General features: G+C 67.8%; 104 protein-coding genes, 2 tRNA genes and 1 pseudogene (1 of these 107 running past the window's edge). 38 read left to right on the forward strand and 69 right to left on the reverse strand.

The features are described 5' to 3' along the window. The 4 genes and pseudogenes from BP68_RS08140 to BP68_RS08155 all read right to left on the reverse strand — a co-directional run. Window positions 1-137: pseudogene (locus BP68_RS08140) on the reverse strand (ABC transporter substrate-binding protein); the annotation flags it as partial. Window positions 138-183: 46 nt separating this feature from the next. After that, window positions 184-897: an ABC transporter ATP-binding protein gene (locus BP68_RS08145; RefSeq protein ID WP_496370498.1), complete on the reverse strand. Its 714-nt coding sequence runs from the start codon at window positions 895-897 to the stop codon at window positions 184-186. Window position 898: 1 nt separating this feature from the next. Then, window positions 899-1,669 carry an ABC transporter ATP-binding protein gene (locus tag BP68_RS08150; RefSeq protein WP_496370499.1) on the reverse strand — a complete coding sequence of 257 codons (771 nt, stop codon included), beginning with the start codon at window positions 1,667-1,669 and terminating at the stop codon, window positions 899-901. Between the two features lie 180 nt (window positions 1,670-1,849). Beyond that, window positions 1,850-2,647, reverse strand: coding sequence for a TOBE domain-containing protein (locus tag BP68_RS08155; RefSeq protein ID WP_496370500.1), 798 nt, complete (start codon window positions 2,645-2,647; stop codon window positions 1,850-1,852). A 91-nt stretch (window positions 2,648-2,738) separates the two neighbouring features. On the opposite strand from BP68_RS08155, the gene modA reads away from it, so the two are divergent. From modA to modC, 3 genes are all read left to right on the forward strand, one after another. Further along, the gene (gene modA, locus BP68_RS08160) at window positions 2,739-3,503 is read left to right on the forward strand and encodes a molybdate ABC transporter substrate-binding protein (protein WP_496370501.1); all 765 of its coding nucleotides are present in this window, start codon (window positions 2,739-2,741) and stop codon (window positions 3,501-3,503) included. Window positions 3,504-3,594: 91 nt separating this feature from the next. Further along, window positions 3,595-4,278 carry a molybdate ABC transporter permease subunit gene (modB, locus tag BP68_RS08165; RefSeq protein ID WP_496370503.1) on the forward strand — a complete coding sequence of 228 codons (684 nt, stop codon included), beginning with the start codon at window positions 3,595-3,597 and terminating at the stop codon, window positions 4,276-4,278. After that, window positions 4,275-5,375: a molybdenum ABC transporter ATP-binding protein gene (gene modC, locus BP68_RS08170; RefSeq protein WP_496370505.1), complete on the forward strand. Its 1,101-nt coding sequence runs from the start codon at window positions 4,275-4,277 to the stop codon at window positions 5,373-5,375. Before modB ends, modC begins: the two co-directional genes overlap by 4 nt. A gap of 31 nt (window positions 5,376-5,406) precedes the next feature. On the opposite strand, the gene BP68_RS08175 is transcribed toward modC, so the two are convergent. The 3 genes from BP68_RS08175 to BP68_RS08185 are packed head-to-tail and all read right to left on the reverse strand — an operon-like array spanning window position 5,407 to window position 7,738. After that, complete coding sequence (locus BP68_RS08175) at window positions 5,407-6,231, reverse strand: ABC transporter substrate-binding protein (protein ID WP_496370507.1); 825 nt, start codon at window positions 6,229-6,231, stop codon at window positions 5,407-5,409. After that, entirely contained in the window at window positions 6,228-7,004 is a 777-nt protein-coding gene (locus BP68_RS08180) for an ABC transporter ATP-binding protein (RefSeq protein WP_496370509.1), read from the reverse strand. The genes BP68_RS08175 and BP68_RS08180 overlap by 4 nt, the downstream gene beginning before the upstream one ends. Beyond that, window positions 7,001-7,738: an ABC transporter permease gene (locus tag BP68_RS08185; RefSeq protein ID WP_496370511.1), complete on the reverse strand. Its 738-nt coding sequence runs from the start codon at window positions 7,736-7,738 to the stop codon at window positions 7,001-7,003. Before BP68_RS08185 ends, BP68_RS08180 begins: the two co-directional genes overlap by 4 nt. A gap of 50 nt (window positions 7,739-7,788) precedes the next feature. On the opposite strand from BP68_RS08185, the gene BP68_RS08190 reads away from it, so the two are divergent. Continuing rightward, window positions 7,789-8,940 carry a substrate-binding domain-containing protein gene (locus BP68_RS08190; protein WP_496370513.1) on the forward strand — a complete coding sequence of 384 codons (1,152 nt, stop codon included), beginning with the start codon at window positions 7,789-7,791 and terminating at the stop codon, window positions 8,938-8,940. Window positions 8,941-8,953: 13 nt separating this feature from the next. On the opposite strand, the gene BP68_RS08195 is transcribed toward BP68_RS08190, so the two are convergent. The 3 genes from BP68_RS08195 to BP68_RS08205 form a co-directional block, all read right to left on the reverse strand. Beyond that, the gene (locus BP68_RS08195; RefSeq protein ID WP_496370515.1) at window positions 8,954-10,918 is read right to left on the reverse strand and encodes a TRAP transporter large permease; all 1,965 of its coding nucleotides are present in this window, start codon (window positions 10,916-10,918) and stop codon (window positions 8,954-8,956) included. Beyond that, window positions 10,915-11,520, reverse strand: a complete 606-nt coding sequence (locus BP68_RS08200; RefSeq protein ID WP_496370517.1) for a TRAP transporter small permease subunit — start codon at window positions 11,518-11,520, stop codon at window positions 10,915-10,917. The genes BP68_RS08195 and BP68_RS08200 overlap by 4 nt, the downstream gene beginning before the upstream one ends. 127 nt (window positions 11,521-11,647) lie before the next feature. Continuing rightward, on the reverse strand, window positions 11,648-12,763 hold the full coding sequence (locus BP68_RS08205; protein WP_496370519.1) for a TRAP transporter substrate-binding protein: 1,116 nt from the start codon (window positions 12,761-12,763) through the stop codon (window positions 11,648-11,650). 504 nt (window positions 12,764-13,267) lie between these two features. Between BP68_RS08205 and BP68_RS08210 the strand changes: the two genes are divergently transcribed. Both BP68_RS08210 and BP68_RS08215 read left to right on the forward strand, forming a co-directional pair. Beyond that, window positions 13,268-14,320, forward strand: a complete 1,053-nt coding sequence (locus tag BP68_RS08210) for an Ldh family oxidoreductase (protein ID WP_496370521.1) — start codon at window positions 13,268-13,270, stop codon at window positions 14,318-14,320. Window positions 14,321-14,387: 67 nt separating this feature from the next. Continuing rightward, window positions 14,388-15,971: a phospholipase D family protein gene (locus BP68_RS08215; RefSeq protein WP_496370523.1), complete on the forward strand. Its 1,584-nt coding sequence runs from the start codon at window positions 14,388-14,390 to the stop codon at window positions 15,969-15,971. Between the two features lie 51 nt (window positions 15,972-16,022). Here the strand turns inward: BP68_RS08215 and BP68_RS08220 are convergent, their stop codons facing one another. Continuing rightward, window positions 16,023-17,669, reverse strand: coding sequence for an acyl-CoA synthetase (locus tag BP68_RS08220; protein WP_496370525.1), 1,647 nt, complete (start codon window positions 17,667-17,669; stop codon window positions 16,023-16,025). Window positions 17,670-17,772: 103 nt separating this feature from the next. Between BP68_RS08220 and dnaG the strand changes: the two genes are divergently transcribed. From dnaG to BP68_RS08240, 4 genes are all read left to right on the forward strand, one after another. Continuing rightward, a complete protein-coding gene (gene dnaG / locus BP68_RS08225; RefSeq protein ID WP_496371068.1) occupies window positions 17,773-19,731 on the forward strand; it encodes a DNA primase in 1,959 nt (652 codons plus the stop codon). Between the two features lie 257 nt (window positions 19,732-19,988). Then, window positions 19,989-22,409, forward strand: coding sequence for an RNA polymerase sigma factor RpoD (gene rpoD, locus BP68_RS08230; RefSeq protein ID WP_496370527.1), 2,421 nt, complete (start codon window positions 19,989-19,991; stop codon window positions 22,407-22,409). 175 nt (window positions 22,410-22,584) lie between these two features. Beyond that, entirely contained in the window at window positions 22,585-23,625 is a 1,041-nt protein-coding gene (locus BP68_RS08235) for a tripartite tricarboxylate transporter substrate binding protein (protein ID WP_496370529.1), read from the forward strand. 16 nt (window positions 23,626-23,641) lie between these two features. Next, the gene (locus tag BP68_RS08240; protein ID WP_496370531.1) at window positions 23,642-24,601 is read left to right on the forward strand and encodes a ketopantoate reductase family protein; all 960 of its coding nucleotides are present in this window, start codon (window positions 23,642-23,644) and stop codon (window positions 24,599-24,601) included. 83 nt (window positions 24,602-24,684) lie between these two features. Here the strand turns inward: BP68_RS08240 and BP68_RS08245 are convergent, their stop codons facing one another. The 5 genes from BP68_RS08245 to BP68_RS08265 all read right to left on the reverse strand — a co-directional run bounded on the left by BP68_RS08245 (window position 24,685) and on the right by BP68_RS08265 (window position 35,056). Beyond that, complete coding sequence (locus BP68_RS08245) at window positions 24,685-25,893, reverse strand: CaiB/BaiF CoA transferase family protein (protein ID WP_496370533.1); 1,209 nt, start codon at window positions 25,891-25,893, stop codon at window positions 24,685-24,687. Window positions 25,894-26,091: 198 nt separating this feature from the next. After that, entirely contained in the window at window positions 26,092-27,447 is a 1,356-nt protein-coding gene (locus tag BP68_RS08250; protein ID WP_496370535.1) for a YVTN family beta-propeller repeat protein, read from the reverse strand. Between the two features lie 193 nt (window positions 27,448-27,640). Beyond that, window positions 27,641-30,490, reverse strand: coding sequence for an IPTL-CTERM sorting domain-containing protein (locus BP68_RS08255; protein WP_496370537.1), 2,850 nt, complete (start codon window positions 30,488-30,490; stop codon window positions 27,641-27,643). Window positions 30,491-30,541: 51 nt separating this feature from the next. Next, window positions 30,542-33,487 (reverse strand): IPTL-CTERM sorting domain-containing protein, encoded by a 2,946-nt coding sequence (locus BP68_RS08260; RefSeq protein WP_496370539.1) that lies wholly within the window; start codon window positions 33,485-33,487, stop codon window positions 30,542-30,544. Between the two features lie 51 nt (window positions 33,488-33,538). Next, window positions 33,539-35,056 (reverse strand): choice-of-anchor Q domain-containing protein, encoded by a 1,518-nt coding sequence (locus BP68_RS08265; protein ID WP_496370541.1) that lies wholly within the window; start codon window positions 35,054-35,056, stop codon window positions 33,539-33,541. Window positions 35,057-35,222: 166 nt separating this feature from the next. Between BP68_RS08265 and BP68_RS08270 the strand changes: the two genes are divergently transcribed. From BP68_RS08270 to BP68_RS08285, 4 genes are all read left to right on the forward strand, one after another. Next, window positions 35,223-35,924, forward strand: a complete 702-nt coding sequence (locus BP68_RS08270) for a response regulator transcription factor (protein WP_496371071.1) — start codon at window positions 35,223-35,225, stop codon at window positions 35,922-35,924. Next, on the forward strand, window positions 35,921-37,915 hold the full coding sequence (locus BP68_RS08275) for a sensor histidine kinase (protein WP_496370543.1): 1,995 nt from the start codon (window positions 35,921-35,923) through the stop codon (window positions 37,913-37,915). The genes BP68_RS08270 and BP68_RS08275 overlap by 4 nt, the downstream gene beginning before the upstream one ends. A gap of 143 nt (window positions 37,916-38,058) precedes the next feature. Next, on the forward strand, window positions 38,059-38,364 hold the full coding sequence (locus tag BP68_RS08280) for a winged helix-turn-helix transcriptional regulator (RefSeq protein WP_496370545.1): 306 nt from the start codon (window positions 38,059-38,061) through the stop codon (window positions 38,362-38,364). Window positions 38,365-38,480: 116 nt separating this feature from the next. Then, window positions 38,481-38,840, forward strand: a complete 360-nt coding sequence (locus tag BP68_RS08285; protein ID WP_496370547.1) for an FKBP-type peptidyl-prolyl cis-trans isomerase — start codon at window positions 38,481-38,483, stop codon at window positions 38,838-38,840. A gap of 70 nt (window positions 38,841-38,910) precedes the next feature. Here the strand turns inward: BP68_RS08285 and BP68_RS08290 are convergent, their stop codons facing one another. Beyond that, entirely contained in the window at window positions 38,911-39,573 is a 663-nt protein-coding gene (locus BP68_RS08290) for a DedA family protein (RefSeq protein ID WP_496370549.1), read from the reverse strand. A gap of 295 nt (window positions 39,574-39,868) precedes the next feature. On the opposite strand from BP68_RS08290, the gene BP68_RS08295 reads away from it, so the two are divergent. The 3 genes from BP68_RS08295 to gdhA all read left to right on the forward strand — a co-directional run bounded on the left by BP68_RS08295 (window position 39,869) and on the right by gdhA (window position 43,770). Further along, on the forward strand, window positions 39,869-40,126 hold the full coding sequence (locus BP68_RS08295; protein ID WP_496370551.1) for a YMGG-like glycine zipper-containing protein: 258 nt from the start codon (window positions 39,869-39,871) through the stop codon (window positions 40,124-40,126). A 35-nt stretch (window positions 40,127-40,161) separates the two neighbouring features. Next, window positions 40,162-42,099 carry a DNA mismatch repair endonuclease MutL gene (gene mutL / locus BP68_RS08300; protein ID WP_496370553.1) on the forward strand — a complete coding sequence of 646 codons (1,938 nt, stop codon included), beginning with the start codon at window positions 40,162-40,164 and terminating at the stop codon, window positions 42,097-42,099. Window positions 42,100-42,426: 327 nt separating this feature from the next. Then, entirely contained in the window at window positions 42,427-43,770 is a 1,344-nt protein-coding gene (gdhA, locus tag BP68_RS08305; protein WP_496370555.1) for an NADP-specific glutamate dehydrogenase, read from the forward strand. 71 nt (window positions 43,771-43,841) lie between these two features. Here gdhA and BP68_RS08310 read toward each other — a convergent pair whose 3' ends face one another. Next, entirely contained in the window at window positions 43,842-44,474 is a 633-nt protein-coding gene (locus BP68_RS08310) for a LysE family translocator (protein WP_496370557.1), read from the reverse strand. A gap of 41 nt (window positions 44,475-44,515) precedes the next feature. Beyond that, window positions 44,516-45,160, reverse strand: coding sequence for an ABC transporter ATP-binding protein (locus tag BP68_RS08315; RefSeq protein ID WP_496370559.1), 645 nt, complete (start codon window positions 45,158-45,160; stop codon window positions 44,516-44,518). 54 nt (window positions 45,161-45,214) lie between these two features. Here BP68_RS08315 and BP68_RS08320 point away from each other — a divergent pair, with 54 nt between their 5' ends. Together BP68_RS08320 and BP68_RS08325 are read left to right on the forward strand one after the other, a co-directional pair. Then, window positions 45,215-45,583: a hypothetical protein gene (locus BP68_RS08320; protein ID WP_496370561.1), complete on the forward strand. Its 369-nt coding sequence runs from the start codon at window positions 45,215-45,217 to the stop codon at window positions 45,581-45,583. Between the two features lie 53 nt (window positions 45,584-45,636). After that, a complete protein-coding gene (locus BP68_RS08325) occupies window positions 45,637-47,424 on the forward strand; it encodes an ABC transporter transmembrane domain-containing protein (RefSeq protein WP_496370563.1) in 1,788 nt (595 codons plus the stop codon). Between the two features lie 51 nt (window positions 47,425-47,475). Here BP68_RS08325 and BP68_RS08330 read toward each other — a convergent pair whose 3' ends face one another. The 22 genes from BP68_RS08330 to rpsO all read right to left on the reverse strand — a co-directional run bounded on the left by BP68_RS08330 (window position 47,476) and on the right by rpsO (window position 67,995). After that, window positions 47,476-47,946, reverse strand: coding sequence for a DUF1178 family protein (locus tag BP68_RS08330; RefSeq protein WP_496370565.1), 471 nt, complete (start codon window positions 47,944-47,946; stop codon window positions 47,476-47,478). Window positions 47,947-47,960: 14 nt separating this feature from the next. Continuing rightward, the gene (locus BP68_RS08335) at window positions 47,961-48,284 is read right to left on the reverse strand and encodes a DUF2818 family protein (RefSeq protein WP_496370567.1); all 324 of its coding nucleotides are present in this window, start codon (window positions 48,282-48,284) and stop codon (window positions 47,961-47,963) included. A gap of 19 nt (window positions 48,285-48,303) precedes the next feature. Further along, window positions 48,304-49,797, reverse strand: a complete 1,494-nt coding sequence (nuoN, locus tag BP68_RS08340) for an NADH-quinone oxidoreductase subunit NuoN (protein WP_496370569.1) — start codon at window positions 49,795-49,797, stop codon at window positions 48,304-48,306. Between the two features lie 24 nt (window positions 49,798-49,821). Then, window positions 49,822-51,297, reverse strand: coding sequence for an NADH-quinone oxidoreductase subunit M (locus tag BP68_RS08345; protein WP_496370571.1), 1,476 nt, complete (start codon window positions 51,295-51,297; stop codon window positions 49,822-49,824). Between the two features lie 13 nt (window positions 51,298-51,310). Continuing rightward, the gene (nuoL, locus tag BP68_RS08350; protein WP_496370573.1) at window positions 51,311-53,344 is read right to left on the reverse strand and encodes an NADH-quinone oxidoreductase subunit L; all 2,034 of its coding nucleotides are present in this window, start codon (window positions 53,342-53,344) and stop codon (window positions 51,311-51,313) included. A 31-nt stretch (window positions 53,345-53,375) separates the two neighbouring features. Beyond that, complete coding sequence (nuoK, locus tag BP68_RS08355) at window positions 53,376-53,684, reverse strand: NADH-quinone oxidoreductase subunit NuoK (RefSeq protein WP_496370575.1); 309 nt, start codon at window positions 53,682-53,684, stop codon at window positions 53,376-53,378. After that, a complete protein-coding gene (locus BP68_RS08360; RefSeq protein WP_496370577.1) occupies window positions 53,681-54,349 on the reverse strand; it encodes an NADH-quinone oxidoreductase subunit J in 669 nt (222 codons plus the stop codon). Before BP68_RS08360 ends, nuoK begins: the two co-directional genes overlap by 4 nt. A 38-nt stretch (window positions 54,350-54,387) precedes the next feature. Further along, a complete protein-coding gene (gene nuoI / locus BP68_RS08365) occupies window positions 54,388-54,900 on the reverse strand; it encodes an NADH-quinone oxidoreductase subunit NuoI (RefSeq protein ID WP_496370579.1) in 513 nt (170 codons plus the stop codon). Window positions 54,901-54,912: 12 nt separating this feature from the next. Further along, entirely contained in the window at window positions 54,913-55,989 is a 1,077-nt protein-coding gene (gene nuoH / locus BP68_RS08370) for an NADH-quinone oxidoreductase subunit NuoH (RefSeq protein ID WP_496370581.1), read from the reverse strand. Next, window positions 55,986-58,118 (reverse strand): NADH-quinone oxidoreductase subunit NuoG, encoded by a 2,133-nt coding sequence (nuoG, locus tag BP68_RS08375; protein ID WP_496370583.1) that lies wholly within the window; start codon window positions 58,116-58,118, stop codon window positions 55,986-55,988. The genes nuoH and nuoG overlap by 4 nt, the downstream gene beginning before the upstream one ends. Window positions 58,119-58,133: 15 nt before the next feature. Then, window positions 58,134-59,495 (reverse strand): NADH-quinone oxidoreductase subunit NuoF, encoded by a 1,362-nt coding sequence (gene nuoF / locus BP68_RS08380; RefSeq protein ID WP_496370585.1) that lies wholly within the window; start codon window positions 59,493-59,495, stop codon window positions 58,134-58,136. After that, complete coding sequence (nuoE, locus tag BP68_RS08385) at window positions 59,492-59,983, reverse strand: NADH-quinone oxidoreductase subunit NuoE (protein WP_496370587.1); 492 nt, start codon at window positions 59,981-59,983, stop codon at window positions 59,492-59,494. The genes nuoF and nuoE overlap by 4 nt, the downstream gene beginning before the upstream one ends. Further along, the gene (locus BP68_RS08390) at window positions 59,980-61,233 is read right to left on the reverse strand and encodes an NADH-quinone oxidoreductase subunit D (RefSeq protein ID WP_496370589.1); all 1,254 of its coding nucleotides are present in this window, start codon (window positions 61,231-61,233) and stop codon (window positions 59,980-59,982) included. The genes nuoE and BP68_RS08390 overlap by 4 nt, the downstream gene beginning before the upstream one ends. Window positions 61,234-61,259: 26 nt before the next feature. Continuing rightward, complete coding sequence (locus tag BP68_RS08395; protein ID WP_496370591.1) at window positions 61,260-61,868, reverse strand: NADH-quinone oxidoreductase subunit C; 609 nt, start codon at window positions 61,866-61,868, stop codon at window positions 61,260-61,262. A 10-nt stretch (window positions 61,869-61,878) separates the two neighbouring features. After that, window positions 61,879-62,358 carry a NuoB/complex I 20 kDa subunit family protein gene (locus tag BP68_RS08400; protein WP_496370593.1) on the reverse strand — a complete coding sequence of 160 codons (480 nt, stop codon included), beginning with the start codon at window positions 62,356-62,358 and terminating at the stop codon, window positions 61,879-61,881. A gap of 24 nt (window positions 62,359-62,382) precedes the next feature. Next, entirely contained in the window at window positions 62,383-62,742 is a 360-nt protein-coding gene (locus BP68_RS08405) for an NADH-quinone oxidoreductase subunit A (RefSeq protein WP_496370595.1), read from the reverse strand. A 76-nt stretch (window positions 62,743-62,818) separates the two neighbouring features. Continuing rightward, window positions 62,819-62,903, reverse strand: a tRNA-Leu gene (locus tag BP68_RS08410). A 129-nt stretch (window positions 62,904-63,032) separates the two neighbouring features. Beyond that, entirely contained in the window at window positions 63,033-63,428 is a 396-nt protein-coding gene (secG, locus tag BP68_RS08415) for a preprotein translocase subunit SecG (RefSeq protein ID WP_496370597.1), read from the reverse strand. 38 nt (window positions 63,429-63,466) lie between these two features. Next, entirely contained in the window at window positions 63,467-64,228 is a 762-nt protein-coding gene (tpiA, locus tag BP68_RS08420) for a triose-phosphate isomerase (RefSeq protein ID WP_496370599.1), read from the reverse strand. After that, entirely contained in the window at window positions 64,216-65,220 is a 1,005-nt protein-coding gene (locus BP68_RS08425; protein WP_496370601.1) for an NAD(P)H-quinone oxidoreductase, read from the reverse strand. The genes tpiA and BP68_RS08425 overlap by 13 nt, the downstream gene beginning before the upstream one ends. Before the next feature lie 72 nt (window positions 65,221-65,292). Next, window positions 65,293-67,512 (reverse strand): polyribonucleotide nucleotidyltransferase, encoded by a 2,220-nt coding sequence (pnp, locus tag BP68_RS08430; RefSeq protein ID WP_496370603.1) that lies wholly within the window; start codon window positions 67,510-67,512, stop codon window positions 65,293-65,295. Window positions 67,513-67,728: 216 nt separating this feature from the next. Beyond that, entirely contained in the window at window positions 67,729-67,995 is a 267-nt protein-coding gene (gene rpsO / locus BP68_RS08435) for a 30S ribosomal protein S15 (protein ID WP_024000822.1), read from the reverse strand. Between the two features lie 248 nt (window positions 67,996-68,243). Here rpsO and BP68_RS08440 point away from each other — a divergent pair, with 248 nt between their 5' ends. From BP68_RS08440 to greB, 3 genes are all read left to right on the forward strand, one after another. Next, entirely contained in the window at window positions 68,244-68,516 is a 273-nt protein-coding gene (locus tag BP68_RS08440) for a hypothetical protein (RefSeq protein ID WP_496370606.1), read from the forward strand. Between the two features lie 160 nt (window positions 68,517-68,676). After that, window positions 68,677-68,753 (forward strand) — tRNA-Arg (locus BP68_RS08445). A gap of 78 nt (window positions 68,754-68,831) precedes the next feature. Beyond that, window positions 68,832-69,398, forward strand: coding sequence for a transcription elongation factor GreB (greB, locus tag BP68_RS08450; RefSeq protein WP_496370608.1), 567 nt, complete (start codon window positions 68,832-68,834; stop codon window positions 69,396-69,398). A 12-nt stretch (window positions 69,399-69,410) separates the two neighbouring features. Here greB and BP68_RS08455 read toward each other — a convergent pair whose 3' ends face one another. The 4 genes from BP68_RS08455 to BP68_RS08470 all read right to left on the reverse strand — a co-directional run bounded on the left by BP68_RS08455 (window position 69,411) and on the right by BP68_RS08470 (window position 73,547). Then, a complete protein-coding gene (locus BP68_RS08455) occupies window positions 69,411-71,675 on the reverse strand; it encodes a RelA/SpoT family protein (RefSeq protein ID WP_496370610.1) in 2,265 nt (754 codons plus the stop codon). Window positions 71,676-71,774: 99 nt separating this feature from the next. After that, window positions 71,775-71,978, reverse strand: a complete 204-nt coding sequence (gene rpoZ / locus BP68_RS08460; protein ID WP_496370612.1) for a DNA-directed RNA polymerase subunit omega — start codon at window positions 71,976-71,978, stop codon at window positions 71,775-71,777. 18 nt (window positions 71,979-71,996) lie between these two features. After that, window positions 71,997-72,617: a guanylate kinase gene (gmk, locus tag BP68_RS08465; RefSeq protein WP_496370614.1), complete on the reverse strand. Its 621-nt coding sequence runs from the start codon at window positions 72,615-72,617 to the stop codon at window positions 71,997-71,999. A gap of 36 nt (window positions 72,618-72,653) precedes the next feature. After that, the gene (locus BP68_RS08470; protein WP_496370616.1) at window positions 72,654-73,547 is read right to left on the reverse strand and encodes a YicC/YloC family endoribonuclease; all 894 of its coding nucleotides are present in this window, start codon (window positions 73,545-73,547) and stop codon (window positions 72,654-72,656) included. 96 nt (window positions 73,548-73,643) lie between these two features. Between BP68_RS08470 and BP68_RS08475 the strand changes: the two genes are divergently transcribed. The 5 genes from BP68_RS08475 to hemW all read left to right on the forward strand — a co-directional run bounded on the left by BP68_RS08475 (window position 73,644) and on the right by hemW (window position 78,361). After that, complete coding sequence (locus BP68_RS08475; protein ID WP_496370618.1) at window positions 73,644-74,660, forward strand: serine/threonine protein kinase; 1,017 nt, start codon at window positions 73,644-73,646, stop codon at window positions 74,658-74,660. After that, window positions 74,657-75,559, forward strand: coding sequence for a PP2C family protein-serine/threonine phosphatase (locus BP68_RS08480; RefSeq protein WP_496370620.1), 903 nt, complete (start codon window positions 74,657-74,659; stop codon window positions 75,557-75,559). The genes BP68_RS08475 and BP68_RS08480 overlap by 4 nt, the downstream gene beginning before the upstream one ends. 79 nt (window positions 75,560-75,638) lie before the next feature. Next, window positions 75,639-76,373: a ribonuclease PH gene (gene rph, locus BP68_RS08485; RefSeq protein WP_496370622.1), complete on the forward strand. Its 735-nt coding sequence runs from the start codon at window positions 75,639-75,641 to the stop codon at window positions 76,371-76,373. A 45-nt stretch (window positions 76,374-76,418) separates the two neighbouring features. Then, the gene (rdgB, locus tag BP68_RS08490) at window positions 76,419-77,036 is read left to right on the forward strand and encodes an RdgB/HAM1 family non-canonical purine NTP pyrophosphatase (RefSeq protein ID WP_496370624.1); all 618 of its coding nucleotides are present in this window, start codon (window positions 76,419-76,421) and stop codon (window positions 77,034-77,036) included. 92 nt (window positions 77,037-77,128) lie between these two features. Further along, on the forward strand, window positions 77,129-78,361 hold the full coding sequence (gene hemW / locus BP68_RS08495; protein WP_496370626.1) for a radical SAM family heme chaperone HemW: 1,233 nt from the start codon (window positions 77,129-77,131) through the stop codon (window positions 78,359-78,361). A gap of 35 nt (window positions 78,362-78,396) precedes the next feature. Here hemW and BP68_RS08500 read toward each other — a convergent pair whose 3' ends face one another. Further along, window positions 78,397-78,732, reverse strand: coding sequence for an I78 family peptidase inhibitor (locus BP68_RS08500; protein ID WP_496370628.1), 336 nt, complete (start codon window positions 78,730-78,732; stop codon window positions 78,397-78,399). A 180-nt stretch (window positions 78,733-78,912) separates the two neighbouring features. Here BP68_RS08500 and BP68_RS08505 point away from each other — a divergent pair, with 180 nt between their 5' ends. The 3 genes from BP68_RS08505 to rsgA are packed head-to-tail and all read left to right on the forward strand — an operon-like array spanning window position 78,913 to window position 81,539. Further along, window positions 78,913-80,226, forward strand: a complete 1,314-nt coding sequence (locus BP68_RS08505; RefSeq protein WP_496370630.1) for a M48 family metallopeptidase — start codon at window positions 78,913-78,915, stop codon at window positions 80,224-80,226. Beyond that, a complete protein-coding gene (locus BP68_RS08510) occupies window positions 80,223-80,561 on the forward strand; it encodes a 4a-hydroxytetrahydrobiopterin dehydratase (protein ID WP_496370632.1) in 339 nt (112 codons plus the stop codon). Before BP68_RS08505 ends, BP68_RS08510 begins: the two co-directional genes overlap by 4 nt. A 9-nt stretch (window positions 80,562-80,570) precedes the next feature. Further along, the gene (gene rsgA, locus BP68_RS08515; RefSeq protein WP_496370634.1) at window positions 80,571-81,539 is read left to right on the forward strand and encodes a ribosome small subunit-dependent GTPase A; all 969 of its coding nucleotides are present in this window, start codon (window positions 80,571-80,573) and stop codon (window positions 81,537-81,539) included. Window positions 81,540-81,554: 15 nt separating this feature from the next. On the opposite strand, the gene BP68_RS08520 is transcribed toward rsgA, so the two are convergent. Then, window positions 81,555-81,827: a YfhL family 4Fe-4S dicluster ferredoxin gene (locus BP68_RS08520; protein ID WP_496370636.1), complete on the reverse strand. Its 273-nt coding sequence runs from the start codon at window positions 81,825-81,827 to the stop codon at window positions 81,555-81,557. 181 nt (window positions 81,828-82,008) lie between these two features. On the opposite strand from BP68_RS08520, the gene BP68_RS08525 reads away from it, so the two are divergent. From BP68_RS08525 to BP68_RS08550, 6 genes are all read left to right on the forward strand, one after another. Next, window positions 82,009-82,971 (forward strand): ABC transporter permease, encoded by a 963-nt coding sequence (locus BP68_RS08525; protein ID WP_496370638.1) that lies wholly within the window; start codon window positions 82,009-82,011, stop codon window positions 82,969-82,971. Between the two features lie 83 nt (window positions 82,972-83,054). Next, entirely contained in the window at window positions 83,055-83,849 is a 795-nt protein-coding gene (locus BP68_RS08530) for an ABC transporter permease (RefSeq protein ID WP_496371073.1), read from the forward strand. 7 nt (window positions 83,850-83,856) lie between these two features. Continuing rightward, window positions 83,857-84,882, forward strand: coding sequence for an ABC transporter ATP-binding protein (locus BP68_RS08535; RefSeq protein WP_496370640.1), 1,026 nt, complete (start codon window positions 83,857-83,859; stop codon window positions 84,880-84,882). Then, window positions 84,879-85,769 carry an ATP-binding cassette domain-containing protein gene (locus BP68_RS08540; RefSeq protein WP_496370642.1) on the forward strand — a complete coding sequence of 297 codons (891 nt, stop codon included), beginning with the start codon at window positions 84,879-84,881 and terminating at the stop codon, window positions 85,767-85,769. The genes BP68_RS08535 and BP68_RS08540 overlap by 4 nt, the downstream gene beginning before the upstream one ends. A 95-nt stretch (window positions 85,770-85,864) precedes the next feature. Then, window positions 85,865-87,355 carry an ABC transporter substrate-binding protein gene (locus BP68_RS08545; protein WP_496370644.1) on the forward strand — a complete coding sequence of 497 codons (1,491 nt, stop codon included), beginning with the start codon at window positions 85,865-85,867 and terminating at the stop codon, window positions 87,353-87,355. Further along, complete coding sequence (locus tag BP68_RS08550; RefSeq protein ID WP_496370646.1) at window positions 87,352-88,755, forward strand: amidase; 1,404 nt, start codon at window positions 87,352-87,354, stop codon at window positions 88,753-88,755. Before BP68_RS08545 ends, BP68_RS08550 begins: the two co-directional genes overlap by 4 nt. 67 nt (window positions 88,756-88,822) lie before the next feature. Here the strand turns inward: BP68_RS08550 and BP68_RS08555 are convergent, their stop codons facing one another. After that, on the reverse strand, window positions 88,823-89,482 hold the full coding sequence (locus BP68_RS08555; RefSeq protein ID WP_496370648.1) for a LysE family translocator: 660 nt from the start codon (window positions 89,480-89,482) through the stop codon (window positions 88,823-88,825). Between the two features lie 165 nt (window positions 89,483-89,647). Here BP68_RS08555 and BP68_RS08560 point away from each other — a divergent pair, with 165 nt between their 5' ends. Next, on the forward strand, window positions 89,648-90,259 hold the full coding sequence (locus BP68_RS08560) for a hypothetical protein (RefSeq protein WP_496370650.1): 612 nt from the start codon (window positions 89,648-89,650) through the stop codon (window positions 90,257-90,259). An 18-nt stretch (window positions 90,260-90,277) separates the two neighbouring features. On the opposite strand, the gene BP68_RS08565 is transcribed toward BP68_RS08560, so the two are convergent. From BP68_RS08565 to serA, 21 genes are all read right to left on the reverse strand, one after another. After that, window positions 90,278-91,096, reverse strand: a complete 819-nt coding sequence (locus BP68_RS08565) for a DUF429 domain-containing protein (RefSeq protein WP_496370652.1) — start codon at window positions 91,094-91,096, stop codon at window positions 90,278-90,280. 6 nt (window positions 91,097-91,102) lie between these two features. After that, the gene (locus BP68_RS08570; RefSeq protein ID WP_496370654.1) at window positions 91,103-91,984 is read right to left on the reverse strand and encodes a DMT family transporter; all 882 of its coding nucleotides are present in this window, start codon (window positions 91,982-91,984) and stop codon (window positions 91,103-91,105) included. Window positions 91,985-92,059: 75 nt separating this feature from the next. Continuing rightward, the gene (locus BP68_RS08575) at window positions 92,060-93,106 is read right to left on the reverse strand and encodes a serine hydrolase domain-containing protein (RefSeq protein ID WP_496370656.1); all 1,047 of its coding nucleotides are present in this window, start codon (window positions 93,104-93,106) and stop codon (window positions 92,060-92,062) included. Between the two features lie 72 nt (window positions 93,107-93,178). Continuing rightward, entirely contained in the window at window positions 93,179-93,601 is a 423-nt protein-coding gene (locus BP68_RS08580; RefSeq protein ID WP_496370658.1) for a BLUF domain-containing protein, read from the reverse strand. Window positions 93,602-93,604: 3 nt separating this feature from the next. Then, window positions 93,605-94,330, reverse strand: a complete 726-nt coding sequence (gene folE / locus BP68_RS08585) for a GTP cyclohydrolase I (protein WP_496370660.1) — start codon at window positions 94,328-94,330, stop codon at window positions 93,605-93,607. A gap of 117 nt (window positions 94,331-94,447) precedes the next feature. Further along, window positions 94,448-95,677, reverse strand: coding sequence for a cardiolipin synthase ClsB (gene clsB / locus BP68_RS08590; protein ID WP_496370662.1), 1,230 nt, complete (start codon window positions 95,675-95,677; stop codon window positions 94,448-94,450). Between the two features lie 3 nt (window positions 95,678-95,680). Continuing rightward, window positions 95,681-96,448 carry an endonuclease/exonuclease/phosphatase family protein gene (locus BP68_RS08595; protein WP_496370664.1) on the reverse strand — a complete coding sequence of 256 codons (768 nt, stop codon included), beginning with the start codon at window positions 96,446-96,448 and terminating at the stop codon, window positions 95,681-95,683. A 2-nt stretch (window positions 96,449-96,450) separates the two neighbouring features. Continuing rightward, on the reverse strand, window positions 96,451-96,897 hold the full coding sequence (nudB, locus tag BP68_RS08600; protein WP_496370666.1) for a dihydroneopterin triphosphate diphosphatase: 447 nt from the start codon (window positions 96,895-96,897) through the stop codon (window positions 96,451-96,453). Window positions 96,898-96,913: 16 nt separating this feature from the next. After that, entirely contained in the window at window positions 96,914-97,732 is an 819-nt protein-coding gene (locus BP68_RS08605) for a CsgG/HfaB family protein (RefSeq protein ID WP_496370668.1), read from the reverse strand. A 137-nt stretch (window positions 97,733-97,869) separates the two neighbouring features. Continuing rightward, a complete protein-coding gene (gene aspS / locus BP68_RS08610; RefSeq protein WP_496370670.1) occupies window positions 97,870-99,678 on the reverse strand; it encodes an aspartate--tRNA ligase in 1,809 nt (602 codons plus the stop codon). Between the two features lie 84 nt (window positions 99,679-99,762). Further along, on the reverse strand, window positions 99,763-100,395 hold the full coding sequence (locus tag BP68_RS08615; protein WP_496370672.1) for a DUF502 domain-containing protein: 633 nt from the start codon (window positions 100,393-100,395) through the stop codon (window positions 99,763-99,765). A 14-nt stretch (window positions 100,396-100,409) separates the two neighbouring features. Further along, window positions 100,410-100,679, reverse strand: a complete 270-nt coding sequence (locus tag BP68_RS08620) for an FmdB family zinc ribbon protein (RefSeq protein WP_496370674.1) — start codon at window positions 100,677-100,679, stop codon at window positions 100,410-100,412. An 87-nt stretch (window positions 100,680-100,766) separates the two neighbouring features. Further along, on the reverse strand, window positions 100,767-102,218 hold the full coding sequence (locus BP68_RS08625) for a high affinity choline transporter 1 (RefSeq protein WP_496370676.1): 1,452 nt from the start codon (window positions 102,216-102,218) through the stop codon (window positions 100,767-100,769). 32 nt (window positions 102,219-102,250) lie between these two features. After that, window positions 102,251-103,816, reverse strand: coding sequence for a ubiquinone biosynthesis regulatory protein kinase UbiB (ubiB, locus tag BP68_RS08630; protein ID WP_496370678.1), 1,566 nt, complete (start codon window positions 103,814-103,816; stop codon window positions 102,251-102,253). Continuing rightward, window positions 103,813-104,391 (reverse strand): hypothetical protein, encoded by a 579-nt coding sequence (locus tag BP68_RS08635; protein WP_496370680.1) that lies wholly within the window; start codon window positions 104,389-104,391, stop codon window positions 103,813-103,815. The genes ubiB and BP68_RS08635 overlap by 4 nt, the downstream gene beginning before the upstream one ends. Window positions 104,392-104,471: 80 nt before the next feature. Then, complete coding sequence (locus BP68_RS08640; RefSeq protein WP_496370682.1) at window positions 104,472-105,479, reverse strand: Tim44 domain-containing protein; 1,008 nt, start codon at window positions 105,477-105,479, stop codon at window positions 104,472-104,474. 45 nt (window positions 105,480-105,524) lie between these two features. Beyond that, window positions 105,525-106,256, reverse strand: coding sequence for a bifunctional demethylmenaquinone methyltransferase/2-methoxy-6-polyprenyl-1,4-benzoquinol methylase UbiE (gene ubiE, locus BP68_RS08645; protein WP_496370684.1), 732 nt, complete (start codon window positions 106,254-106,256; stop codon window positions 105,525-105,527). Between the two features lie 104 nt (window positions 106,257-106,360). Next, on the reverse strand, window positions 106,361-106,807 hold the full coding sequence (locus tag BP68_RS08650) for a gamma-butyrobetaine hydroxylase family protein (RefSeq protein WP_496370686.1): 447 nt from the start codon (window positions 106,805-106,807) through the stop codon (window positions 106,361-106,363). A 157-nt stretch (window positions 106,808-106,964) separates the two neighbouring features. Next, window positions 106,965-107,411: an HIT family protein gene (locus tag BP68_RS08655; RefSeq protein ID WP_496370688.1), complete on the reverse strand. Its 447-nt coding sequence runs from the start codon at window positions 107,409-107,411 to the stop codon at window positions 106,965-106,967. Next, a complete protein-coding gene (locus BP68_RS08660) occupies window positions 107,408-111,328 on the reverse strand; it encodes a DUF3683 domain-containing protein (RefSeq protein WP_496370690.1) in 3,921 nt (1,306 codons plus the stop codon). Before BP68_RS08660 ends, BP68_RS08655 begins: the two co-directional genes overlap by 4 nt. Window positions 111,329-111,518: 190 nt before the next feature. Then, on the reverse strand, window positions 111,519-112,748 hold the full coding sequence (gene serA / locus BP68_RS08665) for a phosphoglycerate dehydrogenase (RefSeq protein ID WP_496370692.1): 1,230 nt from the start codon (window positions 112,746-112,748) through the stop codon (window positions 111,519-111,521). A gap of 321 nt (window positions 112,749-113,069) precedes the next feature. Here serA and ugpB point away from each other — a divergent pair, with 321 nt between their 5' ends. Further along, window positions 113,070-113,149 carry the beginning of a sn-glycerol-3-phosphate ABC transporter substrate-binding protein UgpB gene (gene ugpB, locus BP68_RS08670; RefSeq protein WP_496370694.1) on the forward strand. It continues 1,234 nt past the right edge of the window, so 80 of the gene's 1,314 nt are visible here — the first part of the coding sequence; it begins with the start codon at window positions 113,070-113,072; its stop codon lies beyond the right edge, outside the window.

The raw sequence follows: 113,149 nt of genomic DNA on the forward strand, positions 1-113,149 counted from the left end.
TCCACGTCGGCGTAGAGGCTGGACATGTCGGTGATGAAGCCGATCTTCACCTTGTCCTGCGCATGGGCCTGCAGGGCCGACATGGCCAGGCCGGCGGTTCCCAGCACTGCCACCAGAGTCTTGAGTGTCTTTCGCATTGCGGTCTCCTTCTTGGTCAAATTTTTTGGATAGGGAGGCGTGGATTCAAACGCCCAACAGCTGGTTAAGCACGGGCATCTTGGCGTCGAGCTCGGCCGCGCCGAACTGCTCGACGATGCGGCCATGCTCCATCACGTAGAAACGGTCGGCCAGCGGCGCGGCGAAGCGGAAGTTCTGCTCCACCATCACCACCGTGTAGCCCTTCTGGCGCAGCGTGGTGATCATGCGGGCCAGTGCCTGCACGATCACGGGCGCCAGGCCTTCGGAGATCTCGTCGAGCAGCAGCAGCTTGGCGCCCGTGCGCAGGATGCGCGCCACGGCCAGCATCTGCTGCTCGCCGCCGGACAGCCGCGTGCCCTGGCTGCTCTTGCGCTCGGCCAGGTTGGGGAACATGGCATAGATCTCGTCCACCGACATGCCCTGCGTGCCGGTCTTGAGCATGGGCGGCAGCATCAGGTTCTCCTCGCACGACAGGCTGGAGAAGATGCCCCGCTCCTCGGGGCAGTAGCCCACGCCCAGGTGCGCGATGCGGTGCGTGGGCATGTGGATGGTTTCCTGGCCGTCGATCTTGACCGAGCCCTTGCGCGAGCCGGTCAGGCCCATGATGGCGCGCATGGTGGACGTGCGTCCCGCGCCATTGCGCCCCAGCAGGGTGACGACTTCGCCGGGCTGCACGACCATGTCCACGCCGTGCAGCACGTGCGACTCGCCGTACCAGGCCTCAAGATTGCGGATTTCCAATGCGGGCGTGCCAGCCATCTCAGTGCGCCCCCTGCAGTTGGCCGTCGGTCGTGCCCATGTACGCTTCCATGACTTGTGGATTCTTCGAGACTTCTTCGTAGGGCCCCTCGGCCAGGACGGCGCCGCGCTGCAGCACCGTGATGCAATCGGCAATGGTCGAGATGACCTTCATGTTGTGCTCCACCATGAGAATCGTGCGTCCCGCAGACACCTTCTTGATCAGTTGCGTCACGCGGTCCACGTCCTCGTGGCCCATGCCCTGCGTGGGCTCGTCCAGCAGCATGAGTTCGGGCTCCATCGCCAGCGTGGTGGCGATCTCCAGCGCGCGCTTGCGGCCATAGGGCAGGTTCACCGTGACCTCGTCGGCCAGGTCCTGCAGGCCCACTTCGCCCAGCAGTTCCATGGCGCGCCCGTTCAGCGCGCTCAGGCTGCGCTCGCTGCGCCAGAAGTGGTAGCTGGTGCCCAGCTTGCGCTGCAGGCCCAGGCGCACGTTCTCCATCAGCGTGAGGTGCGGGAACACGGCCGAGATCTGGAACGAGCGGATCACGCCGCGCCGCGCGATCTGCGCTGGCTGCTCCTGCGTGATGTCCTGGCCGTTGAAGTGGATCGTGCCCGAGGTCGGCTCCAGGAACTTGGTGAGCAGGTTGAAGCATGTCGTCTTGCCTGCGCCGTTGGGTCCGATCAGGGCGTGGATGGACCCGCGGCGCACGCTCAGACTCACGTCGCTGACCGCCGTGAAGCCCTTGAATTCCTTTGTGAGGTGGGATGTTTTCAGTATGACGTCGCTCATTGCCGCCAGGCACATGCCACGCGAATGCGCTGCACGGCCTCTGCTCCATGTTTATGTTGCACCGCATCCTAAAGGGCGGCCCCCCGCGCCATAACTGGGAGAAATGCCTATGTATAAACGCCTACGTAATAACAGCGTAACGCCGCCTCCGGCCGGCGCCAGGCCCAGGCCCTGGCCGGGTCAGGCACCCACGATGGCCAGCACGACGGCGGACTCATCCACCGACAGCGCCACGCGCGAGCGCGCCCGCAGGCCCGAGCGCGGCGCTGCAAAGCCCACCATCTGCACGCCGGCGGCCAGCTCGGCCGCCACCTCGTCGCCCAGTTCGCCGCGCGATACGCGCGTGACCCGGCCCGGCCACTGGTTGTCGCCGTGCACGGCATCGGCCGCGTCCAGCGGCTGCACGCGCACCGCCGTGGCCTTGCACAGGGCCTGCACGGGCATGCCAGGGCGCAGGCCCAGCAGCTCCGCGCTCTCGCGCGTGATGCGCGCGCACACGGCCAGCGCCGCCCCCGCGCCGCCCTCGCCCCCCGCGCCGCGCAGATGCACGCGCACGATCTGCCCGCGCGCCTGCATGGCATGCACGGTGCACGGCCACTGGTTGCGCATGCTGGTGCGCACGGACAGCCGCGCGGCGGCCAGATCGGCGCCGCTGCCCTCGCCCAGCCCCGCCAGCACCGACGCCCGCGCCTGCCGCATGGCATCGGCCGTGGCCAGCAGCTGCTGCCCGGCCGGCGTGAGCCGCGCGCCGCCGCCGCCCACACCGCCCACCACGCGCTCCACCAGCGCCACGCCGGCCAGGTTGGTCAGCGTGTCCAGCGCCTGCCACGCGGCCTTGTAGCTCACGCCCACGGCCCGCGCGGCCTGCGAGATGGAGCCGCCCTGCCCGATCTGGCGCAGGATGTCGATGCGCTTGTCGGCCATGCCATGCCCCAGGGCATCCAGAAACGATACGGATTGCTGCATGGCGCACATCATGCCCGCCCGCCGCAGGGGGCCGGCCGGGGTGCTGGTCGGGGTGCTGGCTATACTCAGCGCTATTCATATTAGGAATAGCGAGGTTTTCTCCATGGCTGGTTTCTCCCTGCACAAAGGCATGCTGTCCGTCCTGGGCCTGGCGGCGCTCGTTCTGCCCGCCGCCCATGCCGACGAGGTCGCGGTGGCCGTGGCGGCGAACTTCACCGCGCCGATGCAGAAGATCGCCGTGCAGTTCGAGCAGGACACGGGCCACAAGGCCGTGCTGTCGTTCGGCGCCACCGGCAAGTTCTATGCGCAGATCGCCAACGGCGCGCCCTTCGGCGTGCTGCTCGCGGCCGACGACACCACGCCCGAGAAGATCGGCAAGGAAGGCCTGGGCGACGGCGCGACGCGCTTCACCTACGCCATCGGCCAGCTGGTGCTGTGGAGCAAGCAGGCCGGCTACGTGGACGCCGAAGGCAAGGTGCTGGCCAAGAACGACTGGAAGCACATCGCCATCGCCAACCCCAAGCTGGCCCCCTACGGCCTGGCCGCCATGCAGACGCTGGACAAGCTCGGGCTGACGGCGCAGGTGCAGCCGCGCATGGTGCAGGGCGAGAACATCGCCCAGACCTACCAGTTCGCCGCCTCGGGCAATGCGCCGCTGGGCTTCGTGGCGCTGTCGCAGGTGATGGAGGGCGGCAAGCTGCGCGAGGGCTCGGCCTGGATCGTGCCCGCCAGCATGCACGAGCCCATCCGCCAGGACGCCATCGTGCTCAAGGCGGCCCAAGGCAACGCCGCCGCGGCGGCGCTCATGCAGTACCTGCGCGGCGACAAGGCGCGTGCCATCATCCAGTCGTACGGCTATGGTTTTTGAAGCGCCTTGCGCTTTGTTTTCAAGCCATCTGGCATGATTTAGGCATCAAACCGCCCATAGGCAAGCGCAAGCAGCTCTTGTTTCGATAGCAGTGAACCTCCCCCTGCTCAGCCCCGAAGACTGGGCAGCCATCACCCTGACGCTGGAACTGGCCGGCATCACCACGGTGCTGCTGCTGATCCTGTGCACGCCGCTGGCCTGGTGGCTGGCGCACACGCACTCGCGCTGGCGCGGGCCGGTGGGCGCGGTGGTGGCGCTGCCCCTGGTGCTGCCGCCCACGGTGATCGGCTTTTACCTGCTGGTCAGCATGGGACCGCACGGGCCCATCGGCCACCTGACCGAATCCCTGGGCCTGGGGCGCCTGCCCTTCACCTTTCCCGGCCTGGTGCTCGGCTCGCTCGTGTATTCGCTGCCCTTCGCCGTGCAGCCGCTGCAGCGCGCCTTCGAGGCCCTGGGCCGCCGGCCGCTGGAGGTGGCGGCCACGCTGGGCGCCAGCCCGCTGGACCGCTTCTTCACCGTGGCCCTGCCGCTGGCGCGGCCGGGCTTCATCACCGCGGCCATCCTGAGCTTCGCGCACACCGTGGGCGAGTTCGGCGTGGTGCTCATGCTGGGCGGCAACATCCCCGGCGTGACGCGCGTGGTGTCGGTGCAGATCTACGACCATGTGGAGGCCATGGAGTACGCCCAGGCCCACTGGCTGGCCGGCGGCATGGTGGTGTTCTCGTTCATCGTGCTCATGCTGCTGCACTGGCTGCAACCCAAGGCCGCGCGATGAACAGCATCACCCCCCCATCCGCCACCGGCATCCAGGCGCGCCTGCAGCTGCAGCGCGCGGACTTCTGCCTGGACGTCGATCTGCAGCTGCCGGGCCACGGCGTGACGGCGCTGTTCGGCCCCTCGGGCTGCGGCAAGACCACCTGCCTGCGGGCGCTGGCGGGGCTGGAGCGCGCGCACGGCCAGGTGCGGGTGAACGGCGAGACCTGGCAGGACGACGCCAGCCGCCGCTGGCTGCCCACCCACCGGCGCAGCCTGGGCTACGTGTTCCAGGAGGCCAGCCTGTTCGCGCACCTGAACGTGCAGCGCAACATGGAATACGGCCTGCGCCGCCAGCCGTCCGCGCGCCGGCAGGTGTCGCTCGCGCAATCGGTGGATCTGCTGGGCCTGGGCGGGCTGCTGGAGCGCATGCCGCACACCCTGTCGGGCGGCGAGCGCCAGCGCGTGGCCATTGCGCGGGCGCTGGCGGCCCAGCCGCGCGTGCTGCTGATGGACGAGCCCCTGGCCGCGCTGGACGCCGCGCGCAAGGCCGAGGTCATGCCCTACCTGGAGCGGTTGCAGCGCAGCCTGGACATTCCCGTGCTCTACGTCAGCCACTCGCCCGACGAGGTGGCGCGCCTGGCCTCGCACCTGGTGCTGCTGGAGGCCGGCCGCGTCACGGCCCAGGGCCCCACGGCCGAGCTGATGGCACGGCTGGACCTGCCCCTGGCCCATGGCGACGCGGCCGCCACGCTGGTGAAGGGCCGCGTGCTGGCGCACGACGCGCACGACCACCTGCTCACCGTGGGCATAGCCGGCGGCCAGATTCAGCTGGCCAGCAGCCGCCGGCGCGCGGTGGGCGAGCCCGTGCGCCTGCGCGTGCTGGCGCGCGACGTGAGCGTGGCGCGCACGCGCGCGCCCGACAGCAGCATCCTGAACCTGCTGCCCGCGCGCATCACCGCGCTGGCCGACGACGGCCCGGGCCAGGTGCTGGTGGCGCTGGACGCGGTGGGCACGCCGCTGCTCGCGCGCATCACCCTGCGCTCGTGCCAGACGCTGGCGCTGGCCGTGGGCGACACGGTGTTCGCCCAGGTCAAGGGCGTGGCTCTGGTGGATTGAGCCGCCCGCGCCGCTGCGCCATGGAGCCCCGTCAGGGATTGGCGTTGGGGAAGAACAGTTGCTCGCCGTTGATCCGGTAGCCGGCAATGGCGCCTTGGCCCGCGGGCGAGGTCACCCAGTCCACGAACTTCTGCGCCTCGGCCTGCTTCACATGCGGGTGCCGGGCCGGGTTCACCACCATCACGCCATACTGGTTGAACAGGCGCTTGTCGCCCTCCACCAGCACGGCCAGGCCGTCGCGGTTCTTGAAGTTGAGCCAGGTGCCGCGGTCCGTCAGCACGTAGGCGCCGCTTGCGGCCGCGATGTTCAGCGCCGGGCCCATGCCGCAGCCGCATTCCTTGTAGCCGCTGCCCTTGGCACCGTCGCTGGCGATCTTCCAGTAGCGCAGCTCGGCCGCATGCGTGCCGCTCTTGTCGCCGCGCGAGACGAATTCGGCGTTGGCCGCGGCAATCTTCTGGAGCGCCGTGGCGATGTCGTTGCCCCGGGCCCCGGCCGGATCGCCCTTGCCGCCCACGAGGATGAAGTCGTTGTACATGACCGGGTAGCGCTTGAGGCCCCAGCCGTCGGCCACGAACTTCTCTTCCGCCGCCTGGTCGTGCACGAAGAGCACGTCGGCATCGCCGCGGCGCGCCATGTCCAGCGCCTGCCCCGTGCCCACGGCCACCACCTTCACGGCGATGCCGGTGGCCTTGCTGAACGCGGGCAGCAGGTGGGTGAACAGGCCCGACTGCTCGGTGGAGGTGGTGGACGCCATGGTGATGACCTGCGCCGCCGCACCGCCACTTACTATCAAAAAGATAGCCCCCAGCGCAATACGGGTGACCGCTGGAGGCATGAAACGCTTGAAATCCCTCATCCTGTCTCTCCTTTGACGAACAAGCGGGCGGCCTCGGGCAGAGGGCCGTTGAAGAAGTCGTGCACGGGCAGGTCGGCCAGGATGCGGCCCTGCTCCAGGTAGACCACGCGGCTGGCCAGGCGCTTGACCTGGCCCAGGTTGTGGCTGCTGAACACCATGGTCATGGGCTGCGCGGGTCCGGCGCTGCCATGGCCGGCGGCGAAGTCGGCCATCAGCGCCTCGACCTCGCGCTTGGCATGCGGGTCCAGGCTGGCGGTGGGCTCGTCCAGCAACAGCACATCGGGCCGCAGCGCCCAGGCCCGCGCGAAGGCCAGGCGCTGCTGCTGCCCGCCCGAGAGGGTGCGCGCGTTCTGCCGGGCCATGTCCTGCAGCCCCACGCGCTGCAGCGCCGCCACGGCCAGCGCGTGCGCCTCGCGCCAGCGCGCGCCGCGCAGCCACAGGCCCAGCGCCACATTGGCCAGCGCGCCGGTGCGCAGCACGAAGGGCCGCTGGAACACCATCGCCACGCGCGGATCGCCGTCGCGGCGCAGCTCGCCCAAGCCGGGCCGCACCATGCCGTGCAGCACGCGCAGCAGCGTGCTCTTGCCGCTGCCGTTGGCGCCCACCAGCGCCACGCGCTCGCCCGGCTGCACGCGCAGACTCACGCCCTCCAGCGCCTGTACCGCGCCATAGCGCACGGCCACGTTGCGCAGTGCGAACAGGGGCGGCTCGATGGTGTCCACGGCCTGCGGCCCGGCCCTGCCGCGCCAGGCGGACGGCGACAGCGCGCTCATGCGGCCAGCCCCGCCATGGCGCCGGTGGCGGCACCATCCACGCGCTCGCGCCAGCGGCGCAGCAGCGCGATCAGCACATTGAGCGCCAGCACCACGGCCAGCAACACCAGGCCCAGGCCCAGGGCCAGCGGCAGGTCGCCCTTGCTGGTTTCCAGCGCGATGGCGGTGGTCATCACGCGCGTGAAGCCGTCGATGTTGCCGCCCACGATCATCACGGCGCCCACTTCCGAGATGGCGCGGCCGAAGGCCGCCATCAGCACCGTGAGCAGCGCGTAGCGCTCATCCCAGGCGATCAGCAGCGCGCGCAGCGGCGCACCCGCCCCCAGCGAGCGCAGTTGCTCGCCATGCACGCGCTCGACATCCTCGACCACCTGGCGCGTCAGGGCGGTGACCACGGGCAGCACCAGCAGCGCCTGCGCCAGCACCATGGCCTGGAAGGAAAACAGCCAGCCCAGGCCACCCAGCGGCCCGCTGCGCGACAGCAGCAGGTACACCCCCAGCCCCACCACCACCGAGGGCACGGCCAGCAGCGTGTTGAGTACCGACAGCACGCCGCCGCGCCCGGGAAAGCGCGCCACGCCCAGCCATGCGCCCAGCGCCAGGCCGGCGCCGCAGGCCAGGGCGCAGGCCGTGGCGCTCACGGCCAGGGAGCGGGCAACGATGGTCCACAAGGCTGCATCGGCAGAGGTGATGAGCTGCAGCGCCGTGGCGGCGCTCTGGGTCAGGGTGGACATGGGTTCGGCTATCGTATGCAGCAATCCAAACCGAGGCGATATGAACTCCCGTGCATAGGATCCAACTCCACTACACGCTCGACCACGACATGGGCGACGCCGTGATCCGCAACCCCCTGCTCGACATGCTGCAGGCCGTGGCGCAGCAGGGTTCCATATCGGGCGCGGCGCGGGCGCTCGACCTGTCGTACCGCCATGTCTGGGGCGCGCTCAAGCGCTGGGAGGAGCAGCTGGGCGGGACGCTCATCATCTGGGGTAAGGGCCAGTCGGCGCAGCTCAGCGAGTTCGGCACCAAGCTGCTGTGGGCCGAACGCCAGGCCCAGGCGCGGCTGGCGCCGCAGATCGAGGCGCTGCGCGCCGATCTGGAGCGCGCCTTCGCCGTCGCCTTCGACGACAGCGCCCATGTGCTCACGCTGTATGCCAGCCATGACGACGCGCTGTCGGTGCTGCGCGCCTTCGCCGCGGCGCCCGGCCGCCCTGGCACGGGTGCGGGCGGCGGCCTGCATCTGGACATCCGCTTCACGGGCAGCGTGGACGCCATCCGCGCGCTCAACGAGGGGCGCTGCACCATCGCCGGCTTTCACACGCTGGAGGGGCCGGCCCAGGACTCGCTGGCCGCGCAAACCTACCGCCCGCTGCTGCAGCCGGGCCTGCACAAGGTCATCGGCTTTGCGCGGCGCACGCAGGGCCTGATCGTGGCGCGCGGCAATCCGCTGGGCCTGACCGGCCTGGCCGACGTGGCGCGCACCGGGGCACGCTTCGTCAACCGCCCCCTGGGCACGGGCACGCGCGTGCTGCTGTGCGACCTGCTGGCGCAGGCCGGCCTGGAGCCCGGCGACATCGACGGCTACGAGCGCGACGAGCCCTCGCACGCCGCGCTGGCCCAGGCGATTGCGGCCGGCAGTGCCGATGTGGGCATGGGCATCGAGCTGGCGGCCCGCGCGCGCGGGCTGGACTTCGTTCCGCTGGTGCAGGAACGCTACCACCTGGCCTGCCTCAGGTCCACGCTGGAGCAGCCCGCCACGCGCGCCCTGCGCGAGCTGCTGCAGACCCCCGCCTGGCAGCGGCGCATGGCGGCCATGCCGGGCTATGCGCCCATGCACTGCGGCGAAGTGCTGGCCATGAGCCGCGTGCTGCCCTGGTGGCGCTTTGCGCGCCGCAAGAGCGCAGGCCAGCCCGGCGAAGCCGGGCCGCCGCGCTGACGGCGGCGCACCCTCAACGGTAGAGCAGCTGCGGCAGCCACAGGCCGATCTGCGGCCACAGGTACAGCAGCACGATGGCCAGCACCTGGATGCCCATGAAGGGCAGCATGCCCAGGAAGATCTGGTTCAGCGTCACATGCGGCGGCGCCACGCCCTTCAGATAGAAGGCCGACATGGCCACCGGCGGCGAGAGGAAGGCCGTCTGCAGGTTCAGCGCCACCAGCAGGCCGAAGAACAACGGGTCCACGCCGAAGTGGCTCAGCAGCGGAATGAAGATGGGCATGAAGATCACGATGATCTCCGTCCATTCCAGCGGCCAGCCGAGCAGGAAGATCACCACCTGCGACAGCACCATGAACTCGATCTTGCTCAGGTTCATGGACAGCACCCACTTCTCGATCAGCTCCTGCCCGCCCAGCAGCGCGAACGCCGCCGAGAAGATGGCCGAGCCTACGAACAGCCAGCACACCATGGCCGAGGTCTTGGCCGTGAGATAGACCGACTCGCTGACCACGCCCATGGTCAGCCGCTTGTAGGCCGCCGCCAGCAGAAAGCCCCCCAGCGCCCCCATGGCGGCCGCCTCGGTCGGCGTGGCCAGGCCGAAGACGATGGAGCCCAGGACGGACAGGATCAGCACCATGAGCGGAAAGAACGAGCCCAGCAGCATCTTGAAGATTTCCAGGCGTGCGAAGCTGAGGAACAGGTAGAACGCCGCCGTGAGCGCTCCCAGCACGCCAAGGCCCACCCACCACCAGGTCGGCGCGGGCTGGGCCGTGGCCTGGGGCTCTGCACCGCCACTGGGCGCCGGCGGCGTGGCCAGTCCCTGGGCGGGAGCGGCCGCGGGCTCCGCACCCGGCGGCTCCGCCAGGCCCCCGGCGCTGTCCGCGCCCGGCGGCTCTTGCAGGCCCGCGGGCTCCTGCGGCGGCTCCTGCAGGCCGCCCGCGCCCGGTGGCTCCTGCAAGCCACCCGTCGAAGATGAGCCGGATGGGCCATCGTTGAAGCCGATGGGCTGGAGCTCATACGCCGCCTCGGCCGGCACCGTCGTGACGGCGCGCCAGCTCGTGACCGCAAGCAGCACGAACAGCAGCCCCGGCAACACCACCAGCGCCAGCTGCCGCAGCACATAGGCCATGGGCACCTGGGCATTGCGCTGGCCCTTGAGCGCGGCCAGCAGACGCAGCGGGGCGTAGTGCCGGGTCTCGGCGGGCAGCGCCGCCGTCATCGCCGGCAGCGCCACCTCCCGCTCCTTGGCCGACAGCGGCGGCGCCCATGCGGGCTTGAGCTTGGCCATCAGGATCACGTAGGCCACGTACAGGCCCGCCAGCATCAGGCCCGGAAAAAACGCGCCCGCATACAGCTGCACCACCGACACACCGGCCGTGGCGCCGTAGAGAATCAGCAGCACCGACGGCGGAATCAGGATGCCCAGGCAGCCGCCCGCAGTGATGGCACCGGCCGACATGGGCGTGCTGTAGCCCGCGCGCAGCATGGCCGGCAGCGCCAGCAGGCCCATGAGCGTGACCACCGCGCCCACGATGCCCGTGGCGGTGGCGAAGATGGCGCAGGTCACCAGCGTGGCCACGGCCAGCGAGCCGGGAACGCGCGCCATGGCCAGATGCAGGCTCTTGAACAGCTTCTCGATCAGGTTCGCGCGCTCGACCAGATAGCCCATGAACACGAACAGCGGGATCGCGATCAGCACGTCGTTGGCCATGCTCTTGTAGGCGGCCTGCACCATCAGGTCCAGCGTGCGCCCGATGTCCCTGTCGTAGGCCAGCCAGGTGAAGATCATGCCCATGCCCATCAGCGTGAACGCCGTGGGAAAGCCCAGCATGATGGCCACCACCACCAGCGACAGCATCAGCAGCCCCAGGTGGCCGTTCGTGATGGTGTCCACGCTCAGCAGCAGCCACGCCGCCCCGGCCACCACCATCCCCATGATGGAGAAGCCGAACCACAGTTCCTTGCGCATCTTCATGCCTTGCCCCCCGTCGCAGGTGCCTGCAGGTCGCCATCCGTCACATGCACCATTTCCCGGAGCTTGTCGACATCCACCTCCTCCACATCCTCGCCGCGCAGGGGCCAGGCGCCCTGCCGCAGGCAGATCACGCAGCGTGCGATCTCCGCCAGGCCCTGCAGCAGCAGCACGGCACCCGCCAGGGGAATCACGAACTTGAAGGGGTACAGGGGCAGCGGCGTGGCGGAGAAGGTCTGCTCATTGATGGCCAGCGACTCCTGCGCATAGGTCCAGCCGGCCCATGTCATGGCCAGCACGCCCGGAAGAAAGAACAGGATGTACAGGGCTAGGTCCAGCCCGGCCTGCACGCGGGGGCTGAAGAAGCCATACAGCACGTCGCCGCGCACATGGCCGTTCTTGGCCAGCGTGTAGGCGCCGGCCAGCATGAACATCGTGCCGTACAGCATGATCTGCGCATCCAGCACCCAGGCATGGGGATTGTTCAGCGCGTAGCGGGAGAACACCTCCCAGCAGATCAGCGCGGTCAGGCCCACGACGGCCCACGCGGCCACCTTGCCGATGAAGGTCGACACCGCATCGACCCCGAGTAGTAGCTTTTGCATGACAGGAAGGAACTCTGCAGCCCAGGGGGCCATGAAGAAACGGGCACGGGCCAAGAAGAGCGGCCCGCGCCGGGCCCCTCGCCGTGAGAAAGAAACGGGCCCGTGGCGGGCCCGTTGTGCCGGTGCGTCAGCTGGAGCGCTGCGCGAAGTAGTGGTTCCAGGCCATCTTGAAATCGACGTCGGTGTCGTTCCTCCAGCGGCCGCTGCGCTGCGCGAAGGCGCGCATGGAGTCCATGACCTTCTTGAACATCGCGTTCTCGGCCGCCTTCTTGGTCGTCACCTTGTCCCAGGCGGCCAGCTGCGCGCGCAGGATGGCGTCGGGCGTCTTGTAGAACTTCACGCCCTGCTTGGACTGCATCTCGGCGTAGTCCTTGGCGTAGCGGTCGGCGGCCTTCCAGCTCATGTCGGCGCTGGCGGCCTGCGTGGCGTAGTCGATGATCGACTTCAGTTCGGTGGGCAGCGCGTCGTACTTGGTCTTGTTGAACAGCACCTCGAACTGCTCGCTGGACTGGTGGAAGCTGTGCAGCATGCAGTTCTTGGCCACGTCGGGGAAGCCCAGCACGCGGTCGCTGGAGGCGTTGTTGAACTCGGCCGCGTCGAGCAGGCCCCGGTCCAGCGCCGGCACGATCTCGCCGCCGGGCAGCGGGTTCACGGCCACGCCCATCTCGGTGAACACATCCACCGCCAGGCCCACGGTGCGGAACTTCAGGCCCTTCAGGTCCTCGACCTTCGCCACCGGCTTCTTGAACCAGCCCAGCGGCTGCGTGGGCATGGGGCCGTAGAGCTTGGACACCACGTCCAGGTTCAGGCTCTTGTAGATCTCGTCCAGCAGCTCCTTGCCGCCGCCATAGTTGTGCCAGGCCAGCACCATGTTGGCATCCATGCCGAAGGCCGGGCCGGAGCCCCACAGCGCCACGGCCTGGTTCTTGCCGTACCAGTAGGCCACCACGCCATGGCCGCCGTCCAGCGTGCCCTTGGCCACCGCGTCCAGCAGCTGGAAGGCCGGCACCACGGCACCCGCGGGCAGCACCTCGATCTTCAGGCGGTTGCCCGCCATCTCGTTGATCTTCTTGGCCAGGTCGCCCGCGAACTCGTGAAAGATATCCTTCGCCGGCCAGGTGCTTTGGAAGCGGAAGACCGTGGTCTGCGCCGTGCTGATCATCGGCACGGACATGGCCCCAGCGGCAACCGCAGCTCCCTTGAGTAGGTTACGGCGGCCTGTGGTCTTGGTCTGCTCTGTCATCTACTTCACTCCTTGGTTGGGATGCCTGGACAATCCAGACCCGCATCTTTGGCGCGCTGCGGATGCTCACAAAAGAGGGTTTACGCGAAGCGTTCCCCCGCAGGCGGCCGCGCCGCGCCGCATTGATGCAATGCACACTCTGGCCCGTGCGGCGCAGGCCCAACGCCTGAAAGTCCACGCACGAAGACTTCTGCTGCTATCAACAGAACAGTGGCGGCGCCCCCTCTCCAGCGCACCTTCGCCGCAGCGCAGCAAACGGTTGTTTTTTGAGCACCGAAGCCCCAGCGCCGCCGGCATGCGGCAACTCCTGCAGCCTCCCGCCCCGGCTCTCGCGCCGCACGGCGCCACGGCACCCACGCGCGGGCACCCTCGCGTACCATTTGAAGGAAACAAGGCCCTTGCGCAGAATCCACCAGCGCAAGCAGCTACCATATTGATAGCAACCGATTCACCGCTGCATGCGCACAGCCGCCTGCGCCCCACCGTACAGGAGTCCCGCTTCCCATGACCGTCCCCCACACCGCCGACGCCGCCACGCAGCACATCGCCTTCGACACGCTGCAGGACACGCTGGCGCGCATCTTCGAGCGCCACGGCACCAGCGCCGAGGTGGCCGCCGCGCTGGCCCACAACTGCGCCATCGCCGAGCGTGACGGCTCGCACAGCCACGGCGTGTTCCGCATCCCCGGCTACCTGTCCACGCTGGCCAGCGGCTGGGTGGACGGCCGCGCCGTGCCGCGCGTGGAAGACCTGGCGCCCGGCTATCTGGCGGTGGACGCCGGCAACGGCTTTGCCCAGCCCGCCTACCAGGCCGCCTACCCGGCCCTGGTGGCCAAGGCGCGCGCCAACGGCATCGCGCTGCTGGCCATCCGCAACTCGCACCACTTCGCCGCCCTGTGGCCCGACGTGGAGCCGCTCGCGCGCGACGGCCTGGTGGCGCTGGCCCTGGTCAACAGCATGGCCTGCGTGGTGCCCAGCGGCGGCACCAAGCCGGTGTTCGGCACCAACCCCATCGCCTTCGGCGCGCCGCGCGCGGGCCACGACCCGCTGGTGTTCGACCTGGCCACCAGCGCCATCGCCCACGGCGACGTGCAGATCGCCGCGCGCGAGGGCCGGCTGCTGCCCGAGGGGCACGGCGTGGACCGCCACGGCCAGCCCACCAACGACCCGCGCGCCATGCTGGACGGCGGCGCCCTGCTGCCCTTCGGCGGCGTGCACAGCAGCTACAAGGGATCGGCCCTGTCGATGATGGTGGAGCTGCTGGCCGCCGCGCTCACCGGCGGCAACTTCTCGTTCGAGTTCGACTGGAGCCAGCACCCGGGCGCGCAGACGCCGTGGACGGGCGAACTGATCATCGCCATCGACCCGGCCAAGCATGCCGGCCGCGGCTTCGCCGAGCGCTGCGAGGACCTGGTGCAGGCCATGGCCGCCGCCGGCCAGACGCGCCAGCCCGGCGAGCGCCGCTACCGCCAGCGCGCACAGTCGCTGCGCGAAGGCATTGCGCTGCCCGCCGCCACCTGGCAGGAGCTGCAGCGCCTGGCAGGCGTGCCGGCCTGACCGCGGCACAATACAAGCCAAAATGGCCTGCAGCGCCCATAGATAAAGCGCAAACAGCTATCAAATAATGAGCAAACTCTTCTCACTGCACCAGCCGCCGCGCCGCGCCCTCGCACTGCTGGGCGGCGTGCTGGCCAGTCTGCTGCTGGGTGGCTGCGCCCTGCCGCCGCTGGCGGGGCGCAGCGCATCTGCCGCGCTGGACCTGCCCGCCGCGCAGGCCACGCCCCTGGGTCTGGCGCTGGCGCCCGAGGTGCAGGCGCGCCCCGGCCTGAGCGGCATCCACCCGCTGGAGCACCCGCACGATGCCTTCGCCGCCCGCGCGCTGCTGGCCCGCGCGGCCGAGCGCACGCTGGACGTGCAGTACTACATCTGGCGCGGCGACACCACCGGCACGCTGCTGCTGGGCGAGCTGCTGGCCGCGGCCGAGCGCGGCGTGCGCGTGCGCCTGTTGCTGGACGACGTGGGCACGTCCGGGCTGGACGCGCAGCTCGCGGCGCTGGACGCCCACCCGCACATCGAGGTGCGCCTGTTCAACCCCTTCGCGCTGCGCAGCCCCAAGGTGCTGGGCTATCTGGCGGACCTGCGGCGCGCCAACCGGCGCATGCACAACAAGTCGTTCACGGCAGACAACCAGGCCAGCATCGTCGGCGGGCGCAACGTGGGCGACGAGTACTTCGGCGCCACCTCGGGCGTGCTGTTCGCCGATCTGGACGTGCTGGCCGTCGGCCCCGTGGTGCAGGCCGTGTCCACCGACTTCGACCGCTACTGGAGCAGCGCCAGCGCCTACCCGGCCCAGGGCCTCCTGCCGGCCGTGGAGCCCGCCGCCATGGCCCAGCTGGCGCAGCAGGCGCAGGCACTGCTGGCGTCGGACGGCGCGCGCGACTATGCCCTCGCCATCCTGCGCAGCGACTTCGTCCAGCGCCTGCTGCGCCACGAGCTGCCGCTGGAATGGGCCCGCGTGCAGATGCTCAGCGACGACCCGGCCAAGGGCCTGGGCGCGGCGCGGCGCGAAGGCCTGCTGCTGCCCCAGCTGGAGGCCGCACTGGGCCAGCCGCGGCGCAGCGTCGACCTGGTCTCGCCCTACTTCGTGCCCACGGCCGCCGGCGTGGCGGCCTTTGCGCGGCTGCAGGAGGCCGGCGTGCGCGTGCAGGTGCTGACCAACGCCTTCGAGGCCACGGACGTGCCCGCCGTGCACGCGGGCTACGCCAAGTACCGCCGGCCCCTGCTGGCCGCCGGCGTCACGCTCTACGAGATGCGCCGCCTGGTGCCCGAGCTGGCCGGCGCACCAGCCCAGCCGCTGGCCCGGCGCCTGGGCAGTTCGGGCTCCAGCCTGCACGCCAAGACCTTCGCGGTGGACGGCGAGCGCGTGTTCGTGGGCTCGCTCAACTTCGACCCGCGCTCGGCGCACCTGAACACCGAGCTGGGTTTCCTCATCGACAGCCCGGCGCTGGCGCAGCAGGTCGCGCAGGCCTTCGCCACCACGGTGCCCGAACAGTCCTACCGCGTGAAGCTGGCCGGCGACGGCGCACTGCAATGGCACGGCGGCCTGGGCGACCCGCCGCCGGTCTACGCCACCGAGCCCCACACCACCTGGTGGAGCCGCACGATGGTGCGCGTGCTCATGTGCCTGCCCATCGAGTGGCTGCTGTAGCGCGCTGCCCCCGCCTGCGGCGCGGCGGGGGCTGGCCTGACGCAGAAGGCCTCAGACGTTGATGGCCGCGGCCGAACCCGCCTGCTTGCGCAGCTCGAACTTCTGGATCTTGCCGGTGCTGGTCTTGGGCAGCTCGCCGAACACCACGGCGCGCGGCACCTTGAAGCCGGCCAGGTGCTTCTTGCAATGCGCCACGATGTCCTCGGGCGTGGCGCTGGCGCCGGCCTTCAGCTCGACGAAGGCGCAGGGCGTCTCGCCCCATTTCGGGTCGGGCTTGGCCACCACGGCGGCAGCCAGCACGTCGGGGTGGCGGTAGAGCACGTCCTCGACCTCGATGGACGAGATGTTCTCGCCGCCCGAGATGATGATGTCCTTGCTGCGGTCCTTGATCTTGATGTAGCCGTCGGGGTATTGCACGGCCAGGTCGCCGCTGTGGAACCAGCCGCCGCGGAAGGCCTCCTCGGTCGCCTTGGGGTTCTTCAGGTAGCCCTTCATGGCGATGTTGCCGCGAAACATGATCTCGCCCATGGTCTCGCCGTCGTGCGGCACGGGCTGCATGGTCTCGGGGTCGAGCACGGCGGCCGCGCGCTGCAGGTGGTAGCGCACGCCCTGGCGGGCGTTCAGACGGGCGCGCTCGCCGATGTCCAGGCCGTCCCAGGCCGCGTGCTTGGCGCAGACGGTGGCCGGGCCGTAGACCTCGGTCAGGCCATAGACATGGGTGAGGTCGAAGCCCATCTTCTCCATGCCTTCGATCATCGAGGCCGGCGGCGCGGCGCCGGCCACCATGGCCTTCACGCCCGCGGGCACGCCTTCCTTCATGGCCGCCGGCGCGTTCACCAGCAGGCCGTGCACGATGGGCGCGCTGCAGTAGTGCGTGACGCCGTGGTTGCGGATCGCGTCGAAGATCGCCTGCGCCTCCACGCGGCGCAGGCACACGTTGACGCCCGCACGCGCGGCCACCGTCCAGGGGAAGCACCAGCCGTTGCAGTGGAACATGGGCAGGGTCCACAGGTACACGGCGTGCTTGGGCATGTCCCACTCCAGCACGTTGCTGATGGCGTTCACGGCCGCGCCGCGGTGGTGGTAGACCACGCCCTTGGGGTTGCCGGTGGTGCCCGAGGTGTAGTTGAGCGCGATGGCATCCCACTCGTCCCCCGGCAGTTCCCAGGCGAACTGCGGGTCGCCCTGGGCGAGGAATTCCTCGTAGGTCTGCGTGCCCACGCGCTGCTCGGCGGCGCCATAGACGGCGTCTTCCACGTCGATGAGCACCAACGGCTGCTTCGACTGGCGCAGCGCCAGGGCCTTGGCCATGACGGAGGCGAATTCCGGGTCCACGATCACCGCCTTGGCCTCGCCGTGGTCGAGCATGAAGGCGATGGTCTCGGGATCCAGCCGCGTGTTCAGCGCATTGAGCACGGCGCCCGCCATGGGCACGCCGAAATGCGCCTCGACCATGGGCGGGGTGTTGGGCAGCATCACGGCCACGGTGTCGTTCTTGCCGATGCCGGCGCGGCGCAGGCTGCTGGCCAGGCGGCGGCAGCGCGCGTAGGTCTGGCCCCAGGTCTGGCGCAGATCACCGTGCACGATGGCCAGGCGATCGGGGTAGACCTCGGCCGTGCGCTCGATGAAGGACAGGGGCGACAACGGCGCGTGGTTGGCCTCGGTGCGGGGCAGGTTCTGGTCGTAGATGCTGGTCACGGCAAGCTCCTCTTTCTTCTTCAGTCCATGGAATGCAAAAACCCGCCCATTACAGCAAAGTCGGCTGACGGTGGGCTGATAAGCCATGGGCGAAAATACCGGGGTGTCCATTCCCCAGCCATTCATCCAGGAGCTGCTCGCGCGCGTCGACGTGGTCGACGTGGTCGGCCGCTACGTGCAACTCAAGAAAAGTGGCGCCAACTTCATGGGGCTGTGCCCCTTCCATGGGGAAAAGTCGCCCTCGTTCAGCGTCAGCCCCTCCAAGCAGTTCTTCCACTGCTTCGGCTGCGGCAAGAACGGCAACGCCATCGGCTTTCTGATGGACCACGCGGGCATGGGCTTCGTGGAGGCCGTGCACGACCTGGCCCAGCAGGTCGGCATGCAGGTGCCGCAGGACGACATGTCGCCCCAGGACCGCGAGCGCGCCGCCGCCCAGCGCCAGAAGCAGGCCACGCTGACCGACGTGCTGGAAAAGGCCGGAGAGGCCTGGCGCCGCCACCTGCGCGAGTCGCCCCGCGCGATCGGCTACTTCAAGGGCCGGGGCGTTTCCGGCCAGGTCGCCAAGCGCTACGGCCTGGGCTATGCGCCCGAGGGTTGGCGCGGCCTGGCCAGCGTCTTTCCCGAGTACGACAGCCCGCTGCTGGAGGAAAGCGGGTTGGTGATCGTGAACGAGGAAGACGGCAAGCGCTATGACCGTTTCCGCGACCGCGTGATGTTCCCCATCCGCAACGTCAAGGGCGAATGCATAGGCTTTGGCGGGCGCGTGCTCGGCGACGACAAGCCCAAGTACCTCAACTCACCCGAGACCGCCGTGTTCCACAAGGGCCGCGAGCTCTACGGTCTGTTCGAGGCGCGCACCGCCATCCGCGAGCAGGGCTACGCCCTCGTCACCGAGGGCTACATGGACGTGGTGGCGCTGGCCCAGCTCGGCTTTCCCAACGCCGTGGCCACGCTGGGCACGGCCTGCACGGCCGACCATGTACACAAGCTGTTTCGCTTCACCGACACCGTGGTGTTCAGCTTCGACGGCGACGCCGCCGGCCGGCGCGCGGCGCGCAAGGCGCTCGACGGCGCCCTGCCCTACGCCAGCGACACGCGCAGCGTGAAGTTCCTGTTCCTGCCCGCCGAGCACGACCCCGACAGCTTCATCCGCGCCCATGGGCCCGAAGCCTTCGCTCGCCATGTGGGCGACGCCATGCCGCTGTCGCGCTTCCTGCTGGAGACCGCGCGCGAAGGCTGCGACCTGGGCCAGGCCGAGGGCCGCGCCCACATGCTCAGCAATGCGCGGCCGCTGTGGACCGCGCTGCCCGATGGCGCGCTCAAGCGCCAGTTGCTGACCGAACTCGGCGAGCTGGGCCAGTTGCCCTCCAAGGACCTGGCCGAGCTATGGGCCCAAGAGACTCCGCGCCACGGCGGCGCGGCCGCCGCGCCCCATCCGGACGGCTTCCCCCCCGTATTCGAGGACGAGCCGCCCTGGGGCCAGGAGCCGCCGGGCATGTGGCAGGGCGGCTCCGGCCCCGGCGAGGCCAAGCGCAAGCCCTGGCGCAAAAGCGGCGACTGGAAGGGCGGCCGCTGGCGCCGCGAGGAGCAGCGCCCGGCCCAGCCCCCGCTGCCACGCGCCCCCGTGGCCGGCCGCACCGACCACGCGGCGCGTCTGCTGCTGTCGCACATGGAGTTCCTGGAGGATCTGTCGCACGAAGACCACGCCACGCTGTGCGACCAGCCGGCGCCGCATGGTCCGCTGTTTCTATGGCTTGAGGGCCAGTTCCATGAGCATGGCCCACAGTCCTGGGCGGTGCTGCGCGAGGCGCTGGCCGGCCACGACTGCCAGACCCTGGCCGAGCGCGTGATGACGGGATCGCACGCCCAGACCGAGGGCGACGAAACCGAGCTGCGCTCCGAGCTGCGCGGCCTGCTCAACCGCATGCTCATCGACACCATCAAGCGGGAGCAGAACGCCCTGATAGCCGCTGCGGCCCAGGACCCTGCGGCCCTGGAGCGCTACCGCCAGCTCCAGGAGCGCCGCCGCATCCTGGAAACAACAGGCCAAGGCGGCACTTGATTTTTTATCCGCCGGTATAATATAAGGTTTGTCGGCAAGAGCGACAGCAGCACCTCCGGACCAGGCAACCGTGACAAACACGCACAACCGCCTTCCCCCACCGCAAGGACTGCACACCAAATGTTCGCCCAGACATCTTGCCCCTGAGGGTTGACCCCTCGAACCGCGAAGGCCCTGCCTTTGCCGTGCCTGCCCGCGCCGGGATCCGTGGCGCTTGTGTTTTCTTTGTGTGTCCGTTTTTGACTCTGAGGTTGTCCATGCCCGCTCAAAAGTCCGCGAAGTCGCCCAAGTCCGCCTCTGGTTCCGCTGCGAAGGCCGCCCCCAACGCCGCAACCACTGTGAAAACCGCCGCCAAGGCGCCCGCGAAAGCAGCCACTGCCAAGGCCGCTGCCGCCGCGCCCCAGGCTGCGACGAAAGCCAAGACCGTGACCACGCCGAGAACTGCTGCCGAGCTGAAAAAAGCCGCTGATGAACTGTTGAAGAAGAAACCCGTGCGCGCCAAGGCCGCCACGGTGGACGCCGACGCCTCCGAAGAAGCGCCCAAGAAGAAGCCCGGCCGCCCCGCCAAGGCCGCGGGCACCGCGACGGCCGCCGCAAAGGCCCCGGCCAAGACGCCCGCCAAGCGCGGCCGCAAGCCCAAGGCCAAGGAAGAGGGCATGGAGGACGACGCCGACCTGTCCGACATCGAATCTGACCTGGAAGGCGAGCCCGAGCCGGAACCAGAAGCCGCCGAGGCCGCGCCCACGGCCGAGAAGGTCAAGCCCCTGCGCATGAAGATCAGCAAGGCGAAGGAACGCGCCTTGATGAAGGAATTCGGCCTGGACGAGACCGTGCTGTCCGAAGAGGACATGGCCAAGCGCCGCTCGCAGCTCAAGAAGCTGATCACGCTGGGCAAGACCCGCGGCTACCTGACACAGGTGGAAATCTCCGACCACCTGCCCGACAAGCTGGTGGACGCCGAGACCATGGAAGTCGTGGTCACCATGCTCAACGACATGGGCGTGGCGGTGTACGAGCAGACCCCTGACGCGGAAACCCTGTTCCAGAACAACGTGACGCCCACGGCCACCACGGTGGAAGAGGCCGAGGAAGAAGCCGAGGCGGCGCTCTCCACGGTGGACAGCGAATTCGGCCGTACCACCGACCCCGTGCGCATGTACATGCGCGAGATGGGTACGGTGGAGCTGCTCACGCGCGAGGGTGAAATCGAGATCGCCAAGCGCATCGAGGGCGGCCTGATGGACATGATGGAGGCCATCAGCGCGTCGCCCGCCACGATTGCCGAGATCCTCAACATGGGCGAGGAAATCCGTGAGGGCAAGGTGGTCATCTCCACCGTGGTCGACGGCTTCTCCGACCCCGACGAGGCCGACGACTACGTGGCCGAAGAAGACTTCGACGAGTACGACGAAGAAGACGACGACGACGGCAAGGGCGGCTCCAAGGCCATGACGCGCCTGCTGGAAAAGCTCAAGACCGAAGCGCTGGACCGCTTCGACGAGCTGCGCGGCCTGTTCGAGAAGATGCACAAGATCTACGACAAGGAGGGCTACGGCACTCCTGCGTACATGAAGGTGCAGCACGAAATCTCGGCCAAGCTGATGACCATCCGCTTCACGGCCAAGACCATCGAGAAGCTGTGCGACATGGTGCGCGCCCAGGTGGACGACGTGCGCAAGAAGGAACGCGAGCTGCGCCGCATCATCGTGGACAAGTGCGGCATGCCGCAGGAAATCTTCATCAAGGACTTCCCGCCCAACCTGCTGAACCTGCAGTGGGTCGAGAAGCAGGCCGCCGCCGGCAAGCCCTGGAGCACCGTGATGGAGCGCAACATTCCGCCCATCCAGGAACTGCAGCAACGGCTGATGGACCTGCAGTCGCGCGTGGTGGTGCCGCTGTCCGAGCTCAAGGAGATCAACAAGCGCATGAACGCGGGCGAATCCAGCTCGCGCGACGCCAAAAAGGAGATGATCGAGGCCAACCTGCGCCTGGTGATCTCGATCGCCAAGAAGTACACCAACCGCGGCCTGCAGTTCCTGGACCTGATCCAGGAGGGCAACATCGGCCTGATGAAGGCGGTGGACAAGTTCGAATACCGCCGCGGCTACAAGTTCTCGACCTACGCCACCTGGTGGATCCGCCAGGCCATCACGCGCTCGATCGCCGACCAGGCGCGCACCATCCGCATCCCGGTGCACATGATCGAGACCATCAACAAGATGAACCGCATCAGCCGCCAGCACCTGCAGGAGTTCGGCTTCGAGCCCGATGCGTCCATCCTGGCCGCGAAGATGGAGATCCCCGAGGACAAGATCCGCAAGATCATGAAGATCGCCAAGGAGCCGATCTCGATGGAAACCCCCATCGGCGACGACGACGACAGCCACCTGGGCGACTTCATCGAGGACAGCAACAACACCGCGCCCGTGGACGCCGCCATGCAGGCCGGCCTGCGCGACGTGGTCAAGGACATCCTCGACGGCCTGACCCCGCGCGAAGCCAAGGTGCTGCGCATGCGCTTCGGCATCGAGATGTCCACCGACCACACGCTGGAGGAAGTGGGCAAGCAGTTCGACGTGACGCGCGAGCGCATCCGCCAGATCGAGGCCAAGGCGCTGCGCAAGCTCAAGCACCCCAGCCGCTCGGACAAGCTGCGCAGCTTCATCGACTCGCTGTAAGCCGCGCTGCACCGCAGCATCCAAGGCCCGCGCCGGCAACGGCGCGGGCCTTTTCCGTTTTCGGCGCAACCCGCATAGACTCGCCGGTGGCTGCTCACACAATGACGCGCCACTGACAATTAAAAGCATCCGCACACCCTGCGGAGATACCGCGACAACACCAAGGAGAACTCCCGTGCCACCGGCCATCCAGTCCGCCTTCCCCCAGCCTCCCCCCACAAGCCCCACGCGCCGACGGCTCATCGCCGGCACCGCGGCGGCCGTGATCGCCCCATGGCTGATCCCGACCCCGAGCCCGGCCGCACCGGCAACGGCCGCTACGCGCAAGGTGGCGCCCCGGCTGCGCATCGTGATCCCCGCCAACGCGGGCGGCGGCTGGGACCAGACCGGCCGCACCCTGGGCGCGGCGCTGGTCACCAGCGGCGCCACCGATGCCGTGGACTACGAGAACGTGGGCGGCAAGGGCGGCACCATCGGCCTGGCGCAGTATGTGGAGCGCTACCACGCGCAGCCCGACACGCTGCTCATCGGCGGCATGGTCATGGTGGGCGCCATCGCCCTGCAAAAGCCCGCCGTGGACCTGTCGCGCGTGCAGCCGCTGGCGCGCCTGACCAGCGACTACGTGGTGGTGGCCGTGCCCAAGGACTCGCCCCTGCGCAGCGCCAAGGATCTCAACGCCGCCCTGCGCGCCGACCCGCGCTCGCTGAACATCGCCGGCGGCTCCGCCGGCGGGGTGGACCACATGTTCGCGGGCCTGCTGCTTCGGGCCGCCAAGGCCGCACCCGACCAGCTGCACTACCAGCCCTTTCCCGGCGGCAACGACGTGGTGAACGCGCTGCTGCAGGGCAAGGCGCAGGTGGGCCTGTCGGGCTACAGCGAATTCAGCGAAGCCATCGCCAGCGGCCAGCTGCGCGCGATCGGCATCTCGTCGCGGCGCAGCATCTTCGGCCTGCCCACGTTCCGCGAACAGGGCGTGGACGCCGACATGGCCAACTGGCGCGCCGTGTTCACCGGGCAGGGCGTGCCGGCCGAAAGCGTGCAGGCGCTGGTCCAGGCGCTGGACCATGCCACGTCGCAGGACAGCTGGCAGCGCGCGCTGCGCGCCAACCGCTGGGACACCGCCTGGCAAGTGGGCAAGGACTTCCGGGACTTCCTGGAGCTGGAGCAGACCACGGCCAGCGTCATGACCTATCTGCTCAAACTCAAGCGGGGCTGATCCGCCCCCGCCGCCCATGCCCCACACCACCACCGGCACCACCGCCGCCCCCCCGCCCCGGCCCGACCGCCTGCGCATCGCCGTCATGGGCGCGGGCGCGGTGGGCTGCTACTTCGGCGCCCTGCTGGCGCGCGCCGGCCATGCCGTCACCCTCATCGGACGCCAGGCCCATGTGGACGCCATCCGCGCCCGCGGCCTGCGGCTGCAGACCGCCACGCAGGACAGCCATGTGCCCCTGGCCGCCAGCACCGAGGCCAGCGCCGTGCAGGGTGCCGACGTGGTGCTGCTGTGCGTGAAGTCCACCGACACCGAAGCCACCGCGCTGCAGATCCGGCCCCACCTGGCCCCGGGCGCGCTGGTGCTCACGCTGCAAAACGGCGTGGACAACGACGAGCGCGCCCGCGCCGTGCTGGGCCCCGGCCATCCGGTGGCGGCGGCCGTGGTCTATGTGGCCACGGCCATGGCCGGGCCGGGCCATGTGCGGCATTTCGGGCGCGGCGAGCTGGTGATCGCCCCCTCGCCCGTCAGCGAGCGCCTGGCGCGCGAGCTGGGCGAGGCCGGCATCCCCACGCAGGTCGCAGACGATGTGCGCGGCGCGCTCTGGGCCAAGCTGGTCGTCAACTGCGCCTACAACGCGCTCTCGGCCATCGTGCAGCGGCCCTACGGCTGGCTGGTGCAGCAGGACGGCGCCACCGACGTGATCGCCGACCTGGTGGCCGAATGCCTGGCCGTGGCGCGGGCGGACGGCGTGCACATTCCCGGCGACGTGGCAGCCGCCGTGCGCGGCATTGCGCAGAGCATGCCGGGCCAGCTGTCCTCCACCGCACAGGACCTGGCGCGCGGCAGGCCCAGCGAGATCGCGCACCTGAACGGCTACGTGGTGCAGCGCGGCGCGGCCCTGGGGGTGTCCACGCCGGTCAACCGCGCGCTGCTGGTGCTGGTGCGCATGGCCGAGGCAGGCCATCAAAAACAATAGCAACTTGCGCTTATCCCATAAGCGCTAGAGCCTTAAAAGACTTTCATCCATCTCCGTGCGCGGCGGGGCGGCGCGGCCAGCGCTCAGGCCACGGCCGCCGACTGGTGCAGCGCGGCCACCTGATCCGGGCCGTAGCCCAGGCCGCTCAGCAGCTCCCGCGTGTGCTGACCCAGTCGGGGCGGATCAAGGCGCACGCCCAGGCGCTCGCCCGCCAGGCGCAGCGGCATGAGCGTGGTGCGCGCCGTCTGGCCAGCGCGCTCTCCGTCGGGCAGCGTGATCTCGGCCAGGCCGCCCGTGGCGGCAAGGTGCGGATCGTCGAACAGCTGCTCGGGCCGCGCGATGGGCGCGAACGGCAGGCCGTGGCGCTCGAAGACGGCCGCCAGCTCCTCGGCGCTGTGCGCGGCCAGGCGCCGGCGCAGCTCGGGCAGCAGCGTGGACCGGGCGCGCACGCGGTCGTTGTTCGTGGCGTGCCGCGGGTCGGCCTGCAGGTCGCCGTAGCCCATGGCGCCGCAGAAGGTCTGCCACTGTGCGTCGCTCACCACGGCCAGGAAGATCTGGCCGCCGTCCCGCACGCTGAACACGTCGTACACGGCCCAGGACGAAATGCGGTCGGGCATGGGCGCGGCGGGCTGGCCCGTCACGGCGTACTGCATCATGTGCTGGCCGACCAGGAACACGTTGTTCTCGAACAGGGCCGAATCCACCTCTTGCCCCCTGCCCGTCTGCGCGCGCTGCATCAGGGCCGCCATGGCGCCAATGGCGCCGAACATGCCGCCCATGATGTCGTTCACGCTGGCGCCCGCGCGCAGCGGGTCGCCGGGGCGGCCCGTCATGTAGGCCAGGCCGCCCATCATCTGCACCACCTCGTCGAGCGCCGTGCGGTGCTCGTACGGGCCGGGCAGAAAGCCCGTGTGGTTCACGTAGATCAGGCGCTCGTTCAGGCGCGAGAGCGCGGAATAATGAAGGCCGTACTTGGCCATCACGCCGGGCTTGAAGTTCTGCGCCACCACGTCGGCGGATGACGCCAGGCGGATCGCCACCTCCAGCCCCTCGGGACTGCGCAGGTCGATGGCGATGCTCTTCTTGTTGCGGTTGAACATGGGGAAGAAGCCCGCGCCCGCGCCCAGCAGGTGGCGCGTGCGGTCGCCATCGACGGGCTCGACCTTGATGACCTCGGCCCCCAGGTCGGCCAGCACCATGCCGCAGGTGGGGCCCATGACCATGTGGGTGAACTCCACCACGCGGATGCCGGCAAGCGGCAGGGCGGGGGTAGCGGTTGCGTTGGATTCCATGGTGCGCGAGGGTACCCGAAGCCGCGGGGGGCGCGGCGGCCGGCCTGGCTCATGATTGCTTCATTTTTGATAGCTGCCAGCGCTTACCAGGAAAGCGAAAGAGACCAAAAACATCTCAAATCCTGCGCCGCGACCGACAGCGTGGAAGCAGGCTGCACACCGCCGGGTGCATGCGCGTGGGTGCAGTGCGCTCCTGCTTCAGGAGCGCCGGCCCCGTGCCAGCCGCAGGTGCCGCAGCGCAAGCCCCCCCAGGCCGGCCGCCAGCAGCAGCAAGGCCCCATCCTGAAGGCTGGGGATGGCGGAGGGCATGGCCGGCGTCACTACTGGCGCGGGGGCGGGTGCGATAAACAGCCCCAGCGCCCAGGGAGACACTCCCACAGCCACGGTGGCGGTGATGGTGTGGGTGGCCAGGTCGATCACCGCGACATTGTGGGCGCTGCTGTTGACCACATAGGCGCGGGTGCCGGCCTGGTTGAAGGCCACGCCTGTGGGGCCGTCACCTACGGGGAGGGTGTCTGTCACGGTGTGGGTGGTCAGATCGATCACCGAGACACTGTCGGAGAGATTGTTGGTCACGTAGGCGCGGGTGCCCGCCGGGTTCACCGCCACGCCATAGGGCTTGGCGCCTACGGGCACGGTGGCGATCACGGTGTTGGTGGCCAGGTCGATCACCGAGACAGTGTCGGCGTTCACGTTAGTCACATAGGCGCGGGTACCGGCCGGGTTCAGCGCCACGCCCAAGGGGTTGGTGCCCACCGGCACGGTGGCGATGACGAGGTTGGTGGCCAGGTCGATCACCGAGACAGTGTCGGCGTTCACGTTAGTCACATAGGCGCGGGTACCGGCCGGGTTCAGCGCCACGCCCAAGGGGTTGGTGCCCACCGGCACGGTGGCGATGACGAGGTTGGTGGCCAGGTCGATCACCGAGACAGTGTCGGCGTTCACGTTAGTCACATAGGCGCGGGTACCGGCCGGGTTCAGCGCCACGCCCAAGGGGTTGGTGCCCACCGGCACGGTGGCGATGACGAGGTTGGTGGCCAGGTCGACCACCGAGACAGTGTCGGAGTCGAAGTTGGCCACATAGGCGCGGGTGCCGGCCGGGTTCACCGCCACGCCACGGGGAGAGCCACCCACGGGCACGGTGGCGGTGACAGTGTTGGTGGCCAGGTCGATCACCGAGACCGTGTTGGAGCTCAGGTTGGTCACATAGGCGCGGGTGCTGGCCGGGTTCAGCGCCACGCCAAATGGGTGGGTGCCCACGGGCACGGTGGCGGTGACAGTGTTGGCGACCAGGTCGATCACAGAGACAGTGGCAGAGGTGTAGTTGGCCACATAGGCGCGGGTGCCGGCCGGGTTCACCGCCACGCCGTACGGGGTGCTTACGGGTACGGTGGCGGTGACGGTGTTGGTGGCTAGGTCGAGCACCGAGACATCGCTGGAGCCGACGCCGGAAATGTAAGCAAATGGCGCCGCCTGGGCGAGGCCGGCCAGGGCGCAGGCCGCGAGCAACAGCAGGTGGCGAGCGGTGCGTGGCAAGAGAGATAAAAATGGCACGAGAGGGTCTCCAGATAGGGCGAGTGGGCGTGTTGAGGAGGGGTGCCGATGACGCGTCATACCGTGTGTCCACCGGCCCTGGCGTATCCGCGACAACGGGCCTTGGTGCGCATGGTCAGTACACGCCAACAGCGCCAGGCAGGCGGCCGGCCGCGGCGGCAGGAGGCGTGGGCGCCGGGGGACGCGGGGTGTGTCACGCCGGCCTCCTGAGGCGCGGCACCAGCAGACCCAGCAGCGCGGACAGCAGCAGCAGACCCCAGGCGGAGAGCGTGGGAATGGCCTGCGCGCCGCCAGGGCCGGCCGCCAGCGCCGTAGGGCCGGAGGGGTCGGCGATCACGCCGTTGGGCGTCCAATCGTTGTCGCCCTGCGCGCCGTCGGTGAGGGTGAAGCGCACCGTGCGGCCGCTGATGGCCAGGCCCGCGGGCACGAAGTAGCTGGGCTGGGTGTCGGTGCGGGCGGCCAGGCCGTGCTTGGTGTAGCCGGCCACGGGCTCGGGCCAGGTGACTTCCATGGCGACGGCGGTGGTGCAGTCCACGAGCCCGATGCGCAGCAGGCCCTGGGGCAGCGTGCGGCCCGGCGGCAACGCGGCGGGCGCGGCCTCGAAGCCGGTGGCGCCCAGGTCGAAGCGGCAGCGGCCACCGCCGCCGGTGAAGGTGGCGCTGCCGGTGCCGCCCGCGCCGCTGGCGGGCACGGTGGTGCCCTCGAAGTACGCCGCGCAGCTCACACGCACGCTGTTCACGCTGGCGCCCACGTTGCTGCCGCTGGCGTTGGCGATGGTGCAGCGCTGGCCGCTGGGCTGGGTGGCGATGGTCACGTGGTAGCTGCCGCCGTCGGCCACGGTCTGGGCGAAGGTGAAGGGGCCGTTGGTGGGCACGGGCAGGTTTTCGCCGCCGTTGCGCAGCACGAGGTTGCTGACCGTCAGGCCCGTGACGCCGCCGCCCAGGGTGTGGGCGGGCGGCGGCGCGAAGGTGGCGGTGACGGTACAGGCGCTGGTGATGAGCCCGGTGGCGTAGGCGTTGGCGCCCACGCCCGTGGCCATGCCGTTGCAGCCGCTGATGCTTTGCGTGACTTGGCCGGCCGGGGGCGTGGCGGTGCACTGCGAGGTGCCGCCGTAGGCGACGGTGGCAGGCATGCAGACCAGGTTGCCGGGTGGGCTGACGGTGATGGCGTGGGTACTCGCCGCGCAGGCCACCTGCACGTGGGTGACGTTGGCGCTGGCGGTGCCGCTGCCGCTGGTCACGGCGCAGGTCTGGCCCTGCGGCTGCGTGAACACGGTGACGCTGTAGGCGCCGCCCTGCGCGACGGAGGTGGCGAAGGTGAAGCTGCCGTTGGCGGACACCGGCAGGTTGTCGCCGCCGTTGCTCTGCAGCACCAGGCCGGCGTCGGATAGGCCCGCCACGGTACCGCCGATGGTGTAGGCAGGCGGGGGCACGTCCAGGGGCGCCACGGTGGCGGTGATGGCGCCGCCACCGCCCGCCGCGCTGGTGAACTGGTAGCGCAGCGTGTCGCCGCCGATGCTGCCTTGCTGCTGCCAGCCGGGGCCGTTCTGCACCCAGGCTTGCTTGCCGGCCAGCGCGCCTGCGGGGTAGGTGATGTCGAGCTGCACCGTCTGCCCTTCGCAGCCGCTGAGGTTCAGTTGCAGCGCGCCCAGCGGCGCGGTGCTGCCCGTGGGGGCGCCCGCGCCGGTCAGCGCGGCGGTGTCGGGCGTTTGCACGGCGGGCAGGCCGCCGACGGTGCAGCCTGCGGGCAGGCCGCTGCCGCTGGAGAAAGCGGGCATGGGTGAGGCGGAGCTGACCAGCGTGGCCGCGCCGCCGCCGGGAAGGCCGACGGTGGAAATTTGCACCAAGGCGTGGTCGTTCAGGCTCACGCCATGGCCGGCGAAACCCCATTGGAGGTCGTCTGCCACCCGCATGCCCAGCACATAGGCCGTGCCGTTCTGGTAGTCCGCCACGGTGCAACTGCGAATGTCGTTGGTGCCGGGGGTGGGATTGGTGCAGATGGCGCCCAGCGGCGCGCCGCCCATGGGCAAGGGAAACAGGTTGAAGTAGTAGTACCCGATGGGCAGCACGGTGTCGGGCGGTGTCCAGCCGATGGTGACGTTGCCCGCGCCGTCGGGCGTGGCGGTGATGTCGGTGGGGGGCGGCATGTAAGGCACGAAAGTGGCCGTCAGCGTGCGCAGGCCTTGCACGTTGCCCATGGTGCAACGGTCGTTGTTGGGGCTGAGCGCGTCGCCGGGCTGATTGCAGCCGCCAATGCCCTGCGTGTGGTGGAAGGTGTAGCCAGGGTTGGGAAATGCCGTGCAGGAGGCCGTGCCGCCGGGCTCGGCGCCGCTGGGGCAGCTCAGCACGCCGCCCGAGCCGTCGGCGGGCGTGACGGTGGCGGTGATGGGGTGTTCGTTGGCGGCGGGCACGCCCACCCAGACCTTCTGCACGGACAGCCAGAAGCCGTCGGTGTCGGTGTTGCGAAAGGCGATGTGGCCGGTTTTGCCGGCCAGCGCGGCCAGGTCGATCTCGCGCGTGGCCAGCATGCTGCCGCGCTCGTCGGTGAGCACACTCAACAGCACGGCGGCGTCGGCATCGGCCAGCATGGCGGTGGGGCTGGTGGCCACGCTGCTCCAGCGCACCTCGTAGCGGTCCACGCCATGGGTGACGAAGCGCAGCTTCGCGCCTGCGGGCACGGTGATGGCGGGCGTGGCCAGCCAGCGGTCGGCGGCCTGCCCGGGGGAGCTCAGCCACGCGCTGGAGATGGGCGCGCAGCTCTCGGCGTTCACAGGCCAGGCGGGCGACTGCTGATAGCCCATGGGCCAGTTGGCCCAGCCGGGGTTGCCCGCAGGCCAGGGCCAGGCGGGGATGCCCATGACGGGTTCCGTGGCGTTGCCGTCGGCGTTGAACTGCGTCCAGCCGGTGGGCAGTGCCGGGCAGGGCTGGGGGCTGGCGGTGTCCGGGATGCCGAACGATTCGTCGAGCACCACGGTCTGGGCCAGCCCCGCGGCGGGCAGCGCCAGGCAGGCGGCGAAGAGCATGGGAAGAATGGTTTGCTTCATTTTTAATAGCTGCTTGCGTTTGTTGGATAAGGGCTGAAGGCCAAAAACACGTCAACCCCTGCGACGCAGCGCGAGCAAGCCCATCAGAGCGCCCAGCAACACCAGCGCCCAATCCGACAGCGTGGGAATGGCCTGCGCGCCGCCCGCGCCGGGGCCTGGCCCAGGGCCCGGACCGGCCGTGGCCCGGCAAGCCACCTGCACGCTGCCCACGTTCGCCGCGTTGACGGTGCCGCTGCCGCCCGCCACCGTGCAGGTCTGGCCTGTGGGCTGGGTGTGCACGGTGACGGCGTAGCTGCCGCCCTGCGCGACGGGCGTGGCGAAGGTGAATGGGCCGTTGGCGGCCACGGGCAGGTCGCCGCCGCCGTTGTTGCGCAGCACCAGGCCGGTGCCGGTGAGGCCGCTGACGCTGCCGCCGATGGTGTAGGTGGCGCTGGGGTCGGGCGCGAAGCTGGCCGTCACGCTGCGGGCGCGGTCCAGGGTGACGGTGCAGGTGGGCGTGGCGCCCGTGCAGTCGCCGCCCCAGCCGCTGAGGCGTTGCCCCGCGCCGGGTACGGCGGTGAGGGTGACCTGGGCGGGCGCAGCGCCTTCGGCGTTGGCATAGCTGGCGCTGCACGCGCCGCCCGCCGGGCCGCACGGGCCCAGGCCGCCGCTGCTGGCCGAGACGCTGCCCGCGCCGCTCACGCTGGCGGTGAGCAGCGCGTCGGCGCGGCGCTCCACCGCGCCCATGTCGCAGGCGGTGGCGCCCGCTGTGCCTTGCGGGCGGGCCACGCCGCGCTGGTCGGCGGGCAGGGTGCAGGCCACGGTGTCCAGCAGCGGGCTGTTGGCGGCGGGCAGGTGGCTGTAGGGGATGGGAAAGTCCGTCATGCCGTTGGCGCCGAGCGCGCCCAGTGCGGGGTCGGCGTCCAGCACCAGGCCGTTGCAGGCGACGGTGGCGGTGCCGCCCGGGAAGGGGGCCACGTTGCCGCCCACGCAGCCGTCCTGGATCAGGCTGTCGGTGATAGTGGTGGAGCCTGTGAAAAAGGTGATGGCCTGGGAGCGCGTGGCCGAGCTGCCCCACAGCACGGAGTTGCGCACCCCCACCACGCCGCCCTGGGTGAACAGCGCGTTGCCGTTGCCACCGGCCATGTTGCCCATGAAGGTGACGTGCGCCACGTCCACGCGGGCATCCCCGTCCACCCTCACGATGGCGATGGCGCCGCCGGGCCTGCCAGCGGAGGACTGGTTGGTGGCGAAGGTGGCGTTGCGCACCTGCATGTGGCTGGTGCCGCCGCCCTCCGTCAGGCTGTGGATGGCGCCGCCGGACACACCCGCGCCGTTGCCTGTGAAAACGGCCTGCTCGATCACCGGGCTGCTGACGCCGCCGCTGCCCTTGGCGAGGTTGTACATGGCGCCGCCGCTGCCGTTGTAGGCGTCGTTGCCATCCATATAGACATTGCGCAGCACGGGGCTGCTGGTGCCGCCCTCGCCCCGGTTGTAGATGGCCCCGCCGTGGCCCTCGGCGTGGTTGTTGCTGATGAGGACATTCGTCAGCACCGGGCTGCTGACGCCGCCGCCGCTGGCGTCGTTGAACAGGGCCCCGCCATCGCCGTCGGCCCACGAGGCGCCGATGTGCACCCTGTTCAGCCAGGGGCTGCACACGCTGCCCGCGCCCGCGCCGTTGCAGTACAGCGCGCCGCCGTTGGCCCCAGGCCCGGCCGCCGCGCCCTGCAGCAGATACACGCCGTCGATCAGCGTGTCGTCGAGCGGGGTGCCCAGGCTGCCGTCCAGGTACAGCACGCGGCTGTTGTTGTTGGCGTCCAGCACCGTCAGGCCGGGAGACACGGACTGGGGCCGCTCGGCCAACGTGGCCTCGGTGCCGATGAAACCGCCGTAGAGCTTGACGTTGCGCTCGATGACGAAGCCCTGCGCGCCGGACGGCACGTAGGGGGTGCCAGCGGACTGCTTCAGCCAGACCTCGCTGCAACTGGGGTCGGCCAGCGCAACGTCCAGGCTGGCGGCCTGCGCCCAGCTGGTGCCGTTGCCGCTGCCGGTGGGGCTGACGCGGCAGGCGCGCGGCGTGGGGGCGGGGTCGCTGGCGTTGAGGGTGAAGCCGGTGGAGGTCTCTTGCACCTGCGTAGCCTCGGTGCCGCCGTTGGCGGCGTTGGCTGCCGTGCCGGTGGTGCTGCCGCTGCGCAGGGTGAGTGTGGCCGTGGTGGGGGGGGCGCCCTCGGCCACCGGGGCTTGCAGGCGCACGGTGATCTGGTCGCCGCTTTTGACGATGGCCTCGCGCACCCAGGGGCCGCTGCCGACGCGGATGCGCCCGTTGCCACTGAGGCGCGCGCCGCCCCAGGCCGTGCCCGCGCCCGTCTGGCTGGCCAGCGGCCCCACCGTGAACTCGCGCACCGTGCCCGCCGGTACGCCGGTGGCGGTGTTCAGGAAGGTGAAGTTGGCAAACGGCTGGCCGCCGCGCACCAGGCGTGCTTCTCCGCCGCTGTTGGTGGAGAGCCACGTGCCGACCTGCGGCTGCTGGCCGAACAAGGTCTGCCAGGCGCTGCCCTGGTTGCCCGGCCGGGGCGATGCCGTCCAGAGCGACCCGTTCAGCCCCCCCTGTCCATGCACGGTGGGCAGCACTTCCGTATTGAGGCGGAAGTCAGGGTCAGGGCAGCCCGCTGCCAGCGCGCTGTTCTCCAGCTTGTAGGGCAGCCGCCAGGCGCCGGTGTGCAGGCGGTCTTCCACAAGGGCCGCGCTGACGCCCCAGTCCGCCTGCCCGGCGAACGGCGCGGGCAGCCAGTCGTTGATCCAGTCCGTCCAGGGCTTTTGCTGATCGGCCAGCGTGCTGCCCTCGATGGCGCGCGACCAGACCAGCCCACTGTCCCAGTGCATCGCGCTGGCGCGGCCCTCGGCCTGGCCCAGGATGTAGTCGCTGGTGGCGTTGGGGCTGGCGCAGGTCTGGGCCAGCGCCACGGCGGGCAGCGCCAGGCAGGCGGCGAGCAGCGGGGAAAGAATGGATTGCTTCATTTTTTATAGCTTGTTGCGCTTATTGGGTAAGGGGTAAAGACCAAAAACACTTCAAACCCTGCGACGCAGCGCGAGCAGGCCGAGCAGTGCGCCCAGCAACGTCAGCGCGCCGGAGCCCAGCGTGGGCACGGGCTGCGCACCGGCGGGGCCGGGGCCCGCAGTAGGGGCAAAACGGGCCGACACGCTGCGCGCCCCGTCGATCGCCACGGTGCAGGTGGCGCCCGTGCCGGTGCAGGCGCCGCCCCAGCCCGCAAAGGCCTGGCCCGTGCCGGGCGTGGCGGCCAGGGTGAGGTGCAGCGGCGCGCCCTCGCCCGGGTAGGTGAAGGCGCAGGTGATGGCGGCGGTGGCCGCGCAGTTGGTCAGGCCGCCCGCCACGGCGCCGTGGCCGGTGATGTCGATGGTCAGCGGGTGGTTGCCCAGGCGCCGCTCCACCGCGCCGATGTCGCACCGGCCGCCTTGCGGGCGGGCGGCGCCGCGCTGGTCGGTGGTGGCACCGGTGACGGCGCAGTCCACCGCGTCGATGGCGCTGCCCGTGGCGCCGGGCATGCGGGTGGGCGTGGGGCCGCCGTTGTCTTGCAGCGGGCCGAGCTGCGGGTCCAAGTCCAGGTTGCCCGTGCCGGCGAAGCCGCCCTCCACGATGCTGTGGCTGACGGTGGTGCTGGCGTCGAAGATGTCGTTGATCTGCGGTCCCGTGGTGGTGTTGCCCCAGAAGATGCTGGCCGTGACCTGGGGTGCGCTGGTGCCGCCACCGCCGCCGACGTTGTAGAGCGCGCCGCCTTCCGACGCGGTATTGCCGCTGAACGTGCTGTGTGCGATGACCGGGCTGCTGGTACCCATGTGGATACCGTCGTTGTAGATGGCGCCGCCGACGTAGGTGGCGTGGTTGTCGTGAAAGCTGCTGTGCGTGATGGTGGGGCTGGCGCTGGCGCTGGCGCCTGCGGCCCAGTTGTAGATGGCGCCGCCGTGTAAGCCCGCGCGGTTGCGGCCGAAGGTGCTGTAGCTGATGTGGGGGCTGCTCATGCCGCGGTTGTAGAGGGCGCCGCCGCTGCCAGCGGCGAGGTTGTCCCAGAAGACGACGCGCGTGATGCGCGGGCTGCAGGGGCCGTGGCACAGCACGCCGCCGCCGTGGTCGAAGGCACTGCCGTTGGCGATGCTCAGCCCATCGATCACCGTGCTGGCGGTGATGGGGCCGCCGGGCGTGGTGCCGTCCAGGTACAGCACGCGGCGCACGCCCTGGCCGTCAAGCACGGTGGCGCGGGCGTTCACGGGCGTGGGCCGCTCGGCCAGCGCGCCTTCGGTGCCCGCGAAGCCGCCGTAGAGCGCCAGGTCGCGCTCGATGCGAAAGCCCTCGGCATCCGCCGCCTGGCTGTAGCTGCCTTGCGCGAGCCAGATTTCGGTGCAGGCGGCATCCGCCAGCGCGGCGGCCAGCGGCGCGGCCTGCGCCCAGGTGCTGCCGTCGCCCGCGCCCGTGGGGCTGGCGCGGCAGATGGCGGCCTGAGCGCTGGCGCTGGCCAAGGACAGCAGCAGCGCGGCGGCGAACAGAAGGCGGTGGTGGGCGGGTGGAGTCATTTTTTGATAGCTGCTTGCGCTTTCTGGACAAGGCGCAGAGTCCAAAAAACACCTTGAAACGCATAGCAAGGTCTTGATGCACTCCAAGGCTACGCAGCGCGCCACGGCCCGTCTGTCCCCCTTTCGGGCGACATGGCAGGCGCTCGGGCTGTGGCAGCATCGCCCCATGCACGCCAGCCCCGCCCCTCTGCCAGACACCATCCGCGTGGGCGTGGTGGAGGACGACGGCGCCTGCCGCACGGCGCTGGCGCATGCGCTGCAGGCCGCGCCCGACATGCGCGTGCAGTGGCTGGCCAGCAGCCGCGCCGAGGCGCTGGAGCGGATGGACCAGGATCTGCCGCTGGACGTGCTGCTGCTCGACCTGGGCCTGCCCGACGGCAGCGGGCTGGACTTGCTGGCCGCGCTGCGCCGGCGCTGGCCGCGGGCGGCGGCGATGGTGAGCACCATCTTTGGCGACGAATCGCATGTGCTGGGCGCCATCGAGGCCGGGGCCATGGGCTACCTGCTCAAAGACCTGCCGCCGCAGGCGGTGGTGGACGAGGTGCGCAGCCTGCACGCGGGCGGCAGCCCCATCAACCCGCTGGTGGCGCGCAAGCTGCTGCTGCGCCAGCGCCAGGACGCCGTGCCGTCCATGCCGGCCCCATCGGCCCCGCCCACCGCCGCCACGCCGGACACGGCCCCGTCAGCGCGCGAGGCCGAACTGCTGCGCATGGTGGCGCGCGGCCACACGCTGGACGAGGTGGCGCGGGCCATGGGCGTATCGCGCCACACGGTGCGCACCTTCGTGCGGCGCGTCTACGCCAAGCTGCAGGTGACGACCCGGGCCGAGGCCGTCTCCGCAGCGCTGCGCCAGGGCTGGCTGGAGTGACCGAGAAACACAAGCCCAACCGGCCCCTGGCGCTGATAAAAAAAGCGCTGATAGCTCTTTTATTGATAGCAATCAACACGTTTGCACAGGCCGAGCCCGCGCACCTGCTGCAGGCGCAGCTGTGGCACTCGCCCAGCACCGACTGGGCGCCGCCGCCCTCGCTGCAGGCAGCGGACGACGCGGTGCAGGCCCCCGGCACGCCCTGGCAGACGGTGGCGCTGCCGCATGCCCTGCCCCGCTCGCTGCGGTTGCTGGAGCCGGCGCTGGCCAGCAACCTGCCCGTGGTGCAGTGGTACCGCCTGCAGTTGCCCGCCGACGCGCTGGCCGCCACGGCGCAGGGCGCGCGCCTGTATATCCCGCGCTGGCAGACGATAGGCACGCTGGCGGTGTACGTGCAGGGGCGCCTGGCCTGGCAGTCGCGCGGCGACCGGGTGTGGAACAGCTTCAACCACCCGGTGTGGATCGACCTGGGCGGGCTGGCCGCGCCGGGCGAGGCCGCGCAGGTGCACCTGCGCATGGCCAGCCAGCCGGGCGTGGGCGGCGCGCTGTCGTCGCTGTGGGCCGGACCGGCGGCCGAACTGCTCACGCCCTGGCGCTGGCGCACGTTCTGGCAGACGGGGCTGGTGTCGTACTGGCGCGCAGCCTTCCTGCTGATGAGCCTGTTCGCGCTGGCGCTGTGGTTCAAGTACCGGCGCAGCCACCACAGCGAGGTGCGGGGCGAGGTGCGGCTGTTCCTGCTGTTCTTTGCCATGTCGGCCTGCCAGTCGGTGGCGGCCCTGCCCTACCTGGTGGACAGCGAGGGGCTGAACATGGACTTCGCCTGGTTCTCCTGGATCGCCATGGCGGCGCTGCTGGCGGCGCTGGGCTGCATGTTCCACTTCCTGTGCCTGGCGCAGGGCCAGCGCTGGCCACGCCTGGGCCGGGCGCTGCCGCTGTACCTGGCGGCGGCGGCGCTCATCGCGCTGCCGCCCTGGTGGCCGGCCTACATGGCGGCGCTGCCGCTGCTGCGCCTGCTGATGGCGCCGCCCACGCTGCTGCTGCTGGCCGCCGCGGCCGTGGGCGCCTGGCGCCTGCGCAGCGCCAGCAGCCGGCTGCTGGCCGCCTGGGGCGCGATGGTGCCGTTCATCGGCCTGCACGACATGGCCATGCAGAACTACTGGGGCGACATCGAGGGCATCTACCTCACGCCCTACGTGAGCGTGGGCCTGTTCACCCTGTTCCTGGTGATCGTCTTCACCCGCTACAGCCACGCGCAGGACCAGGCCGCCCGCGCCCGCGCCACCCTGGCCGAGCGCCTGGCCGCGCAGGAGCGCGCGCTGGGCCTGGCCCACGAGCGCCTGCGCGCCGCCGAGCGCGAGCAGACGCTGATGCACGAGCGCCAGCGCCTCATGCGCGAGATGCACGACGGCGTGGGCTCGTCCCTGATGAGCGCGCTGCGCCTGGTGCAGCATGGCCGGGCCCAGGTGGACGTGGCCCAGGTGCTCAAGGAGTGCATCGACGACCTGAAGATCTCCATCGACTCGCTCGAACCCGTGGACGCCGACCTGCTGGCGCTGCTGGCGGGCCTGCGCTTTCGGCTGGAGCAGCGCCTGGGCGAGGCCGGCATCACCCTGCACTGGCGCACCAGCGACGTGCCGCCCCTGCCCTGGCTCGACGCGCAGAGCGCCCTGCATGTGCTGCGCATCCTGCAGGAGGTGCTGACCAACATCGTCAAGCACAGCGGCGCGACCGAGATCACCATCGCCACCGCCGAAACGCCCCACGGCGAAACGCCCGGCGTGCAGGTGCGCGTGGACGACAACGGCCGTCCCTTCGCCCCGCCCGCCCCCGACGCCCTGCCCCCCGGCCGCCGGGGCCTGGGCAACGTGCGCAGCCGCGCGCTGGCCCTGGGCGCGCACTGCGGCTGGACGCCGCAGCCGCACGGCACGGCCTTCGCCCTGTGGCTGCCGCTGCAGCGCGCGCCGGCCCGTGGCTCGCCGGCAACATCCTGACGCGCCTTTGTGCAGCTGAATGCCTGCGCTTTGGCGCTTCTGAGCTATTAAACTTGTAGCAAAATAGTTTCCCGGCTATATTCCGGGCATTCCAGGGCCGGCTCCCGCCGGCCCGCTCTACAACAGCGAAAGGAGAAGCGTTCATGAGCTCCAAGGAAAACGCCGCCGTCAACCAGCTTTTCGAGAAACTCGAGTGCCGCTATGCGCTGCGCGTGCTGTGGGCCCTGCGCGACGGCCATCCGCAGACCTTCCGCCTGCTGCAAGACAGCGTGGGCGGCATCACGCCCAACACGCTCAACACCCGCATCAAGGAACTACGCGAGGCCGGCCTGCTGGACCACGGCAGCGACGGCTACACCGTCACCCCCGTGGGGCAGGACCTGCTCAAGCGTCTGTCCGACGTGCAGGCCTTCGCCACGCGCTGGGCCGCGGCGCGCGCGAAGAAGTAAGGCGCCCTGCGCTCCCCCGCCAGCCCGCCCCGTGCGGGTTTTGGTCTTTTTGGGCTCCAGCGCTTACCAAATAAGCGTAGGCAGCTATCATTTTTGAAACACACCAAGGAATCACCATGGCCTTCACCACCACCGCCTCCGGCCTGCAGTACGAAGACACCGTCGTCGGCGACGGCGCGGAAGCCGCGCGCGGCCAGTCCGTGCGCGTGCACTACACGGGCTGGCTCTACAACGACGGCCAGCAGGGCGCCAAGTTCGACTCCAGCCGCGACCGCAACGACCCCTTTGAATTCCCCCTGGGCGCCGGCATGGTCATCAAGGGCTGGGACGAGGGCGTGCAGGGCATGAAGATCGGCGGCCAGCGCACGCTGATCATTCCCGCGGCCCTGGGCTACGGCGCGCGCGGCGCGGGCGGCGTGATCCCGCCGAACGCCACGCTCAAGTTCGACGTGGAACTGCTGGCCGTGGGCGCCTGACGGCCCCTGCACACCACGCACCGCCGGCCGTCGGGCCGGTGGCGCCCGCCACGCAAGCGCGTGGCGCTCTTTATTCAATAGCAGCCGGTTGTGCCTGGGCCTTGCGCCCCGCGCGCCACGCACCCAGGATGGCGATCAGGCCCGGGATGAAGATCATGGCCCAGATGATCTTGTCCAGGTGCTGCTGCACCCATGCCAGGTTGCCGAAGAAGTAGCCCGCCGTGCAGATGCCCATCACCCACAGCACGGCGCCGCCCACGTTGTAGGCCGTGAACTTGCCCCGCTCCATGGCGGCCACGCCCGCCACGAAGGGCGCGAAGGTGCGGATGAAGGGCATGAACCGCGCCAGCACGATGGTGATGCCGCCATAGCGCTCGTAGAACGCATGGGCCTGGTCGAAGGCCTTCTTGTTGAACCAGCGCGAGCTTTCCCACTGGAACACCTTGGGCCCTAAATGCCGCCCGATGCTGTAGTTGCACTGGTCGCCCAAAATGGCCGCCACCAGGAGCACCGCACAGGCCAGCGGAAAGCTCATCAGCCCCGCCCCGCTGAGCGCGCCCACCACGAACAGCAGCGAGTCGCCCGGCAAGAAGGGCATGACCACCACGCCCGTCTCCACGAAGACGATGATGAACAACAGCGCATACACCCAGGGGCCGTAGCTGGCGACGAAGGCCGCCAGGTGCTTGTCCACATGCAGGATGAAATCGATCAGGAACTGAATAACTTCCACAACACAAACCTTTGTTCTTTGGCCGCCCCCGGGGCACGCCGCGCCGTAATGTACCCCCGCGTCCAAAGCCCCCGAGGCGCCCCGGCCGGCCCTGCGCGGGCGCGCGCCGGTCACAGTTGCTTGCAACAGGCAACACGAGTACGGCAAGCCTGGCAATTGCTAACAACTTCTCGCAACTGGCAACCGGGAACACCGCACACACTTCACGGTCTGCCGGCACAGTGGCGCCATGAACCCGGTGCGCCACTGTCCGCGCCCGCTCCCCCAACCCCGATCGAATTGAAGGAATAGCCCCATGAACACGCCTCGCACAGCCCTTGGCCGCGCCCTCGTCACCGCCACGCTGCTGGCCGGCGCCCTGGCACTGGGCGGCTGCGCCAGCCGCCCGACCAACGCCCAGATCGGCACCGGCGTGGGCGCCGTGGCCGGCGGCCTGATGGGCAGCGCCCTGTTCGGCTCCACGCTGGGCACCGTGGGCGGTGCGGCCGCCGGCGCGCTCATCGGCAACGAAGTGGGCAAGAACAACGACCGCGGCCACCGCCACCGCCACTGAGCCAGCCGCCCATGGCCCGCGCCTAGAATCGCCCGGTGACCGCACAGCCCACCGACACTGCCTCCCCGCCGCGCCGCCCGATCCGCGACCTGCCCGACGAACTCATCAGCCAGATTGCCGCGGGCGAGGTGGTGGAGCGCCCCGCCTCCGCCGTGCGCGAACTGGTGGACAACGCGCTGGATGCCGGCGCCACCCAGATCACCGTGCGCCTGCTGGCCGGCGGCGTGCGCCTGATAGCCGTGGAGGACGACGGCTCGGGCATCCCGCAGGAAGAGCTGCCCGTGGCCCTGCGCCGCCACGCCACCAGCAAGATCACCAACCTGAACGACCTGGAGTCGGTCGGCACCATGGGCTTTCGCGGCGAGGCGCTGGCGGCCATCGCCTCGGTGTCGGAGATGGCGCTGCTGTCGCGCACCGCGCAGCAAGCCAGCGCCTTCCTGCTGGACGCGCGCAGCGGCGAGCTGCGGCCCGCGGCGCGCAGCCAGGGCACGACGGTGGAGGTCAAGGAGCTGTTCTTCTCCACCCCCGCGCGGCGCAAATTCCTCAAGACCGACGCCACCGAGCTGGCCCACTGCGTGGAGGCCGTGCGCCGCCACGCGCTGGCCCGGCCCGACGTGGGCTTTGCCATCTGGCACGAGGGCAAGCTGGTGGAGCAGTGGCGCGCCACCCTCGCGCCCCACACCCAGGTGGACGAGGCCGCGCTGCAGAAGGCGCTGGAGCACCGCCTTGCCGACGTGCTGGGCGAGGACTTCATCCGCGACTCCGTGCCCGTGCACCGGCGCCTGGGCGCCGTCACGGTGACGGGCCGCGCCGGCCTGCCGGACGCGGCCCGATCGCGCGCCGACCAGCAGTTCTGCTACGTGAACGGCCGCTTCGTGCGCGACAAGGTGCTGACGCACGCCGCGCGCAGCGCCTACGAGGACGTGCTACACGGCCAGAAGCAGCCGGTGTATGCGCTGTACGTGCAGATCGACCCGCAGCGCGTGGACGTGAACGTGCACCCGACCAAGATCGAGGTGCGCTTTCGCGACAGCCGCGAGGTGCACCAGGCCGTGCGCCACGCGGTCGAGGACGCCCTGGCCGCACCGCGCGCCCAGGCCCTGGCGGCGGCCGCGCCGCCCGCGGCCTCCGCTGCATCACCGCAGGGAGAATCAGAGCCCAACAGGCCTCTAGCGCCCGTGTGGCAAGCGCAGGCAGCTATCAAATTAGAAGAACGCGGCGGCCACAAGGTGTCCGACCTTCAGGCGCTGTGGGGCAGCCCCGCCGCACCACAGCCCGCCGCGCCCCCGGATGCGGCGCTGCCGGCCTCTGCGGCCCCCATGGCCTGGGCGCCGCAGCCGGCCGCCGTGCCCCCCACCACCTCCGCAGGCGCGGACGACGCGCCCTCCTGGCCGCTGGGCCGCGCGGTGGCCCAGCTCCACGGCGTGTACATCCTGGCCGAGAGCGCGCAGGGCATGGTGGTGGTGGACATGCATGCGGCGCACGAGCGCATCGTCTACGAGCGCCTGAAGTCGCAGGTGGACGGCAGCGCGCGCATCGCCAGCCAGCCCCTGCTGATCCCCGCCACCTTCGCCGCCACCCCCGAGGAAGTGGCCACGGCCGAGGCCCATGCCGACACGCTGGGCATGCTGGGGCTGGAGGTCGTGCCCTTCTCGCCGCGCACCCTGGCCGTGCGCGCCGTGCCCACCACGCTGGCGCAAGGCAACCCGGTGGAGCTGGCGCGCAGCGTGCTGGCCGAACTGGGCCAGCACGACGCCAGCACGGTGGTGCAGCGCGCGCACAGCGAGATCCTGGCCACTATGGCCTGCCACGGCGCGGTGCGCGCCAACCGCCGGCTCACGCTCGACGAGATGAACGCCCTGCTGCGCCAGATGGAGGTCACTGAGCGCTCCGACCAGTGCAACCACGGCCGCCCCACCTGGCGCCAGCTCACCCTGAAAGAGCTGGACGCGCTGTTTCTGCGCGGGCGCTGAGGCGCCCCACCCCATCCACCCTGCCGGCACGGGGGCACACCCTTCGCGCCACCTTCGGCATCCGCGCATGGCCGCCCCGCCAGGGCGCCGTGCGTGCGCGCGCCCGCAGCCGACGGGCGCCGAAAGCCCCCACGGGCCGCCCTTGTGGCCCACGCCCAACAGCACCAAAAGTGAGCAATAAAACGCACCAGCAAGGCGCATGGAGCGAGAAAACCTGCCCCATCCAGGGGAACACCGTCCAACACAGTGCATAACCACATGTCTTTTTGACATAATCCGATGCTGCATTGCCGCATAGCCACATTTTTTCGAGCAGAAAGTCCCGTCATGAAGCACAAATCCGTGGGCCAATTCCTTGAACAGGTTGCCCAGCGCAACCCCGGCCAGCCCGAATACCTGCAAGCCGTGACCGAGGTCATGGAAAGCCTCTGGCCGTTCATCGAGAAGCACCCGCGCTATGCCGAACAGGGATTGCTGGAGCGTCTGGTCGAGCCCGAGCGCGTGGTGATGTTCCGCGTCTCCTGGTTCGACGACCACGGCAATGTGCAGATCAACCGCGGCTACCGCATCCAGCACAGCATGGCCATCGGCCCCTACAAGGGCGGCCTGCGCTTCCACCCCTCGGTGAACCTGTCGGTACTGAAGTTCCTGGCCTTCGAGCAGACCTTCAAGAACGCGCTCACCACCCTGCCCATGGGCGGCGGCAAGGGCGGCTCGGACTTCGACCCCAAGGGCAAGAGCCCGGCCGAAGTCATGCGCTTTTGCCAGGCCTTCGTGACCGAGCTGTTCCGCCATGTGGGCCCGGACACCGACGTGCCCGCGGGCGACATCGGCGTGGGCGGCCGTGAGGTGGGCTTCATGGCCGGCATGTACAAGAAGCTGGCCAACAACGCCGCCAGCGTGTTCACCGGCAAGGGCCTGGCCTTCGGCGGTTCGCTGATCCGCCCCGAGGCCACGGGCTACGGCACGGTGTACTTCGCCCAGGAAATGCTCAAGACGCGGGGCCGCTCGTTCGACGGCCTGCGCGTGTCCGTGTCGGGCTCGGGCAACGTGGCGCAGTACGCCGTGGAAAAGGCCATGGAACTGGGCGCCAAGGTCGTGACGGTGTCCGACTCCAGCGGCACCATCATCGACGAGGACGGTTTCACCCCCGAGAAGCTGGCCATCCTCATGGATGTGAAGAACCACCACTACGGCCGCGTGAGCGACTATGCCGCCCGCACCGGCGTGCGTTTCGAGGCCGGCGTGCGCCCCTGGCATGTCAAGGTGGACGTGGCCCTGCCCTGCGCCACGCAGAACGAGCTGGACGAGAACGACGCCCGGACGCTGATCGAGAACGGCGTGCTGTGCGTGGCCGAGGGCGCCAACATGCCCTCCACGAACGAAGCCGCCAAGGCCTTCGAGGCCGCGGGCGTGCTCTACGCTCCGGGCAAGGCCAGCAACGCCGGCGGCGTGGCCACCTCGGGCCTGGAGATGAGCCAGAACGCCATGCGCCTGTCGTGGACGCGCGAAGAGGTGGATGCCCGCCTGCTGCAGATCATGCAGGGCATCCACGCCGCCTGCCTGAAGTACGGCAAGCGCGAAGACGGCAGCGTGAGCTACATCGATGGCGCCAACGTGGCCGGTTTCGTCAAGGTGGCCGACGCCATGCTGGCACAGGGCGTGGTCTGATGCCACGCAGGGTGGGCAAACGGGCTGCGGCCCATGCGCCCGCCCGATCCGCCGGGGCGCGGGTACCCGCGTCAGCGGTTGGCCGACAGCAGCAGGCCGCCCGCTCCCATGAAGAAGCCCCCTGTGGCGCGGTTCAGCCGCACCACGGCACGCGGGGTGCGGATCCAGCGGCGGATCTGCAGGCCGCAGGTGGCATAGACGGCCGTGGCCACGAACTCCGCCAGCAGATAGACCGTCCCCAGCACCAGGAACTGCCGCGCCGCAGGCTGCCCGGGGTCGATGAACTGGGGAAAGATGGCGGCGAACAAGATGACGGCCTTGGGGTTGGTGATGCCCAGCAGGAACTCCTGGGCGATCAGCGCCCTGAGCGGCGCGCGCACGGGCACCGGGGCATGCTCCTCGCCGTCGATCAGCTCCGCACCGCCAAACGCGCGGCTGCGCCAGGCACGCCAGCCGATCCAGAACAGGTAGGCGGCCCCCGCCCATTTCACGGCCGTGAAGGCCGCCTCGGACGCCAGCAGCATGGCCCCCAGCCCCACGGCCGAGATCGTGAGGAAGATGGCAAATGCCGCCACCCGCCCCAGAGTGGCCACCAGGGCCGCCCCCACTCCGGCACGGATGCCGTTGTTGAGCCCGCAGAAGTTGTTGGGGCCAGGCGTGAGCGCGATGGCCACGGCGACGGGGGCGAACAGGAGAGCTTCCACGACGGGACTCCTAGGGCTGACGGTGAATGAGGTGCGCCAGTTTATTCCGGCAGCGCCATTGTGCGCCGCCAGGGCAGATTGCCCAGCGTGTCGTAGTGCGCGATCACCACGGCCCGCGCGGTGTTGCTGGCCTCGCGCACCAGCGCCTCTTGCAGATAGGCGATCGAGGCCTTGTCGAGCGCCGCCACGGGTTCGTCCACCAGCGTCAGCGGTGCGCCGCTGGCCAATGCCGCGGCCAACAACACCTTGCGCTGACTGCCGGCCGACAGCTGGTGCATGGCCTTGTGCAGATGCGGCGCCAGCCCGAATCCGGCCACATGGGCGCGCCATTGCGCGTCCGACCATTGCCCGTGGCGGGTGGAGAGCTCCGTGGCCCAGTCTTCCGGCGAGACCGCTTGCGGCCAGGGCGCGCGCGGGTCACGCCAGAACACCTGCGCACGGTACCGCTCTGGCTGGGCGGCCACGTCCGTACCGCCCAGCACCAGGCGCCCCGACTGTGGCGCACAATCGCCCGCCAGCAAGCGCAGCAAGGTGGTCTTGCCCGTGCCGTCGGAGCCCTGGATCAGGGTCAGACCGGCAGGAAGGTCCGCGCTCCACTGCGCGAACAAGGGCCGTCCGGGAAAGCCATGGCACAGCCCCTGCACCTGAAGCACCGTGGGCACCGCCGCATCGTTCCTTGGCAACATGGATAGGTCTTCTTTCATTTTCTTTCGCGCCCGAACCACGGGCCGCCTGATGTCATGACATTGCATTTTCTTGAGTTTGACTACAGCGAGGATGCCGAAGGCACCTGCACCTGGGACGCGATCGCCAGCGCCCCCGCCGAGCGGCTCATGGAACTGCAAGGCGAGATCATCGCCGTGCTGGCATGGGCCCACGCGGAATGTGGCGCGCTGCGCGGGCCTGTGGAGGCCGGCGGCCTCTGGGACTATGACCTGCAGTACGAGCGCGATGGGCACCCCCTTCTGGCCATCGACTATGACCATGCGGCACGGCAGCTGCGGCCAGCGCCGCAGGCCCTGCCGGGCGAGCGGGTCACGCTCACCCTGTCGCTCAGCACAGGCTCGGCCTTCGCCGAGGCCTTTGGCGCCCGCTTCGGCACCAACTGAGGCGGCTGCAGCCACGCGCTCGCACAGGCACCGCGGCTTCTACACTCCAGCGCATGGCCATCGATCCTTCGCGCACCGTTGGCAGGCCCCGCTCGCTGCGCGGCCTACTGCCCTTCCTGCGGCCCTACACCGGGCGTATCCTCTGCGCCGTCGCGTGCCTGCTGCTGGCCGCGCTGGCAACGCTGGCCTTCCCGATCGCGCTGCGGCAGCTGGTGGACGGCGCGATCCTGGCGGGCACGCAAAGTGATCGCACCGGTGCCCTGCAGCGACATTTCGGACTGCTGTTCGGCGTGGCCGTGGCACTGGGGCTGTTCTCTGCGACACGCTACTACCTCATGAGCTGGCTGGGTGAGCGCGTGACGGCCGACCTGCGCAACGCGGTCTATGCCCATGTGCTGCACCAAAGCCCCGAGTTCTTCGAAACGACGCAGACCGGCGAGGTGCTGTCGCGCCTCACGGTAGACACCACGCTGGTGCAGACCGTCGTGGGATCGTCCCTGTCCATGGGCTTGCGCAATGCGGTGCTGGGCGCCGGGGCATTGGGCATGCTGATCTGGAGCAATCCCTACGTCATGTCGCTGGCGCTTGCCGCCATCGTGGTGATCGTGTTGCCGTCCATGTGGATCGGCCGGCGCGTGCGCCGCCTGTCCCGCGCCAGCCAGGACCGCGTGGCCGATGCAAGCGCCATCGCCGCGGAAGTGCTGGGGGCAATCCCCGTGGTGCAAAGCTATGCCGCAGAACCGCGCGAGGCGGAGCGCTTCGCACGGGCCACCGAGAACGCCTTTCGCACCGCCATGCGCCGCAGCGGTGCACGAGCGGCGCTCATGGCCTTCATCATCGTCGCCAATGCCGCCCTGCTGCTGTGGGGGCTGTACCTGGGCACGCAGGCCGTGCTGGCCGGCACGCTCTCTGCCGGCCAGTTGGGCCAGACCATTCTCTACGCCATGTTCCTGGCCGGTGCCGTGGCCGTGCTGGGCGAGGTCTATGGCGACCTGCTGCGCGCCGCCGGCGCCATGGAACGGCTCATGGAGCTGTTGGCGACGCAGCCCGCCATCCACGCGCCATCGCAGCTCCCCGCGGCACCGCCATTGCACCCGTTGACGGTGCGGTTTGAGCACGTGGATTTTGCCTACCCCTCGCGTCCGGAACGGCCGGCGCTGCACTCCTTCGACCTAGAGCTGAAGGCCGGGGAAACGGTGGCACTCGTGGGCGCCAGTGGTGCCGGCAAGACCACCGTGTTCCAGTTGCTGCTACGCTTCTACGACGTAGGTGCGGGCCGGATCACCCTGGGGGACACAGATTTGCGTCACATGGATCCACGGGCGCTGCGCGACCACATCGCCATCGTGCCGCAAGATCCCGTGATCTTCTCCGCGTCGGCGCTGGAAAACATCCGCTATGGACGGCCGGAGGCGACACGGGAAGCCGTGGAGGCGGCTGCACGAGCCGCGTTCGCACACGACTTCATCCTCGCGCTGCCGCAGGGCTACGATAGCTTCCTGGGCGAGCATGGCGTGCGCCTCTCGGGTGGCCAGCGCCAGCGCATCGCCATTGCGCGAGCGCTTCTGAAAGATGCGCCCGTGCTGCTGCTCGACGAGGCCACCAGCGCACTGGACGCGCACAGCGAGCGTAGCGTGCAGCAAGCTCTGGACGCTGCCCTGCGCGAGCATTCACGCCAGCGCATCACCCTGGTCATCGCCCACAGGCTAGCCACGGTTCAGCATGCCGACCGCATTGTGGTGCTGGAGCACGGAAGCATCGTTGAGCAAGGCCGACACGCTGACCTGGTGCGTGCTGGCGGAAGCTATGCGCGGTTGGCCGCGCTGCAGTTCAGCGGGTGAGCCAAGGCGAACGCAGATCTCCCGCCCTTCGCGTCACGGCTTGCGCGCAGCCTATTGCAGCGGTTCCTTGGCGGCCTCTGGCAGCAGCAACGGCAGCACGGCGATGCCTTCGTCAAGAAGCTCTGCCGTCTCCTGCGGGGTAGCTTGCCCACGGATGCCGCGCTCTTCGATCTCCCCGTAGTGCATGCGGCGAGCCTCGGAGGCAAAGCGGCCACCCACATCCTCGGTGCGGGCCATGATCTGCCGCGCCATATGCAGCCAAGCGCCTTGCAGGGCCTGGGGCATGCCCTCGGGCCCTTGCCCGGCAGGCGCCTGCGGCGCGGGATCGACCTGCTTGTTGCTGGAGGGAGTGGAGGCTCGCAGATTCAGGCGAGGGGCACTCAGCCCCTTGCGAATCTCGGCACTGCCGCACAGAGGGCATTGCACCAGCCCCCGTGCATGCTGGCTCTGAAAGTCGTCCTCGGAGCCAAACCAGCCCTCAAAGGAGTGGCCGCCGTCGCAGAACAGATCAAGGACCTTCAAGGCGGAACCCCCCTTCAGTCCGCGTCCGTACTCCGCCCTCTGCGGCGCATCAGGTAGCGGTACACGAAGCCGGGAAAGGCTAGCGTGATGAACAGGGCCGCCGTGATGGCATAGAACTCCCAGCCTTGGGGTGCAATCTGCCCGGCCCGCTTCTCAATCAGCAACGCCAGGCCACCCACCAGGAAATACAGCAGCAGGAGTTCCAGGGCGCGCATGAAGAATGACTTGCCGTCCTTGGCCCTCGGACCCACGACCAACCACCGTTCATTAAGGAACGGCAGGTTGGCCGCCACGAACGCGGCCACGATCACGAGCCAGATGGCGCCAGCCTGTGTCATGGCAGAGTTCGCTGGCCTGTCAGGTGGCCAGTGCGCGCACGATGGCGTCGGCGCACAGCGCCATCAGGCCACCGGGCAGCAGGCCCAGGATCAGCACCAGCGCGCCGTTCACGGTCAGCACGACGCGCACGTCCAGCGGAGCGGAAACGCGGCTCGCCGTCAGCGGTGCGTCGAAGTACATGACCTTCACCACACGCAGGTAGTAGAAGGCGCCGATCAGCGACATCATCACGGCGAACACCGCCAGGGCGATATGGAACACTCCGCCCGACGCCACCAGCGCCTGGAGCACGGACAGCTTGGCGTAGAAGCCCACCAGCGGCGGGATGCCGGCCATGGAGAACAGGCACACTGCCATCACACCGGCATACAGGGGGCTGCGCTGATTGAGGCCCGCCAGATCTGCAATCTCTTCGCTCTCGAAGCCTTCACGAGCCAGCAGCAGAATCACACCGAAGGCCGCCAGCGTGGTCAGCACATAGGTCACCACGTAGAACATGGCCGAGCTGTAGGCATTCTCGACGGCGTTGGCGTCGACGTTGCCATGCACCACGCCCGACATCAGCCCCAGCAGCACGAAGCCCATCTGCGAAATGGTGGAGTAGGCCAGCATGCGCTTGAGGTTGGTCTGCATGATGGCAGCCAGATTCCCCACCAGCAGCGAACCGATGGCCAGCACAGCCAGCATCTGCTGCCAATCGATGGCCAATGGCAGGAGACCATCGACCAGCAGGCGGATGACCATGGCAAAGGCCGCCAGCTTGGGCGCGCTACCGATGAACAGCGTCACCGCGGTAGGTGCGCCCTGGTACACGTCAGGCACCCACATGTGGAACGGCACGACACCCAGCTTGAACGCCAGACCGGCCACGACGAACACCAGGCCGAACACCAGCACCTGGTGGCGGATCTGGCCCGCATTGATGGCCTTGAACACCTGGCCGATGTCCAGCGAGCCCGTGGCACCGTAGAGCATGGACAGGCCATAGAGCAGGAAGCCGCTGGCCATGGCGCCGAGTACGAAGTACTTCATCGCAGCCTCGGTCGCCGTCGTGTGGTCGCGACGCAGAGCCACCAACGCATAGCTGGACAGCGTGAGCAGTTCCAACCCCAGGTAAATCACCAGGAAGTTGTTGGCAGAAATCAGCGCGAACATGCCCAGCAAAGCCAGCATGGTGAGCGTGAACAGCTCGCCACCGCGCAGCATGTCTCGGTCTGCCGCATAGGGACGGCTGTAAACGAGCACGACCATCGTGGCCACGGTGGCGAAACACTTGAGCCAATTGCCCATGGCGTCGCTGACCACCATGTTGCCCCAACCGTAGAACGTGTTGCCGCTGCTGGCATACATGGCCTGCAACGCCGCCACCACGGCCAATGTGAGCATGGTGAGCACATAGGTTCCCGTGCGGCGGGCACTCGTCACGCCCAGGTCCACCAGCGCAATAACGCAGGCCATGACCAGCAGCACGATCTCTGGATAAATCGCCAGCCAGCTGATGTTGTCAATCATCTCGTATCTTCCGGTTCAGTCTGGTCAGTTGAGCTTGGATTGCGCCACATGCTTGAGCAGTTCGGCCACGGACACATCCATCACGTCCGTGAAGGGCTTGGGATAGATGCCCATGTAGAGCACGGCAATCGCCAGCAACCCCAGCACGAGGAACTCGCGACCGTTGATGTCGGTCAGGCCACGCACGTTGTCATTCGTCACGGGGCCCAGGTACACGCGCTTGTACATCCACAGGGTGTAGCTGGCACCCAGGATCAGCGCCATGGCCGCGCCCAGGCCGATCCAGAAGTCGAACTTCACGGCTGCGATGATGACCATCCACTCGCCCACGAAACCGGCCGTCGCGGGCAGACCGCAGTTGGCCATCGCGAACAGCAGCGCGAAGGCGGCAAACTTGGGCATGGTATTGACCACGCCGCCATAGGAAGCGATCTCGCGGGAATGCACGCGGTCGTACAGCACGCCGATGCACAGGAACATGGCGCCAGAGACGAAGCCGTGGGCAATCATCTGGATCAGGCCGCCCGACACACCGATGTCGTTGAAGACGAAGAAACCCAGCGTCACGAAGCCCATGTGGGCCACGGATGAATAGGCCACCAGCTTCTTCATGTCTTTCTGCACCATGGCCACCAGACCCACGTAGATCACGGCGATCAGGGACAAGGTGATCATCAGCCACGCCCATTCGTGCGAAGCATCGGGGGCAATGGGCAGCGAGAAGCGCAGGAAGCCATAGGCCCCCAGCTTCAACATGATCGCAGCCAGCACGGCGGAACCGCCGGTGGGCGCCTCCACGTGCACATCGGGCAACCAAGTGTGCACCGGCCACATCGGCACCTTCACGGCAAAGGCCGCGAAGAATGCGAAGAACAGCAGGGTCTGCGCCGTGGCGGACAGGGGCAACTTGTGCCATGTCGCGATATCGAAGCTGCCGCCCGATTGGTTGTACAGGTAGATAAACGCGATCAGCGTCAGCAGCGAGCCCAGCAGCGTGTAGAGAAAGAACTTGAAGGCTGCGTAGATCTTGTTCGGGCCGCCCCAGATACCAATGATCAGGTACATGGGAATCAGTGTGGCCTCGAAGAACACGTAGAACAGCATGCCGTCAAGCGCGCTGAAAACACCGATCATCAGGCCCGAGAGAATCAGGAACGCCCCCATGTACTGGTTCACCCGCTCGGTGATCGACTCCCAGGAGGCGATCACCACGATGACGGTGATAAAGGCTGTCAAAGGCACGAACCAGAAAGCGATACCGTCCACTCCCAGGTGGTAGTAGACGTTGAAACGCTCGATCCACATGGCCTTCTCGACGAACTGCGCCGCAGCGCTGCTGTTGTCGAAGCCCCCGATCAGCGGCACGGTGACCGCCAAGCCGATCAAGGCACCAATGAGGGCCAGCCAACGAACCGCGCGCACATGCTCGTCACGCCCCAAGGCCAGCAACAGGGTGCCGAATGCGATGGGCACCCAGATGGCAAGACTCAACAAACCCATTTTTCTTTTTCTCCTACTTGTTGAGCCACACGAAGTACGTCATGAGTGCAAACACCCCCAGGATCATGACCAGCGCATAGTGGTAGAGGTAGCCGGACTGCATCCAGCGCACCATGGCGGCGATGCGCCCCACCAGCTTCCAGGAACCGTTCACGATGGCGCCGTCGATGACGCCCTGGTCTCCGCCCTTCCACAGAGCGATCCCCAGGCCGCGCGCGCCGCGCGCGATGATGTTCTCGTTGATCCAGTCGAGGTAGTACTTGTTCTCGAACAGCGTATAGATGGGCTGGAAGGTGCGCTTGATCGCCGCGGGCACCGCCGGATTGACCATGTACATGTAGTACGCCGCCGCGACACCCGCAAGCCCCAGCCAGAACGGTGCCGTCTGCAGGCCATGCGCCGCCATTCCCAACGGGCCGTGGAAAATCTTCGCCAGTTCCGCCATGGCAGGGTGCTTGGCTGCGTCCACAAAGATCACATCCTTGAAGAAGTCGCCAAACAGCATGGGCTCGATATACATGAAGCCGATGACGACGGAGGGGATTGCCAGCAGGATCAGCGGCACCGTCACCACCCACGGGGACTCGTGCGGCTTGGAGTGATCGTCGCGGTGGTGATGAGGATCAGGCTCCTCGTCGGAGGCATGGTGTGCATCCGGGTTCTGGTCGTAGCGCTCTTTGCCATGGAATACCAGGAAATACATGCGGAACGAGTAGAACGCCGTCACGAACACCCCCGCCAGCACGGCAAAGTGGGCGAAGCCTGCGGCAGGCAAGGTGCTGGCGTGCACGGCTTCGATGATGCTGTCCTTGGAATAGAAGCCCGAGAACAGCGGCGTGCCGATCAGTGCCAGGGAGCCCAGCAGCGAGGTGATCCAGGTGATTGGCATGTACTTGCGCAGCCCTCCCATCCAGCGGATGTCCTGGTTGTGGTGCACGCCCATGATGACCGAACCGGCGCCAAGGAAAAGCAGCGCCTTGAAGAAAGCGTGCGTCATCAGGTGGAACACGGCCACGGAGTACGCCGATGCGCCGAGCGCCACGGTCATATAGCCCAGCTGCGACAGGGTCGAATAGGCAACCACACGCTTGATGTCGTTCTGGATGATGCCCAGAAAGCCCATGAACAGCGCAGTGATGGCACCGATCACCAGGATAAAGTTCAAGGCGGTATCCGACAGCTCAAACAGCGGCGACATGCGCGACACCATGAAGATGCCCGCGGTCACCATGGTGGCCGCGTGGATCAGCGCCGAGATAGGCGTGGGGCCTTCCATCGAATCGGGCAGCCACACATGCAGTGGGAACTGTGCGGACTTCCCCATCGCGCCGATGAACAGGCAAATGCAGATCACCGTGATCAGCATCCACTCGGTTCCGGGGAAGACGATGGTCCCAAGCTCACCCGCCTTGCCGAAGATCTCGCTGTAGTTGAAAGTACCGGTGTAGGCAGCGATCAGACCAATACCCAGGATGAAGCCGAAGTCACCCACCCGGTTCACCAGGAAGGCCTTCATGTTCGCAAAGATGGCGGTCTGCTTGTTGAACCAGAAACCGATCAACAGGTAGGACACCAGGCCCACAGCCTCCCAGCCAAAGAACAGCTGCAGCAGGTTGTTGCTCATCACGAGCATCAGCATGGAGAACGTGAACAGCGAAATGTAGGCAAAGAAACGGTTGTAGCCGTCATCCTCTTCCATGTAGCCGATGGTGTAGATGTGCACCATCAGGGACACGAAGGTCACCACGCACATCATCATGGCCGTGAGACTGTCGATGAGAAAGCCCACCTCCATCTTCAGGCCACCTACCACCATCCATGTGTAGATGGTTTCGTTGAAGCGCGCCCCATCCAGCGCAACGCTCTTGAGCGTCATCGCGGACAGCACGAAGGCGATCAGCACGCCCAGGATGGTCAGCGAATGCGAAAGACGGCGGCCGATCCAGTTACCACCGAACGCCGTGCCGAAAATGCCGGCTAGCAGGGAGCCCGCCAGCGGTGCCAAGGGCACTGCCAGCAGCATCGAAGCAGAAAGGGTTTGACTCATTCTTGAGAACCTTGCAAGTACCGGTGATCCCTCAACCCTTGAGGGTGTTGAGGTCTTCCGCGTCAATGCTGGACTTGTTACGGAACAGCAGCACCAGGATGGCCAGGCCGATGGCTGCCTCGGCAGCAGCCACCGTGAGGATGAAGAACACGAACACTTGGCCGTGCATGTCGCCCAGGTAGTGCGAGAACGCCACGAAGTTGATGTTCACGGCCAGCAGCATCAGCTCGATCGCCATGAGCAGCACGATGAGGTTCTTGCGGTTCAGGAAAATACCGATCACCGCCAGGGCGAACAGCATGGCCCCCAGCGAAAGGAAATGGCCCAGCGTCGGTGTCATTGCTTCTTCTCCTCAGCCGAAGTTGCGGGAGCGGCCTCGGCAACCGCCTGTTGGGTCACAGGCAGTTGAACCATCACCACCCGATCATGGGCCCGCACGCGGATCTGGTCGGCCGGATCAATGGCCTTCGAGTCCTTGCGCTGACGTAGCGTGAGCGCGATGGCGGCGATCATGGCAACCAGCAGGATGACTGCCGCCACCTCCACCGGATACAGGTATTCCGTGTAGAGCAGCTTGCCCAAGGCCTTGGTGTTGGAATAAGGCACGACCTGTCCCGCTGCATCGACCATGGCGGCGACCGCCTTGGGCTCCTCCATGCCGCGGAAACCCGTCATCAGCACGGCTGCCATCTCGAATGCCACCAAGGCTCCGATGAAGGCCGCGAGCGGAAAGTGCTTCCAGAAGCCCTTGCGCACCGCGTCAATGCGTATGTCCAACATCATCACGACGAACAGGAACAGCACCATCACGGCCCCCAGGTACACGAGCACCAGCGTAATGGCGAGGAATTCCGCCTTCAGCAAGAGCCACACGCCGGCGGCCTGCGAGAAGGCAAGAATCAGATGCAGCACGGCATGCACGGGGTTGCGTGCCGTGATCACTCGGAAGGCCGCATACAGCAGCACTGCCGAGAAGAGATAGAAGAAACCAGTATTGGCGTCCATGAATCGGGTCTTTTCAAAAGGTCAGGCGTGGTGCCCGATCAACGGTACTTGGCGTCCGCGGCCTTGGCCGCCGCGATCTCGGGCTCGTAGCGATCGCCAACGGCCAGCAGCATGTCCTTGGTGAAGTACAGGTCGCCGCGCTTCTCGCCGTGGTATTCGAAAATTTGCGTTTCCACGATGGAGTCCACCGGGCAGCTCTCCTCGCAGAAGCCGCAGAAGATGCACTTGGTCAGATCGATGTCGTAGCGCGTGGTGCGGCGCGAACCGTCGTCGCGTGCATCGGACTCGATGGTGATCGCCAGCGCCGGACAGACCGCCTCGCACAGCTTGCAGGCAATGCAGCGTTCCTCGCCGTTTTCATAGCGGCGCAGTGCATGCAGGCCACGAAAGCGCGGCGACAGAGGTGTCTTTTCTTCGGGAAACTGGACCGTGACCTTGCGACGGAAGGCGTAGCGCCCCGTCAGGGCCATACCCTTGGCCAGTTCCCAGAGCATGAAGCTCTTGAAAAAATCCTTGATAGAAAAGGATGCAGGAGCAACAACAGCAGCCATGGATGTCCCCGCTTACTTCCAGATGTTCCAGGGCGACAGCAACCATGCGCCCACGATCAGCAGCCACACCAGGGTGACCGGAATGAAAATCTTCCAACCCAGACGCATGATCTGGTCATAGCGGAAGCGCGGGAACGTGGCACGGATCCAGATGAACATGGAGACCACCATGAACGTCTTGATGCCCAGCCAGATCCAGCCCGGGATGAAGCTCAGGACCTCAAGGGGCGGCAGCCAACCGCCGAGGAACATCACCACGGCCAGGATGGACACCAACCACATGCTGGCGTATTCGGCCAGGAAGAAGATGGCAAAGCCCATGCCCGAGTACTCGACCATGTGGCCGGCCACGATTTCCGCCTCGCCCTCCACCACGTCAAACGGATGGCGATTGGTTTCGGCGACGCCCGAGATCAGATAGACCACGAAGATGGGCAGCAAGGGCAGCCAGTTCCACGACAGGAAGTTCAGCCCCATGCCGGCCATCGTGCCGCGCGCCTGGCCCAGCACGATCTCTGTCAGGTTCATGCTGCTCGAAACCATGATGACGACCAGGAAGCAGAAGCCCATGGCGATTTCATAGCTCACCATCTGCGCCGATGCGCGCAGCGCACCCAGGAAGGCGTACTTGGAGTTGGACGCCCAGCCCGCGATGATCACGCCATAGACCTCGATGGAGGTGATGGCCATGAAGAGCAGCAAGCCTGCGTTGATATTGGCCAGCGCTACATCGGGGCCGAAGGGCACGACGACCCAGGCTGCCAATGCCGGCATGATGGCCATCACCGGGCCCAGGTAGAACAGGCCCTTGGCCGCGGCCGTGGGCTGGATCAGTTCCTTGGTGAGAAGCTTGACGCCGTCTGCCAGCGGCTGCAGCAGGCCGAATGGGCCCACCCGGTTGGGGCCCAGGCGCACCTGCATGAAGCCCAGCAGCTTGCGTTCCCACAGGGTCAGATAGGCCACTGCGCCCATCAGCGGAGCGACTATGCAGACGATCTTGAGCAGGTTCCAGATCACGGGCCAGGCCACGCCGGTCCACCACCCGGCCGCGACCAGGTTCAGGCCTCCGTTGTAGATTGCGTCGATCATGCGACGGCTCCTTCACGTGCCGCGTGCGCGTCGGCGGTCAGTTGCAGCGATGGTGCGCGACGCACCAGGCTGTCGAGCTGATAGATGGCAGCCACGGCGGGTTCGGCGCAGTCGCCGCCGGCCACTTGGATCTCGGCCGCGGTGGCATTGCTCAGGCGTTCGGCAGGCAGGCTGGTGCATTCACCCGCCGGCTTGCCTGTGGCAGCCGCCAGGACATCCTGCGAAGTCTCGTAGTCCATGCCCTGCAGGCCCAGCAGATTGCCGAGCACTCGCAGCACCTTCCAGGCCGGACGCGCCTCGCCAGACGGCTTGACCACGGCATGGAAGCTCTGCAGGCGGCCTTCCGCATTGACGAAGCTGCCCGATGTCTCCGAGAACGGAGCGATGGGCAACAGCACATCGCTGAATTCCAGGTTGGTCTTGAACGGGCTCAGGGTCACCACCATGTCCACCTTGGCCAGGCCTTGTGCGGCCGCGGTGCCCAAGGCAGAGTCGTGCGTCGGCTCGGTATTCAGCAACACCGCAGCCTTGAGGTTACCGGCCAGCATCTGGACGGCGTTCAGCCCTCCCTGCCGCGGCTGTGCGCCCACAAACTGCGCTCCCACCGTGTTGGCCGCCTCGGTCAGATAGCCCACGGAGGCACCCGTCTGCGCGCCGATCCACTGGGCCAGTGCCAGCAGGCTCGACGCCTGGGCGTGGTGCGCCGCGCCGTTGCCCAACAAGATGGCCTTGCGCTCGCCGGCCAGCAACGAAGCCGCGATGGCACGCGCCTCGGCACGGGCATTCGACTGCACCGGCGCGGAAACGCCCTTTTGCTCGGCCACGGCCGCAGCCACCTCGGCCAGCGCAGCGCCCCAAGCTGCCGCAGGTGCCAGCACGGAGTTGGCGAGGGGCATGGCCCAATCATTTGCTACCGTATTGATAGCACTTACCGCACATCCATGGCGTGCTGCTTGCCGAATTCGCTGTGCAAACAGCGGATGGTCCTTGCGCAGGTTCGAGCCCACGACCAGCACGGACTGCAGCTTGCTCAGGGAAGCGATCGAGGTCCCCAACCAGCGCACGCCTTCTGCCTTGCCGAACTCGGCATTACGCAGTCGGTAGTCGATGTTGTCGCTGTCCAAACCACGCACCAGTGCCGCAGCCAGGAACAGCTCCTCCACGGTGCTGTGCGGGCTCACCAAGGCACCAATGCCCTGCGCGCCGTGTTCCGCCTTGATGCCCTGCAGGCCGTTCGCCACATATTCCAGTGCCGTCTGCCAGTCGACCTCTTTCCATTCACCGCCCTGCTTCAGCATGGGACGGGTCAGACGGTCGGCAGAGTTCAACGCCTCATAGGAGAAACGGTCGCGGTCGGCAATCCAGCATTCGTTGACGTCTTCGTTCTCGAACGGAACGACGCGCATCACCTTGTGGTTCTTGACCTGGACGATGAGATTGGCACCCGTGGAATCGTGCGGGCTGACGGACTTGCGGCGCGACAGCTCCCAGGTGCGGGCGCTGTAGCGGAAGGGCTTGCTCGTCAGTGCACCCACAGGGCACAGGTCGATCATGTTGCCCGAGAGTTCGGAGTCGACCGTATCACCGATCACCGTGGTGATTTCCGAGTGCTCGCCACGGTGAACCATGCCGAGCTCCATCACGCCGGCGATTTCCTGACCGAAACGCACGCAGCGTGTGCAATGGATGCAACGGCTCATCTCCTCCATGGAAATCAGCGGCCCGACATCTTTGTGGAACACCACGCGCTTTTCCTCTTCGTACCGAGAAGAGGAACCGCCATAGCCCACGGCCAGGTCTTGCAGTTGGCACTCGCCCCCCTGGTCGCAGATGGGGCAATCCAGCGGGTGGTTGATGAGCAGGAACTCCATCACCGACTGCTGGGCCTTGATGGCCTTCTCGCTCTTTGTGCGCACGATCATGCCTTGCGTGACCGGCGTGGCGCAGGCAGGCATGGGCTTCGGCGCTTTCTCCACGTCCACCAGGCACATACGGCAGTTGGCAGCGATGGAGAGCTTCTTGTGATAGCAGAAATGGGGAATGTAGGTACCCACCTTTTCGGCGGCATGCATCACCATGCAGCCCTCGGTGACTTCTACCTTCTGCCCGTCCAGTTCGATTTCAACCATATGCTTTACTCGCGTTCAGGCGCTGGCAGGGAGGGAGCCCTGAGGGTTTGCATTGCGAATCAGCGCCTCAAACTCCGGGCGGAAATGCTTGAGCATGGCGCGGACCGGCATGGCGGCTGCATCGCCCAGTGCACAGATGGTCCGTCCCTGGATGTTGTCCGCTACGGAATTGAGCAGATCCAGATCGCCGCTGCGGCCTGCATCGTGCTGAATGCGATTGAGCACGCGCCACATCCAGCCCGTGCCCTCGCGGCACGGCGTGCACTGGCCGCAGGATTCATGCGCATAGAAGTACGACAGGCGCAGCAGGCTTTCGACCATGCAGCGGGAGTCGTCCATCACGATCACGGCGCCGGAGCCCAGCATGGAGCCCGCCTTGGCGATGGAGTCGTAGTCCATCGTGCATTCCATGATGACGGAGGCTGGCAACACCGGAGAGGAGGAACCGCCGGGAATCACCGCCTTGAGCTGGCGCCCCTTGCGCACGCCACCAGCCAGTTCCAGCAGCTTGGAAAACGGCGTACCCAACGGAATTTCATAGTTGCCGGGACGCTCCACGTCGCCGGACACCGAAAAGAGCTTGGTGCCACCGTTGTTCGGCTTGCCACACTCCAGATAGGCTTGGCCACCGTTGCGGATGATCCACGGCACGGCCGCGAAGGTTTCCGTGTTATTGATCGTCGTGGGCTTGCCATACAGGCCAAAGCTCGCCGGAAACGGCGGCTTGAAGCGCGGCTGGCCCTTCTTGCCCTCCAGCGATTCCAGCAGCGCGGTTTCTTCGCCGCAGATGTAGGCGCCGAAGCCATGGTGTGCGTGCAGTTGGAAGCTGAAACTGCTGCCCAGGATGCTGTCGCCCAGATAGCCTGCGGCCCGCGCCTCTTCGAGTGCAGCCTCGAAGCGTTCATACACCTGGAAGATTTCGCCGTGGATGTAGTTGTAGCCTACCGTGATGCCCATCGCATAGGCCGCGATGATCATGCCCTCGATCACGATGTGCGGGTTGTACATCAGGATGTCGCGGTCCTTGCACGTACCCGGCTCACCCTCGTCGGAATTGCACACCAGGTACTTTTGCCCCGGGAACTGGCGCGGCATGAAGCTCCACTTGAGCCCGGTAGGGAAGCCTGCCCCACCCCGTCCGCGCAGACAGGATTCCTTGACCGTGGCGATCACCTGGTCTTGCGTGAGGCCTTCGCCGCCATCCTTGCCAAGCAGCTTGCGCAGCGCCTGGTAGCCGCCACGTGCCTCATAGTCCTTGATGCCCCAGTTGCTGCCATTCAAGCCTGCATAAATCTGCGGATCGATATGGCGGTCATGGAAACAGGTCTGTACGCCTGTGGCCTGGAATTGCGACAAAACTTGTGCGGACGTGGTCATTGCTTGTCCTCCGCTGCACGCAGGCCATCCACGAGCTGATCCAGCTTGTCGTCTTCCATGAAACTGCACATGCTGCGGTCGTTGACCAGCATCACCGGAGCATCCGCACAGGCCCCCAGGCATTCGCACTGCTGCAGTGTGAACAGGCCATCGGCCGTGGTCTCACCCATGGAGATGCCGAGCTTCTTCTCCAGGTGGTGCAGCGCATCCTGGCCGCGGCGCAGCTGGCACGGGAGGTTGGTACAAACGGCGAGCTTGTACTTGCCCACCGGCTGCTGGTTGTACATGTTGTAGAACGTCGTGACTTCGTGCACCGCGATCTGGGGCATGCCCAGGTAGTCGGCGATCACGGCCTCGCTCTCGGCACTGACCCAACCCTGCTCCTGCTGCACGATGGACAGACAGGCCATCACCGCCGACTGCTTCTGGTCGGCAGGGTACTTGGCCACTTCGCGGGCAAAGCGTTGCTTGGTCGTTTCGGTAATCATCGATCAATCTCTCCGAACACGATATCCATGGTGCCAATGATGGCCACGGCGTCGGCGATCATGTGGCCGCGCGCCATTTCGTCGAGTGCGGCCAGGTGCACGAATCCTGGCGCACGAATCTTCAGGCGGTAGGGCTTGTTGGCACCGTCGCTCACCATGTAGATGCCGAACTCGCCCTTGGGGTGCTCGACGGCCGCATAGGCCTCGCCGGCGGGGACGTGGAAGCCTTCGGTGAAGAGTTTGAAATGGTGAATCAACTCTTCCATGTTGGACTTCATGGCCTCGCGCGATGGCGGTGCAACCTTGTGGTTGTCCGTGATGACGGGGCCCGGATTGGCCTTGAGCCAGTCCACGCACTGCTTGATGATGCGGTTGGACTGCCGCATCTCGTTCACGCGCACCAGATAGCGGTCATAGCAGTCGCCGGTGACGCCGACGGGAATGTCGAAGTCCACACGGTCGTAGGCATCGTAGGGCTGCTTCTTGCGCAGATCCCAGGCAATACCCGAACCGCGCAGCATGGGGCCGGTCATGCCCAGATGCAGTGCGCGCTCGGGCGACACCACACCGATGCCCACCGTGCGCTGCTTCCAGATGCGGTTGTCGGTCAGCAGCGTTTCGTATTCGTCCACGCACTTCGGGAAGCGCTGCGTGAAGTCGTCGATGAAGTCCAGCAGCGAACCCTGACGATTGCTGTTGAGATCTTCGATGGCCTTCGCATTCTTGATCTTGCTGACCTTGTACTGCGGCATGCTGTCGGGCAGATCGCGGTACACGCCCCCCGGCCGGAAGTAGGCAGCATGCATACGCGCGCCAGAAACGGCTTCGTACATGTCGAACAGATCTTCACGCTCACGAAAGGTGTAGATCAGGATGGTGGAGCTGCCGCAGTCATTGCCGTGCGAGCCCAGCCACATGAGGTGGTTCAGCAGGCGGGTAATCTCGCCGAACATCGTACGGATGTACTGCGCGCGCAGGGGTACCTCGATGCCCAGCATCTTCTCGATTGCAAGGCAGTAGGCCTGCTCATTGCACATCATGGACACGTAGTCGAGACGGTCCATGTAGGGCAGAGACTGAATGTAGGTCTTGTGCTCGGCCAGCTTCTCCGTGGCGCGATGCAGCAGTCCGATGTGCGGGTCTGCCCGCTGCACGACCTCGCCGTCGAGTTCCAGCACCAGCCGCAGCACGCCGTGCGCAGCAGGGTGCTGCGGACCGAAGTTCAGGGAATAGTTCTTGATTTCAGCCATGGTTGATCACCAAGGGGCATGCCGCCTCAGTGCAGGCCTCCGTATTTGTCTTCGCGGATGATGCGCGGCGTCACTTCGCGCGGCTCGATGGTCACGGGTTCGTAGATCACACGACGCTGCTCGGCGTCGTAGCGCATCTCCACATGGCCGGACAGAGGGAAGTCCTTGCGGAAGGGGTGCCCGATGAAACCGTAGTCGGTCAAGATGCGGCGCAGGTCGTTGTGCCCCTCGAACACGATGCCGAACAGGTCGAAGGCCTCGCGCTCGAACCAGTTGGCGGAGTTCCAGAGGTCGTTCACCGAAGGCACGACAGGAAAATCATCGTCCGCGCAAAACACCTTGACGCGCACCCGTTGGTTCAGCGTGACCGACAGCAAGTGCGAGACAACGCAGTAGCGCGCACCCTCAGCCCCCGTGTCACCGTATGCCGAATAGTCCACGCCGCACAGGTCAATGAGCTGCTCGAAGCGGCACTGCGGCGCATCGCGCAGGATCTGCATGGCTTCCAGGTAATGCGCGGCAGGCACCACCACGGTGACCTCATCCAGCGCTACCGTGATTTGCCGGGCCTTGTCACCCAGCGCCACAGCAACCACATCCTTCAAGCTTTCGGGGCGAATGGCAATAGCAGTCATCTTCAGCCCCTCACACACGCGCAATGGTGTTGGTACGGCGGATCTTCTGCTGCAGCTGAATGATCCCGTAGATCAGCGCCTCCGCCGTCGGCGGACAGCCAGGCACATAGACATCGACCGGCACGATGCGATCACAGCCACGCACCACGGAATAGCTGTAGTGGTAGTAACCACCGCCGTTGGCGCATGAACCCATGGAAATGACCCAACGCGGCTCGGCCATCTGGTCGTACACCTTGCGCAGGGCCGGCGCCATCTTGTTGCACAGCGTGCCGGCAACAATCATCAGGTCGGACTGGCGCGGACTGGCTCGAAACACTTCGGCACCAAAACGCCCGAGGTCGTAGCGCGCCGCAGCCGCATGCATCATCTCGACAGCGCAGCAGGCCAACCCGAAGGTCATGGGCCAAAGGGATCCGGTCTTGGCCCAATTCACCACCGAGTCGTAGCTCGTGGTGACAAAGCCTTCCTTCATCACACCTTCAATCATCGTGTCTTTCCTTTGTGCGGCGGATCATTCCCAGTTCAGGGCGCCCTTTTTCCATTCGTAGGCGAAACCCACCACCAGGATGGCCAAGAAGACCAGCACGGCGACAAAGCCCGTCACACCTACCTCCTGCAGGGTCACAGCCCAGGGAAAGAGAAAGGCGATTTCCAGATCGAACAGAATGAAAAGGATGGCAACCAGGTAATAGCGCACATCGAACTTCATGCGCGCATCTTCGAAGGCCTCGAAGCCGCATTCGTAGGGGGAGTTTTTTGCCGCATCCGGGCGATTGGGGCCCAGCACATAGCCCAGCACGAGAGGCACCACACCGACACCGATGCCTACCAGAATGAACAAGAGGACAGGGAGGTATTGATCGAGGCTCATCTGGGGGACACGCTCACCGCTGAAAAGCCACCCCACATGCCCCGCGCTGCGAGCCACGGAGATGGCTTTTTGTGATTGGTGCCGTCGGCGAGACTCGAACTCGCACAGCTTTCGCCACTACCCCCTCAAGATAGCGTGTCTACCAATTTCACCACGACGGCTGTTGTATGCATCTGGATGGCATGAGGACCGGAAACGGTTTTGGCTTTCCAGACAATCCGAGATTCTACCCCGGAAAAACCCTGTCACAAGGGACAGGGAGGTTTTTTTGAGACGCCCCTCCGGCGGGCTTACTTGGTCGGGATCTGGGCCGCGCCAGAAGCCGGCTGCGCCGCGGGCGCGGGCACCTCGGCGGAGGCATCCGCCCCCGGCACCGAAGCCGCCGGATCGCCGCTGGCGGGCACCACCGCCGCAGGCGCCTCCAGCACGCTGCCGGTACTGGCCGGGCGCTGGTTGCCAAAGTAGGCCAGGGCCAGCGTGGCCACGAAAAACACCGTCGCCAAAGCGGCCGTAGTGCGCGAAAGGAAGTTGGCGCTACCGCTGGCGCCAAACAGGCTGCCCGAGCTGCCGCTGCCAAAGGCCGCACCCATGTCGGCCCCCTTGCCATGCTGGATCAGAATCAAACCGATCATGCCCAAGGCGGTCAACATCTGGACCGCCAAAATCACGTTCACCACTGCGTTCATACCTTGAATGCTCCTAATTTAATAGCTTCAGACGCTTATCAGTTCTGCGCTGCAGCAATAATTTGCAAGAAATCCGCGGCCTTGAGCGACGCCCCGCCCACCAAGCCCCCATCGATGTCGGGTTGCGCCAGCAATTGCGCGGCATTGGCAGCGTTCATGCTGCCGCCGTACAGCAGCGGCACACGGTCGGCACGCTCGCTGGCCGCAGCCAGTTGGGCGCGCAGCACCGCGTGGACCTGCTGGGCCTGCTCCGGTGTGGCCGTACGGCCCGTGCCGATGGCCCAGACGGGCTCGTAGGCCACGACGATCTCGCTGATGCAGTGGCCGTTGGCATGGATCACCGCTGCCAGTTGGCGTTTGACCACAACCTCGGTTTGCCCCGCCTCGCGCTCCGCCAGCGTTTCGCCCACGCAGACGATGGGGGTGATGCCCGCTGCCAGCGCCCGCTGCGCCTTGGCTGCCACCGCCGCGTCGGTTTCGCCGTGGTACTGGCGGCGCTCCGAATGCCCCACCAGCACATAGCGCGCACCGAAGTCGCGCAGCATGGCGGCCGAGACTTCGCCTGTGAAGGCACCCGCCTCGTGCTGCGACACATCCTGCGCCGCCAGGGCGATCGCAGAACCCGCCACCAGCTCCTGCACCTGGGCCAGATACGGCGCCGGCACGGCCACGGCGACCGCGCAAGCGGGTTCACCCATGCCTTCGCGCAGCGCCTGCAACAAGGCCGCGTTGGCCTCCAGGCCACCGTTCATCTTCCAGTTACCGGCAATGAGCTTTCTTTTCTGCTTCATGTCGTCCATGTCAAAACAATCTTGCCCACGTGCTGATTGGATTCCATCAGCGCATGCGCCTGGGCCGCATCGGCCGCCGCAAACGTGCTGTGAATGACCGGCTTCACCGCGCCCGAGGCCAGCAACGGCCAGACCTGCTCGCGCAGCGCCTGGGCAATCGCCCCCTTGAAGGCCACAGGGCGCGGACGCAGCGTGGAACCAGTGATGGTCAGGCGCTTGCGCAGCACCAGACCGGCGTTGAATTCGGCCTTCACGCCGCCTTGTACGGCGATGATGACCACGCGCCCGTCCTCTGCCAGGCATTCGATCTCGCGCGCCACGTACGGGCCCGCCACCATGTCGAGCACCACGTCCACACCGCGGCCTTCGGTGATCCGCTGCACCTCAGCCACGAAGTCCTGCGACTTGTAGTTGATGGCATGGTGCGCCCCGAGCGCCAGACAGGCCGCGCATTTGTCGTCGTTGCCGGCGGTGACGATGACCGTGGCGCCGCGCGCCCGCGCCAGCTGAATGGCCGTGACGCCAATGCCGCTGCTGCCGCCCTGCACCAGCAGGATTTCTCCCGCCTGCAGCCGGGCCCGGTCGAACACGTTGCTCCACACGGTGAAGAATGTTTCGGGCAGCGAGGCCGCCTCGATATCGCTCAGCCCCTCGGGCACGGGCAGGCACTGCGGCACGGGCGCCACGCACCATTGCGCGTAGCCGCCACCCGCCACCAGCGCGCAGACACGGTCGCCCACGCGGATGCCCGCCTGCTCCATGGCTGCGGCATCACCGCCCTCGACGATCCCCGCCACCTCCAGACCCGGCAGCTCGGACACCCCCGGGGGCGGCGCATAGTGACCCTTGCGCTGCAGCACGTCGGGCCGGTTCACACCGCTGGCCGCCACGCGGATCAGCAACTCGCCCGGGCCCGGCTGCGGCAGCGGGCGCTCGGCAAGCCGCAGTCCATCCGGCGGACCAAACGCCGCGATTTCCACGGCATGCATCACATTCTTCATTGCAGAACTTGAATCTTTCAAGCCTCCAGCGCCCGCAGAACAAGCGCCAGAAGCTCTCATTTCAATAGCAAATCAGGCATTCACCTGCGCGGAGGACTCACCCGAGCCTTGCTGTTGCTGCTGCTCGGACACGCCGCTGTCACGACGCTCGCGTCGCTCGCCACGCTCTGCAGGAGCGGGACGGCCGCTGTCGCCGGCCGGACGCTCGGCCAGCGCCTTCATGGACAGCTTCACGCGGCCCTTGTCGTCGGTCTCGAGCACCTTGACCTTCACGACCTGGCCTTCCTGCAGGTAGTCGCCCACCCGCTCCACGCGCTCGTGGGCGATCTGGCTGATGTGCAGCAGGCCGTCCTTGCCGGGCAGCAGGTTGATCAGCGCGCCGAAGTCCAGGATCTTGGTGACCGGGCCTTCGTACACCTTGCCCACTTCCACCTCGGCCGTGATCTCTTCGATGCGGCGCTTGGCCTCATCGGCCTTGGCGGCCTCGGTGGCGGCGATGGTGATGGTGCCGTCCTCCTCAATGTTGATCTGGCAGCCGGTCTCCTCGGTCAGCGCGCGGATGGTGGCGCCGCCCTTGCCGATCACGTCGCGGATCTTTTCGGGGTTGATCTTCATGGTGAAGAGCTTGGGCGCGAAGCTGCTGATCTCGGTCTTGGCTTCGCCCATGGCCTCCTGCATCTTGCCCAGGATGTGCATGCGCGCTTCCTTGGCCTGGGCCAGGGCGACCTGCATGATTTCCTTGGTGATGCCCTGGATCTTGATGTCCATCTGCAGGGCAGTGATGCCGTTGGTCGTGCCGGCCACCTTGAAATCCATATCGCCCAGGTGGTCCTCATCGCCCAGGATGTCGGTCAGCACGGCGAAACGGTTGTCTTCCTTGATCAGGCCCATGGCGATGCCGGCCACATGCGCCTTCATGGGCACGCCGGCGTCCATCATCGACAGACAGCCGCCGCAGACGGAGGCCATCGAAGAGGAGCCGTTGGATTCGGTGATCTCAGAGACCACGCGGATGGTGTAGGGGAACTCTTCCTTCGTCGGCAGCACGGCGACCAGCGCGCGCTTGGCCAGGCGGCCGTGGCCGATTTCGCGGCGCTTGGTGCTGCCCATGCGACCCACTTCGCCAGTGGCAAAGGGAGGCATGTTGTAGTGGAACATGAAGCGGTCTTCGAACTCGCCGGCCAGCGCGTCGATGCGCTGCGCGTCGCGCTCGGTGCCCAGCGTGGAGACCACCAGCGCCTGCGTCTCACCGCGCGTGAACAGCGCGGAGCCGTGTGTGCGAGGCAGCACGGAGTTGCGGATCTCGATGGGACGCACGGTGCGCGTGTCGCGGCCGTCGATGCGGGGCTCGCCGGCCAGGATCTGGCTGCGCACGATCTTGGCTTCGATGTCGAACAGCAGGGCCTCGACCTTCACTGCGTCGAACTCGGCGCCTTCGTCCTTGAGCGACGCCAGCACCGATGCCGTGGCTTCGCGCAGGGCCTGCGTGCGGGCCTGCTTGCTGCGGATCTGGTAGGCGGCGCGCAGCTTCTCTTCGGCCAGCTGGGTGACCTTGGCGATGAAGGGCTCGTCCTTGGCGGGCGCCTGCCAGTCCCACACGGGCTTGCCGGCGTCGCGCACCAGCTCATGGATGGCATTGATGGCGATCTTGCCCTGCTCGTGGCCGAACACCACGGCACCCAGCATGACGTCTTCGGGCAGTTGCTGCGCCTCGGACTCGACCATCAGCACGGCAGCCTCGGTGCCGGCAACGACCAGGTCCATCTGCGAACTCTTGCGGGCGGTCTGGCCGGGGTTCAGCACGTACTCGCCGTTGACGTAGCCCACGCGCGCGGCGCCGATGGGGCCGTTGAACGGAATGCCGGAGATGGACAGCGCTGCGCTCACGGCGATCATGGCGGCGATGTCGGCATCCACCTCGGGGTTCAGCGAGATGGTGTGGATCACCACGTGCACCTCGTTGTAGAAGCCCTCAGGGAACAGGGGGCGAATGGGGCGGTCGATCAGGCGGCTGGTCAGCGTCTCCAGCTCGCTGGGCTTGGCCTCGCGCTTGAAGAAGCTGCCGGGAATCTTGCCCGCGGCGTAGGTCTTCTCGATGTAGTCCACGGTCAGGGGGAAGAAGTCCTGGCCGGGCTTGGCCGTCTTGGAACCGACCACCGTGGCCAGCACCACGGTGTCGTCGATGTTCACCAGCACCGCGCCGGATGCCTGACGGGCGATCTCGCCGGTTTCCATGACGACCGTCTTGTCGCCCCACTGGAAGGACTTGGTGACCTTGTTGAAAATGCTCATGATGGCTCCTTGCTTCTATATTGATAGCTAGTCACGCTTGACTAGCAATGACTGGAGCGCAAAATCAGAACACGATGCCATTCCAGGGACCCTGCCTTGCCCGCCGGGGAGCAAGGCCCTTGGAATGACACAGCTTCGCTCTGCGATTGCGACTCCGAAGTAAAAAACGCCTGAGCTAGGCAAAGCTAACCCAGGCGTTCTGACATGCTGGCGCGCTTACTTGCGCAGACCCAGCTTGGCGATCAGCGCCGTGTAACGGTCGGCGTCCTTGGCCTTGAGGTAGTCCAGCAGCTTGCGACGACGGCTCACCATGCGCAGCAGGCCACGGCGACCGTGGTGGTCCTTGGCATGCTGCTTGAAGTGGGGGGTCAATTCGTTGATACGAGCCGTGAGCAATGCCACCTGTACCTCTGGGCTGCCCGTGTCGCTGGCGGAACGAGCGTTGGCCTTGACGACTTCGGCCTTGACGGATGATGCGATCATGTGTTTTCCTTGATTGAGGGATTCGCTCTAACCATCCGCAATCTGCCGATAGCAGGGAACCCCGGTTTTACTTGCGCCGGTGGCTGGAACGGCCATCGGCGTGCGTCTTGCACCATGCAAAACCAGTCAATTATATCGCCAGCCGTTTTCCGAGCCCACCCGGAGGGCTCCGGATGCCCCAGGCACTGCCGGTGAGTGCATGATGTGCATTCCATGAACAGGCGCCTCCGCGCCAAGGAAGGCGCGCCATGAACACAGCGAAATCGTGCAACGCAGCCTGGGCCATCGGCGTCCTTGTCTTGTGCCTGCAAACTGCTGCCATCAGCCACGCGGCACCAGCCAAGAAATCACAGGACAAGGCCACCCCCACCTCAGCCACGACCAAGAAATCAAAGTCGGTCAAGGTCAAGCACCAGCAGAACAACTCTGGGGAAAGCACCGCCGAGCGCGATCGGCGGCTCTACCGCGAATGCAAGGGGCTTCCCAATGCCGGCGCCTGCCTGGGCTACACCCGGCGCTAAGCACTCATGGCAAATAGCGCCCATCTTTCCAAAACAGAGAAAAAACTGCGCTACAATTTCATCATCGTCACAACGTTGACCGGCCGCAAAAATCGGCAGACACCAACAAGTGACGATATTTTGAAAAATACGAAATTTTCGTGTTATAATTCAAAGCTTAGCGGCTGTAGCTCAGCTGGATAGAGTACTTGGCTACGAACCAAGGGGTCGTGGGTTCGATTCCTGCCAGCCGCACCAAACGGTAAGCCCTGGAACTGCAAGGTTCCAGGGCTTTTTCGTTTGTGGCTCGCTACCGCTTTCAGGCACGATAGCGACATGAGCAAAGCCTTCACCAAAGAATCCGACTCCGACGATACCGAACCTGCCTTGCCCGCCAGTCTTCCCGCCGGCGGCAAGAACTACATCACCCCTCAGGGCTATGCACGCCTGCGTGCAGAGCTACTGTCGCTGATTGACGAAGAACGTCCCAAGATTGTCGACATCGTCCACTGGGCTGCCAGCAATGGGGACCGCTCGGAGAATGGCGACTATCTGTACGGCAAGAAGCGCTTGCGGGAGATCGATCGACGCATCCGGTTTCTGACCAAGCGGCTGGAAATCGCCGAAGTCGTGGACGCCTCCCTGCATGCCGGCAATGATCAGATTTTTTTTGGAGCCACGGTCACCTATCTCGACGACGAGGGCACGGAGCGTACCGTGACCATCCTTGGCATTGACGAGGCTGACAACAGCCTTCAGCAGATCAGCTGGGTTTCGCCAGTGGCACGTGCACTGCTCAAGGCGCGCGAGGGAGACGAAGTCTCACTCCAGACCCCTTCCGGTGCGCGCTCTCTGGAAATTTTGTCCGTCCGCTATCCAGAGCCTTCTGGCCAAGCGGATTAGCGCCTCGCAAGGCTAAAGCGGCTGCGGCAGCACCCGAAATGCCCGCAGCACAGAGCTCGTGCGGCGGAGGTTGCGCAGCACAGCCTCGACATGGGCTTGGTCACGCACCGCGACGACGAAGCGCAGATCGGTGGTGTCCATGGCGTCGTCCATGTCCACGCGCACGATGTCGGCCTCGGAACTCGCGAACTCCGACGCGATGCGGGCCAGAACGCCCTTGCCGTTGGTCACGGTGACCGTGATGCTCGTCTCAAACAGGCGGGAAGGCTCGTCCGACCAGTCCACCGCAATGAAGCGCTCGCCATCCTTGTTCTGCAGCTTCTTCGCCACCCCGCACTGTGCGTGGTGTACCACCAGCCCCTCGCCACGGCCAAGGTAGCCCACGATGGCATCGCCAGGCACCGGACGACAGCAGGATGCATATTGCACCGATGCGTTCTCGCCGCCATCCAAGGTAATGCTGCCCTGGGATACGTTCTCATGGGAGCTGTAGCGCTCACGGGTGAGGAGCAGCGCATCAGGACGCTGACCATCTTCTGTCAGCAACACCATCAGCCGCTTCGCCACGATGCCGGCGATGCGTTTGCCCAAGCCCACATCGGTCATGAGTTCCACCCGGCTCCGATTGCCGGTGAAGCGCAGCAGCTTCTCCCAAATCGCCTGGTGTGACTGCGCATCGGGCAACTGCTCTATGCCCTCGGCGCGCAGCGCCTGGGTCAGCAACTTTTCCCCCAGACCCGCGGATTCGTTCTGCGCCAATGTCTTGAGATAGTGGCGAATCTTGGAACGCGCTCGACCCGTGCGCACAAATCCCAGCCAGGCAGGATTCGGTTTGGCCCCTTGAACGGTGACGATCTCCACCACGTCGCCATTCTTGAGCTCCGTACGCAGGGGCACCTGTTCATTGTTGATTCTTGCCGCGGTCGTCCTGTCACCCACGTCGCTGTGGATCGCATAGGCGAAGTCTACGGCGGTAGCCCCTCTAGGCAATGCCAGGATCTGGCTCTTGGGCGTGAAGACATAGACCGCATCGGGAAACAGGTCCACCTTGACATGGTCCCAGAACTCCGCCGCATCCCGCGTTTCATTCTGAATGTCGAGCAGGGACTGTAGCCATTTGGTGCCCAGCCGTTCGGCCACAGCACCGTCCACCTCCTGGGCCTTGTAAAGCCAATGCGCCGCCACACCCGCCTCGGCGACGATGTGCATCTCCTCGGTGCGGAGCTGGAATTCGATGTTCAATCCCGCTGGTCCCACCAGCGTGGTGTGCAGCGACTGATAGCCGTTGAGCTTGGCAATCGCGATATGGTCCTTGAACTTGCCCGGCACCGGCTTGTACATCTGGTGCAGTACGCCGAGGGCCGTGTAGCAATCGATCACCGAATGCACGATGACGCGGAAGCCATAGAGATCCGTCACCTGGGCAAAGCTCAGGTGCTTCAGGTGCATCTTCTGATAGATCGCAAACAGGGTCTTCTCTCGCCCCGCCAGGCGCACCTTCATTCCCAGACGAGCAAAGGCAGCATCCACCTCCGATTGCACCTTTTGCACGATGTCGCGGCGGCGATTGCGCGACTTGGCGACCGCCTTGGACAGGGTGGCATAGCGCCAGGGATGCAGATGGCGAAAGGCCAGGTCCTGCAGCTCGCGATAGGTCTGATTCAGTCCCAGGCGGTGCGCGATGGGCGCATAGATCTCCAGCGTTTCCGAAGAAATTCGATGCCATTTGCTGCGCGGCATGTCGGAGAGCGTGCGCATGTTGTGCGTGCGATCTGCGAGCTTGATGAGGATGACGCGCACATCACGCGCCATGGCCAGCAGCATCTTGCGAAACGACTCAGCCTGATTCTCCTCGCGCGTGTTGAATTGCAGCTTGTCGAGTTTGGTCAACCCATCGACCAGTTCCGCCACCGGCGCGCCAAAACGGTCGATGAGATCCGATTTGGTGATGCCGCAGTCCTCCATGGCGTCGTGCAGCAAGGCCGCCATCAGTGCCTGGGCATCCAGCTTCCAGCTGGCGCACAACGCGGCCACGGCGATCGGATGCGTGATGTAGGGCTCACCACTGCTGCGCAACTGGCCCAGATGCGCCTCGTCCGCATAGCGATAGGCCTGGCGCACCTGCTCGATACTGACGTCGTCAAGATAGTCGAGTTTTTCCATGAGCGCAGCGAAGCTCGCCGCCGCCGCATTGGCCGCCGCAGCAGAGGAACTGCCCAGCACCACAGGCTCAGCCTGCGCGTTGGCAACAGTTGCTTTGTTCAACACAACGTTCATGGCTCAAATGTAGCGCTCCCAGCCCCCGGCGGCACGCAGACAAAAAAAAGCACCGCCATGCGGTGCTCCTTTATCGGCCGGGCCTTGTACCTGAAACGGTCAGCCCGGCACTTTCTTCAGCATTTCCAGGCCCACCTTGCCCGCGGCAATCTCGCGCAGCGCCGTGACGGCAGGCTTGTTGCGGCTTTCAATTTTCGGCGCATGGCCCTGGCTGAGCATGCGGGCCCGGTACGTGGCGGCAAGCACCAACTGAAAGCGATTAGGAACGTGCTCGAGGCAGTCTTCCACAGTAATGCGGGCCATGGGGTTTCTCCAGGGGAATCAGGGAATATTGAGCGATTCGAAGGTGTCAGCCCGGGCGCGGCGCTGGGCGGCGTACTTGAGGCGCTGGGCGTGAACAATGGTTTTCAGGTCGAAAAGCGCTCGTTCAAACACTTCGTTGATTATAACGAAGTCGAACTTGCTGGCCTGGGCCATCTCCTCCGCGGCATTCTTCAGCCGCAGATCGATCACGTCGGGCGCGTCCTCGCCGCGCCGCTCCAGACGCGAACGCAGCTCGTCCCAGCTGGGCGGCAGGATGAAGACCAGAACCGCGTTGACGAAGGCCTGCTTGATCTGCAGCGCGCCCTGGAAGTCGATTTCCAGCACCACGTCCGCGCCCTGCGCCACACGCTCCTCGATGGCCTTGCGCGAGGTGCCGTAGCGCCGTCCATGCACGTTCGCCCACTCCACGAAGCCATTGGCCGCGACCATGGCGTCGAACTCCTGCTCGGAGGCGAAGAAGTACTCCCGACCGTGCTTTTCCTGCCCGCGTGGCGCGCGCGTGGTGTGGGATACCGAGGGCTGCACGTGGGAGTCAAGTTCCAGCAGCGCCTTGACCAGGCTGGATTTTCCCGCACCGCTGGGGGCCGAGACTACAAACAAGTTTCCGGGGTAGTCCATAGAGGGTGTGCGTAAGCCGCTATCAAAACAGGATTATTACTCGATGTTCTGCACCTGCTCGCGCATTTGTTCGATCAACACCTTCATGTCCACGCTGATGCGCGTGAGATCCATGGCCGCCGACTTGGAGCCCAGGGTGTTGGCCTCGCGGTGCAGTTCCTGGATCAGGAAGTCCAGCCGCTTGCCGACCTCGCCCCCCTTCTTGAGCAGCCGCTCGATCTCGTCCAGGTGCGACTCCAGCCGCGTGACCTCCTCGGCCACGTCGATGCGGATGGCGAAGGCCGTGGCCTCGGTGAGCGCCCGGTCCTGGGCGGCCTCGGGCACGGCCGCGCCCTCGGCGAGCGACATGGCCTCCTTCCAGCGTTCCATGAACCTCTGGCGCTGCTGCTCCACCAGTTGCGGCACCAGGGGGCCGGCCTGCCGTGCCAGGGCGCGCAGCTGTGCCAGCCGGTCCAGCAGCATGACCGCCAAGCGCTCGCCCTCGCGCGCACGGGCAGACACCAGCTCCTCCAGCGCTTTCTGCGCCAGCTCCAGCATCGGCTCGCTCCAATCCTGCGCAGGAGCACCCGCGCCCGCACACAGGCGCAGCGCATCGGCCACGGTCAGGGGAGCGGCATCGGGCAGCCAGGAGCGCACGGTGTCCTGCACGGCGCCCACGCGCTGCAGCAGGCGCGGCGTGGGCTCGGCCAGCGCAGCGGATGCGTCGCTGTCCACAAAGGCCCGCAACTCGACCTTGCCGCGCTTGAGGCGCGCCGTGAGTAGCGTGCGCAGCGCGGGCTCCTGCGCGCGCAGTTCGTCGGACAGGCGGAATGAAAGATCCAGGAAGCGGCTGTTGACGGAGCGTATTTCCAGGCCCAGGCGGCGCGCATGGCCGTCCTTGTCGTCCCCCGCAGTAGCCGCGCCGAGCTGCAGGCTCGCGTATCCGGTCATGCTGTAAACTGCCATTGGACTTTTCGGTGATTGGTTGCTTGCGATCCAGCGATTATCCGGGTTCCCACCAGTGCCCGCGTCTTCTTCGCCCCCCCTATGTCAAAAATCAAGCCGGCCCCCCTGCCCCCTGATACCGCCATCGGCGGCTATCGCGTGGTGCGTCGGCTGGCCTCCGGTGGCTTTGGCGTGGTGTACCTCGCCGTGGACGCGGAGGGCCAGCAGGTTGCCATCAAGGAATACCTCCCCGCCTCCCTGGCCACGCGTGCGCCCGGTGAGCTGCTGCCGCAGGTGCCGGCCGAGAAGCTCTCGCTGTACCGCCTGGGCCTCAAGAGCTTCTTCGAGGAAGGCCGTTCGCTCGCACAGATCTCGCACGCCTCCGTGGTGAGCGTGCTCAATTTCTTCCGCGAGAACGAGACCGTTTACATGGTGATGAACTACCTGGAGGGCGCGTCCCTGCAGGACTTCATCATCACCGCGCGCGACCTCAAGACCCAGAAGGTCTTTCGCGAATCCACCATCCGCTCGCTGTTCGACGAGGTGCTGCGTGGCCTGCGCATCGTGCACCAGCACAAGATGCTGCACCTGGACATCAAGCCCGCCAACATCTTCATCACCGACGACAACCGGGCGGTGATGATCGACTTCGGCGCCGCGCGCGAGGTGCTGTCCAAAGAGGGCAACTTCATCCGCCCCATGTACACGCCGGGCTTTGCCGCCCCCGAGATGTACCGCCGCGACTCGCAGATGGGCCCGTGGACCGACATCTACGCCATCGGCGCCTGCATCTACGCCTGCATGCAGGGCTTTCCGCCCAACGAGGCGCCGCAGCGCCAGGAGAAGGACCGCCTGTCGCTGGCGCTGCACAAGCTGCGCGGCGTGTATTCCGACAACCTGATCGAGGTGGTGGAATGGTGCATGGCGCTGGACCCGCTGTCGCGCCCGCAGTCGGTGTTCGCGCTGCAAAAGGAGCTGAGCCGCGAGGGCGAGCGCCGCTACACCAAGCTATCGGTGGCCGAGAAGATGCGCATGCAGCTCGACACCCTGGTGTCGGACACCAAGAAGAACGTGCAGAAGGTGGGTGAAGCCACCGGCATCGGGGTCAGGCCCAAATGAAATTCTCCGTATTCCAGATCAGCCGCCGCGGCGGCCGCGAGAAGAACGAAGACCGCATGGGCTACTGCTATACGCGCGAGTCCTGCCTCTTCGTGCTGGCCGACGGCATGGGCGGCCACCCCGAGGGGGAGACGGCCGCGCAGATCGCGACCCAGACCGTGTCCGCCATGTTCCAGCGCCAGGCCAAGCCCGCGCTCAAGGACGTGCCCGGCTTCCTGTCCTCGGCGCTGCTGGCCGCGCACCACCAGATCCTGCGCTACGGCAGCACCAAGGACATGCAGGACACGCCGCGCACTACGCTGGTGGTGGCGGTGGTGCAGGACGGCCGCGCCAGCTGGATCCACTGCGGCGACTCGCGCCTGTACCTGGTGCGCGGCGGCGAGCTGCTCATGCGCACGCGCGACCACTCCTACATGGAGCTGCGCAACGCCTCCATTCCGGGCCTGGAGCGGGTCAACCGCAACGTGCTGTTCACCTGCCTGGGCTCGCCCACCAAGCCGCTGTTCGATGTCGCGGGCCCCGTGCTGCTGGAGCAGGGCGACCGCATGCTGCTGTGCTCCGACGGCCTGTGGGGCTCTCTGGACGACGACACCATCGCCCGCCAGCTGGGCCGCCAGGCGGTCTCCAACGCCGTGCCCGACCTGGTCGAGGACGCGCTGCGCAAGGCCGGCGACACCAGCGACAACGTCACCGTGGTGGCCATGGAGTGGGAAACGCCGGACGCCTTCGAGTCCACCCAGGGCATCTCCACCGACAGCATCAACGACGACGTGTTTGCCTCCACCATCCAGGCCGGCCCGCTGGACGGCTTCGCGGACGACCTGGACGACGAGGCCATCGAACGCTCGATCGCCGAAATCAACGAAGCCATCCGCCGCTCCGCGGCGCGCAAGCTGTAGGCGACGACGCCCACCGCCAACGGCCGGCCGCGCCCACCCCGCCCCGGGGCGGCGCGGCGGCCTTTTTCATGGACCTGCAATGAGCCCCACCCCCTTCGCCCGCAGCGGCGGCCGCGCCTTTGACCAGCTGCGCGCCATCCGCATCACGCGCCACTACACCATGCATGCCGAAGGCGCAGTGCTCATCGAGTTCGGCAACACCAAGGTGCTGTGCACCGCCTCGGTCGAGGAACGCGTGCCGCCCCACAAGCGCGGCAGCGGCGAGGGCTGGGTGACGGCCGAATACGGCATGCTGCCGCGCTCCACCCACACGCGCAGCGACCGCGAGGCCGCGCGCGGCAAGCAGAGCGGACGCACGCAGGAGATCCAGCGCCTTATCGGCCGCAGCCTGCGCGCGGTCTTCGACCTTCGGCTTCTCGGCGAGCGCACCATCCAGCTCGACTGCGACGTGATCCAGGCCGACGGCGGCACGCGCACGGCCGCCATCACCGGCGCCTGGGTGGCGGCGCAGGACGCGGTGGCCACGCTGCTGGCTGCCGGCAAGATCGCGGTCTCACCCCTCACGGGCGCGGTGGCGGCGGTCTCGGTGGGCCTCGTGCGGGGCCAGCCGCTGCTCGACCTGGAATATGTGGAGGACGTGGACTGCGACACCGACATGAATGTGGTGATGACTGGCGCGGGACACTACGTGGAGGTGCAGGGCACGGCCGAGGGCGCGGCCTTCTCGCGCCGAGAAATGGACCAGCTGCTGACCCTGGCCGAGAGCGGCATCGCCGAGCTGGTGGCGCTGCAACAGGCATCGCTGCGTAATTGATAGCTACCAGCGCTTGCCACACAAGCGCCACAGACCATTTTGACCATGAAACTCGTACTCGCCTCCAACAACCGCGGCAAGCTCGCCGAACTGCAGGCCATGCTGGAGCCGCTGGGCGTGCAGCTCATCCCCCAGGCCGAGCTGGGCGTGGGCGAGGCCGATGAGCCCTTCCACACCTTCGTCGAGAACGCGCTGGCCAAGGCACGCTTCGCCTCCCTGCACACGGGCCTGCCCGCGCTGGCCGACGACGCCGGCCTGTGCGTGGACGCCTTCGGCGGCCTGCCCGGCGTGCAGACGGCCTACTACGCCACCCAGTTCGGCTACGACAAGAGCGACGACAACAACGTGCGCGCGCTGCTGGAGCAGATGGCCGGCATCGACAACCGCCGCGCCGCCATGGTCAGCACCCTGGTGGCCGTGCGCAGCCCGCAGGACCCCGAGCCGCTCATCGCCGTGGGCCGCGTGACCGGCGAGATCGCGCGCGAGCCGCGCGGCGCGGGCGGCTTCGGCTTCGACCCGGTGATGTTCATCCCCGCCTTCGGCAAGACCTTCGCCGAGCTGCCGACCGAGGTGAAGAACGCCCACAGCCACCGCGGCCGCTCGGCGCAGCAGATGCTGGCGCTGATGCGGGAGCACTGGTTTGCGGACGCATCAAAAAAGTGAGCTGGCAGCGCTTTCCCCGCAACGGTTTCATGCCTATATATGACTGAATCCATTGAAAGACAAGCGCTAGCAGCTATGGTTTTCATATCGCCATGACCATCCCCATCACCCCCGCCGCGCAGCAGGGCGCCCCCGTGCGCGACCCGCAGCACTACATGCGCCCCGGCCTGCTGCAGCTGTCCAGCCTGCCGCCGCTGTCGCTGTACGTGCACCTGCCCTGGTGCCTGCGCAAATGCCCGTACTGCGACTTCAACTCGCACGAGGCGCGCGGCGGCGGGGGCGTGCCCGAGGCCCGCTACATCGACGCCCTGATGGCCGACCTGGAGGCCGCCCTGCCCCTGATCTGGGGCCGCACGGTGCACAGCATCTTCATCGGCGGGGGCACGCCCAGCCTGTTTGCGCCTGAATCCATCGACCGGCTGCTGGGCGACATCCGCGCGCGCCTGCGCCTGGACGCCGGCTGCGAGGTCACGCTGGAGGCCAACCCCGGTACCTTTGAAAAGGAGCGCTTTCGCGCCTACCGCGGCGCGGGCGTGACGCGGCTGTCCATCGGCGTGCAGAGCTTCGACGACCGGCACCTCCAGGCCCTGGGCCGCGTGCACGACCGTGCCCAGGCCCTGGCCGCCGTGGAAGAAGCGGCCCAGGCGTTCGACACCTTCAACCTCGACATCATGTACGCCCTGCCCGGCCAGACGCCGGCCGACCTGGAGCAGGACATGCGGACCGCGCTGGCGCTGCAGCCGCCCCACATCTCCATCTACCACCTGACGGTGGAGCCCAACACCTACTTCGCCAAGTACCCGCCGCCGCTGCCCGAGGACGACATGGCCTACGCCATGCTCGACCGCATCACCGAGCTCACGGCCGCCGCCGGCCTCGCGCGCTACGAGGTCTCGGCCTACGCGCGCGAAGGCCACCAGTGCCTGCACAACAGCAACTACTGGCAGTTTGGCGACTACCTGGGCATTGGCGCGGGCGCGCACAGCAAGCTCAGCTTCGCGCACCGCATCGTGCGCCAGGTGCGCTTTCGGGACCCGCAGCTCTACATGGGCAACGCCCTGGCCGGCCATGCCATCGCCCAGGATGAGGACGTGCGCCGCGCCGACCTGCCCTTCGAGTTCATGCTGAATGCGCTGCGCCTGCGCGACGGCTTTGCGCTGCAGGACTTCACCGCCCGCACCGGCCTGCCGCTCACCGCCATCGCCCAGGGACTGCAGCAGGCCGAGGCCCAGGGCCTCATCACGCGCGACATGGAGCGCGTGCGCCCCACGGAGCGCGGCTTCGACTTCCTGAGCGACCTGCAGTCCCTGTTTCTGGCCGATTGATCCGGCCTGTTGATCCGGTCGATCGAGGGCCGCGCTCAGCCGCAGCGCGCGCCGATCACCTTGCCGCTGCCATCCATCTCCAGGTTCAGCCGCTGGCCGTCGAACTCCAGGGTGACCGCCTGGCCCGGACGCAGCACGCGCGCCATGCGGGCGCCGGCGCGCACGCGCGCCTCTTCCACCACCTTGGCCGTGGCGCTGCGGCCCACCGCCCACTGCGCGCCCTGGGCCGCGCATTCGCCGCCCACCGGCGCGGTGCTCGCGCCAATGGGCGCGGGCGCCTGGCCCGTGCCGGGGCCGACCCACGCGCAGCCCGCCACCATCAACACCCCCACCACGGCCGTCACCCGGCCCGCCGTCGAAAAATACCGCATGCCTTTCGCCTCCTGCTCCGAAAAATGCAGCACCATAGCGCAGGCGGCCCGGCCTGGCCGTCACCATCGGTAACGCAGCGGCGCCAGAGACGGCAAGCCCCCTGCCTTGGGAGCCACCGCCAGCAAGGCAACCTCGCCAGCGCCAGGGCTTCGGCCGCCTTGCCCTAAACTTCCACGCACATGCCCCCCTCTTCCGCTCCCTTTCTCACGCCCTCGACATTGACGACGCTGGTGTTCGCCGCCCTGCTGCTGGCGGGCCTGGCGCTGCGCCTGTGGCTGGCCTCGCGCCAGATCCGCCATGTGGCCCGCCACCGCGGCGCGGTGCCCGCGGCCTTTGCCAGCCGCATCGCGCCGGCCGCGCACCAGAAGGCGGCCGACTACACCATCGCCAAGGCACGCTTCGGCCTGCTGGAGATGGCCCTGGCCACCGCCGTGGTGCTGGGCTGGACGCTGCTGGGCGGGCTGGACGCGCTGAACCAGGCGCTGCTGGCCTGGCTGGGCGGCGGCATGGTGCAGCAGCTGGCGCTGCTGGCCTGCTTTGCCCTGATCAGCGGCGCCATCGACCTGCCGGCCGCGCTCTACCAGACCTTCGTGATCGAGCAGCGCTTCGGTTTCAACCAGATGACGCCGCGCCTGTGGCTCATGGACCTGCTCAAGTCCACGCTGCTCGGCGCCGTGATCGGCCTGCCGATCGCCGCGCTCATCCTGTGGCTCATGGGCGCCGCCGGCCCGCTGTGGTGGCTCTGGGCCTGGGGCGCCTGGATGGGCTTCAACCTGCTGCTGATGGTGGTCTTTCCGCTCTTCATCGCGCCGCTGTTCAACAAGTTCCAGCCGCTGGAAGACGAGTCCCTGAAGGCCCGCGTCACCGCCCTGATGCAGCGCTGCGGCTTTGCGGCCAAGGGCCTGTTCGTGATGGACGGCAGCCGCCGCAGCGCCCATGCGAACGCCTATTTCACCGGCTTCGGGGCGGCCAAGCGCGTGGTGTTCTACGACACGCTGCTCAAGCAGCTCAGCCCCGGCGAGGTCGAGGCCGTGCTGGCGCACGAGCTGGGCCACTTCAAGCACAAGCACATCGCGCGCCGCATGGTGGGCCTGTTCGCCATCAGCCTGGCGGGCTTCGCGCTGCTGGGCTGGCTGTCCTCGCGCGGCTGGTTCTACACCGGGCTGGGCGTGCAGCCCAACCTCATGCTGGAGGGCGTGGCCGGCTCCGCGCCCAACGACGCACTGGCGCTGCTGCTGTTCCTGCTGGCCGCGCCCGTGTTCACGCTGTTCGTCACGCCGCTGTTCGCGCAGATCTCGCGCCGCCACGAGTTCCAGGCCGACGCCTACGCCGTGGTCCAGAGCAACGGCAATGACCTTGCCTCGGCCCTGCTCAAGCTCTACGAGGACAATGCCTCCACGCTCACGCCCGACCCGGTGTACGTGAAGTTCTACTACTCCCACCCTCCCGCCACGGAGCGCCTGGCGCGCCTGCCCGTGGCCATGCACCCATGACTTCGATGTTTCCCAAAAAAGACTGGTCTACGCAGACCAGGCGAGCGCTGACAGCTACTGAAATCGTAGCAAAACTGGCCGAACTGCAGGGCTGGACGCTGAATGGCGACGGCGCCGACGTGGCCATCGAGAAGACCTTCCGCTTCGCCAACTACCACGAGACCATGGCCTTCGTGAACGCCGTGGCCTTCATCGCCCACGCGCAGGACCATCACCCCGACCTGTCGGTGCACTACAACCGCTGCGTGGTGCGGCTGAACACGCATGACGTGCACGGCATCTCGGCCACCGACATCGACTGCGCCACGCGCATCGACGCGCTGCTGGCGCCATGAGCCCCCTCCATGGCTGACGCGCACGCTCGCCACGAAGGCCTGGTGGTGGCCAGCCATGGCCGCCACTGCGTGGTGGAAACCCCCGACGGCCAGCGCCGCATCTGCCACCCGCGCGGTAAGAAGAGCCAGGCCGTGGTCGGCGACCGCGTGCTGTGGCAGCCGGCGGCGCCCGGCCAGGGCCGGGGACATGGCGACGAGGGCACCATCGAGAAGGTGCTGGAGCGGCGCAACCTGTTCTACCGCCAGGACGAGGTGCGCACCAAGTCCTTCGCCGCCAACCTGGACCAGGTGCTGATCCTGATCGCGGCCGAGCCCGTGTTCTCCGAGAGCCAGCTGGCGCGCGCGCTGATCGCCGCCGAGGCCTCGCACATCACGCCGCTGATCGCACTCAACAAGAGCGACCTGGTCGAGCCCTTCGCGCGGGCCTGGGAGCGCCTGTGGCCCTACCGCCACATGGGCGGCGAGCAGGACACGCGGCACCACTACCGCGTGCTGCCGCTGTCGCTCACCGAATCCACGGCCGTGGACCACGACGCGCTGATGGCGCTGCTGGAAGGCAAGACCACGCTGGTGCTGGGCCCCTCGGGCTCGGGCAAGAGCACGCTGGTCAACCTGCTGGTGCCGCAGGCCAAGGCGCAGACGGGCGAGATCTCGCAGGCGCTCAACTCGGGCAAGCACACCACGACCAGCACCACGCTCTACTGGATCGACGCGGCGCGCAGCACGGCGCTCATCGACTCGCCGGGCTTCCAGGAATTCGGGCTGCGCCACCTGGCACCCACCGACCTGGCCCGCTGCATGCCCGACATCGCCGCGCATGCGGGCGCATGCCGCTTCTACAACTGCACCCACCTGCACGAGCCCGGCTGCGCCGTGATGGCGCAGGTGCGCGAGGGCCAGGACGCGACCGCCATCAGCCCCCAGCGCTACCGCATCTATGGCGAGCTGTTCGAGGAACTGAGCCAGAGCCCTTACTGACCGGGCCTCAGCCGTTCAGAGGGCGGGCGGCAGCTCGGCCTGAGCGGCCTGCAGGCGCTGGAACTTCTGCCACAGCGTCTCGCGGCTTTCCTGGTGCGCGGGGTTCACCGGAATGCAGGCCACCGGGCAGATGGCCACGCACTGGGGCTCGTCGAAATGCCCCACGCATTCGGTGCATTTGGAATGCTCGATCTCGTAGTGCTCCTCGCCCAGGTAGATCGCCTCGTTGGGGCACTCGGGCTCGCAGACGTCGCAGTTGATGCACTCTTCCGTGATCATCAGGGCCATGGCGCGACTCCCCAGCGGCAGGCGGCGCGGCGCAACGACGGACGGGCGATGAAAAGCATGGGCGAATTATCCGCCCGCAGGGCCGCGGCGGGGCCGATGGCCGGCATGCGCCCACGGTTTTTGCCGCTATGCTCCCGCATCGTTCCACCTCCCGCACCACGCAGCCGCCCCCATTTCGCCGATGGCCCTGTTCGTCCTCCAACGCCTGCTCACACTGATCGCGACGCTGCTGGGCGCCTCCGTCGTGGTGTTCGTGGTGCTGGAGATCCTGCCGGGCAATGCGGCCGAGGTGCTGCTCGGCCCCGACGCCGCCCCCGAGGCCGTGGCCGCCCTGGCCGCGCAGCTCGGGCTGGACCAGCCGGCGCTGGCGCGCTACGGGCACTGGATGGCCGGCCTTCTCACGGGGCAGCTGGGCGACAGCCACGCCTACAGCGCGCCGGTGCTGGACCTCATCACCGAGCGCCTGGCACTGACCATTCCGCTGGCCCTGCTGGCCATGCTGCTGACCACGGCGCTGGCGCTGGCCGCCGGCGTGTATGCCGCCGCCCGCCACAACCGCGCGGGCGACTGGGGCGTGATGGGGCTGGCGCAGATCGGCATCGCCATTCCCAACTTCTGGTTCGCCATCCTGCTGATCCTGCTGTTCTCGGTGAAGCTGCAGTGGTTCTCCGCCGGCGGCTTTCCGGGCTGGAGTGCGGAGGCGGACGGCGGCGTGTTGTCCGCGCTGCAGGCCCTGCTGCTGCCGGCCGTGGCGCTGGCCGTGGTGCAGGCGGCCATCCTGGCGCGCATCACGCGCTCGGCCGTGCTGGACGTGCTCCGCGAAGACTTCGTGCGCACCGCGCGCGCCAAGGGCCTTTCGCGCCGCGCGGCCCTGTGGGGCCATGTGCTGCGCAACGCCATGATCCCCGTGGTCACGGTGATGGGCCTGCAGTTCGCCAACCTGCTGGCCGGCACCATCGTCGTGGAAAACGTGTTCTACCTGCCGGGCCTGGGCCGGCTGATCTTCCAGTCCATCGCCAACCGCGACCTGGTCGTGGTGCGCAACTGCGTGATGCTGCTGGCCGCCATGGTGGTGGTGGTGAACTTCATCGTCGACCTGCTGTACGCGGCCATCGACCCGCGCGTGAAGGCCCGCGGCCTGTGAGCGCCGTGCCCGCCACCAACGCAGCCAGCGCGCCGCCGCCCGCGCCCGGCTTCTGGCAGCGCGCGCTGCGCCACCGCAGCTTCATGATGGGCGCGGTGCTCACGGCGCTGCTGCTGGCCGCGGCCGCGCTGTCGCTGGCCTGGACACCCTGGCCGCCCTACGAGATGGCCATGGACGCCACGCTGCAGCCCCCCGGCGCGCGGCACTGGCTGGGCACGGACGCCTATGGCCGCGACGTGGCCTCGCTGCTGCTGGTGGGCGCGCGCAGCTCCATCCTGGTGGGCGTGATCGCCGTGGGCATCGGCCTGGCGCTGGGCGCCGCGCTGGGGCTGCTGGCCGCGGCGCGCGGCGGCTGGGTGGAGGAAACCATCATGCGCCTGGCGGACTTCACCTTCGCCTTTCCGGCGCTGCTGCTGGCCATCATGCTCACGGCCGTGTTCGGCCCCGGCATCGTCAACGCCATCATCGCCATCGGCATCTTCTACATACCCACCTTCGCGCGCGTCACGCGCGCCTCGGCCAAGGCCGTGTGGGCGCGCGACTTCATTCTGGCCGCGCGCGCCTGCGGCAAGGGCCCGTGGCGCATCACGCTGGAGCATGTGCTGCCCAACATCGCGTCGGTGCTCATCGTGCAGGCCACGATCCAATTCGCGCTGGCCATCCTGGCCGAGGCCGCGCTCTCGTACCTGGGCCTGGGCACGCAGCCGCCCCAGCCGTCCTGGGGCCGCATGCTGGCCGAGGCGCAGACGCTGATGTTCCAGGCCCCGCTGCTGGCCGTGTGGCCCGGCCTGGCGATCGCCCTGGCGGTGCTGGGCCTGAACCTGCTGGGCGACGGCCTGCGCGACCTGCTGGACCCGCGCCTGGCGCGCCAACGCTGACCCCCCCATGCCCCAGACCTGCGCCCCCGCCACGGCCGCGCCGCTGCTCGAAGTGCGGCAGCTGTCCATCACGCTGCAGACGCACCACGGCCCGGCGCGGGCCGTGCACGACCTGGACTTCACGCTGGCGCGCGGCGAAACGCTGGGGCTGATCGGCGAGTCGGGCTGCGGCAAGTCCCTCACCGCGCTGGCCCTCATGGGCCTGCTGCCCGAGGGCGCGCGGGCGCAGGGCAGCATCCGCTTCGACGGGCAGGAGCTGCTGGCCCTGGGCGACGCACAGCTGTGCCGCCTGCGCGGCAACCGCATCGGCATGGTGTTCCAGGAGCCGATGAGCGCGCTCAACCCCGTGCACACCATCGGCCGCCAGGTGGCCGAGCCGTTGCGCCTGCACCAGGGCCTGTCCTTCGCCCAGGCACGCACCGCGGCCATCGCCCTGCTGGAGCGCGTGGGCATTACCCAGGCCGCGCAGCGCCTGGACGCCTACCCGCACCAGTTCTCGGGTGGGCAGCGCCAGCGCATCACCATCGCCATGGCGCTGGCCTGCGGGCCCGACCTGCTGATCGCCGACGAGCCCACCACGGCGCTGGACGTGACGCTGCAGCGCCAGATCCTGGAGCTGATCAGCAGCCTGGTGGCCGAGCGCGGCATGGCGCTGATCCTGATCTCGCACGACCTGGGCGTGATCGCGCAGACCGTGCAGCGCACGCTGGTGATGTACGGCGGCACGGTGGTCGAGGGCGGCCCCACGCGCGCCGTGTTCGACGCCCAGGCCCATCCCTACACGCAGGGCCTGTTCGCCGCGCGCCCGCGCCTGCTGGCCGCGCGCGTGCCCGGCAGCCGCCTGCCCACCATCGCCGGCACGGTGCCCGAACTGGCGCACCTGCCACCAGGCTGCCCCTTTGCCGGGCGCTGCGCCTTCACCGCCGCCGAATGCCACGCGGCCCTGCCGCCCGCCGTGGCGCTGGGTGCGGGCCACATGGCGCGCTGCGTGCGGCTGGAGGCCGTGGCCAGCGCGCGAAGGGTGGCCGCATGAATGCTATCAATTCAATAGCTTGCAGCGCTTTATCCACGGGCGCAACAGGCCATTCAGACCCTCAAACCAGCACACCACCGCTGCTGCGCGTGCGCGACCTGCAGCGCCACTACCCGCTGCCGCGCACGCGGCTGCTGGGGCCGCGCGCGCAGGTGGCGGCGCTGCAGGGCGTGGGCTTCGAGATCGCCGCCGGCCGCAGCCTGGGCGTGGTGGGCGAATCGGGCTCGGGCAAGTCCACGCTGGCGCGCCTGGTGATGGCGCTGGACACGCCCAGCGCCGGCACGGTGGAGCTGCTGGGCCGCGACCTGCACCGGCTGCCCGCGCGGGAGCTGCGCGCCGCGCGGCGCGATTTCCAGATGGTGTTCCAGGACCCCTACGGCTCGCTGGACCCGCGCCAGACGGTGGAGCGCATCGTCACCGAGCCGCTGCAGGCCCTGGCGAATGCCACGCGCGCCGAGCTGCGCGAGCAGGCCGCCGCCGTGCTGGCCCAGGTGGGCCTGCGCGCGGGCGACGCGCACAAGTACCCGCACGAGTTTTCGGGCGGACAGCGCCAGCGCATTGCCATCGCCCGCGCGCTCATCACGCGCCCGCGCCTGATCGTGGCCGACGAGCCGGTCAGCGCGCTCGACGTGTCGGTGCAGGCCCAGGTGCTCAACCTGCTGCAGGACCTGCAGGAGCAGTTCGGCATCACCTACCTGCTCATCAGCCACGACCTGGCCGTGGTGCATCACCTGTGCGACGAGGTACTGGTGCTGCACCAGGGCCGCATCGTGGAGCGCGGCACGCCCGAGGCGCTGTTCAGCGCGCCCCGCCATCCCTACACGCAGGCGCTGGTGGCGTCCGTGCCGCGCATCGACGCCCCGCCGGCACCCTCCACGGGCGGATAGCCGGCGAACGCGTGCCGCCCGCACGCCCGGCCGCGCGCTGTAGTACAAAAGGGGGCCACATTTCCCCACAGCATTCACACGAGGAGACCCCGCCCATGTTCACCCGCCGCACCGCTCTCGCCTCTGGCGCCCTGGCCACCGCCGCGCTGGCCACGCCATTGCACGCGCTGGCGCAGGGCAAGAAGGACTCCGTCACCCTGGCGCTGACGCTGGAGCCGCCGGGGCTGGACCCCACGGCCGGCGCCGCCTCGTCCATCGCCGAGGTCACGCTCTACAACCTCTACGAGACGCTCACCAAGATCAACCCGGACGGTAGCGTGTCGCCCCTGCTGGCCGAGAGCTGGGAGGTCTCGCCCGATCTCAAGACCTACACCTTCCGGCTGCGCAAGGGCGTCAGCTTCCACAACGGCGAGCCGTTCAACGCCGCGGCCGTCAAGTTCTCGTTCGACCGCGCCGGCAGCGACAAGAGCACCAACAAGGACAAGCGCGGCTTCGCCAACCTGACCACCCAGGTGGTGGACGAATACACGGTGGTGGTGCTCAACAAGGACATCGACCCCGATCTGCTGTTCGTGCTGGGCCAGGCCACGGCCATCATCGTCGAGCCCAAGAGCGCGGCCTCCAACGCCACCAAGCCCGTGGGCACCGGCCCCTACAAGCTGGCCGCCTGGAGCCGCGGCACCTCCATCACGCTGGCCGCCTGGCCGGGCTGGCGCCAGGCGGCCACGATCCGCATCCGCCGCGCCGTGTTCCGCTTCATTCCCGACCCGGCGGCCCAGGTGGCCGCCCTGCTCGCGGGCGACGTGGACGCCTTCCCGCGCGTCACGCCGCGCAGCATGGCGCAGTTCAAGGGCAACCCGCGCTTCCAGGTCGTCGTGAGCGGCTCGCGCGCCAAGACCATCCTGGCCATCAACAACGCCCGCAAGCCCCTGAACGACGTGCGCGTGCGCCGCGCCATCGCCGCCGCCATCGACCGCAAGGCCGTCATCCAGGGCGCGGCCGACGGCCTGGGCGTGCCCATCGGCAGCCACTATGTGCCCGGCGCCTTCGGCTACGTGGACACCACGGGCATCAACCCCTACGACGTGGACAAGGCCAAGAAGCTGCTGGCCGAGGCCGGCGTGACCACGCCGCTGACCCTCACCATGACGCTGCCGCCCGCCCCCTATGCGCGCCAGGGCGGCGAGGTAATCGCCGCGCAGCTGGCCAAGATCGGCATCACCGCCAAGCTGCAGAACGTGGAATGGGCGCAGTGGCTCAGCGGCACCTACGGCGCCAAGAACTACGACCTGACGCTGATCTCGCACGTCGAGCCATTCGACCTGGGCAACTTCGCCAAGCCCGACTACTACTGGGGCTACCGCTCCGAGAAGTTCGACGCGCTGTACGAGAAGATCCAGAACGCCGCCCGCCCAGCCGACCGCGCCCGCCTGCTGGGCGACGCCCAGCGCCTGCTGGCCGAGGACGCGGTCCACGCCTTCCTGTACCAGGCGCAGTGGGTCACCGTGGCCGACAAGCAGTTGCGTGGTCTGTGGAAGGACATGCCGGTGTTCGTCAACGACCTCTCGGCGCTGCACTGGTCATGACCGCGCTGCACGACCTGTCCGCCGCCGAGCTGCTGGCCGGCTACCGCAGCCGCGCGTTCTCGCCCGTGGAGGCCCTGCTCGACGTGCTCCAGCACATCGCGCGCTGGGAGCCGCACCTGCGTGCCACCTACCTGCTGCGCCCCGAGGCCGCGCTGGCCCAGGCCCGCCAGAGCGAGGCCCGCTGGCTGCGCGGCGCGCCCTGCGGCCCGCTGGACGGCGTGCCCGCCACCATCAAGGACAACATCGCCACCCAGGGCGACCCCACACCGCTGGGCACGGCCGCCCTGCCCCTGGTGCCCGCGCCCGCCGACGCCCCGCCCGCCGCCCGCCTGCGCGAGGCCGGCGCCGTGCTCGTCTGCAAGACCACCATGCCGGACTACGGCATGCTGTCCTCGGGCCTGTCGAGCTTTCATGCGCTGGCGCGCAACCCCTGGGATCTCTCCAAGGGCCCGGGCGGCTCCAGCGCCGGCGCGGGCGCCGCCGCCGCCGCGGGCTACGGGCCGCTGCACGTGGGCACCGACATCGGTGGCTCGCTGCGCCTGCCGGCCAGCTGGTGCGGCATCTTCAGCCTCAAGCCCAGCCTGGGGCGCATCCCCATCGACCCGCCCTACACCGGCCGCGCCGCCGGCCCCATGACACGCTCCGTGCGGGACGCCGCCCTGATGATGCAGGTGCTCAGCAACCCCGACGCGCGCGACAGCATGAGCCTGCCGCCGCAGGCCATCGACTGGCATCGCTTCGACGCCGCACCGCAGCGCCTGCGCGGCCTGCGCCTGGGCCTGCTGCTGGATGCCGGCTGCGGACTACCCGTAGAGCCCGAGGTGCGCGCCGCCGTGCAGGCCGCCGCCCAGCGCCTGGCCGATGCCGGCGCCACCATCGTGCCCATGGCGCCCTTCATGACCCAGGCCATGCTGGATGGCATGGACCATTTCTGGCGCATGCGCTCCTACATGGACCTGCGCACGCTCGCGCCGCAGCAGCTGGAGAAGGTGCTGCCCTACATCCGCGACTGGGCCATGAGCGCCGCCGGCCTGAACGGCCCGCAGGTGTTCGAGGCCGGCCAGCAGTTCCACGCCACGCGTGTGGCCACGGTGCGTGCGTGCGCGGGCCTGGACTATGTGCTTTCGCCCGTGGCGCCCATGGCCGCCTTCGCGGCCGAACTGCCCTCGCCCACCAACGACCCGCTGCGGCCGCTGGAGCACATCGGCTTCACCGTGCCGTTCAACATGTCGGAGCAGCCCGCGGCATCGATCAACTGCGGCTACACCGCCGCCGGCCTGCCCATCGGCCTGCAGATCGCGGGCCAGCGCTTCGACGACCTGGGCGTGCTGCAGATCGCCCACGCCTTCGAGCAGCTGCGCGACCTGCAGCGGCCGTGGCCTGCGCCGCCGGCCTCCTGAGAAATATGAGACAAATTAGCCTTCAGCGCTTACCCATCAATCGCTGAAAGCTATCAAAACAGAAGCATCAGCGCTGCGCCGTCGCCAGCCGCACGGCCAGCCCCAGGAACACCAGGCCGGCCGCGCGGTTGAGCAGGCGCTGCGCGCGGGCCGAGCGCTGCAGCAGCGCGCCGAACGCGCCCGAGAAGCAGGCGATGGCGCCGAACACCAGGAAGGTGGCCAGCATGAACACCACGCCCAGCGCCATGATCTGCTGCGCCATGCCGCCGCGCGCCGGGTCGGCGAACTGCGGCAAAAAGGCCAGGAAGAAGATCAGCACCTTGGGGTTGGTGAGGTTCATCACCACGCCGCGGCCCACCATGCGCAGCGCGCCGCCCCGGTCGGGCGTGCGCGGGGCGTGCGGTGCGGCGGCGCCGTCCTGCGGCGCCCCGGGCGCGTCGGCCGGCGCGCGCAGCGCGCCCCAGGCCAGCCAGGCCAGATAGGCCGCACCGCAGAACTTCAGCACCGTGAACGCCGTGGCCGAGGCCGCGAACACCGCCGCCAGCCCCAGCGCCACGGCCGCCGTGTGCCCCACCAGGCCCAGGCACAGCCCCAGCACCACGCACATGCCGGCACGCCAGCCGCGCTGGGCGGACTGCAGCAGCACGAAGATGTTGTCGGGGCCGGGCGTGAGCGCCAGCAGCACGGAGACGCCGAAGAAGGCGGCCAGGGTTTCGATGGAGGGCATGGCGGGCGGCAGGTGAAGTACGGTCAGGGTCAGGCAGGCCCCATTCTGCACGCGCCCCGGCCCGCCGAGGCGCCACAATGCACACCTTGCGCGGCGGCCGCGCCACCTGGCGCCCGCACGCCCCGCCGCCCCGTTCACCCTGCCCTATCCCGGACCTCTTTCGCAATGGACTTCTTTCTTCTGCTGGCCCTGGCCGCCACCGGCGCCTACATGCTCAACACCCAGCAGCAGCGCCGGCGCATCGTGCTGCTGGCGCAGCACCTACAGCCCTACCAGATCGAGCGGCTCATGGAGACGCTCACCCAGGGCTACCTGCGCGCCATGGGCGAGCAGGACGCCGAGCGGCGCCAGCAGGTGCTGGACCTGCTGAGCAGCAGCGAGGCGCAGCTGTGCGAGCAGTTCGATCGCTTCGTGGCCGACTTCAAGCGCGTGCCCGAGCCCCTGGCGCGCGTCAGCCGCCTGCCGCTGGGCCTGCCGTTCGCGGCGCAGCTCTTTCCCGGCACCGCGTTCGACATGCGCGAGGCCCTGGAGCTGCATGGGCGCGGCATGGCCCGCGCCGCGCGCAACGAGGCCGGCCTGTCGCCGCGCGACAAGGCCTTCGTGATGACCGCCGAGCTGCTGCTGATGCAGCACACCTGCCACTGGTTCTGCAAGTCCAAGACCGTGGCCTCGGCCCGCATGCTGGCGCGCCACAAGACGCCGCACGCGCAGCTCGTGGCCTCGGTGTCGCCCGAGACCCGCGCTGCCTACCTGGCGCTGACCGGCCCCGTGGGCTGATGCGGGCGCCGGCGGGCGCTACGCGGTGACGATCCAGCCCTCCAGCGGGTCCATGTCCGCCGGCAGGCCATAGCGCGCATCGCCGCGCCGGTGGCAGCGCAGGGCCCAGCCGGCCTGCACCAGGCACAGCGCGGCGTCCAGGCTGTCGCCGCTGGCGTCGTGCACCAGGGCCTGGCGCAGCTGCGGCGCGATGCACAGGCGCAGGCCCAGCCGCGTGGCCCCGCGCTCCAGCGCCGCCAGCAGGTCCGCGCGCGCCGCCTGCCGCTCGGCGGTCTGGCGGGCGCGGTCGTCGCTCTTGTAGCTGCGCCGCCCGATCAGCTCGCGCGCCAGCAGGCCGGGATAGGCCTCCAGCGCCACGCGCCGCGGGTCGCCCGTATGCAGGCCCGGCAGGTGCACGCCGGCGTCGAGCAGCAGCGGCACGCCCGCGTGCAGCATGTAGGCCACGGGCGGGTTCACCCATTTCATCGACGGGCTGGAGCCCGCGGGCCGGTCGGTGGCGCGGTGGGCGAACTTGGCGCCCGCGGGGCGCGCGGCGCAGAAGGCCGCGAAGGCCTCGCGCACCTGCGCACGCGTGAGGCGGCGGTAATGCCGCATGCAGTCGTGCCACGCCAGCGGCCAGCCCAGTGCGGCGAGCAGCTCGCGCGGCAGGCCGAACGGCAGGTCGAAGCCCCCGACCCAGTCGCGCGGCGCGGCCAGCCATTGCCCGAACGCGGACAGCGTGGCCAGGGGCTGCAGCGCCTGCAGCACCACCTGGTCGTCGCCCTGCAGCGTCCCCAGCGCCAGCAGGATGGGCTTGCGCGGCCGGGGGCTGCTGGAGAAGTCGCATCCCACGATCATGGCCCGCTACCCCAGGGCCAGGGCCACCACGCCGGCGGCGATCAGCAGCGCGCCGGCGATGCGCGCGGCGCGGTCGCCCTCGCCCAGCAGATGCCCGCCGATGAGCGCCGCGAACAGCATGGACACCTCGCGCGCGGGCGCCACATGGGCCATGGGCGCCTCTTGCATGGCATACAGCACCAGCACATAGGCGATGGGGCTGACCACGGCCACCAGCAGCGCAAAGCGCCATTGCGCGGCCCACAGGCGCGCCATCTCCGCCCGGTCGCGCAGGGCCACGGGCGCGAGCACCGCCACGCGCACGAAGTTGCCCATGTAGTCCACGAGGATGGGTGACAGCAGCAGCACCTTGACGGCGTAGCCATCCACCACCGTGTAGCTGGCGATGAACACGCCGGTCAGCACGCCGTAGAACATGCCCTTGCGCACGCGCCGGCGCGCCTGCGGGTCGTGCGCCGCGCGCAGCAGGCCCGGGCCGCCGGCGATCAGGAACACGCCGCCCACCACGCCCGCGATGCCCAGCACGCCCCAGGCCGACAGCCGCTCGCCCAGCAGCGTGACGGCCACCAGCGAGGTGAGCAGCGGCCCCGTGCCGCGCGCCAGCGGGTAGACCACCGTGAGGTCGGCCTTGCGGTAGCCGCGCAGCAGGATCACGTAGTACAGCACGTGCAGCACGCCGCTGGCCACGACGAAGCCCCATTCCACCGCGCCCCACAGCGGCACGGCGTCGCGCCCCAGCCACCAGCCCAGCGGCGCCCACACCAGCATCATCAGCACCGAGGTGAAGAAGGCGAAGCGGGCATCGCCCCCGGCCTTCTTGGCGGCGATGTTCCAGCAGGCGTGGATCAGTCCCGCAAGGATGATCAGTGCAAAGGCGTTGAGCGACATGGCGTGGCTGGCGGGGGCGAAAAACGCCCCGCCACACTTTCAATGGAAATGGATGACACGCCCCGGCCGTCCCCCCTACTGCACAACGCTGTCGACAAAGCCATCGATGTCACGCCGGCAGGCGGACAACACCGCCAGGGCCAGCCCGCGCTGCGGGGACACCACGACCTCGCACTGCGAGGCCCAGGTCCCGCCCGTGTGGAACGCCATCGGGCCACGGTCGCCCGGTGCGATAAACCAGCAGTATCCCAGCTGCACGCCGCCCAGCTGGGCAATCGGCTGCTGGGCCCGCCGCATGCCCTTGACCACCGCGTCCGGCCCCTCGCCCCACGAGGCGCGCAGGAACCGCAGCAGATCGCCGACGGTGGAGGCCATCGCCCCCGCCGCCGGCATGTGGTCCTGCAGGTAGGGAACGGGCCGGCCCCGCCGATTGATTCCCATGGCCACCCGATCGGGCCCATGCGCGGGCCGGCCCATGCCCGTGCGGCTGAGGCCCAGCGGCTTCAGCAGCCGCGCGTGCATCAAGGCTTCGAGCCCCAGGCCCTGGCTGGTGGCCAGCGCCTCGCCCAGCAGGCCGACGCCCATGCTGGAGTAGCGCACCTTGCCACCCACGCGGGCCCGGCGCGCGGCCTGGGCGAGCATGTCGGAGTAGCGCTGCGCATCCACCCCGCGCCAGGGGTCTTGCACCGACCAGCCCAGCGCGGTCACGGCCTCCCGCCACCACAGGCCGGCGGGCGTGTTCGGCAGTCCCCCGCGATGGCTCGCCAGCTCGGCAAGGGTCGGTGGGCGGGTGGGCCATGGCAACGGGCGGCCGGTGACCTCGTCCACCGGGGCATCCGGGTCGATGTCGCCGCTCTCAGCCAGGATTCCGAGCAGGGTCCCGGTCATGGCCTTGGTCACCGACCCGATCTCGAACCGGTCTTCCACCGCCGACGCAGGAGCCGCCGCGCAACGCGTGTCGCCATGCATGCCCGCCAGGCCGACGGCCAGCGGCGCGGCCGATGCCCCGGCCAGGCGGCCCAGCGCCCCCTGCATGCGCTCCGCCGCCGCTGCGAAGTCCTCGTGCGACGGTATGGGGGCCGTGGGCTCAGGGCCGGGAGTCTGCGGTATGGAACACCTCACAAAGATACCGGGGCGGTGCGGGCGGGCGCCGCCCGCTTCGACGGATGAGCGGCCCCACGCCGCCGGCCCGGGTCAGGCGCGGCCGATGACGGAGGCGGTCGCCATCAGCTCCTCGAGCAGCGCGAACGACACCTTGCCGGAGGCGGCATAGGGATCGAACTCGGGCTTCTCGGAGTACTTGAGCACGATGGAATGGTTGAGCTTGGCCAGGTTCACCTGGCCCATGGTCCAGCCGCCGAAGCGGCGCTCGGTGATTTCCTCGAACGCCAGCAGCTCCACGTCCTTGTGGCGCGCATCGCGCTGGATATGGCCATAGAGTTCGCTGACGGCCGAGCGGCCGCCCTCGATGGCCTGCAGGAAGATGCCGCCGCCATAGCACAGCACGCCCGTGATGCCGCTGGCGGGGTTGTGCTGGCGCGACTGGGTGAGGATGGCCTCGATGGATGCCGGCGTGGTGTCCACCGCGCGGCTGACATAGAGCAGGCGAACAAGCATGGGTCAGCTCCTTCCGGGAATGAGCGACAGGAATTCGCGGCGCAGCGTGGGGTTGGTGAGGAACACGCCACGCATCACGGAGTTGAGCATCTTGCTGTCCATCTCGCGCACGCCGCGCCAGGACATGCAGAAGTGGCTGGCCTCCATCACCACGGCCAGGCCGTCGGGCTGGGTCTTTTCCATGATCAGGTCGGCCAGCTGCACCACGGCCTCTTCCTGGATCTGCGGGCGGCCCATGACCCAGTCCACCAGGCGGGCGTACTTGGACAGGCCGATCACGTTGGTGTGCTCGTTGGGCAGGATGCCGATCCAGATCTTGCCGATGACCGGGCAGAAATGGTGGCTGCAGGCGCTGCGCACGGTGATGGGGCCGACGATCATCAGCTCATTCAGATGCTCGGCGTTCGGAAACTCGGTGATCGCCGGGGCGTGCACGTAGCGGCCCTTGAATACCTCGTTGATGTACATCTTGGCCACGCGGCGCGCGGTGTTGCCGGTGTTGTGGTCGCCGTCCGTGTCGATCACCATGCTGTCGAGCACGCCCTGCAGCTTGGACTCCACCTCGTCGAGCAACAGCTCCAGCTCGCCGGGCTGGATGAACTCGGCAATGTTGTCATTGGCATGGAAACGCCGGCGCGCCGCGTTCAGCCGTTCGCGGATCTTGACGGAAACGGGCGTGCCCTCGTCGGGCACGGGGGCGTTCGGTTCTGCTGCGGATTCTGAAGACATGGCCGCATGGTAACAGCGAATGTCAACCCGTATTTCTATGGTGTTTTAAGCCTCAAGCGCTTACATATCAAGCGTCAATAGCTATAACAAAAATAGCAAACACCAACGACGGAGCCCTCAGTAGCGGTTGCCCGTGACCCACAGCGCCGCGCGCATGATGGCGAAGGCGATGCGATCGAGCGCGCGCGCGCGCCAGGGCCGGTTGGCGTAGCGCTGGGGGTCGAGCCGCTGGCCCGCATGGGCCATGGCGCGCAGCAGGCGCTCGCGCAGCTCCTGCGCGAAGGCCGCGTCGCGCACGACCACGTTGGCCTCGCGCGCGAGCAGCAGCGACAGCGGATCGAGGTTGGACGAGCCCACCGTGGCCCAGGCCCGCTTGCTCTGCGCGTCGATCACCGCCACCTTGGCGTGCAGGAAGCTGGGCTCGTACTCATGGATCTCCACGCCCGCGGCCAGCAGCGTGCCGTACACCGGCCGCGCCGCGTGGTACTGCATGAAGTACTCATAGCGCCCCTGCAGCAGCAGCTGCACCCGCACGCCGCGCTGGGCCGCCAGCACCAGCGCGCGGCGCAGCTTGCCGCCGGGCACGAAGTAGGCGTTGGCGATGATGATCTCGTGCCGCGCCTTGGCGATGGCGCGCAGGTAGGCGCGTTCGATGCGGGTGCGGTTGCGCACGTTGTCGCGCAGCACCAGCGCCGCGCGCATGCCGCGGCTGCGGTGTTCGGCCCGCCGCGCCGCCCGGCGCGCCGCGCTGGCGGCCCGCAGGTCGGCCAGCGCGCGCGACAGCCGGTGGCGGCGCGCGTCGCGCACGGCCAGCATGCGCCACCACAGCAGCTCCATGGTCTCGCCGGCCTGCTGCACCAGGCTGCCCTCGGCCCGCACGGCGAAGTCGAAGCGCGGCGCCGTGAGCGCGCCATGGTTGGGGTCGTGGAAGTCGTCCAGCACATTGATGCCGCCGCAAAACAGCACGCAGCCGTCGACCACGCAGAGCTTGCGGTGCAGGCGCCGCCAGCGCATGGGCAGCAGCAGCCCCAGGGGCCCAAGCGGCGAGTACACCTGCACATGCACGCCCGCCGCGGCCAGGCGCGAGCGCCAGGGCTCGGGCAGCCGGCCCGTGCCCACGCCGTCCACCGCCAGGTGCACGCGCACGCCGCGCCTGGCCGCGCGCATCAGCGCCTCGGCCACCTCGCCGCCGGAGCCGGTGCAGTCGAAGATGTAGGTTTCGAACTGGATGTCGGACAGCGCCGCATCCATCTCGGCGATCAGCGCCGGAAAGAGCTCCTGCGTGCCCTGGAGCAGCTGGATCTGGTGGTCGGTGGCCGTCCTGTGTCCGCGCGCCGGGTGAACCATGGATCAGAGCCGGAACTCGGCGATCAGCGGCAGGTGGTCCGACATGCGCCACCAGATGCGCCCGCGCGGCACCTGCAGCGACAGCGGCGTGAGCCCGCGCACGTACACATGGTCGAGCTGCACCAGGGGCAGGCGCGCGGGATAGGTGAAGGCGCGCGGCGCGTCGTCGTACTCGAAGAGCCCGAAGCCCGCAAGCATGCGCTTGATCTGCAGGCCCCAGTCGTTGAAGTCGCCGGCCACGACCAGCGGTGCGTCGTCGGGCACCTCGCGCGCGATGAAGCGCTGCAGCTGCGCCACCTGGCGGATGCGGCTGCCGGGAATCAGCCCCAGGTGCACCACGATGGCATGCACGCGCTGGCCCTGCACCTCCACCTCCACATGCAGCAGGCCGCGCTGCTCGAAGCGGTGGTCGGACATGTCCTCGTGCTGGTGGTCGATCACCGGCCAGCGCGTGAGCAGCGCGTTGCCGTGCTCGCCATGGCGCGTGTAAGCATTGGTGCGGTACACGGAGGCATAGCCCTCCGGCGCCAGGTACTCGGCCTGCGGCACGCGGGGCCAGCGGTCGAAGTACTCGGCCTCCTTGAGGTTCGTCTTGCGCACTTCCTGCAGGCACACGATGTCGGCGTCGAGCTGCTCCACCGCCAGGCCCAGGTTGTGGATCTCCAGCCGGCGCGCGGGCCCGAGGCCCTGCACACCCTTGTGGATGTTGTAGGTCGCTACGCGCAGGATGCCGGAATGCTCGGCGGGCAGTTCGATCAGAGGGGCGGTCATCGTCATGCGAATCGTGGCAGCCAGAGTATGGCCTCTGCGTTGGACGGCGAGTAGCAGCGGTCCGCCGCCTCGCGCCAACCCATCCAAGCATATGCCGTGTGTTCGCGCGGATTCAAGACCACGGGCGTGTCCGGCGGCACGCACAGGCCGAACACCCGCTCGGTATTGAGGTGCACGCCGGGCGCATAGCGGTGCAGCCACTGGGGGTAGATGGTGTAGACGTTCTCCAGACCCCAGTCGGTCAGCGTGCAGCCCGGCGCGTCGGCGCGGATGCCGGTTTCCTCCACTGCTTCGCGCGCGGCGGTGGCGGCCCAGTCTTCGCCGGCGAAGTCCTTGCTGCCGGTGACGGACTGCCAGAAGTCCGCCGCCGAATCCGCGCGGCGGATCAGCAGCACGTCGAGCCGCGCGGTGTGCACCACCACCAGCACGGACTCGGGAATCTTGTGCACGGCCGCCCCGGCGCCTTCAACCGCCCGGCGCGGCGGCGCGCACGGGCACGGGCGGCGGCAGCGCCTTGGCCTGCAGCGCCCGCACCTGCACTACAAGCTGGTTGTGCGTGTCCAGGAAGGCGGCGGCAATCACCTTGCCCTCGTTGGTATTGCTCCAGCCCGCGCCGGCCGCGCCGCCCAGCTTGCCGAACACGAGCCCGCCCACGCCCAGGTCGGTGGTGCGCGCCGCACCCGTGGCGGCGGCCACCTGCTCGGTGGTCTCGTTGTCGGACAGCAGCAGCGCCGTCTGCGCTTCCTTGAACTTGACCTGCTCCACCAGTCCCGCCAGGCCCGCGATGTCGCGCAGCACCGGAATCATGGCGACCACGCCGGCCAGGCCGCGCCCCGCGTCCTGCTCGCTGAAGGTCAGGCTGGGGGTGAGCGTGTACTGCGCCTCGTAGCCGCGCCCCTTGTGCACGGTGGAGTTCTGGCGCAGCACGCCGGCGTTCTGCAGGTCCTGCTCCTGCACCGTGCCCTGCAGGCCCGCGCCACGGTCCACCACGCGAAAGCACCCGCTTTGCTGCGCCAGCAGCTTCACGAGCGGCACGGGCGACGGCGGCAACTGGTAGCCGGCGCGCATGACGTAGCCATGCGGGTTCTCGGCCAGCGCCACCGTGGCCACGGGCGCATCGCAGCGCAGCAGCTCCTTCGCCGCGTTCTGGGCGCCCTGCGGCCCGCCCGATCCGGTGACGACGGAGCCGCCCTGGCCCAGTTCGGTTTTCTTCTCGCCGCAGGCGGCAAGCAGAAGCACGCACGCCAGGCCAATGACCATGGACAGGTTTGCCGGCTGGGGCATGGTGGCTTTCCCTCGGTGAAACATCAAAAAAAAGAGCTGCTGGCGCTTGGTATACAACGGCTTCAAATAGTTTTCTATCTGAAATCCTTACATACCAAGCGCCAGCAGCTCACTTTTTCGCAGCGCTGTGCGCCGGCTTACTGTGCCGGCACCGGGTTGCGCAGGCGGATGTGCAGCTCGCGCAGTTGCTTCTCGTCCACGGGCGACGGCGCCTGGGTCAGCAGGTCCTGCGCACGCTGGGTCTTGGGGAAGGCGATCACGTCGCGGATGGACTCGGCGCCCGTCATCAGCGTGATCAGGCGGTCCAGGCCGAAGGCCAGGCCGCCGTGCGGGGGCGCGCCGTACTGCAGCGCATCCAGCAGGTAGCCGAACTTGGCACGCTGGTCTTCCGGGCCGATGTTGAGAGCGGCAAACACCTTGGCCTGCACGTCGGCACGGTGGATACGCACCGAGCCACCGCCCAGCTCCCAGCCATTGAGCACCATGTCGTAGGCCTTGGCCAGGCACTTGCCGGGGTCCGTGTCCATGAGGTCCTCATGGCCGTCCTTGGGCGAGGTGAACGGGTGGTGCACGGCCACCCAGCGGTCGTTTTCCTCGTCGTGCTCGAACATGGGAAAGTCCACCACCCACAGCGGCGCCCAGCGCTGCTCGAACAGGCCGTTCTTCTTGCCGAATTCGCTGTGGCCGATCTTCAGGCGCAGCGCGCCGATGGCGTCGTTGACGATCTTTTCCTTGTCGGCGCCGAAGAAGATGAGGTCGCCATCCTGCGCACCGCTGCGCTTCAGGACTTCGGCCAGGGCCGCGTCGTGGATGTTCTTGACGATGGGCGATTGCAGGCCGTCGCGACCCTTGACCAACTCGTTCACGCGGATGTAGGCCAGGCCCTTGGCGCCGTAGATCTTCACGAACTCGGTGTAGGCGTCGATCTCGCCACGGCTGATGCCGCCGTTCTCGGCCGAGCCGCCGGGCACGCGCAGGGCCACCACGCGGCCGCCCTTCATGTTGGCCGCACCGGAGAAGACCTTGAAGTCCACGTCCTTCATCACGTCCGTGAGTTCGGTGAACTCCAGCTTCACGCGCAGGTCGGGCTTGTCGGAACCGAAGCGGTGGGCCGCCTCCTGGTAGGTCATGATGGGGAATTCGCCCAGGTCCACGTTCAGCTGGGTCTGGAAGACTTCCTTGATCATGCGCTGGAAGATGGCGCGGATCTCTTCCTCGTTCAGGAACGAGGTTTCGCAGTCAATCTGCGTGAATTCGGGCTGGCGGTCGGCGCGCAGGTCCTCGTCGCGGAAGCACTTGGTGATCTGGTAATAGCGGTCGTAGCCGGCCACCATCAGCATCTGCTTGTACAGCTGGGGCGACTGGGGCAGCGCGAAGAACTGGCCGTCGTGCACGCGGCTGGGCACCAGGTAGTCGCGTGCGCCCTCGGGCGTGCTCTTGCCCAGCATGGGCGTCTCGATGTCGATGAAGCCTTCCTTGTCCAGGAAGTTGCGCACCTGGATCGCCGTGCGGTAGCGCAGCATCAGGTTCTTCTGCATGTAGGGGCGGCGCAGGTCCAGCACGCGGTGCGTGAGGCGCGTGGTCTCCGACAGGTTGTCGTCGTCCATCTGGAACGGCGGCGTGACGGAGGGGTTGAGCACGGCGAGCTCCTGGCACAGGACCTCGATCTTGCCGCTCTTGAGACTGTCGTTGGTCGTGCCCTCGGGGCGCGCACGCACCAGGCCCTTGACCTGCACGCAGAACTCGTTGCGCACGTCCTCGGCCGTCTTGAACATCTCGGGACGGTCGGGGTCGCAGACCACCTGCACGTAGCCTTCGCGGTCGCGCAGGTCGATGAAGATCACGCCACCGTGGTCACGACGGCGGTTCACCCAGCCCGACAGGGTGACGGTTTGGCCCAGGAGGGCTTCGGTCACGAGACCGCAATAGTGGGAGCGCATGGCCATGGATCTATCTTCCTGCGCCCTCGTGGAGCGCGACGATGTGGTTGTTCTTTCCGCGCGCCGCCAGGGCGCGCGACGGAAATGGGCTTATGGGGCGGGTTCAGCGGCCACGGCGGCTACGGCGTCCGGCGGTGCCACGACCCCCATCGACACAATGTACTTGAGGGCCGCATCGATGCTCATGTCGAGCTCGATGCAGTCGCTCCTGCGCATGAGCACGAAATACCCGCCCGTGGGGTTGGGCGTGGTGGGCACATAGACGCTCACGTACTCGTCGCGCAGGTAGGCCGCCACTTCTCCGTTGGGCGTACCGGTGATGAAGGCCACCGTCCACACCCCTTCGCGCGGCCACTGCACCAGCACGGCGGTGCGAAAGGCGTTGCCGCTCTCGGAAAAGAGCGTGTCGGACACCTGCTTGACGCTGGAGTAGATGGAGCGCACCACGGGAATGCGGCTGACCAGCCGGTCGCCCCATTCCACGAGCTTGCGGCCGGCGAAATTGCTGGCCAGCGCACCCACGATGAGCAGAATGCTCAACGTGAGCAGCACGCCAAAACCGGGAATGTGAAAGCCCAGCAGCCGGTCCGGCTGCCAGGCGCCGGGAAGGATCTGCAGCGTCTGGTCCAGCGTGCTCACGATCCAGCTCAGCACCCAGGCGGTGATGACGCCGGGCACGATGACCAGCAGCCCCGTGAAAAGCCATTTGCGCAACGCGGCCATGGGTGTGCCCAGTCTTATGAATCAGAAGTGGCAGCAGCGCTTGCAGGCGCTGCGCTGGGCGCTTCTGTTTTAGGAGCGGAATCCGCGGCGGGCGCACTGCTGCGGCCGCTGAAGTCGGTCGCGTACCACCCCGTGCCCTTGAGCTGGAAGCCCGCGGCCGTCAGTTGCTTGGAGAAGGCGTCGGCACCGCAGGCGGGGCAGACCGTGAGCGGCGCATCGGAGATTTTTTGCAGCACGTCTTTGGCATGGCCGCAGGAGCCGCATTTGTAGGCGTAAATAGGCATTGCGAAGGACTGCGAAGAAGATGCAAAACTCTCGATTATAGGCGTGCGGCCCAACCGGCCCTGCCCTGCTTCACGCCGCCCCCGTCCTCACTCCACACCCACCACCCGGTGGTGGGGTGCCCGGGTGCTGCGCACGACCTGGGGCGCCAGCGAACCGGCCACCATTCCGAACATGGCCGAGAGCAGGCCCGCCAGCTGCTGCGGAAACGCCTCGTGCAACGCGGGCGTGAGCATGAACACCAGCCACACCCCGATGCCCAGCACCACTGCGCACAGGGCGCCCTGCGTGTTGGCACGCTTCCAGTACAGGCCGAACACCAGGGGCACGAAAGCCCCCACCAGCGGCACCTGGTAGGCGCTGGACACCAGTTCGTAGATGGGCGTGCCCTCCATCTTGATGGAATAGGCCAGCACGCCGACGGCGAACACCAGCACGCTGATGCGCATGGTCAGCAGGTTCTCGCGGTCGCTGATCTTCTCGGGGCGGAACTGGCGCCAGATGTTCTCGGTGAAGGTGACGCTGGGCGCCAGCAGCGTGGCCGAGGCGCAGGACTTGATGGCCGACAGCAGCGCGCCAAAGAACAGCACCTGCATGACCAGCGGCATCTTGTCCATGACCAGCGTGGGCAGCACCTTCTGCGGATCTTCCTTGAGCAGTTCGGCCGTCTCCTGCGGCATGATCAGCAAGGCGCTGGCCACGAGGAACATGGGCACGAAGGCGAAGAAGATGTAGGCCGTGCCGCCGATCACAGTGCCGCGCGTGGCCGCGCGCTCGGAGTTGGCCGACATGACGCGCTGGAACACGTCCTGCTGCGGAATCGAGCCCAGCATCATGGTGATGGCGGCACCGAAGAAGAAGATGATTTCGTGCCAGCTCGGCTCGGGCCAGAACTTGAACAGGTCGCGGCTCGTGGCCAGTTCGATCACCTTGCCCGCTCCACCCGCCATGTCGCTGGCGAACCAGGCCAGCACCAGCAGGCCCACGACCAGGATGATCATCTGGATGAAGTCCGTCACGGCCACCGACCACATGCCGCCCCACAGCGTATAGACGAGGATGGACATGATGCCGAGGAACATGCCCATGGGGATGCTCACCGAGCCACCGGACAGCAGGTTGAACACCAGCCCCAGCGCCGTGACCTGCGCCGACACCCAGCCCAGGTAGCTGAGCATGATGATGAGCGAGCAGATGACCTCGATGACGCGCCCGTAGCGCTCACGGTAGTAGTCGCTGATGGTCAGCAGCGTCATCCGGTAGAGCTTGGCCGCGAAGAACAGCCCCACCAGGATCAGGCACATGCCGGCGCCGAAGGGGTCCTCGACAACGGCCTTCAGCCCCCCCTCGATGAACTTGGCCGGCACACCCAGCACGATCTCGGACCCGAACCACGTGGCAAACGTCGTGGTGATGATCATGTACATGGGCAAGTGGCGGCCGGCAATCGCGAAATCGGCCGTGTTCTTCACCCGTTGGGCGGCCCACAAGCCGATACCAATGGTGACAAACAGGTAGGCAATCACCATGAAGAGCAACACGATGGCACTCCTGAGGAAGAAGAAGAGAAGGGTTAGAAGAAACGGATGCGCACGAAGAGCTGCATGGCCAGCAGCCCCAGCACGAAGCCCAGACCGCCGTAGATCAGGCTTTGCAGCAACCGATTGGTGCGCTTCTGGCTGACCAGCAGTTCCTGCAGCTCGGCATGATGGTCATGCGGCCGTTGGCGCAGGAAGTCATGCAGGAGGCGCGGCAGGTCGGGCAGGATCTTGGCGTAGCGCGGTGCCTCGGCGCGCAGCTCGCGCCACAGGCGCTGGGGGCCGAGCTGCTCCAGCATCCACTTTTCCAGAAAGGGCTTGGCCGTGCTCCACAGGTCCAGGTCGGGGTCCAGCTGGCGCCCCAGGCCCTCGATGTTCAGCAGGGTCTTTTGCAGCAGCACCAGCTGCGGCTGGATCTCCACCTGGAAGCGCCGCGAGGTCTGGAACAGGCGCAGCAGCACCATGCCCAGCGAGATCTCCTTGAGCGGGCGATCGAAATACGGCTCGCACACCGTGCGTATGGCGGCCTCCAGTTCGTTCACGCGGGTGCTGGCAGGCACCCAGCCGCTTTCGATGTGCAGCTCGGCCACGCGCTTGTAGTCGCGCCGGAAGAAGGCCGTGAAGTTCTGTGCCAGGTATTCCTTGTCGAACTCGGTCAGCGTGCCGACGATGCCGAAGTCCAGCGAGATGTAGCGACCGAAGCTCCCAGGCTCCAGGCTCACCTGGATGTTGCCCGGGTGCATGTCGGCATGAAAGAAGCCGTCGCGGAACACCTGGGTGAAGAAGATGGTCACGCCGTCGCGCGCCAGCTTCGGGATATCGACACCGGCACTGCGCAAACGCTCGACCTGGTTGATGGGCACCCCATTCATGCGCTCCATCACCAGCACCTCGGCGTGGCAGAACTCCCAGAACACCTCGGGAATCAGCACCAGGTCCAGCCCGTCCATGTTGCGCCGCAGCTGCGCCGCGTTGGCGGCCTCGCGCACCAGGTCAAGCTCGTCGTGCAGGTAGTTGTCGAACTCTGCCACGACCTGGCGGGGCTTCAGGCGCTTGCCGTCCGCCGACAGGCTCTCCACCCAGCCGGCCATCATGCGCATGAGCGCCAGGTCTTTGTCGATCACGGACAGCATGCCCGGGCGCAGCACCTTCACCGCCACCTCGCGCTCCTGCCCCTGGCGGTCGCGGATCACGGCGAAATGCACCTGCGCAATGGACGCACTGGCCACGGGCTCGCGATCGAACGACACGAACACCTCGCCTATCGGGCGGCGGAATGCGCGCTCGATGGTGGCAATGGCGATCCCGGAGTCGAACGGCGGCACGCGATCCTGCAGCAGCGCCAGCTCGTCCGCGATGTCGGCCGGCATGAGGTCCCGCCGCGTGGACAGCACCTGGCCGAACTTGACGAAGATCGGCCCCAGACTCTCCAGCGCCTCGCGCAAACGCTGGCCGCGGGGCGCATCCAGCCGGCGCCCGAAGGTGATCACACGCGTGACGCCGCGCAGCCATGGCTTGCTGAAACTGGACAGCACCAGCTCATCCAGCCCATGGCGCAGCACCACCCAGACGATGGTTATGCCCCGAAAGAAGCGGCTCATGGCGGCGAGTAGTCCGAGGCGTCGCCCAGACCCGCGCGGCCTTCTGCCGGCGCGGCCATGCGGCCACCCACGAAGCGCCGCAGCGCCTCGGCGGCGCGCCCCGCCACGGAGGCGATGGCGCGTGCGGGCGCATCGCCGATCACGCGCGCGAGGTCTTCCTCGACATCCCAGCGCACATGGTCCACCAGCCAATTGATTTCTGCAGCCAACTGCACGTCACCCTCGATACGAATGGTGGGCTTGTCGCCGCGCAGCGCGCCCTTGGCCAGCGACAGCGGTGAAGTTTCGGACACCTCCAGCCGCAGATCAGGCAGGGCGCCCTGGGGTGCCAGGTCGAACAGCCCCGCGGGCGTGACCTGCAGCGCCATCGAATAGATGCGCCATTGCACGCGCGCCACGCGGCCACGCTGGCGCGCCAGCCGGTCCATGGCCTCCCTCTCCTGCATGAGCACATGGTTGAGGAACAGCACCACACGGTGCTGCACCTCATGCACCAGCCATGCGGGCGGCTGCGGTCCGGCCACGATGCGCTCGAAAAGCCCATCCAGGAAAGAAAAAGGGGACTGTGTTGCCATAGCCCCCGATTATTCCCCGAACTGGGCGCCGCACAACGCGCTTTTTCGCCGTGCGCCGCCCCGGTCGTGCGGGGCCATGCTTACTGCAAGGCCTGCACGCCAGCCACCAGCCAGCCGCTGGAGCCGTTCTTGGGCTTGGTCATGTTCCAGACCTCGCGGAAGGGGCTGGGCCCAGCGGAGGGCTCCTCGCGGATCATGCCGGAGAACTCCACGCTGGCCATGTAGTCGCCGCCCAGGTCCTCGATGCCGAGCAGCTGCGCCTCCAGCATGACCACGTCGGTCTGGTTGGGCTGCTCGCCGCCGCGATGCGACTCGCGCTCGTTGAGCTGGGTGCGGATCTCATCCAGCATGCCGTCGGTCATCATGGAGCGCAGCGTCGTGATGTCGGAGCGATCCCAGGCCGCCTGCAGCGTGGTGAAGTTGTTCTTGGCCGCCTTGAGGAAGCCCTCGGTATCAAAGCCCGCAGGCACGCCCCAGTTCTGCGAACCGGACAGTGCGGAGCCGATCATCACGCCCGCGCCGCCTGCGGCCGACGGCGTCTGAAAGGCCATGCTGCTGCGCTCCCAGGGGCGCGCCGAGGCATCGTTGCCCACCTTGTCGGGGCTGTACTGGCGCGGCATCTGCGCTTCAGCCGGCGTGGCGGCTCCCGCCCCCTGGAAGGCGAAGGGCGTGGCACTCGCCTGACCGGCGGCGGACTTGCGTGCGCGCATGACCATGCCGATCACGACCATGATCACCAGCGCCAGCAAGGCCATCAGCAGGAACTGGCCGAACTCGGCGCCCAGGCCCAGCGAACTGGCCAACCAGGCCAGGCCCAGGCCCGCGGCCAGACCGCCCAGCATGGCGCCCCAGGGCTTCTTGGGCGCAGCAGCCGCGGCATTGGGCGCGGCCGCCGGCTTGGCCGCGGTGTTGGCGGCGGCACTCTGTGCCGGTGCCGCAGGCGCGGCGGGAGGCGTTGCAGCGTCGCGCTGGGTCACGTTGCTGGACTGCTTGCCGATGGATTTGCCACCGCCCATGCGGCGGGCATCCGCATCCAGATGCACGACCGCCAGCATGGCGACCAAGACCATTGACCACAGTTTCATCATGTCTTCTCCGATGTATTGATAGCGTTCAACCGACGTGGATTGTTCTCAGCACTTGATTCCAACATGCAAGGCCGCGACGCCGCCAGTCATGTTGTGATAGTCCACATGCCCAAAGCCACTTTGCTGCATGAGGGATTTGAGCTCTTCCTGGCCCGGATGCATGCGGATCGACTCGGCCAGATAGCGGTAGCTGGAGTCGTCACCCGCCACCAGCTTGCCCAGGCGCGGCAGCACCTGGAAGGAGTACCAGTCGTAGGCCTTCGCCAAAGGCTTGGCGACCTTGGAAAACTCCAGCACCAGCAGCCGGCCGCGGGGCTTGAGCACGCGGCACATCTCGGCCAGGGCCGCGTCCTTGTGCGTCATGTTGCGCAGGCCGAAGGCCACGCTCACCAGGTCGAAGTGGTTGTCGGGAAACGGCAGGTGCTCGGCATCGCACACCGTCGTGGGCAGGACCACGCCGGCGTTGATGAGCCGGTCGCGGCCCACGCGCAGCATGGCTTCGTTGATGTCGGTATGCACCACGCGCCCCGTGGCGCCCACCTTCTTGGAGAAGGCCAGGGCCAGGTCGCCCGTGCCGCCGGCGATGTCCAGCACCTGGTCGCCCTCGCGCAGGTTGGCCACCATCACGGTGTAGGCCTTCCAGGCCCGGTGCAGCCCCGCCGACATCAGGTCGTTCATGAGGTCATATTTGGGCGCGACGGAATCGAACACGCCGCGCACATGGCGCGCCTTGTCCTCTTCCTGAACCGACTGGAATCCGAAATGCGTGGTACTCATACCGCGATGCTAAGCACCTGCCGCCCACGCGTACAGCGGCAACCCCGCATATGCCCAGGGCATCTGTCGCAAATTAGACCCAGCGGCGGCGCCCGCCGCGGCGCTCAATGGCTGCCGCAGCCCTGGCTGCCACAGCCTCCGCTGCCGCAACCCTGCCCGCCGCCCTTGGACGCCATGGGCGCGTCGCGGTCGACGCCCGCCGCGGCCAGGCGCTCGGCGTACTCGGCCCACAGGGCCTGCTCGTTGCTGCCCAGCTCGTAGAGATAGCTCCACGAAAAGATGCCGCTGTCATGGCCGTCGGAGAAGGTGGGCTTGACCGCATAGTTGCCCACGGGCTCCAGCCCCAGCAGCGTGACGTCGCGCTTGCCCGTCTGCAGCACCTGCTGGCCCGGGCCATGGCCCTGCACCTCGGCCGAGGGAGAGCACACGCGCATCAGCTCGAACGGGATGCGAAAGTGCGCGCCATCCGAGAACGCCACCTCCAGCACGCGCGACTGCTCGTGCACCGTGATGGACTGGGGCATGGGAGCGCCCGCTATCAGACCTGCCATGGATTTCACCTGCTAGACGAATTGAGAAAACACCGGGGGCGGCCGCACGGGCAGCCCGGCCGCATTGTGCGCTGCGCGGGGCGCCATACGCCCATTGGCACTCAAGTGGCCCTACAGGCGCATGCAGTAAGCGCAAAAAGCTATCAATTAAATAGCACTACCCGGCCACTCGGTCGGCCCAGCGCTGCAGGCGCTCGCGCATCAGGGCGTGCAGCGCCGGCAGGCGCTCGGCCACCACGACCTCGCGCCCGGCATCCCGCTCGCGCTGGGGCGGCGCCCACACGGGCGCGGGGAAATGGCTGTCCCACTCGTAGCGCGCGATCACATGCCAGTGCAGGTGGGGCACCACGTTGCCCAGGCTCGCCAGATTGATCTTGGCGGGCGCCAGCTGCTCGCGCAGCGCCTGCTCGACCAGGGCCACGGCCTCCATGCAGTGCTGGCGGTCGGCGGGGGACAGGTCGGAGAACTCGGCCGCATGCGCCGTCCAGATCACGCGGTAGAAGGCCGGAAAGCCGGCCTCCTCGGCGTGGATCACGCGCAGCTTCTCGCCGCGCCAGATGAGGGCGCCGGCATCGGCATCGCACAGCGGGCAGTCCGCGCTCATACCAGCACCCGCTCGATGCCGCCGGCGTTGGCGCGCTGCACGTACTCGGGCAGCCAGTTCTCGCCCAGGATTTCGCGCGCCATCTCGATGACGATGTAGTCGGCCTCGAGCAGGCCGTTTTGCAGATCGTCCTGGTAGCGGTTCAGGCCCTGCAGGCAGCTCGGGCAGCTGGTCAGGATCTTCACGTTGTCCTTGCCGCCCACGGCGCCGCTGGCGCGCAGCGCGTCCTCGCCCTTGCGGATTTCCTCGGTCTTGCGAAAGCGCACCTGCGTGGAGATGTCGGGCCGCGTCACGCCCAGCGTGCCGGACTCGCCGCAGCAGCGCTCGCTCTTGAGCACGTTGTCGCCCACCAGCGCCTTCACGGTCTTGACCGAGTCCTGCAGCTTCATGGGGTTGTGGCAGGGCTCGTGGTACAGGTAGGCGCCCTTGCCCTGCAGCGTGATGCCCTTTTCCAGCAGGTATTCGTGGATGTCGATGATGCGGCTGCCGGGGAAGATCTTGTCAAACTGGTAGCCCTGCAGCTGGTCGTAGCAGGTGCCGCAGCTGACCACCACCGTCTTGATGTCCAGGTAGTTCAGCGTGGTGGCCACGCGGTGGAACAGCACCCGGTTGTCGGTGATCATCTTCTCGGCCTTGTCGAACTGGCCGCTGCCGCGCTGCGGGTAGCCGCAGCACAGGTAGCCCGGCGGCAGCACGGTCTGCACGCCCGCGTGCCACAGCATGGCCTGCGTGGCCAGGCCGACCTGGCTGAACAGGCGCTCGGAGCCGCAGCCGGGGAAGTAGAACACCGCCTCCGTGTCGGCCGAGGTGGCGGCCGGGTTGCGGATGATGGGCACGTAGTCCTTGTTCTCGATGTCCAGCAGCGCGCGCGCCGTCTTCTTGGGCAGGCCGCCCGGCAGCTTCTTGTTGACGAAGTGGATCACCTGCTCCTTGATCGGAGCCGTGCCCACGGTGGCCGGCGGATGCGCGGTCTGCTTGCGCGACACACTGCGCAGCAGGTCCACGGTCATGCGCTGGGCCTTGAAGCCCACGTTCACCATGGCGCCGCGCAGCAGCTTGATGGTGTCGGGGTTGGTGGCGTTGAGCATGGCCATGGCCACCTTGTTGCCGGGCCGGAAGCTCTTCTTGCCCATCTTGCGCAGCAGGTTGCGCATGTTCATGGTCACGTCGCCGAAGTCGATCTTGACCGGGCACGGCGTGTAGCAGCGGTGGCACACGGTGCAGTGGTCGGCCACGTCCTCGAACTCCTGCCAGTGCTGGATGGACACGCCGCGGCGCGTCTGCTCCTCGTACAGGAAGGCCTCGACCAGCAGCGAGGTCGCCAGGATCTTGTTGCGCGGGCTGTACAGCAGATTGGCGCGCGGCACATGCGTGGAGCACACGGGCTTGCACTTGCCGCAGCGCAGGCAGTCCTTGACGCTGTCGGCGATGGCGCCGATGTCGCTCTGGCGCATGATCAGCGACTCGTGCCCCATCAGGCCGAAGCTCGGCGTGTAGGCGTTGCTCAGGTCGGCGAACATCAGCGAGGCACGCGACCCCTTATGCGCCGAATCGGCCTGCAGCGCTTGCCCATCAAGCGCCAACAGCTCCTGATTTCGCAGCAACTTGCCGCGATTGAAGCGCCCGTGCGGGTCGATCCTGCGCTTGTACTCGGCGAACGGCGCCAGCTCCTCGTTGGTCAGGAACTCCAGCTTGGTGATGCCGATGCCATGCTCGCCCGAGATCACGCCGTCCAGGCTGCGCGCCAGCACCATGATGCGGGCCACGGCCTCGTGCGCGGTCTGCAGCATGGCGTAGTTGTCGCTGTGCACCGGGATGTTGGTGTGCACGTTGCCGTCGCCCGCGTGCATGTGCAGCGCCACCCATACGCGGCCGCGCAGCACGCGCTGCTGCACCTCGCCCAGGGCCTGCATCAGCGGCTCGAAGTCGCTGCCGGTGAAGATGTTGCGCAGCGGGTCGCGGATCTGCGTCTTCCAGCTCGCGCGCAGGCTGTGGTCCTGCAGTTGCGGGAACAGCTCCTCCACGCGCCGCAGCCAGTCCTGCCACAGCGCGCGCGTGTCGTGCACCAGGGCCAGGGCCAGGGCCAGCTTTTCCTCCAGCAGCTCGGGCGAGGGCAGCTCGCCGCCCGCCTCGGGCTTGCCCAGCGGCAGGTTGCCGCGGGTCAGGAAATCCTCCAGCGCATCGGCCAGCTCGATCTTGTTGCGCAGGCTCAGCTCAATGTTGATGCGCTCAATGCCGTCGGTGTACTCCGCCATGCGCGGCAGCGGGATCACCACGTCCTCGTTGATCTTGAAGGCGTTGGTGTGGCGACTGATGGCCGCCGTCTTCTTGCGGTCGGCCCAGAACTTCTTGCGTGCCTCGGCGCTCACCGCCGTGAAGCCCTCGCCCGAGCGCGAGTTGGCGATGCGCACCACCTCGGCGGCGGCGCGGGCCACAGCGTCGGGGTCGTCGCCCACGATGTCGCCCACCAGCAGCATCTTGGGCAGGCCGCCGCGCTTGGACTTGGTGGTGTAGCCCACGGCCTTCAGGTAGCGGTCGTCCAGGTGTTCCAGGCCGGCCAGCAGCACGCCCGAGCGGTTCTGCTCGGCGAACATGAAGTCCTTGATCTCGACGATGCTGGGCACGGCGTCCTTGGCGTTGCCGAAGAACTCCAGGCACACGGTGCGCGTGTGCTCGGGCATGCGGTGCACTATCCAGCGCGCGCTGGTGATCAGGCCGTCCGTGCCCTCCTTCTGGATGCCGGGCAGGCCCGACAGGAACTTGTCCGTCACGTCCTTGCCCAGCCCCTCCTTGCGGAAGGTCTTGCCGGGAATGTCCAGGCGCTCGGTGCGGATCGGTGTCTTGCCGTCGGCCTCGAAATACTGCAGCTCGAAGCTGGCCACCTCGGCGTCGTGGATCTTGCCCAGGTTGTGGCCCACGCGGGTCACTTCCAGCCACTGCGCCTCGGGCGTGACCATGCGCCAGCTGGCCAGGTTGTCCAGCGCCGTGCCCCACAGCACGGCCTTCTTGCCGCCCGCGTTCATGGCGATGTTGCCGCCGATGCACGAGGCCTCGGCGCTCGTCGGGTCCACGGCAAAGACGAAGCCGGCGGCCTCCGCCGCGTCGGCCACGCGCTGGGTGACCACGCCGGCCTCGGTCCAGACGGTGCCCACCTCATGCTCCAGGCCCGGCAGGCGGCGCATCTCCACCGCGGTCATGGCCTCGAGCTTTTCGGTGTTGATGACGGCGCTGCGCCAGGTGAGCGGGATCGCGCCACCCGTGTAGCCCGTGCCGCCGCCACGCGGGATGATGGTCAGCTCCAGCTCGATGCAGGCCTTGACCAGCTGCGCCATCTCGGCCTCGGTATCGGGCGTGAGCACCACGAACGGGTATTCCACGCGCCAGTCGGTCGCGTCGGTCACGTGCGACACGCGCGACAGGCCGTCGAACTTGACGTTGTCCTTGGCCGTGTGGCGGCCCAGGCGGCGTGCCACCCGCTTGCGCAGCTCGCCGGCCTCGACCAGCGTGGCATCGAACTCGGCGATGGCCCGGCGCGCCGCGTCCACCAGCACGCCCACGCGGCGGTCGCGCTCGGCGTCCTCCTGCGGCAGGCGGCGCTTCTCGATCTCGGCCATGCGGTGCTTGAGCGCATCCACCAGCAGCCGGCGCCGGTCCGGGTTGTGCAGCAGGTCGTCCTGCAGGTAGGGGTTGCGCTGCACGACCCAGATGTCGCCCAGCACCTCGTAGAGCATGCGGGCCGAGCGGCCCGTGCGGCGCTCGCGCCGCAGCTGGTCCAGCACATCCCAGGCGGAGGCGCCCAGCAGGCGGATCACGATTTCCCGGTCGGAAAACGAGGTGTAGTTGTACGGGATTTCACGCAAACGGACGGGCTCGGCGCCTTGCGTCTGCAGGGCGGCCAGCGCAATCGGAACATTCATGGGATCAACCTGGGTCGGGCGCACCGCGCCCTCGTGCCTCGGGGCAGGGATTTTATGCCACGCCCCTCTGGCGTGCCGCCCTCTGGCGAGTGCCACTACGCCGCGCCTGGATGCGGGCGGTTCATTTCAAGCAAAATAGCCTCCAGCGCTTGACCAACAAGCGCAAGAAGATATCATTTTTATAGCAACCTCAGAACAGCACGCGGCTGCGGATGGTGCCGGGTACCTGGGCCAGCTTCTCCAGCGCCAGGTCGGACGAGCGCGCGTCGAGGTCGATCACCACGTAGCCCACCTTCTCGTTGGTCTGCAGGTACTGGCCGGCGATGTTGATGTGGTTGTCCGACAGGATGCTGTTGATCTGCGACAGCACGCCCGGCACGTTGCGGTGGATGTGCAGCAGCCGGTGCTTGCCCGGGTGGGCGGGCAACGCCACCTCGGGGAAGTTGACCGAGGTGATGCTGGTGCCGTTGTCGCTGTACTTGACGAGCTTTTCCGCCACCTCCAGCCCGATGTTGGCCTGCGCCTCCATGGTGGAGCCGCCGATGTGCGGCGTGAGGATCACGTTGTCCAGCCCGCGCAGCGGCGAGACGAATTCGTCCTTGTTGCTCTTGGGTTCGACGGGGAACACGTCCACGGCCGCGCCCAGCAGCCGGCGCTCCTTCAGCGCCTGGGCCAGCGGCTCGATCTCCACCACCGTGCCGCGCGAGGCGTTGATGAGGATGGCACCCGGCTTCATGGCCGCGATCTCGGCCGCGCCCACCATCCACTGGGTGGACGGCAGCTCGGGCACATGCAGGCTCACGATGTCGCTGGTCGCCAGCAGCTCGGCCAGCGAGCCCACCTGGCGCGCATTGCCCAGCGGCAGCTTGTTGACCACATCGTGAAAGACCACCTGCATGCCCAGCGCCTCGGCCATCACCGACAACTGGGTGCCGATCGAGCCGTAGCCCACGATGCCCAGCGTCTTGCCCCGGATCTCGTAGGCATTCGTGGCGCTCTTGAGCCAGCCGCCGCGGTGGGCCACGGCACTCTTCTCGGGCACGCCGCGCAGCAGCAGAATGGCCTCGGCCAGCACCAGCTCGGCCACGGAGCGGGTGTTGGAGTACGGCGCGTTGAACACGGCGATGCCGCGCTCGCGCGCCGCATTCAGGTCGATCTGGTTCGTGCCGATGCAAAACGCCCCCACGGCCACGAGCTTGTGCGCGTGAGCGAACACGTCCGCCGTGAGCTGGGTGCGCGAGCGGATGCCCAGGAAATGCACGTCCGCGATCTTCTGGCGCAGCTCGTCGCCCTCCAGCGCGCCGGACAGGGCCTCGACCTGCGTGTAGCCCGCGGCGCGCAGCACCTCCAGGGCAGAGGGATGAATGCCCTCCAGCAACAGAAACTTGATCTTGCTCTTATCCAGGGAAGTCTTGGCCATGGCGTGGTCACTCGGGAGTAAATGCCTGAAACGGCGTTGCGGATGAAATGGGCGTAGGCGGATCATTGTGCAATGCACAAATCCCTGCTTGCATCCATGCGAATCCATGCCGCCGACCGGCTTGGCGCAAGCTTCTTGTCAGGAAACGCCCGGCATTTGTCACAACACAGTCATACAAATGCCACAATTCCCGCACCATATCGTCGACGGGTTTACCCGGTTGTTGCCACTTTTTCGGTGTGCGACAACGACATATTCCTGTCATGAAACGTGGCCACCATCGCCGCTTTCAGGGCAATCGTCTATCAACGAGGAGCATTCATGCAGATCAAACACTTGACGTTGGCCGCAGCCGTGGCCGCCACCAGCCTGGCAGCCCAGGCCCAGACCGAAATCCAATG

Source organism: Diaphorobacter oryzae DSM 22780 (assembly GCF_059568935.1).

Bases quoted from the DNA above. Each gene is read 5' to 3' on its own strand.
- BP68_RS08390 (WP_496370589.1), bottom strand. From the start codon at position 61,233: ATGGCTGAAATCAAGAACTATTCCCTGAACTTCGGTCCGCAGCACCCT.
- BP68_RS08555 (WP_496370648.1), bottom strand. From the start codon at position 89,482: ATGCCCTCCATCGAAACCCTGGCCGCCTTCTTCGGCGTCTCCGTGCTG.
- BP68_RS08440 (WP_496370606.1), top strand. From the start codon at position 68,244: ATGAACACAGCGAAATCGTGCAACGCAGCCTGGGCCATCGGCGTCCTT.
- rpoZ (WP_496370612.1), bottom strand. From the start codon at position 71,978: ATGGCCCGCATTACTGTGGAAGACTGCCTCGAGCACGTTCCTAATCGC.
- BP68_RS08540 (WP_496370642.1), top strand. From the start codon at position 84,879: ATGAATGCTATCAATTCAATAGCTTGCAGCGCTTTATCCACGGGCGCA.
- BP68_RS08550 (WP_496370646.1), top strand. From the start codon at position 87,352: ATGACCGCGCTGCACGACCTGTCCGCCGCCGAGCTGCTGGCCGGCTAC.
- BP68_RS08195 (WP_496370515.1), bottom strand. From the start codon at position 10,918: ATGAAGATGCGCAAGGAACTGTGGTTCGGCTTCTCCATCATGGGGATG.
- BP68_RS08315 (WP_496370559.1), bottom strand. From the start codon at position 45,160: ATGTTGCCAAGGAACGATGCGGCGGTGCCCACGGTGCTTCAGGTGCAG.
- hemW (WP_496370626.1), top strand. From the start codon at position 77,129: ATGACCATCCCCATCACCCCCGCCGCGCAGCAGGGCGCCCCCGTGCGC.
- BP68_RS08480 (WP_496370620.1), top strand. From the start codon at position 74,657: ATGAAATTCTCCGTATTCCAGATCAGCCGCCGCGGCGGCCGCGAGAAG.
- nuoF (WP_496370585.1), bottom strand. From the start codon at position 59,495: ATGACCACGTCCGCACAAGTTTTGTCGCAATTCCAGGCCACAGGCGTA.
- BP68_RS08145 (WP_496370498.1), bottom strand. From the start codon at position 897: ATGGCTGGCACGCCCGCATTGGAAATCCGCAATCTTGAGGCCTGGTAC.
- BP68_RS08530 (WP_496371073.1), top strand. From the start codon at position 83,055: ATGATGGGCGCGGTGCTCACGGCGCTGCTGCTGGCCGCGGCCGCGCTG.
- BP68_RS08580 (WP_496370658.1), bottom strand. From the start codon at position 93,601: ATGCTTGTTCGCCTGCTCTATGTCAGCCGCGCGGTGGACACCACGCCG.
- nuoL (WP_496370573.1), bottom strand. From the start codon at position 53,344: ATGAGTCAAACCCTTTCTGCTTCGATGCTGCTGGCAGTGCCCTTGGCA.
- BP68_RS08255 (WP_496370537.1), bottom strand. From the start codon at position 30,490: ATGAAGCAAACCATTCTTCCCATGCTCTTCGCCGCCTGCCTGGCGCTG.
- BP68_RS08520 (WP_496370636.1), bottom strand. From the start codon at position 81,827: ATGGCCCTGATGATCACGGAAGAGTGCATCAACTGCGACGTCTGCGAG.
- BP68_RS08405 (WP_496370595.1), bottom strand. From the start codon at position 62,742: ATGAGCCTCGATCAATACCTCCCTGTCCTCTTGTTCATTCTGGTAGGC.
- rpoD (WP_496370527.1), top strand. From the start codon at position 19,989: ATGCCCGCTCAAAAGTCCGCGAAGTCGCCCAAGTCCGCCTCTGGTTCC.
- tpiA (WP_496370599.1), bottom strand. From the start codon at position 64,228: ATGGACGACATGAAGCAGAAAAGAAAGCTCATTGCCGGTAACTGGAAG.
- BP68_RS08150 (WP_496370499.1), bottom strand. From the start codon at position 1,669: ATGAGCGACGTCATACTGAAAACATCCCACCTCACAAAGGAATTCAAG.
- BP68_RS08360 (WP_496370577.1), bottom strand. From the start codon at position 54,349: ATGGACGCCAATACTGGTTTCTTCTATCTCTTCTCGGCAGTGCTGCTG.
- BP68_RS08240 (WP_496370531.1), top strand. From the start codon at position 23,642: ATGCCCCACACCACCACCGGCACCACCGCCGCCCCCCCGCCCCGGCCC.
- BP68_RS08455 (WP_496370610.1), bottom strand. From the start codon at position 71,675: ATGAACGTTGTGTTGAACAAAGCAACTGTTGCCAACGCGCAGGCTGAG.
- nuoG (WP_496370583.1), bottom strand. From the start codon at position 58,118: ATGGTTGAAATCGAACTGGACGGGCAGAAGGTAGAAGTCACCGAGGGC.
- greB (WP_496370608.1), top strand. From the start codon at position 68,832: ATGAGCAAAGCCTTCACCAAAGAATCCGACTCCGACGATACCGAACCT.
- BP68_RS08595 (WP_496370664.1), bottom strand. From the start codon at position 96,448: ATGACCGCCCCTCTGATCGAACTGCCCGCCGAGCATTCCGGCATCCTG.
- ubiB (WP_496370678.1), bottom strand. From the start codon at position 103,816: ATGAGCCGCTTCTTTCGGGGCATAACCATCGTCTGGGTGGTGCTGCGC.
- BP68_RS08270 (WP_496371071.1), top strand. From the start codon at position 35,223: ATGCACGCCAGCCCCGCCCCTCTGCCAGACACCATCCGCGTGGGCGTG.
- modC (WP_496370505.1), top strand. From the start codon at position 4,275: ATGAACAGCATCACCCCCCCATCCGCCACCGGCATCCAGGCGCGCCTG.
- nuoK (WP_496370575.1), bottom strand. From the start codon at position 53,684: ATGACACCGACGCTGGGCCATTTCCTTTCGCTGGGGGCCATGCTGTTC.
- BP68_RS08265 (WP_496370541.1), bottom strand. From the start codon at position 35,056: ATGACTCCACCCGCCCACCACCGCCTTCTGTTCGCCGCCGCGCTGCTG.
- BP68_RS08500 (WP_496370628.1), bottom strand. From the start codon at position 78,732: ATGCGGTATTTTTCGACGGCGGGCCGGGTGACGGCCGTGGTGGGGGTG.
- BP68_RS08395 (WP_496370591.1), bottom strand. From the start codon at position 61,868: ATGACTGCTATTGCCATTCGCCCCGAAAGCTTGAAGGATGTGGTTGCT.
- rdgB (WP_496370624.1), top strand. From the start codon at position 76,419: ATGAAACTCGTACTCGCCTCCAACAACCGCGGCAAGCTCGCCGAACTG.
- BP68_RS08215 (WP_496370523.1), top strand. From the start codon at position 14,388: ATGAGCAAACTCTTCTCACTGCACCAGCCGCCGCGCCGCGCCCTCGCA.
- BP68_RS08155 (WP_496370500.1), bottom strand. From the start codon at position 2,647: ATGATGTGCGCCATGCAGCAATCCGTATCGTTTCTGGATGCCCTGGGG.
- BP68_RS08640 (WP_496370682.1), bottom strand. From the start codon at position 105,479: ATGATGAAACTGTGGTCAATGGTCTTGGTCGCCATGCTGGCGGTCGTG.
- nuoE (WP_496370587.1), bottom strand. From the start codon at position 59,983: ATGATTACCGAAACGACCAAGCAACGCTTTGCCCGCGAAGTGGCCAAG.
- BP68_RS08260 (WP_496370539.1), bottom strand. From the start codon at position 33,487: ATGAAGCAATCCATTCTTTCCCCGCTGCTCGCCGCCTGCCTGGCGCTG.
- BP68_RS08565 (WP_496370652.1), bottom strand. From the start codon at position 91,096: ATGATCGTGGGATGCGACTTCTCCAGCAGCCCCCGGCCGCGCAAGCCC.
- BP68_RS08570 (WP_496370654.1), bottom strand. From the start codon at position 91,984: ATGTCGCTCAACGCCTTTGCACTGATCATCCTTGCGGGACTGATCCAC.
- aspS (WP_496370670.1), bottom strand. From the start codon at position 99,678: ATGGCCATGCGCTCCCACTATTGCGGTCTCGTGACCGAAGCCCTCCTG.
- BP68_RS08345 (WP_496370571.1), bottom strand. From the start codon at position 51,297: ATGGGTTTGTTGAGTCTTGCCATCTGGGTGCCCATCGCATTCGGCACC.
- BP68_RS08175 (WP_496370507.1), bottom strand. From the start codon at position 6,231: ATGAGGGATTTCAAGCGTTTCATGCCTCCAGCGGTCACCCGTATTGCG.
- rpsO (WP_024000822.1), bottom strand. From the start codon at position 67,995: ATGATCGCATCATCCGTCAAGGCCGAAGTCGTCAAGGCCAACGCTCGT.
- nuoN (WP_496370569.1), bottom strand. From the start codon at position 49,797: ATGATTGACAACATCAGCTGGCTGGCGATTTATCCAGAGATCGTGCTG.
- pnp (WP_496370603.1), bottom strand. From the start codon at position 67,512: ATGAGCATTTTCAACAAGGTCACCAAGTCCTTCCAGTGGGGCGACAAG.
- BP68_RS08180 (WP_496370509.1), bottom strand. From the start codon at position 7,004: ATGAGCGCGCTGTCGCCGTCCGCCTGGCGCGGCAGGGCCGGGCCGCAG.
- ubiE (WP_496370684.1), bottom strand. From the start codon at position 106,256: ATGAGTACCACGCATTTCGGATTCCAGTCGGTTCAGGAAGAGGACAAG.
- BP68_RS08560 (WP_496370650.1), top strand. From the start codon at position 89,648: ATGGACTTCTTTCTTCTGCTGGCCCTGGCCGCCACCGGCGCCTACATG.
- BP68_RS08210 (WP_496370521.1), top strand. From the start codon at position 13,268: ATGACCGTCCCCCACACCGCCGACGCCGCCACGCAGCACATCGCCTTC.
- secG (WP_496370597.1), bottom strand. From the start codon at position 63,428: ATGAACGCAGTGGTGAACGTGATTTTGGCGGTCCAGATGTTGACCGCC.
- BP68_RS08475 (WP_496370618.1), top strand. From the start codon at position 73,644: ATGTCAAAAATCAAGCCGGCCCCCCTGCCCCCTGATACCGCCATCGGC.
- BP68_RS08205 (WP_496370519.1), bottom strand. From the start codon at position 12,763: ATGACAGAGCAGACCAAGACCACAGGCCGCCGTAACCTACTCAAGGGA.
- BP68_RS08545 (WP_496370644.1), top strand. From the start codon at position 85,865: ATGTTCACCCGCCGCACCGCTCTCGCCTCTGGCGCCCTGGCCACCGCC.
- BP68_RS08185 (WP_496370511.1), bottom strand. From the start codon at position 7,738: ATGTCCACCCTGACCCAGAGCGCCGCCACGGCGCTGCAGCTCATCACC.
- BP68_RS08325 (WP_496370563.1), top strand. From the start codon at position 45,637: ATGGCCATCGATCCTTCGCGCACCGTTGGCAGGCCCCGCTCGCTGCGC.
- BP68_RS08425 (WP_496370601.1), bottom strand. From the start codon at position 65,220: ATGAAGAATGTGATGCATGCCGTGGAAATCGCGGCGTTTGGTCCGCCG.
- rsgA (WP_496370634.1), top strand. From the start codon at position 80,571: ATGGCTGACGCGCACGCTCGCCACGAAGGCCTGGTGGTGGCCAGCCAT.
- BP68_RS08400 (WP_496370593.1), bottom strand. From the start codon at position 62,358: ATGATTGAAGGTGTGATGAAGGAAGGCTTTGTCACCACGAGCTACGAC.
- BP68_RS08525 (WP_496370638.1), top strand. From the start codon at position 82,009: ATGGCCCTGTTCGTCCTCCAACGCCTGCTCACACTGATCGCGACGCTG.
- BP68_RS08280 (WP_496370545.1), top strand. From the start codon at position 38,059: ATGAGCTCCAAGGAAAACGCCGCCGTCAACCAGCTTTTCGAGAAACTC.
- modA (WP_496370501.1), top strand. From the start codon at position 2,739: ATGGCTGGTTTCTCCCTGCACAAAGGCATGCTGTCCGTCCTGGGCCTG.
- gdhA (WP_496370555.1), top strand. From the start codon at position 42,427: ATGAAGCACAAATCCGTGGGCCAATTCCTTGAACAGGTTGCCCAGCGC.
- BP68_RS08510 (WP_496370632.1), top strand. From the start codon at position 80,223: ATGACTTCGATGTTTCCCAAAAAAGACTGGTCTACGCAGACCAGGCGA.
- nuoH (WP_496370581.1), bottom strand. From the start codon at position 55,989: ATGATCGACGCAATCTACAACGGAGGCCTGAACCTGGTCGCGGCCGGG.
- rph (WP_496370622.1), top strand. From the start codon at position 75,639: ATGAGCCCCACCCCCTTCGCCCGCAGCGGCGGCCGCGCCTTTGACCAG.
- BP68_RS08335 (WP_496370567.1), bottom strand. From the start codon at position 48,284: ATGACACAGGCTGGCGCCATCTGGCTCGTGATCGTGGCCGCGTTCGTG.
- BP68_RS08320 (WP_496370561.1), top strand. From the start codon at position 45,215: ATGACATTGCATTTTCTTGAGTTTGACTACAGCGAGGATGCCGAAGGC.
- BP68_RS08200 (WP_496370517.1), bottom strand. From the start codon at position 11,520: ATGCAAAAGCTACTACTCGGGGTCGATGCGGTGTCGACCTTCATCGGC.
- BP68_RS08535 (WP_496370640.1), top strand. From the start codon at position 83,857: ATGCCCCAGACCTGCGCCCCCGCCACGGCCGCGCCGCTGCTCGAAGTG.
- BP68_RS08660 (WP_496370690.1), bottom strand. From the start codon at position 111,328: ATGAATGTTCCGATTGCGCTGGCCGCCCTGCAGACGCAAGGCGCCGAG.
- BP68_RS08470 (WP_496370616.1), bottom strand. From the start codon at position 73,547: ATGACCGGATACGCGAGCCTGCAGCTCGGCGCGGCTACTGCGGGGGAC.
- folE (WP_496370660.1), bottom strand. From the start codon at position 94,330: ATGTCTTCAGAATCCGCAGCAGAACCGAACGCCCCCGTGCCCGACGAG.
- BP68_RS08655 (WP_496370688.1), bottom strand. From the start codon at position 107,411: ATGAGCGCGGACTGCCCGCTGTGCGATGCCGATGCCGGCGCCCTCATC.
- BP68_RS08245 (WP_496370533.1), bottom strand. From the start codon at position 25,893: ATGGAATCCAACGCAACCGCTACCCCCGCCCTGCCGCTTGCCGGCATC.
- BP68_RS08505 (WP_496370630.1), top strand. From the start codon at position 78,913: ATGCCCCCCTCTTCCGCTCCCTTTCTCACGCCCTCGACATTGACGACG.
- BP68_RS08620 (WP_496370674.1), bottom strand. From the start codon at position 100,679: ATGCCTATTTACGCCTACAAATGCGGCTCCTGCGGCCATGCCAAAGAC.
- nuoI (WP_496370579.1), bottom strand. From the start codon at position 54,900: ATGGCTGCTGTTGTTGCTCCTGCATCCTTTTCTATCAAGGATTTTTTC.
- BP68_RS08295 (WP_496370551.1), top strand. From the start codon at position 39,869: ATGAACACGCCTCGCACAGCCCTTGGCCGCGCCCTCGTCACCGCCACG.
- BP68_RS08615 (WP_496370672.1), bottom strand. From the start codon at position 100,395: ATGGCCGCGTTGCGCAAATGGCTTTTCACGGGGCTGCTGGTCATCGTG.
- BP68_RS08605 (WP_496370668.1), bottom strand. From the start codon at position 97,732: ATGCCCCAGCCGGCAAACCTGTCCATGGTCATTGGCCTGGCGTGCGTG.
- BP68_RS08285 (WP_496370547.1), top strand. From the start codon at position 38,481: ATGGCCTTCACCACCACCGCCTCCGGCCTGCAGTACGAAGACACCGTC.
- BP68_RS08635 (WP_496370680.1), bottom strand. From the start codon at position 104,391: ATGGCAACACAGTCCCCTTTTTCTTTCCTGGATGGGCTTTTCGAGCGC.
- serA (WP_496370692.1), bottom strand. From the start codon at position 112,748: ATGGCCAAGACTTCCCTGGATAAGAGCAAGATCAAGTTTCTGTTGCTG.
- BP68_RS08650 (WP_496370686.1), bottom strand. From the start codon at position 106,807: ATGGCAGGTCTGATAGCGGGCGCTCCCATGCCCCAGTCCATCACGGTG.
- gmk (WP_496370614.1), bottom strand. From the start codon at position 72,617: ATGGACTACCCCGGAAACTTGTTTGTAGTCTCGGCCCCCAGCGGTGCG.
- clsB (WP_496370662.1), bottom strand. From the start codon at position 95,677: ATGGTTCACCCGGCGCGCGGACACAGGACGGCCACCGACCACCAGATC.